Genomic DNA, 112,617 nt, shown 5'->3' with positions numbered 1-112,617 from the left:
CGGCCACCACACCCTCGGCGATCACGTCGCAGCGCATGATACCGCCGAAAATGTTGACCAGGATGCCCTTCACGTTCGGATCGGAGGTAATGATCTTGAAGGCGGCCGTCACCTTCTCCTTGGAGGCACCGCCGCCCACATCAAGGAAGTTGGCAGGTGAGGCGCCGTAAAGCTTGATGATGTCCATGGTCGCCATGGCAAGGCCCGCGCCATTGACCATGCAGCCGATATCGCCGTCGAGGGCGATATAGGCAAGGTCGTGTTTGGAGGCCTCGATTTCCTTTGCGTCCTCTTCCGTCTCATCGCGCAGTTCCATGATGTCGGGATGGCGGAAGAGCGCGTTGTTGTCGAAGGAGACCTTGGCATCGAGCACGCGCAGATGACCGTCCTTCATGACGATCAGCGGATTGACCTCCAGCAGGCTCATGTCCTTTTCTACGAAGGCTTTGTAGAGCTTCGGGAACAGCAGCTTGCCGTCCTCCGCCGCGGCGCCCTCCAGCAGAAACGCCTCGTTCAGTTTCGTTACATCGCCATCGGTGATGCCAGTAAGCGGGTCGATGGCGATGGTGTGGATTTTCTCCGGCGTTTCCTCGGCCACGGCCTCGATATCCATGCCGCCCTCGGTGGATGCAACGAAGGAAACCTTCGAGGTTTCGCGATCAACCAGAATGGACAGATACAGTTCGCGGTCGATATCAGCGCCGTCTTCCAGATAGAGCCGGTTGACCTGCTTGCCGGCGGGGCCGGTCTGTTTGGTGACCAGTGTGTTGCCGAGCATTTCCTTGACGTGTGTGCGCACCTCATCGGGCGAAAAGGCCAGCCTTACGCCGCCCTTGGCATCATCGGGCAGTTCCTTGAACTTGCCCTTGCCGCGACCGCCGGCGTGTATCTGGCTCTTGACCACATAGAGCGGACCTGGAAGTGCCTCAATCGCGCCTTCGACGTCATCTGCCGAAAGGATCGGCACGCCGGCGGCGACCGGCGCGCCGAATTCCTTGAGTACCTGTTTTGCCTGGTATTCGTGAATGTTCATGAAACACCCGTCCTTGAAAAGCTGGAACAACCGTCGGGCGTTTTCTATGCCGTCAACCGTCGAAGGGCAACAGGGCGGCAATAGAACTTTCTGGTGGGTTCACGGTTTAACCGATTGAACCGGCATTACTCCGCCGCCTGGCGTGTTTGACCCGGCATGACGCGTGCCGCGCAGAACTTGAACTCGGGAATCTTGCCCATCGGGTCCAGTTGCGGATTGGTCAGCACGTTGGCCGCTGCCTCCACGAAGCAGAACGGGATGAACACCATGCCTTCGGCAACATCGGGGTCCTGGCGGGCGGTAAGGGTGATTGCACCCCGGCGGGTTTCCACCGTGATCGGGTCACCAGGGGCCAGCTCCATGCGCTTCATGTCCCAGCGGTTGAGGCCTGCCACGGGCTCGGGTTCGATTGCATCGAGGGTTGATGCGCGCCGGGTCATGGCGCCGGTGTGCCAGTGTTCCAGAAGCCGCCCCGTCGTCAACACGAAGGGATAATCTGCATCCGGCAGTTCTGCCGGCGGCACCAGATCGGTGGGCACGATCTTCGCCCTGCCGGTTTCGGTCGGAAAACCATCGGTGAAGATAATGGCATTGCCCGGTTTGTCCGGCGCCTCGCAAGGGTAGGTGACCGCGTCCTCCCGTTCGAGGCGCTCCCAGGTGATGTTGGCAAGGGAAGGCATCACCTGCGCCATCTCTGCAAACACGTCGCTGGGGTGATTGTAGTTCCAGTCAAGGCCGATGCGGCGGGCCAGCTCAACCAGCAGTTCCCAGTCCTGGCGCGCCTGTCCTGGCGGGTCCAGCACCGGGCGGCCCATCTGAACTTGCCGGTTGGTGTTGGAATAGGTGCCGGCCTTTTCTGCGTGGGCGGAAGCCGGCAGCACCACATCCGCGTGCCAGGCGGTTTCGGTCAGGAAGATGTCCTGCACCACCAGATGGTCGAGCTTTGCCAGTGCCATGCGGGCATGTTTCTGGTCAGGATCGGACATGGCCGGGTTTTCGCCCATGATATACATCCCGCTGATCTCACCATCGAGAATGGCGTTGATGATCTCGACCACGGTAAGTCCCTTCTTCGGGTCGAGTTCGGTGCCCCAGAATTCCTGATAGCGGTCGCGGACCGAAGCATCTTCCACCGATTTGTAGTCAGGATAGACCATGGGGATCAGCCCGGCATCGGAGGCACCCTGAACGTTGTTCTGGCCGCGCAGTGGATGAAGACCCGTGCCTGGCCGGCCAACATGGCCGGTTGCAAGCGCCAGGGCTATCAGGCAGCGGGCGTTGTCGGTGCCATGCACATGCTGGGAAACGCCCATGCCCCAGAAGATGATGGAGCGCTGGGAAGTTGCATAAAGCCGGGCTACCTCGCGAATGGTTTCAGCAGGAATGCCGCAGACCTTTTCCATTTCCTCCGGCGGGAACCGCTTCACGCTCTCCTTCAGGTCTTCAAAGCCCAGCGTGTTGGCCTGCACATACTGGCGATCGTAGAGTTCCTCCTCCATGATCACGTGCAGCATGGCATTGAGCAGCGAAACGTCACGTCCGGGCTTGAAGTTCAGTTCATAGGCGGCATAGCGGCCGAGATTCTGGCCGCGGGGATCCATCAGGATCAGCTTGGCGCCGCGTTTGGCTGCCTGTTTGAGATAGGTTGCCGCCACCGGATGGTTTTGCGCCGGGCGCGCACCAATGACAATAATGCAGTCGGCGTCTTCTGCCGCCGTAAAGGGTGCGGTGACGGCGCCGGAATTGACCCCTTCCATCAGCGCTGCCACCGACGAGGCATGGCAAAGCCGCGTGCAATGGTCGACGTTATTGGTACCAAAGCCCTGCCGTATGAGCTTCTGGAACAGATAGGCCTCCTCGTTGGAGCATTTTGCCGAGCCAAACCCGGCCAACGCAGAGCCGCCCTTTTCCGCATGAATTTTCTTCAGGCCGGAGGCGGCCAGTTCCATCGCCTCTTCCCAGGTCGCTTCCCGGAAGACTTCCATCATATTGGAACGATCGAGGCTGACATCCCATTTCTTCGGCGCATCCTCGCGGCGGATCAGCGGAACGGTCAGCCGGTCCGGATGGGAAACATAATCGAAGCCGAAACGGCCTTTGACACACAGGCGGTTTTCGTTGGCCGGGCCGTCGCGGCCATCGACCTGAACGATCTTGCCGTCCTTGACGTTGACTTCAATCTGGCAGCCAACACCACAATAAGGGCAGACCGTGTTGACCGTCTCGTCGAAACTGCCGATGACACGGCGTTTGTTCGCCTCGTCCATCAGGCTTTTTTCATACAGCGCGCCGGTGGGGCAGGCCTGAACGCACTCGCCGCAGGTCACGCAGGTTGATGCGCCCATGGGATCGGCAAGATCAAAGACCGGTGCGGCGTGACTGCCGCGCCCGCCCATGCCGATGACGTCGTTGACCTGCACTTCACGGCAGGCCCGAACGCACAGACCGCAAGCGATGCAGGCGTCCAGATTGACGGCAATCGCCGGATTGGAAATGTCGTGGAGCGCGTCTTCCCCTCGCCCTTCGACAGGCTCGGCGTGAGGGGAATCAAATTTCGAGCCAAGCCGCCCGTTGCCCGAAATGCCCCAGGTCTTTGCCCATTGCCAGAATACCGATTGGTCGTCGGGCGTATCCTGCGGCGGACCCATGTCCGCGGCCAGCAGTTCGAACACCATACGGCGCGACTTGTCGGCGCGTTCGCTATCGGTCCTTACCATCAGTCCCTGCGAAACCTTGCGCTGGCAGGAAGCCGCCAATACACGCTCCCCCTCAATCTCCACCATGCAGGCGCGGCAATTGCCGTCGGCGCGATAACCCGGCTCATCAAGATAGCAAAGGTGGGGAATGCGCGTGCCCTCGCGCTTGGCCACCTGCCAGATGGTCTCACCGGGAGCAGCTTCGACTTCCTTGCCGTCCAGGGTGAATTTGATCGAGTTGGTCATCTCAAACTTCCTGATTTTGCCGCCCGCAGGCAAATTATCCCTCATAACCGTCGACGAGGGTAAAGCGGGCATGCCCTGCCCCCTCGCGAAGGGTCTTTGCCGCCTGATATTCATCGGAATTGTACCAGGCCTTGGCAGTTTCCATGTCGGCAAACTGCAGGACAACCACGCGCTTGCCTTCGTCCTCGGAATTCTCAAGGTCCGCCATTTCCCCGCCACGGGCCAGGTATTTGCCACCGAATCTGGCCACCACAGGGCCCGCCGCGGCGGCGTATTCCTTCCATTTTTCCGCATCGGTCACATCGACGCGAACGACGATATAGGCACTCATTGGCTATTTCCTTTTAGGTCTTCCCGAAAATGTTTGAGCAGATGATTGACCGGATTGGGCGCGGCCTGCCCCAGCCCGCAGATCGAGGCATCACGCATCACGGCCTCCAGATCACGGATCGCCTCCTCGTCCACTTCACCGTCCTTCGACAGCAGTGCCACCAGCTTCTCGGTCCCGCCGCGGCACGGCGTACACTGGCCGCAGGATTCATGCTTGAAGAATTTGAGCGTGTTGAGAACGGCATCCTTGATGTTGTCCTTGTCGGACAGGACGACAACGGCATGAGAACCGACAAAGGAGCCGAGCGAGGCCAGCGGCTCACCAAAATCAAGCGGAACATCGTCCATGGAGGCTGGCAGCACGCCGCCCGATGCTCCCCCGGATAATAGGCCTTGAAGGTGTGGCCGTCCGCCATGCCGCCGCAATGCCCGTCGATCAATTCGCGAATGGTGACGCCGGCGGGCGCCAGCACCACGCCGGGCTTCTTTACCCGGCCGGAAACCGACCATGAGCGGATGCCGGGGTGGTCCGGCTTGCCACGGTCCGCAAACCACTGTGGACCCTGTTCGACAATGTCGCGGATCCACCACAGCGTTTCCACATTGTGGTTGAGCGTGGGGCGGCCGAACAGGCCCACTTCTGCAATATAGGGCGGGCGGTGACGCGGCAGGCCGCGCTTGCCCTCGATGGATTCGAGCATGGCCGATTCCTCGCCGCAAATATAGGCGCCCGCTCCCCGGCGCAGCTCGATAAAGCCCTTTTCAACCATGCCGGCTTCTTCCAGCGCGGCAATTTCCTTGCGCAGAATGTTCAAAACCGCCGGGTACTCGTCGCGCATGTACAGGTAGATTTTTTCCGCCTCGACGAAATGCGCGGCAATAAGCGCTCCCTCGAACAGGCGATGGGGATCGCGCTCCAGGTAGTAGCGGTCCTTGAACGTGCCAGGTTCGCCCTCATCGCCATTGATGGTCATCAGGCGCGGGCCATCGAAACCGCGCACGATCTTCCACTTCATGTGGGCCGGAAACCCCGCACCACCGAGGCCGCGCAAACCGGACTGCTTGAGCAGTTCGAGCATGGCCTCGAAATGAATGGCCCCGGCACGAATGCGCATGGCAAGGTCATATCCGCCGCCTTTGCGATAGGCCGAAAGATCGGTGTAGTCGGGAGAATTGGCCGCAATGTCCTTGTTGGTAGCGGCGGTACTTGCCAGTTCCAGCAGGCCGTCGAGCGTTGCCTCGCCCACTTCCCTGTCGCCAATGCGCGCTGCAGGCGCCACATCGCAGCCACCCATGCAGGGCGCGCGCACAACGCGGACTTTCGACCGGTCGATGCCGTCCTCAAGACCGGCGATCAGGGTTTCCGCGCCGGCCAGCATGCAGGAAAGCGAGTCGCAGACGCGAATGGTCAGCGGTGCCGGCTTTTCCTCACCATCCTTCACGATGTCGAAATGATCGTAGAAGCTGGCAACCTCATAGACCTCGGCCATGGAGATGCGCATCAGGGCCGCCAGCGCCTGCATGTGACCGGCTGTCAGGCAGTTTTCGGCATCCTGGATTTTGTGCAGATACTCGATCAGCAAATCGCGGGGTATGGCCCCTCGCCGATCAGGCTGGCGACATGAGCGCTGTCTGCAGGGTCAAGCACCCGCCCCTTGGGAAAACCGGGCTTGTTGAAGCGGTTTGCGCCACCGCCGTTTTTGCCGAGTTTCTTGTCGAATGTGTTCACGGGGCCTCCCGGCAGCTGCCGGCCAAAGCGCCGGGCAGCAAAGCATGATTCTCACAAGCTGGGACCGGCAGGTCAAGAACCATGACGGCCATCGGCCTGCAATCAGAACAGGCCTTCAATTTCGCCTGCTTCGTTGAGCATGATCTGTTCGGCGCTCGGCACTCTTGGCAGGCCCGGCATGGTCATGATCTCGCCGCAGATGACGACGATGAAACCGGCGCCGGCCGAAAGTCGCACTTCGCGAACCGGGACGGAGTGGCCGACCGGCGCACCGCGCAGGTTGGGATCGGTGGAAAAGGAATACTGGGTCTTTGCCATGCAGACCGGCAGATTGCCGTATCCTGCATCCTCCCATTGCTTGAGCTGGTCCCTGATCTGCTTGTTGGCCAGCACCTCGTCCGCCCGGTAGATGCGCTTGGCGATCGTCTCGATTTTCTGAAACAGCGGCATGTCATCAGGGTAGAGCGGCGCAAATTGTGCTGCACCAGAATCGATGATCTCCACCACCTTGTTGGCAAGTTCCCTGGTACCCTTGGAACCATGCGCCCAGTGTTTGCAGACAACAGCTTCAGCGCCCTGGCTCTTGACGTAGTCGCGGACGGCCTTGATCTCGGCAGCTGTGTCGGTAACGAAGTGGTTGATCGCCACAACCGCCGGAACACCGAACTGCTTGATGTTTTCGATGTGGCGGCCGAGATTGGCGCAGCCTTCCTTGACCGCATCGACATTCTCGGTGCCAAGATCGCCCTTGGCAACGCCACCGTTCATCTTCATGGCGCGTACCGTGGCGACGATGACGACGGCGGAGGGCGCAATGCCTGCCTTGCGGCATTTGATGTTGAGGAATTTTTCCGCTCCAAGATCAGCGCCGAAGCCTGCCTCTGTCACCACATAATCGGCGAGCTTGAGTGCCGTCTTGGTGGCAATCACCGAATTGCAGCCATGGGCGATGTTTGCGAACGGGCCGCCGTGCACGAATGCCGGATTGTTTTCCAGCGTCTGCACCAGGTTGGGCTGCATTGCATCCTTGAGCAGCACGGTCATCGCACCGTCTGCCTTGATGTCGCGGCAATAGACCGGCGAGCGGTCGCGGCGATAGGCAACGATGATGTCGCCGAGGCGCTGCTGCAGATCGTCGAGATCGGTCGCCAGGCACAGAATTGCCATGACTTCGGAGGCCACCGTAATGTCGAAGCCTGCTTCGCGCGGGAAACCGTTTGCGACACCGCCAAGGCTAGCCACGATCTGACGCAGGGCACGATCGTTCATGTCCATCACGCGGCGCCAGGAAACACGGCGCATGTCGATTTCCTGCTCATTGCCCCAATAGATATGGTTGTCGACCATTGCCGACAGCAGGTTGTGGGCAGATGTGATGGCGTGGAAGTCGCCGGTAAAGTGAAGGTTCATGTCCTCCATGGGCACGACCTGCGCATGCCCGCCGCCTGCCGCACCGCCCTTCATGCCGAAGCAGGGGCCGAGCGAGGCTTCCCGGATACAGATCATCGCCTTCTTGCCGATAGCGTTAAGGCCATCGCCCAGACCCACCGTGGTGGTTGTCTTGCCCTCTCCTGCAGGTGTCGGGTTGATCGCCGTTACCAGGATGAGCTTGCCGTCCTTTTTCTTCTGCTGCTTTGCAATGAACGACTGGGAGACCTTCGCCTTGTCATGGCCATAAGGCACCAGGTCCTTTTCGGGAATGCCCAGTTTCTTGCCGATCTCCCAGATCGGACGCTTCCTTGCGGCGCGGGCAATCTCGATGTCTGTCTTGTACTTGGCCATGAAAATTCTCCTCAAATCCTCCTGCCCTGGGGAAAATGCAAAATTTTGTGCATGCCGCACATGGCAGGAAATCGGCAAAATCAGCGCAAAACAGCCCGAATACCATCAGCGTGATTTGGTTTTTGGGCTACAAACGTCATGAAGGGCAAAAACGCTGTAACTTTTCGGTCATTGGATGTCGTATCCACGACTTTAAGACCCCGGGGTGAAGAAGTTGCGCCGAATTCCCAAGGCATCATGCGTTTTCAACGTGCATTCCGGCTTTTTCACAGCTTGAAGATATGGGCGGTGGCAAGCCTTGCCAAACCGGGAAAGAAGGGTATGTTTCCCGCGTCATCCGGCAATGCCGGGCTGTTGGCGGGAGAGAGCAGCAAAAGCTGCCGCCGAAGGTGAAAATGCCCATAATCTCTCAGGCAGAAGGACCGTCAACGGCAAGACACTCTGGAAAACAGGCAGGCATGCCTGTGCCGAAGGTGTAAGCGCACCCATTTGCTGGCAGGCACCACAGTTGTGCCAAACGGCAGCGCGCGAGTCTCTCAGGCCAAGGACAGAGGGGTATGTTGCACCGGCTTCCGGTGTATCCCCTCGCGCCAGTCTGGCGCGTCAGTCAGGCAGAGAGACATTGAAAAAGACACCGTTTCATTCCCAGCACGCCGAAGCCGGCGCAAAGTTCGGACCGTTTGCCGGTTATGACATGCCGCTGTTCTATCCGCTCGGCATCATGAAAGAACACCAGCATACGCGCGAGAAAGCGGGCTTGTTCGACATTTCCCACATGGTGCATGTGGAAGTGCGCGGCCCTCAGGCGGCAGCGCTGGTTTCCCGGGCCTGCCCTTATGAAGCAGCAGAGCAGGCACCCGGCACCGGCAAATACACGTTCATGCTGAACGAGAATGCCGGCATCATCGACGATCTGATCGTTTCACGGCTGGCCGAAGACCGATTCCTGATCGTCGCCAATGCAGCCTGCGCGGAAAAGGACGTTGCCCATATCCGAAACCTCGCCAGCGGTTTCGATGTTGCTGTCGATATCATCCCGCGCGCCTTTCTCGCCCTGCAGGGGCCGGCAGCTGAGAGCGTCATGCAGTCGGCCGGGCTGGACGTTGCCGATATGGCTTTCATGACCGTGGCTGAACCAAATTCCGGCTGGTTTGTATCGCGCAGCGGATATACCGGCGAAGACGGTTTCGAGATTGGCCTGCCGCCCGGGGAAGGGCCGGATTTTGCGGCAAAGCTTCTGGCAGATGGCAACGTTGAATGGATCGGCCTTGGCGCGCGCGACAGCCTGCGCCTTGAAGCAGGCCTTCCCCTGTATGGCCAGGACATGGACGAGACCGTTCTGCCCCATGAGGCCGGGCTGATCTGGGCCGTGCCGAAGAGCCTGCGCGAGAGCGGAGATTATGTTGGCGCAGAGGCGCTTTCCGCCGCGCTGAAAGGTGAAAAGAAACGCAAGCGCATCGGCCTTAAACCAAAAGAAAAGATGCCGGTGCGCGGCGGCGCCAAGCTTACCGACGGCGATGGTAGGCAAATCGGCACCATCACCTCCGGCGGCTTTGGCCCGACACTGGGCGGCCCCATGGCACTGGGGCGGATTGTCACCAATGCCGATGAAAACAAGATTTTTGCAGATGTGCGCGGGCGCGGCATCGCCATGGAACCGGCGAAACTGCCCTTTGTGCCACACCGCTATAAACGATAACGCCATCAACCGAACCGAGGGAGAAGAACATGGCAACCATCTATTATACCGACGAACACGAATGGCTTTCCGTCGAAGGCGATACGGCAACTGTGGGCATTACAAACTATGCTCAGGAGCAGCTTGGGGACCTTGTGTTTGTCGAACTGCCGGAGGTCGGAAAGGCCGTTTCCAAGGGGGACGACACCGTGGTCGTTGAATCGGTAAAGGCTGCCTCCGATGTCTATGCCCCGGTCGATGGCGAGATTACCGCGGTCAACGACGCCCTTTCCGATGATCCCTCGCTGGTCAACTCCTCGGCAGAGGCAGAAGGCTGGCTGTTCAAGATGAAGCTCACCGACACGTCCCAGCTTGAAGGGCTGATGGACAAGGCAGCTTACGACGCAAACGTTGCCTGAACAGCAAACCCGCCGCATTACCAGCATCATCAAGACACCAGGCATCAGGAGAACACCATGGGTTTCGAGCCGACCGAGTACAATCCCTATGACTTCGCCAACCGCCGGCATATCGGACCATCGCCGTCGGAAATGGAAGAGATGCTGAAGGTTCTGGGCGTTGGCAGCCTTGATGAACTGATCGAGCAGACCGTGCCGGAAGAAATCCGGCAGAAAGACACGCTGGAATGGGGGCCGGCGCTTTCTGAACGCGACATGCTGCATTTCATGGAAGCGGTTGCGGCGAAGAACAAGCCCATGGTCTCGCTGATCGGCCAGGGCTATTACGGCACGATGACGCCGCCGGCGATCCAGCGCAACATCCTGGAGAACCCCGCCTGGTACACCGCCTATACACCCTATCAGCCGGAAATCTCGCAAGGGCGGCTGGAAGCTCTGCTCAATTACCAGACCATGGTGAGCGATCTTACGGGGTTGGAAATCGCCAATGCCTCGCTGCTTGACGAGGCAACTGCGGCGGCGGAAGCCATGACAATGGCCCAGCGCGTTTCAAAATCGAAGCAGACGGGTTTCTTCATCGATGAAAACTGTCATCCGCAGAACATCGCTGTCATGAAGACGCGGGCCGAGCCGCTGGATATCGAGATCATTGTCGGCGACCCGGAAAAGGACCTTGATCCGGCCAGGGTGTTTGGCGCGATCTTCCAGTATCCTGGCACCTATGGCCATGTCCGGGAGTTTTCGCCGCAAATTGCTGCGCTGCATGAAAGCCAGGCACTGGCGATCCTGATCGCCGATCCCCTGGCGCTGACGCTGCTGCGTTCTCCCGGCGACATGGGGGCCGATATCGCTGTGGGCTCGACCCAGCGCTTTGGCGTACCGCTTGGCTATGGCGGACCCCATGCCGCCTATATGGCCTGCAAGGATGCCTACAAGCGCGCCATGCCCGGGCGCATTATCGGTGCTTCCATCGATGCGCGGGGCAATCTTGCCTACCGCCTTGCGCTGCAAACCCGCGAGCAGCACATCCGCCGCGAAAAGGCCAATTCCAACGTCTGTACCGCACAGGCGCTGCTGGCGGTGATGGCATCGATGTATGCCGTCTTTCATGGTCCGGAAGGCTTGAAGGCCATTGCCCAGAGTGTTCACCGCAAGACTGCCCGTCTTGCCAAGGGACTGGAAAGCCTCGGATTTTCCGTATCGCCTGAAGTGTTCTTCGACACGATTACCATTGAAGTGGGCTCGCTGCAGGGGGTCATTCTCAACGCCGGCGTTGCCAATGGCGTCAACATGCGAAAGATCGGCAACGACCGCATCGGCATCAGCCTGGACGAGAAGACCTATCCCGAAACGATTGAAGCGGTTTGGCAGGCCTTCGGCGGCGACATGAAGGACGATTCTAGCCGCAACCGTGAATATCGCCTGCCGGAATCATGCCTGCGGACGAGCGAATACCTTACCCATCCGATCTTCCACATGAACCGGGCCGAAGCGGAGATGACGCGCTACATGCGGCGTCTCGCCGACCGGGATCTGGCGCTCGACCGGGCAATGATCCCGCTTGGCTCCTGCACCATGAAGCTCAATGCCACGGCGGAAATGCTGCCGATTACCTGGCCTGCCTTTTCCGACGTGCATCCTTTCGCGCCCGCCGAGCAGGTGGAAGGCTATAGCGAACTGATTGATGATCTGTCCCAAAAGCTTTGCATGATTACCGGCTATGATGCGTTTTCATTGCAGCCCAATTCGGGGGCACAGGGCGAATATGCCGGGCTTTTGACCATCCGCGCCTATCACATCGCCAATGGCGAGGGGCACCGCAATGTCTGCCTCATTCCGACCTCTGCCCACGGCACCAACCCGGCTTCGGCCCAAATGGTCGGCTGGAAGGTGGTTGCGGTCAAATCCGACGACAAGGGCAATATCGATCTCGACGATTTCCGCCAGAAGGCGGAGGAGCACAGCGCCAATCTGGCCGGTTGCATGATCACCTATCCCTCGACCCATGGCGTGTTCGAACACACGGTGCGCGATGTCTGCGAGATCACCCACCAACATGGCGGACAAGTGTACATCGACGGCGCCAACATGAACGCGATGGTTGGCCTGGCAAAGCCGGGGGAGATCGGCGGCGATGTCAGCCATCTCAACCTGCACAAGACCTTCTGCATTCCCCATGGCGGCGGCGGGCCGGGCATGGGGCCGATCGGTGTGAAGGAGCATCTTGCCGCCTTCCTTCCCGGCACCCATGAAACATCGGACGGGCCGGGGCCGGTCTCGGCAGCGCCCTATGGCTCGCCCTCCATCCTGCCGATCTCCTGGGCCTATTGCCTGCTGATGGGCGGTGAAGGCCTGACCCAGGCAACAAAGGTTGCCATCCTCAATGCCAACTACATCGCCAAGCGCCTCTCGGGTGCCTATGAAATCCTCTATACCGGCGACAATGACCGCGTTGCCCATGAATGCATCATCGACACGCGACCGCTGATGGAAGAGGCCGGCATATCGGTGGACGATGTTGCCAAACGGCTGATCGATTGCGGTTTCCATGCCCCGACCATGAGCTGGCCGGTCGCCGGAACGCTGATGGTCGAGCCCACCGAATCCGAACCGAAAGCCGAACTCGACCGGTTCTGCAACGCGATGATGGCAATTCGCGAAGAGGCCCGCGCCGTTGCCGACGGAACGATGGACAAGGAGAACAATCCGCTCAAGCGCGCACCGCACACGATGGAGGATCTGGTGGGTGAATGGAACCGGCCATACAGCCGCGAACAGGGCTGTTTTCCGCCCGGTGCATTCCGCGTCGACAAATACTGGCCACCGGTCAACCGCGTCGACAATGTCCATGGCGACCGGCATCTCATCTGCACCTGCCCGCCGATGGAAGCCTATGCGGAGGCGGCTGAGTAGGGCCGCACGACCTACCAGGTGCCGGTGTTTTCCATTGAGGCCCATGGTTCCTGTTGCGGCAGGGCATCGCCTTCCTGGAGCAGTTCTATCGAAATTCCGTCCGGCGACTTGATAAACGCCATGCGGCCGTCGCGCGGCGGGCGGTTGATGGTAATCCCTGCATCCATCAACTGTTGGCAGGTCTCATAGATGTTGCCGACCTTGTATGCGAGGTGGCCAAAATTGCGGCCGCCCGAATATTCCTCGGTCTTGCCGTTTTCATCCGGCCAATTGTAGGTCAGTTCCAGTTCGGGGCAGCGGGTTTTTCTTGCCTGATCCAGATTGCCGGGTGCGGCCAGGAAAATCAGGGTGTAGCGGCCCGTTTCGCTTTCGCTGCGCCCGGTTTCAACCAGCCCCAGCTTGTTGCAGTAAAAGTCGAGTGATTGATCGATATCGCGGATACGAACCATGGTGTGCAGATAACGCATGCTTTCCTCTCTGAATTTCCCGGAAGATCCGGCCGCAAGGTGAGTCGGCTGGTTTCATCCGATCCTATCGGAGCAGGACCGGCCGGGAAAACCCGCCGTGGCTGCGCCAGAACCAACAATACGTGTCAGATTTCGGATCGCTGCCCGGTAAAAACCCCGGTCACGCCACGAAACTTCCACGGGACAATCACAATTGTGACGAATTGCACAGCCATTTCCCGCAAAACGCAATTTGTTGTCGGGCGATCAGGAAGCACAAGAAGCCTGAGACAACAAGCCGGAAAGACAGGGAAAAGCCATGATGCACCAACAGCCCAAACAGATCAGCGTATCGCCGCTATTGCTGAGCGTGCTTTCAACCAGCCTGAACCTGCTTGTCGACCGCGACGAGATGGAGCAGGCGGTGAACGGTCACATGGCTGAAATCCGCCGCCTTAGCGCGATGAGCGACAAGGAACTGTCGGCGATCGGCATCACCCGCGACCAGATCGTCGCCTATGTGCTGCATGAATCGGTGGAGCTCTAGACGTGTCCGGCTTAAATGGAATCGTTTGAGCGCCGGGAGTTTGGTCTTCGGCAAGGAGGAAAATGCGGCGCAGTGCAGACACTGTCAGCGTTTTGCAACGCGGTCCGAAGGCCCGGGAACCAGGTTCAAACGATTGCAGAAAACCCGATACATTCATGATGTTAAGTGCCCGGCTGTGGTGTCTTTTGCGTTCATGCAAACTGCTTCCATTTAAACCGGACACGCTGTAGGTCCAATCGACCAAGCAATATCGGCACGCAGGCAACGCGGTGCGTACCTTTTGCATTTCAATTGAGATGGCGGACACTTTGGATGTTGGCTGGGGTGGCTGGATTCGAACCAGCGCATGGCGATACCAAAAACCGCTGCCTTACCACTTGGCTACACCCCAACGCAGGCGCCCGTATACAAAAGCCCTGAAGGTTCTGCAAGGCTGATGGGCGATTGCCTTCAGCAAAAATCGATTGTCGGGACAATGTGACCGCCGGCGTGCCCGATGGTTCGAGACTGCGGCTCCTCCCAAAGCATATGCGGTCCTGACCTGATACCGAGATACGCCGGCGGCCAAGGCCTGAATTGTCAGAAAATCGCCGGTTCGTCCAGTAAATAATTGGCTATCGTCCGGCTTCACAACACGTGCGGTGCATGCGGTCAGCGACCGGTCTGCCTGTCTTCCGTAATCATGTCGGCAGCCCTCTCGGCAATCATGATCGTCGGCGCATTGGTATTCCCGCCGATCAGGCTGGGCATGACCGATGCATCGGCAACCCTGAGGTTTTCGATGCCCCGCACGCGCAGCCGCGCGTCGGTCACGGCATGGCCATCCTCTCCCATGCGGCAGGTGCCGACAGGATGATAGATCGTATCGGCCCGGCTACGGATGTGTTCTTTCAGTTCGTCATCATTCTCATCGCCGCGCATATAAAGTTCCTTGTGGCGGAACGGTGACAGCGGCGGTGCCTGCATGATGGTGCGGGTGACCTTTACCCCCTTCACCAGGCGCTCAAGGTCCCGTTCATCGGAAAGAAATGCCGGATCGATGCGCGGCGGCGCAAGGGGATCGGGATCATTCAGCCCTACCGTGCCGCGCGAATGGGGCCGCAGAACACATACATGACAGGAGTAGCCATAACCCCAGTGCAGTTTGCGGGTGTGATCATCAACCAGGGCGCACACCATGTGAAGCTGGATATCCGGCACAGCAAGCGAAGGATCGGTTTTCAGGAAGGCGCCGCTCTCGGCAAAACTGGTGGACAGAATGCTGGGCCGGCCGGCGCGCCAGTCCGAGATTGCATGGGCGATGTTGACCGCCGCTTTCGGCCCAAGGCCGAAGAGACCGTTGTCGCGCGACTTGTAGAGCAGAATGAAATCCAGATGGTCCTGAAGATTTTCGCCGACGCCAGGAAGATCGTGGATCACCTCGATCCCAACCTGGTTCAGTTTTGCAGCACCGCCGATGCCCGAAAGCATCAGCAGTTGCGGGGAGTTGAAGGCCCCGCCGCAAAGGATAACCTCGCAGCGCGCATGCACTTTGCCCCTGTTCGAGCCGCGCCGGTATTCCATGCCCTTGGCGGTTCTTCCCTCCATGATCACCTTTGTGGCCATGGTGCCGGTCATCACCTTCAGGTTGGGCCGGCTTGATACGGGGTGCAGATAGGCAGCGGCTGCCGAGCACCGCTCACCTTCCCGCGACGGCTCGTGAAACTGGGTTACCTGATAATACCCCGCGCCTTCCTGATCCTTTCCGTTAAAATCCTCATTGCGGCGGAACTGGCAATGCCGGGCAGCTTCAAGAAAGGCTTCATTGACCGGATGCGGGCGGCGCTGTTCGGAAACCTGAAGCGGGCCATCGGCGCCGTGTAGCGCATCCGCGCCCCGGATGTTGCTTTCCGATTTTCGGAAATAGGGCAGAACATCTTTCCAGGACCAACCCTTTGCTCCTTCGGCTTCCCAGCGGTCATAGTCGGAAGGAACACCGCGCACATACAACATGGCGTTGATGGCGCTTGAACCACCCAGGGCCTTGCCGCGCGGCTGATATCCCATTCTGCCGTTAAGCCCCGGCTGCGGCACGGTCTTGAATGCCCAGTTGCGGATGCCGAAAAGACCGCGCAGATAAACCGCTGCCCCGACTGGCGTGCGGACGAGGACATCCCTGCCTTCACCGCCAGCCTCGATGAGGCAGACCGATGCCTTCGGGTCTTCGCTCAACCGGGCAGCAAGAACACAACCTGCAGACCCGCCCCCGGCAATCACGTAGTCAAATGTTTCGCCGCTCATATTGCCTTGATGCCCCAGCTTTTCGTCAACGTTGAAACCTCAGCCAACCGATGATAGTGGCACATGCTCGATAATGGCAAACCGTGGATTTAAAATGCGTTTTGAAGGCACTTCCGCCTATGTGGCAGCCGATGATCTGAAGATTGCCGTCAATGCGGCCATTGCGCTGGAAAAGCCGCTTCTGGTCAAGGGCGAACCTGGCACCGGCAAGACTGAACTGGCGCGCCAGATCGCCGACAATCTGGGCCTGCGCTTCATCGAATGGAACGTGAAGTCCACCACCAAGGCGCAACAGGGGCTTTACGAATACGATGCGGTGACGCGGCTGCGCGATTCCCAGCTTGGCGATGAGCGGGTCAACGATGTGAGGAACTACATCCGCAAGGGCAAATTGTGGGAAGCGTTCGATGCGGACGAAAAGGTCGTTCTGCTGATCGACGAAATCGACAAGGCCGATATCGAATTTCCCAACGACCTCCTGCAGGAACTCGACAAGATGGAGTTCCACGTCTACGAGACCGGCGAGACCATCAAGGCCAGGCAGCGGCCCATCGTCATCATCACATCCAACAACGAGAAAGAACTGCCCGACGCCTTTCTGCGTCGCTGTTTTTTCCACTACATCCAGTTTCCCGACCAGGATGTGCTGCACCAGATCGTCGACGTGCACTATCCGGGCATCAAGAAACGGCTGGTCTCCGAGGCGCTGTCGCAGTTTTATGAAATCCGCGAAACGCCCGGCCTTAAGAAGAAGCCCTCGACCTCCGAAGCCCTGGACTGGATACGCCTGCTGGTGGCAGAGGACATAGACCCAGCCGATCTTCGCGGCAGCGCCAGGGACGCCCTTCCCCGCCTGCATGGCGCGCTGCTGAAAAACGAGCAGGACGTCCACCTGTTCGAGCGGCTGGCCTTTCTGGCGCGCCAGCGCGGCGGGTAATCCTGTTTATGAGTTCAGGACCTGGGTCCAGGGGCACGATTTCTCTGCCGCAAAACGGTTCACATCATGTGAAAAACGCTTTATGTTCCGCAGTGTGGTGATTTGCCTTTCCTTGAAGGATGGCCGGCTTGCAGCCACGTTAAAGAAGTCGCTAAAAGGGGCCGCTGACAAAAGTCAGTTGTGAAGCCGGTAGCGATTTCGCCACCGGTTTTTTTTGTTGCCTGCATGCAAGCGGCGGGCAGACGAGAAGAGTTAAGTCCATGCCCATTCGCATCCCCGACCGACTGCCCGCCCGTGATACGCTGGTTGCCGAAGGTGTGATGGTCATGGACGAAACGCATGCCGTTCGCCAGGACATCCGCCCGCTGCATATCGGACTGTTGAACCTGATGCCCGACAAGGTGCGCACGGAAACCCAGATTGCGCGGCTTCTGGGTTCCTCCCCCCTACAGGTGGAACTGACCCTGGTTCGCGTCGGCGCCCACAAGGCGAAGAACACGTCCGAAGACCATCTGATCGACTTCTACCACCGCTGGGATGAAGTGCGCACACGCAAGTTCGATGGTTTCATCATCACCGGCGCACCGATCGAGACCCTGCCCTTTGAGGAGGTGACCTATTGGAGCGAGCTGCAGCAAATTCTCGATTGGACGACAAGCCATGTTCATTCCAGCTTTTTCATCTGCTGGGGGGCGATGGCGGCAATCCACCATTTCCATGGCATTCCAAAATACACGCTGGGAAAAAAGGCGTTCGGCGTCTACCGGCACCGCAACCTCAATCCGGCCTCGCCCTATCTTGCCGGTTTTTCGGACGACTTTTCCATTCCCGTCTCGCGCTGGACCGAAGTGCGTTCAGGCGATGTTCGCCAGCATGAAGAACTGCAAATCCTGATGGAATCCGATATTACCGGCCCCTGTCTGATCGCCGAAGAGACCGGGCGGCGGCTCTATATCTTCAACCACATCGAATACGATTCCACTTCGCTGAAGGAGGAGTACGACCGCGATGTGGCGGCGAAGGTGCCCATCGAAATCCCGCACAACTATTATCCGGCCGACAATCCCGACATGCCGCCGCAAAACCGTTGGCGCTCCCACGCCCATCTCCTGTTCGGCAACTGGATCAACCAGACCTATCAGACGACCCCGTTTGATCTGGAGAAGATTGGCGAGTAGTTTCCACCAAAACCAAACTTAGCCATATTGACTAATTTGGCTAATGTAGCTATTTTGTCTAACTTAGCTAAAATAGCCATATTGGCTGATTAGAGCCTGTGCTCGGTATGCATAAGCGAACAGGAAGCCATCATGAAGCATTTCACCGCCACGGAAGCCAAGAACCGGTTTGGGGAGTTGCTGGAGCAGGCAGGCAACGAGCCTGTTGCGATCCAGAAGAACGGGCGCGACTACCGGGTCGTGCTGGCTGCGGAAGAATACGAACGGCTCGCCAAACAGAACACGGTCCGGCCGATTATCAAGGAACTCCACAAACGCAGCATGGAACGACGGCGTGAAGTCTATGAAGCGCTAGCCAAATAAGGGCTATGCATATCTATCTTACAATTGAAGAGGCGCTGGATATCCACGCCGACCAGGTCGCTGTATTTGGCGGATCGCCGGGCATTCGTGATCGTGGGCTAATCGAGGCGGCACTTTTACGCCCCCAAACGGGCTATTATGCCGACCTGATTGAAGAAGCCGCCGCGTTGTGGGAAAGCCTTGCCATGAATCATGGATTTATCGATGGCAAAAAACGCGTTGCGCTGGCCTGCACGGAGATTTTTCTGGAAGCCAATGGGCTTCTCATTACCGCCGACAATGCCACGTTGATCGCCTTCATCTATCGTCACCTCGAGACCGGCACGTTTACCAAGGACAATCTCGATGCCTGGTTGCGGGAAAATACGAAACCTGCTTGATGTCAAACCATGTTCATTCCCTTCTTCCTGAAATTGAAAGAAGCCGGGATTCCCGTTTCACTGCGGGAATATCTTGCCTTGCTGGAAGCGATGGATGCGGGGTTGGTCACCTATGATGTGGAAGGTTTCTACTATCTGGCGCGGTCCGCGCTGGTAAAGGACGAGCGTCATCTCGACCGTTTCGACCGGGTGTTTTCAGAAATCTTCAGGGGAGTGGAGGCAGTCTCCGGCAGCGACGGCATAGAGCAGATGGAACTGCCGGAGGAATGGCTGCAGAAACTTGCCGAAAAGCACCTCAGCGAAGAAGAAAAGAAGCTGATTGAGTCGCTTGGCGGGTTCGAAAAACTCATGGAGACGCTGCGCGAGCGTCTGGCCGAACAGCACAAACGGCACCAGGGCGGCTCAAAGATGATCGGTACCGCCGGCACCTCTCCCTTTGGCGCCTATGGCTACAACCCCGAAGGGGTGCGCATCGGCCAGCACGAATCGCGCCACCGCCGGGCGGTGAAAGTCTGGGACCAGCGCAATTTCAAAAATCTTGACGACAGCGTGGAGCTTGGCACACGCAACATCAAGGTGGCGCTCAAACGCCTGCGCCGCTGGGTGCGCGAGGGAGCAGCCGAGGAACTTGACCTTGACGGCACCATCCGCGCCACCGCCGAACATGGCTATCTTGACGTCAAGACCCGGCCTGAGCGCCACAATGCCGTGAAGGTGCTGCTGTTTCTCGACAATGGCGGCTCAATGGACGACCACGTCAAAATCGTCGAGGAACTGTTTTCCGCCGCAAGGACCGAACTGAAACATCTCGAACACTTCTATTTTCACAACTGCCTCTACGAAGGGGTGTGGAAAGACAATCGCCGCCGCCACAGCGAAGTGATTGCCACCCATGACGTGCTGCACAAATACGGGCCGGACTACAAGGTGATCTTTGTGGGCGATGCGGCGATGAGCCCCTATGAGATCGTTTATCCGGGCGGCTCGGTGGAACACTGGAACGCCGAGGCGGGCGAGGTCTGGCTGCGCCGGGCGATTGAAACCTGGAAGAACTGCATCTGGATCAATCCGGTTGCAGAACGCGCATGGAACTATACCCAGTCGACGCAGATGATACGCCAGTTGTTCGGAGGCCGGATGTATCCGCTGACGCTTGCCGGCCTCGATAGCGCGATGAAGGAACTTTCCTACTGACAACGCACTTCACGTGGCAACCGGATACAAAAGCCCCGGCCAATGACCGGGGCTTGAAACGAAGCTCAACGCTTGTCAGCGTTTTCTGGCAAACAGCCCCCACACCGCAGGGACGATTGCCGCAGCTATTGCCAGCTTGATCAGGTCCGTCACAATGAACGGACCAACGCCCCATGCCAGAATCTTGTCGCTGCCGAAGAGATAGCCCATCCACAGCGCGCCCATCGTTAGCATGATTGCCTCACCGACCAGCATCGCAGCGCCAAGCTTGAATGGATTTTTGTCCCAGCCGTAATCTGCAGCAAGGCCGGTAAGCCAGGCCATTATCGCGAAACCGGCAAGGTAGCCACCGGTCGGACCAGCCATGTAGGCAAGGCCGAGCCCCTGTTCGGGAGTGCCTGTGAAGACCGGCATGCCGAACGCACCGGTTGCCAGATAGGCAGCAAGCGTGGCCAGTGCCAACCGGCTGCCATAGGCAGCAGAAAGGGTGAAGATTGCCAGCGTTTGCAGGGTAACCGGGGTTGGATTCGGCCACAGGGGAACCTTCAGCTTCGAGGAAATCGCAATCAACGCCACACCGAAGACAACAAGAAGACCGTAATGCAGCATGCGGACCGACGAGGATTCAACGATCCTGGGCGCAAGCGCCATGCTGTGGGTTGAATTTGACATGCATTCCTCCATCCAAAAGGGCCGCCAATTGCGGACTTGTCTTCGCCGGCCAGTCTGCGGCTCGGCTTTCAACCCGTTCATACCGGCATACCGGTTTGCCAATCAAGCCAAACCGTGCTTTTTCCGGTGAAAACCGATTGTGCATTTTCCCATTATGTCCTCCCTGCCCTTCAGAGCCGAGTTTGAGCCCCGATACGGTGAAGCCGTACCGGTGGACGACGGTATTGAGCGAATTACCGCACCCAACCGGGGCGCCTTCACCTTTCATGGCACCAACACCTACCTTGTCGGCGACAAGGAAGTCATGGTTATCGATCCGGGCCCGGATGAGGATAACGGTCACTACAAGACTATTCTGAACGCCGTCAGGGGCCGGACGGTAAGCCATGTCATCGTCACCCATACCCATGTCGACCATTCACCGCTCGCCCGCAGACTGGCCCGTGAAACCGGGGCACCGCTGCTGGGCGAAGGGCCTCATCGGCCGGCCCGGGATCTGCATCTTGGTGAAATCAACGCACTCGATGCTTCCGGTGACAAGGAGTTCGAGCCGGACATCGTGTTGTCCCATGGTGACGTGATCAAGGGTGACGTGATAGAGGGTCACCAGATTGCACTTGAGGCGGTGTTTACCCCCGGCCATACCGTCAACCACATGGCGTTTGCGCTGAAGGACAGTCCTTACCTGTTTTCAGGCGACCACGTCATGGCCTGGGCAACCTCGATCGTCGCGCCGCCGGACGGCAACATGGTGCAATACATGCAGTCACTGGACAGGCTTTTGGAGCATGAGCAGACCGTCTACCTGCCCGGACATGGCGGCAGGCTTAATCGGGCCCATGAGTTTGTCCGCGGATTAAGAGCCCATCGCCGAATGCGCGAAACCGCCATCCTGCACCGCATCCGCGCAGGCGATGAAACCATCCCGGAAATGGTTGGCGTCATTTACAAGGAGACCGACAAGCGCCTGCACGGTGCTGCCGCGCTTTCAGTGTTCGCCCATATCGAGGATCTGCTTCATCAGGGACGGGTGGTTTGCGATTCAACCCCTTCTCTGGCGGCACGGTATTTCCCGGCCTGAAGGGGTACAGGATCAGGACTCACGCAAGCGTGATGAGCCGGGCCTTGATCCGATCATATTTCGCGCCAAACTTGCGGTGTCGGCGCAATCCCCGCGCTGTTGTGAGAGGAGCCCAGCATGAAGTCCATTTCCATCAGCCTGGCTGTTGCAGCCCTGGCATTCACGCTGTCCTCACCTTCTGCCGTTTTTGCGGCAGGTGGCGGCGGCGGAGACACTACCCCAACCTGCCCGGCCGGAAAGGTTTACGACAAGAAAACAAAAAAGTGCGTCACCAAAAGCAGCCTCAAGGATCAGGAAAGTATCTTTGAAGCTGGGCGCACGCTTGCCTATGCCGGAAAGTATGAACAAGCAATCGAGGTTCTTTTCCGTGCGCCGGACAAGACTGACAAGCGCGTTTTGAACATGCTCGGCTATTCGCACCGCAAACTGGGCATGATCGATACGGGGATTGCCTATTACAAGCATTCCATCGCGCTCGACCCGCAATATACGCTTGTGCGCGAATATTACGGGGAGGCGCTGTTGCAGAAGGGCGACCTTGCCGGCGCCCAACATCAGCTCCAAGCAATCCGCTCGATCTGCCAGGGCGAAGAATGCAATTCCTACAAAATGCTGCTTGCCGCCCTTGAAAATCACAACGGCGGAAAAATGCCGCAAGTGCGCACCTGGTGAGGCAAGTACGCCGTCACCTGAAAATCCCGCCTGTCAGCGTTCACCGGCGAGACCAGCCAGCAGAACATCCAGTTCTGCCAGAAAATCGGCGATGTTGGCGGCATTGGAACCGAAATCATGCGGTCCCCAATCCGAGGCTGCCCGCATGTCGACCAGGGTTGAGCCGTCTTCATCGCGCAATCGGATTGCAAGGCGCGAGGGCAGTTTCAGCGCCATGGTGCGTGCCTCTACCTCGATCAGTATGTCGGGTATCAGATCGGCACCCTCGCCCTGCAACTGGAGCACTTCGGCCTCGCTACCGGCCAGTTCCCCGTCAGCGCCTTCTTCGCCATTTGAAGTCTTGTCTTCGCCATCGGCAGAGGCGGCGGCTGCATCCGGCAATTGCGGCATGTTGATTGCAGCTACCTGCTGCCAGCCCCAATTGTCCAGAATTTCCAATACGCTGATCAATACCCTTTCAGAGGGCGCCTCGTAGCGCCGGCCCACCAACTGGGGATAGCTGGCGACGATCTTTCTGGCAAAGAAATCATCATAAACGGACGCTTCATCCTGCACCGCCCCCTCATTGCGAATGAATGACGGCGGATCGAAAACATCCGTGGCTACATCGTTCAGCCTGGGATGTTCGACAGCATTAAGAAACTGGACACCGAATGGCGCCAGCAGCAGAACACCGAGCACAACGCCGTTCACTGTGGCCCGGCCGCCCTTGTATCCCTTGTCCCAGAGGTCGAGCACTGCACGTATGCCGAAAACCAGCGAAGCGATAATCATCGCAATGGCAACAGCAACAAGCCAGAAGGACTGTTCAATGGTGATCGCGCCGCCGCGGCGCAGCAGGATCGTCAACAACAGGAAGGGAACGGTGACAACCGCCAGGCGCAAGCACCATTTGGCCGCTTCTGATTCCGGCCTTTCATAGAATCCTGCCATGCCCGCTTCCCGGCTGCTGCCGCAATTGACATTGAACCAGCGATATACACGGCACCACCCGTCCATTCAACGCGTGTTGCAGGGTGATGGCAAACTTGAAGACCGCGCCATTTTCCAACCGCAAAATCGCCGCGTGAAAAGGAAACAGTGCAAGCTGTAAAACAGGGAGCGAAACATGAACCTGCAATTCCACAGGCACTCAGCGCATGCCAGGGCGCATACCGGGGCGCATACCGTGCAAAACGGCGTCAAAATGGACTTTCCCGCAAAGCCAAAAACAAGAAGCCGAACTGCCGGCAATTCCTGCTCTCTTGAACAGGCCCTTGCTGATGCCTTGCTGGAAGATGGCAAGGAGGAATTCGAGTGCATGCTCCTGTTCGAATTCCCCGCTGGAATGCTCGGAAGCGATAAAGAGCGGGCGGCTGCCTGTCTTTGCAAGCTGGGCTGTGAGGCGCGGCTTGTCTTCATCTGCGCCAGCCCCGACGGTCATTCGGTCCGGCTTTACGAGGAAAAGGAAGTGACCTGCGAACTGGTCGAATTGAGCTGGTCCTATGCCCGCATTCTGTCGTTCATGCCGGGCATGCTCACCCGGCAACGCAACGCAGCAATCAACTGAGCGGCAAAGTGATTAAGGCCAGCGTTCAGGATGTTTTGCCGGCACGATGCCGGACGGCGGCCTGTGCGGCAGCAAGCCTGGCAATCGGCACGCGGAAAGGCGAACAGGAAACATAGTCAAGCTCTATGCTCTCGCAAAAGTGGATCGAGATCGGGTCGCCGCCATGCTCACCACAAATGCCCAGTTTCAGTTCTTCCCGGGTTTCGCGGCCGCGTTCTGCCGCGATCCGCATTAAATCGCCGACACCTTCCAGATCGAGCGAGATGAAGGGGTCGCGGTCGACAACGCCCTGTGCCTCATAGGTCGGCACGAACTGGGTCGCGTCATCACGGGAAATACCGAAAGTGGTCTGGGTCAGGTCGTTGGTGCCGAAGGAAAAGAATTCTGAAACCTCGGCAATTTCCCCTGCCCTGATCGCAGCCCGCGGCAGTTCGATCATGGTGCCGACCTGATAGTTGAGCTTTACGCCCGTCTCATTCTCGACGTCCACGGCGATCCGGTCGATGGTTGCCTTCACATGGTCGAGTTCCCGCTTGAGGCTGACCAGTGGCACCATGACTTCAGGGATCACCTGATTGCCGGTGCGTTTTCCCGCCTCAATGGCAGCTTCGAAAATCGCCCTTGCCTGCATTTCGGCGATCTCCGGATGAGAGATCAGCAGCCGGCAGCCGCGATGACCGAGCATCGGATTGAATTCGCGCAAGGCGGTCGCCCGCATCTTCAGCTTGTCCGGATCGATCCCCATGCCCTTTGCGACCGCTTCAACATCACTGTCCTCATGGGGCAGAAACTCGTGCAGGGGCGGGTCGATCAGGCGAATGGTAACGGGCATGCCGGCCATGATCTCGAACAGTTCGACAAAGTCCGCGCGCTGCATGGGCAGGAGCTTTGCCAGCGCCTCGCGGCGTTCGGCCTCGGTGTCGGCAATGATCATTTCGCGCATCGGGGTGATGCGGTCTTCCTCAAAGAACATGTGCTCGGTGCGGCACAAGCCAATGCCCTCTGCGCCGAAGGAGTGGGCAGCGCGTGCCTCCTTTGGCGTGTCGGCATTGGTGCGAACGCGCATGCGGCGAACCTCATCGGCCCATTCCATGATGGTTCCAAATGCGCCGGAGAGTTCGGGCTGCTCCATTTCGACATTGCCGCTGAGCACCTGCCCCTTGCCACCGTCGAGGGTGACCACATCTCCCTTGTGAAACACACGGCCGTTGGAGGTCATGGTGTTGTTCTTGTAATCGACCTTCAACATGCCGGCCCCGGAGACACATGGCTTGCCCATGCCCCGGGCGACCACAGCCGCATGGCTGGTCATGCCGCCGCGCTGGGTCAGAATGCCCTGGGCTGCATTCATGCCATGGATATCTTCCGGGCTTGTCTCCACCCGGACCAGAATAACCGGCCTGTCCTGCGCGGCGATCTTTTCGGCCTCGTCGGGGTTGAAGACAATTTCACCGGTTGCCGCGCCGGGAGACGCCGGCAGGCCCTGGGCAATGACGTCGCGCTCGGCCCCTTCAGAGATTGTTGGATGCAATAGCTGATCAAGCGTTGCCGGTTCGACCGCGCAGACCGCTTCGCTGCGGGAAATGACGCCTTCTTCAGCCATATCAACCGCAATGCGCAGGGCTGCCTTGGCAGTGCGCTTGCCTGACCGGGTCTGCAGCAGCCAGACCTTGCCGTCCTCGATGGTGAACTCAACATCCTGCATGTCGCGATAATGGCGTTCCAGAACGGCAACGTTGCGCTCCAGCTCCTCAAACGCATCGGGCATCAGCTTTTCCAGGGAAGCGCGGTCGGAACCGGTGGCAAGGCGTGCTTCCTCCGTCAGATCCTGGGGCGTGCGGATGCCGGCCACCACATCCTCACCCTGGGCGTTGACCAGAAACTCGCCATATAGACCGCGCTTGCCGGTGGAGGGATTGCGGGAAAAGCACACGCCGGTTGCGGACTGTTCGCCGCGGTTCCCAAATACCATGGCTTGTACATTGACGGCCGTACCCCAATCCTTCGGGATATTGTTGATAGAGCGGAATACAATGGCGCGCTGGTTCATCCAGGATGCAAATACCGCCTTGATTGCTCCGGCAAGCTGAAGGCGCGGGTCCTGAGGGAAATCCTCGTCCAGTTCTTCGCGAATAAGCGCCTTGTAGCGTGCAATGACGGAGAGCCAGTCATCGGCATCAAGACCGGTGTCCTGATCATGGCCGGCATCGGCTTTCGCATTGTCGATGATTTCCTCAAAAAGCTCATGATCGACGCCCATGACCACATCGCCATACATCTGGATGAAACGGCGGTAACAATCATAGGCAAAGCGCTTGTCGCCCGTTTCCGCGGCCATCGATTCCACGGTCACGTCGTTGAGGCCGAGATTGAGCACGGTGTCCATCATTCCGGGCATGGATGCACGGGAACCCGAACGCACCGACACCAATAGCGGCTTTTGCGCATCGCCAAACGTCCTGCCGGTAACCGCCTTCAGCCGTTCAAGCGCTGCTTCAACCTGGCCATCCAGATCGGGGGGAAGCTGCTTGCCATTGGCATAAAAGAAATCACAAACCCCGGTGGTGATGGTGAAGCCCGGAGGCACCGCCAGATCGAGCGACGACATTTCGGCAAGATGAGCGCCCTTGCCGCCAAGCAGGGCTGTCATCATGGCATCGCCTTCAGCCTTGCCATGTTCGAAACTGTAGACCCATTTCGTCATCAGACGGCCCATCCCCGGTTTGTCGCGCAAACCCGTCGCACGCCTACCGGAAAATGCCGCATTGCGGCACGCCATGGCAAGCGGTTTTTGCCGTTTTCAAGCTGTTTGGACCGGTTTGAGTAGCCCGAACAGACAAAAATGCCCCATGCTAGCCGGCTTCGCGGATGCGCTCTGCCTCCTGCAGATCGACGGAAACCATTTTACTGACCCCGCGCTCGGCCATGGTCACGCCGAACAACCGGTTCATCCGCGCCATGGTGATCGGGTTGTGGGTGATGATGACAAACCGGGTATCGGTAGAGGAAGCCATCTCGTCCATGAGGTTGCAGAAGCGCTCCACATTGTGATCGTCCAGCGGCGCATCGACCTCGTCAAGCACACAGATCGGCGCCGGATTGGTGAGAAAGACCGCAAAGATGAGCGCCAGTGCCGTCAATGCCTGCTCCCCGCCGGACAGAAGCGTCATGGTCTGCGGCCTCTTGCCCGGCGGGCGGGCAAGGATTTCCAGACCGGCTTCAAGGGGATCATCGGATTCAATGAGCTGCAGTTCCGCCGTGCCGCCGCCGAACAAATGGGTAAAGAGGCGCTGGAACTGGCCGTTGACCACATCAAAGGCTTCCAACAGGCGCTCACGCCCCTCCTTGTTCAGGCTGGCAATGCCGGCCCGCAACCGGCGGATCGCCTCAACCAGATCGTCCCGCTCCAGCACCAGCGCATCACGCTGTTCGCTGATTTCGGTTTGCTCAAGTTCCGCCCGCAGGTTGACGGCGCCCAGGCGCTCCCGCTCGGATTTGAGCTTTTCCAGCCGTGTTTCTGCAGCAGAAAGTTCAGGCAGGCTTTCGCCTTCCTTGACCTGTGCCATCGCCAGGGTTTCGTGTGGTTCGCATTCAAGTTCCTCTCGAATGCGGTCCTCGATCTCGCTGCGGCGTTCGCGGGCTGCGCTGACCCGTTCTTCAGCCCTGGCACTTTCCTCCCTGGCTTCTGAAAGGGCAACAATCGTGTCCTTTGCGCGCTTGTCGGCTTCGGCAAGCCGGTTTTCGGCTTCCGCGAGCACGTCTGCTGCTTTCTGACGCTCGGCTTCAGCCTGTTCGATAAGGCTTGTAAGCTCGCGTCGCCGGCCCTCTGCCTCAGCAGGGCCTTCCTCGATCGAAGCCAGTTCGTCCTGGGCCGTTTCAAGGCGCTTGGTGAGCTGCTTGATCTGATCGGATGCATTGGCAACGCGGCGCTGCCAGTCGGCCCGCTCGGTCTTGATCGTTTCCAGCCGCCGTCCCCGGGTTTCAGCTTCCCGTGACAGACCGTCAAAATCGGCGCGCACTTCGGCAAGACGGGCACGATCCTCCGCCACTTCCGACTTCAGCGTCTGCAGATCGCGTTCCAGTTCAGACACATCGGCAATGCCTGCAAGCTGGCTTTCCGCCTCCTTGTAGAGCGCCAGCGAATCCTGGGCGTCATCGGCGAGACGGTTGCGCGCTTCCTCAAGCGCCGATCTGCGTGCGGTGAACTGGCCTGCCGCCCGTTCGGCTGCAGCAATCGCGTCACGGGTTTCACCCAGTTCCTTCTGGGCGGCGCGCCAGGCTTCCCTGGCATCGCGAACTGCTTCCGCCTTGCCCGCAGCATCTTGCCGGGCCTTTTCAAACAGGGCTTCAGCTTCCCGCAGGGCCCTGGTTGCTTTGATCGCTTCGCGGTCAAGCTCATTCAGGCGGTTCTTCTGGGCAAGCCGCTGGGCGGCCGCCGTGGGGGCCTCGCTGGTTGCCTGGTATCCGTCCCAGCGCCACAGATCGCCTTCCAGCGAAACCAGGCGCTGACCCGGCTTCAACAGTGCCTGCTGAGCCTTGCCGGATGCCTGTTCGACAATACCGGTCTGGGACAGGCGGCGATGAAGTTCGGCAGGCGCCCTGACCACATCGGAAAGGCTTTTGGCGCCTGCAGGCAGGGGCGCGGCCTCAAACGCATCCTCCAACAGGTGCCAGCGAACCGGTGCGGAAGCATCGGTGGAAACGTCCAGATCCTCGCCCAGCGCCGCACCCAGCGCCTTTTCATAACCAGGCTCGACATGTACCCGTTCGACCACGGCGGGAAACATGTCCTGGCCGCCCTGATTGAGGATACGGTTCAGGGTGCGCGCTTCCGTCTCGATGGCACCCAGCTTCTGTTTCAACTCGGCAAGCAGCGGGCGTGCTTCCTGTTCGCTTGTCTGGGCCTGTTCGGCTGCTGACTCCGCAGCAGCCAGATCGGCTTCGGCATCGGCAACGCGCTTTTCAAGCAGGGTTGCGCGATTTTGCAGGTCAGCATTGCCCGCAAGGCGGGCAATCTCTGCGCCCACTTCCGCCAGTTCGGCCTCCACGCGGCTGGCCTGCTCGTCGAGACGGCGGCGGCGGTCGCCGGCATCCTTGATTGAGCGTTCCAGCAGCGACTTGCGCGTATTGGCTTCGGCAACCGTTGCTGTCAGCTCGTTCAGCCGCTGCTCGCTTGCGGCAAGCTTTGCGGAGACGTTCGCCAAGCGCTCCTTTGACTGGGCTTCGGTCTCGCTCATCGCGGTGGACTTGGCGATGAGGTCGGCCTCCTCCGCATCAAGGCGCGACAGGATCTCCGAGTTTTCCCCTACCAGCCGCTCTTCACGTGCGATATCATCGCGAAGCTGGGTAATCCGGTTCTCCAGTTCTTCCCGCCTTGCCGCGATGCGGCCAAGCTCCTCATCAATCTGGTTTCGGGCGATGGTCAGGCGCTGCAGCGCGGCGGCGGCTTTTGCCTCCGCTTCGCGATGCCCGGGCATCTGGTGGGCGAGAACTGCCTGCTGTTTTGCAGCCTCTGCCTGAAGCTGCGCCCGCTCGCCCACGGTTGCAGAAGCCTGGGACAATCTGCTTTCGGCTTCGGCCTCCGCGCTCTTTGCTGCCGTCCAGCGCAGATGGAAAGCCAGTGCCCCTGTCTTGCGGATGTCTTCTGAAATCGTACGGTAACGGTTTGCCTGCCGCGCCTGGCGCTTCAGGCTGTCCAACTGGCTGTCCAACTGGCCGATGACGTCCTCAAGACGCTCCAGATTCTGGTCGGCAGCGCGCAGGCGCAATTCAGCATCGTGCCGTCGCGAATGCAGGCCGGAAATGCCGGCGGCCTCTTCCAGCAGCGCCCGGCGGGCCTGAGGTTTGGCCGAGATCAGTTCGCCGATCCGCCCCTGTCCCACCATGGAGGGCGAGCGGGCTCCGGTCGAAGCATCGGCAAACAGAAGCTGGACATCCTTGGCGCGCACTTCCCGGGCGTTGATACGGTAGGCCGAACCCGATTCGCGCTCAATGCGGCGCGAAACCTGCAATTCGTCCTCGTCGTTGAAGGCAGCGGGCGCAGTGCGGTCCGAATTGTCCAGGAAAAGGATAACTTCCGCCGAGTTGCGCGAGGGACGGTTGCCGGAGCCGGAAAAGATGACGTCATCCATGCCGGAAGCGCGCATGTTCTTGTAGGAGTTTTCACCCATCACCCAGCGCAGGGCTTCAACCAGGTTGGACTTGCCACAGCCATTGGGGCCGACGATACCGGTCAGCCCTTCCTCGATGAGAAATTCGGTCGGTTCGACAAAGGACTTGAAGCCGAGCAGGCGCAGCTTGTTGAATTTCATGACTGCCCGCCTTTACAAATGGCCGCGGCAGCAGGCCATATGCATGCACCCCCGCAATGGGTGGTGTCAGAGGAGGCTATCGATGGCCTCGGACATTGCCTCGACGGAATTGTTCCCACTGTATTTTTCGCCATTGATGAAGAAACTCGGCGTGCCGTTTACGCCGAACTCTTCCGCCGCTTTGGTACGAACTGCATTCACATTGTCGAGAAGCTCCTGATTTTTCAAGCAGGCCTCGAAGCTCTCCTGTGTAAAACCCGCCAATTTGGCGATTTGCAGCAATTGCGGGCGCGGATCTTCCGCCCTGGCCCAGCTTGCCTGCTGTTTGAACAGCACATCAATCATCGGAAAATAGAACTGTTTGTCGGCACAGCGCGCCAGCATGGCGGCAGCATAGGCACGCGCATCCAGCGGAAATTCGCGGAAGATCAGCCTCGCCTTGCCGGTGTCGATGTATTTTTCCTTCAGTGCCGGATAAACCTGAGTGTGAAAATTCGCGCAGTGGGGACAGGTCATCGAGGCGTATTCGACGATGGTTACCGGCGCGTTTTCCTCACCGACCACCATTTCCTCAAGCGGGCCAGGCTCCAGGAGGCCGGAAAGATCCTGTGCTTGGGCACTGTGCAGGCTGCCGGAGGCAAACATTGAGGTTAGCGCAGCAAGGCTTGCAGTCGTTGCAAGAAAATGGCGGCGGTCGATTTTCATGGTCTCTCCGGTACTCGTGGTGCATTGAATCGGGGACGCGTTAGAGGCGCATTGTGACCCTTTTCGGACTTTTTTGCCGGTTCGGCAAGCCGCCTTGGCAACACGCCGTTCAACACTCTGTGCACACTATTCAATGCACACTGTTCTGTGCACATTGGGTCATGACCTAATCTGGCATCAGGCACGTGAACCGGCGCTGAATGGTCTATTCAGCGGGTGTTGCGGCGTTTGGCAATCACCCCGCGTCCGAAGCGTGCCAGGCTTTCGCGCAGTCCGTCATTGCCGATCTCGTCCAGAACCTCGGCAAGGCGCCGGCTTTCCTCTTCGGTCAGCTCCGGTTTCCTGCGGTGTTTGGCAGGGGCAGGCTTGCCGACCGGCTTTTGCACAAGCCGGATGCGGCCGACGGCTCCATAACCGAAGAATCGGTTGAGGCGGTCCATGAGTTCCGGCATGGCATGCTGGATGAACAGCGCGCGATGGCCCTCGCAGGCCAGTACCAGCGTTGCCGGCTCAAAGGGTTCGTCATCACCGCCCTGGCGCGGCCAGAGGATTTTTTCCGGCAGGGTGAACGGCGCATAATCGGGACCGGCGATGTCATCCCAGCCGGCAATGAGATCGAGCGTCATGCCGGTACGGCGCGCCAGGGTATCCGACAGGATACCCGGCACCAGCTCCGCAATCTGTCTGGCTGCCGCCTTTTTCATGGCCGGTCCGATCCGCTTTCAAACGTTCGCATTCAAATACCCGGTGGCAAAACACCTGCCGGCTTTGCTATGGGTTGGATGCCGACAGCGGCAACATCCACCAATGGATAACCCCAAACCATGGCTTTACCGGCAAGTTCTCCCTTGCACTCTCATAGCGCAAATGCGGCGGATGAAAAACCACAGGCACCGGCTTTCGCCGAAGCCCTGCTTGCCTGGTACGACCGGCATGCACGCGCATTGCCCTGGCGCATTCCACCGGCAAAGTCGAAATCCGGCGTTAATCCCGACCCCTACCATGTGTGGCTGTCGGAAATCATGCTGCAGCAGACGCAGATTGCCACGGTTCGCAGTTACTATGAGAAGTTCCTTGCCAAATGGCCCGCAATTGAAGACCTGGTGGCAGCGGAAACCGAAGATGTGATGAAGGCCTGGGCGGGCCTTGGTTATTACTCACGGGCACGCAACCTGAAGAAATGCGCGGACATGGTGGTCACCACGCTTGGCGGCCAATTTCCGCAAACTGCCGGCGAACTGCGCCAATTGCCGGGAATTGGCGAGTATACCGCTGCGGCGGTGGCGGCCATCGCATTCCGGCAGGCCGTTGCCGTGATCGATGGCAATGTGGAGCGGGTCATCGCCCGCCAGCATCGCATCGTCACGCCGCTGCCAGCCGCCAAGCGGGAAATCCGCAAACAGCTCGAACCGCTCGTTCCCTCCGGGCGGCCTGGCGATTTTGCCCAGGCGATGATGGATCTGGGCGCCACGCTTTGCACGCCGAAAAACCCTGCCTGCGGCCTTTGTCCCGTTTCCGGTAGCTGCGAGGGCTTTAAAGCGGGCGATGCCGAAACGTTTCCGCGCAAGGCACCAAAGGCAGAAAAACCGACCCGGCAAGGAGCGGCATTTGTCATTCGAAACAGTCATGGTTCTGTCTTTTTGATCCGGCGGCCAGAACACGGGCTTTTGGGTGGAATGAGCGCACTGCCGGGAACCGGCTGGTCGGCCGGAAGCGACGGGCTGACCGGCAGGCAGGCCCTGCCCTTTGCCGGCAATTGGCACAAGGCAGGCAGCGTGCGCCACACTTTTACGCATTTTCACCTGCAGCTTGAGGTCTGGGAAACCGGAATGGATGGCGATCCCCCTTCGAAGGCCGATGGGCCAAGCTGAAAGATCTGTCCGGCGAAGCCCTGCCCACGATCATGAAAAAGGCGATTTCAGCCGCGCTTCCCGATGTGTTCAGCCAATAAGAGGCTTTGCCCTATGACCTGCATCCGTCACATCGTTTTCGATATCGGCAAGGTTTTGCTGCACTGGGATCCCGAGCACATTTATCTCGAACGAATACCCGATGCCGGCAAACGGCGCTGGTTTCTTGAAAACGTGTGTTCGCAAAGCTGGAACCTTGATCGCGATCTGGGCGTCAGTTTTGCAGACGGGGAAGCAGAGCTGATCGCCCAACATCCCGGTGAGGCAGACAATATCCGCGCTTACTTCGCGGAATGGCCCAAATGCATCCCCCATGTGATTTCCGGCGTTCCGGAAATCATGGCCGGCTTCATTGATGCGGGCCATGATGTGACCCTGCTGACGAATTTCTCAGCCGAGACCTTTCCGCTCGCCGTTGAGAAGTATCCCTTTCTGGCCAGTGCCCGAGGCGCCACGGTTTCCGGAGAGGTTGGCATCATCAAGCCCGACCCGAAAATCTACCGCCTGCATGAAACGCGCTTTGCCCTTTCTGCGCAGGAAACGCTGTACATCGATGACAGCGCGGCCAACATCGACGCTGCCTGCCGCCATGGCTGGCACGGCATCGTTTTCAGCAACGCAAAGCAGTTGCGGACTGAACTTGCCGCATTTGACCTTGTCTAACGCAAAAGGCCCTGCGGATTGTGCAGGGCCTTTTGCGGGCTCAATAAGAGCCTTGCCTGGTTCAGGGGCAAATCTTCTCAGGCGCCGGCAGTCAGCACCTCTTTGCGGTAGCGCTGGCGCAGGTCGTCGATCTGTTTCCACTGCCTGCCATCCTTGTAGTGCCAGAATGTCCAGCCATTGCAGGCATCGAGTTCCTGCACCCGGGCGCCCAAGCGGTGGATCGAGGCAGTCTCGCCATCCTTTTCGAGCGAGCCGTCGACGCGCACGGTTGCCTTCCAGCGCTTCTTGACGTCGGTCAGAACCGTTCCAGCCTTCAGATAGCCGCTCTCAATGAGGGCGCCAAAGGCAACGCGCGGCTCTGCCCTTTTGCCGGTGGTCACCGCCAGTGTCGGTTTGTCGATGGCTTTCACCGCATCGATGCGCGCAAGGGCTGCGTCGATATAGGTCTGCTCGCGCTCAATGCCGACGAAATGACGGCCCAGCCGCTTGGCAACCGCGCCGGTTGTTCCGCTGCCGAAGAACGGATCAAGCACCACGTCGCCGGGTTTGGTTGACGACATCAGCACGCGGTGCAGCAGGGCTTCGGGCTTTTGGGTGGGGTGAACCTTGTCGCCGTTCTCATCCTTGAGCCGTTCATGGCCGGTGCAGATCGGGAACAGCCAGTCGGAGCGCATCTGCACTTCGTCATTGGCCATCTTCATGGCTTCGTAATTGAAAGTGTAGCCCTTGGCCTTCTGATCGCGTGAGGCCCAGATCATGGTCTCATGGGCATTGGTAAAACGGCGGCCGCGGAAGTTCGGCATCGGATTCGTCTTGCGCCAGATGACATCGTTGAGCACCCAGAAGCCCAGATCCTGCAGCGTCGTGCCGACTCGGAAAATGTTGTGATAGGAGCCGATGACCCAGATCGTTCCCGTGGGCTTTAAAACGCGCCGGGCAGCCAGCAGCCAGGCACGGGAAAAGGCATCGTAGGCGGCAAAATCGGAGAACTTGTCCCAATCATCGTCGACCGCGGCGACCTTCGACTGGTCGGGGCGATGCAAATTGCCCTCAAGCTGCAGGTTATAGGGGGGATCGGCGAAGATCACATCGACGGATTGTGCCGGCAATTTCTCAAGCGCGGCGACGCAATCCCCCTTGATGATGGAATTCAGCCAGGCAGGAGCATTTTTCTGCTTCCTGCCGGCAGGTGCGGCGACGGGCATGTCGGCCAGACTCAATACACTCATGGCAAATCCAAACGCAGTACTTCTCACTGCGCGCCATGGTTACCCAACACGGTTAAGGAAGGGTTGAAGGAATGTCCAAAATGCCGGATCGGCCGTCACCGGCGTTTATCAGGGTGTATCGTAGGGGCCTTCATCATAGCCGACATAGACCACGACGTTCTTCGATTCCGGTTTTGGAATGGAGACGTTATTGTCGACAAAGGAAAACGTGCCGTTGAGCTTGCCAGGCAGAATTTCCGCCGGAATCTGGTGCAACTGGCTGTAAAGCACGTTTTCGCCCTGGGTTACCGCGACCCGAAGCGGCATGGTGAAGGAGCCCGGCTCGCCCGACGGACCGCTCAGAAAACGGCCGCGCACCCCAACGCGTATGTTGAGGAAGGTTCCTGCCGAATTGCACTCACGCGCAACCTCGCTGATGGTCGCCCGGAATTTCAGCTGCGAGGAGGCACCCTCATCGCCTTTTTTTACCCCTTCGGGATAAATGTCATAGGTTTCGGTACCGGCCCGCAGAACGGTTTGCGGGCAAAAGGCGCGCGGGTCCTGAATTTCATCAATGGCCGGTGCGCCGCCGGATTGTCCGCTATTGGCAACATCCAGCGTGTTTTCAACCTTGTTTGTTCCGGCTGAATTACAGGCTGCAAGCAGACCTGCCAGCACGAGTGCGGCAGCCTTTGCAGCACCACGGTTTTTCCTGTGTTTCCCCGTCATCATGTTACGCATTACCCGCCATTCAGATCGATTTTGCAGCGGATAATCCCTCCGCCTTCAACTTCCAAACACATTTTTGCCGGCCGTGGCAATTGCACTGCGGCGGCACGGCGGCTTCTATATCAGCTTGGCGGCAAAAATGCGAAGCATCCAGGCAAATTCGTTCGAATTCGGCCCACCTCCCAGGCTTGGCTTTTTTCCGGCCATTCTTGCGCTGGCAATGAAGCGGCGCTACAAGCCTGCGGCGTTGACAGGCCTGCCCGCATGCCGCTTCAGGCGGTAATCTGCAAATCAGTTCAGCCGGTGACATCATGCAATTTGTCAGTACGCGTGGAAACGCTCCCACCCTTGGATTTTGCGATGTGCTTTTGCAGGGGCTTGCCCGGGACGGCGGGCTTTACCTGCCGGTTGAATGGCCTCAACTCGATGAAGGCACCATCGCCGGTTTCGCCAACCGGCCATATGCTGAAACCGCCAAAACGGTGCTTGCGCCCTTCATTGGCGAAGAAATTGCCAGCGATGTCTTCTCAACGATGGTGGATGAGGCCTACGCCACTTTCCGCCATGATGCGGTAACACCACTGGTGCAACTGGCGCCCAATCATTTCGTTCTGGAACTGTTTCACGGACCGACCATGGCGTTCAAGGACGTGGCGATGCAGCTTCTGGCGCGCATGATGGACCATGTTCTGGAACAGCGAGGCGAGCGCGCCACCATCATTGGCGCCACTTCCGGCGACACGGGTGGGGCTGCCATTGAAGCCTTTCGCGGCCGCTCCAACATCGACATGTTCATTCTGTTTCCCGACGGGCGCGTATCCGATGTTCAGCGCCGCCAGATGACCACCGTGGACGATCCGGCGGTGCACCCGCTGGCTGTGAAAGGCAATTTCGACGATTGCCAGGCACTGGTCAAAGCGCTGTTCAACGATCCGAAATTCCGTGATGAGGTCAGCCTTTCCGGGGTCAATTCGATCAACTGGGCGCGCATCATGGCGCAGATTGTCTACTATTTCACCGCCGCAACCACGCTTGGCGGCCCTGAGCGGAAACCCTCCTTCTGTGTTCCAACCGGCAATTTCGGCGATATTTTCGCCGGCTATGCGGCAAGGCGGATGGGGCTTGCCATCGGCGAATTGATCATTGCAACCAACACCAACGACATTTTGACCCGGTTCATGGCAACCGGACGCTACGAGGCACAGGGCGTAACCGCCACCGCATCCCCTTCAATGGACATCGAGGTCTCGTCCAATTTCGAACGCCTGCTGTTTGAAGCTTCAGGCCGCGACAGCGACGCCGTCAATGGGTGGATGGAAAGCCTTAAACAATCCGGCTCGTTTGAAGTGCCGGCGCCGGTGCTGGAAACCATTCGAAGCGGCTTTTCGGCAGGAAGGTGCGGTGAAACGGATACGGCCGCCGAGATTGCCCGCACGCTGGAGGCAACCGGCTATCTGCTCGATCCGCACACGGCTGTCGGCCTCAAGGTTGCCCGGGAAAGGGAAGAAAGCGGCGAGGCCCTGATCACGCTGGGAACCGCACACCCGGCGAAGTTTCCCGACGCGGTGGAAGCAGCCTGCGGCGTTCGCCCTGCACTGCCGGGCTGGCAAATGCATCTCATGGACGGCGAGGAGCGCTTTGCGGTCATTGAAAACGACGAAGCCGGCTTAAAGGCGCTGATGAGAGAGACCATCGCTGCCACCGCCTGATGAGGCGTTGCCAGCGGGTGTCAAAGATTCCGGTTGGCAAATAAATCTCACAAATCTATGGTGCGCGGGGCTTGCAGGGGGCGCTGCAGCGTTTGAACAAAACAGACTTTCCGCAAAGCACAAAAGTCTGAATATAAAAACGAAATCAACGGATTAGGCCATTTTCCCGTTTCCGGCGAAACGAAAATGGTCAAGAAACGGTCATATGACGGTTGAAGTTACCAAGATCGGGAACGGGCTCACCGTAGCCCTTCATCACATGCCGCATCTTGAAACGGTTGCCTTCGGCACTTGGGTCAAGGCAGGCGCCCGCGACGAAGCGGTTGACGAACACGGCATTGCCCATCTGCTGGAGCACATGGCATTCAAGGGCACGAAGACCCGCAATGCGCGGCAAATCGTCGAACAAATCGAGGATGTCGGCGGCGACATCAACGCTGCCACCAGCGTCGAGACAACGGCCTATCACGCCCGGATGATGGCTTCCGACATCGACCTTGGACTGGAAGTGCTGCAGGACATATTGCAGAACTCGGTGTTCGACGAGAAGGAAATGGTGCGCGAAAAGCACGTTATCCTGCAGGAGATCGGGGCTGCAAACGATCAGCCGGACGACCTCGTCTTTGATCTGTTTCAGGACGCCGCCTTTGGCGGACAGGCAATCGGGCGGCCCATTCTGGGGACCAGGGAAACCGTTCGGGGGTTTACCCGTGACGACCTGCAATCCTATCTCGACACCCACTATCGCGCGCCCAACATGGTGGTTTCGGTCGCCGGCAAGATTGACAGTCCACGCGTGCTTTCGATGATCGAAAGCCTGTATGCGGACTATTCCCCGAAGCTGGCGAAAAAGCCGAAAGACGCCTTCTATGTGGGCGGCCAGCAACTGGTCGAACGCGATATCGCGGAGACACAGATTATCCTCGGATTTGAGGGCCGCGCCTATCAGGCGCGCGATTTTTATGCCTCGCAATTGCTGTCGACGATCCTGGGCGGCGGCATGTCCTCGCGGCTGTTTCAGGAAGTGCGCGAGAAATACGGCTACTGCTATTCGATCTTTTCCTTCAACTGGAATTTTTCAGACACCGGGGTGTTCGGCGTCGCCGCAGCGACGGAAGAAGAAGACCTTCCCAAACTGCTCCCGGTCATCCTGGATGAACTGCTGCGCGCAACCGAGCACATTTCCCAGGAAGAAGTCGATCGCGCACGCGCTCAGATAAAGGCCGGATTGATGATGAGCATGGAAAGCCCTGCCACCCGTGCAGGCGCCCATGCACGCCAGCTCCTGCTGTTCGGCAGAACAATCCCCAATGAGGAACTGATCGAGCGGCTTGAAGCCATTTCGCCGGCTCGCCTGCGTGAACTGGCAGGGCAATTGTTCACCGAAAGCGCACCGACGATTGCCGCTGTGGGAAAAACCGCCCATGTGATGGATCAGGAATCCATTGCCGGAAAACTCGGCTCCACCGCTGCCTTGCGCAGCGCTGCGGAGTAGACTACCGCAAGGCCAGGAAGGCCCGCGCGCCCGAATAATCGCCCCGAATAATCGCTTTGGCGGCGGCGCGGCTCGGGCTATAACGCCGCAAGCAGGCGGGACAAGGCAATTATCGTTGAAGGACTTGATGCAAAACCGGCACTTGCAAAGCCACTTGCAGCACGCTGCTCGCATGTCCGTTGCTGCCTTGCTGCTGAGCATGGCAGCGCTGCTGTCGGTCCTTTTATGGGCAGCGCCGGCACAGGCTCTCGAGCCGGTCAGCGTTACCAAGGACCTCAACGCCATCGATATATCGAATACCGGCACCTGGCATCGCGATATCGACGGCAGCCTGAAAATCTCCACCGCACCTGACCGGGACGGAATCGTGCGCCGGGTCGAGATCCGGCCAAGGGAATCGGGGCGCGGGTCGAACTGGTATGTTTTTGCACTTGCAAACGACTCCAGCGAGCAGATCGACCGGCTGATCGTCGCGCCGCACTACCGGCTGGTGGGCGCCGGCCTTGTGTGGCCCGACCTCGATTCAAAGCGTATTGTGGCCATTACCCCGAGCGAGGGCTTTTCCCTCGAGGCGGTTGAAGACCGCGAAGCCGATGTCTTTCTGATCACCCTCAACCCGGGGGCGGTCATCACGCTGATTGCGGAGATGAAGACAGACCGTTTTCCCCAACTGGTCCTTTGGGAGCTCAATGCCTACAAGGATGCAGTCAACAGCCTGACCCTGTACCGGGGCATCGTGCTTGGCATTTCCGGCCTGCTGGCGATGTTCCTGACCATCCTGTTCATGGTCAAGGGTACGGCCATCTTCCCGGCGACCGCCGCGCTTGCCTGGGGCGTGCTGGCCTATGTGTGTGTCGATTTCGGTTTTTGGGACCGTGTGGTTGCCATTACCCAGACCAGTGAACCTTACTGGCGGGCCGCCACCGAGGTCTTTCTGGCCTTCTCCATCCTGCTGTTCCTGTATTCCTATCTGCGGCTGAACCGCTGGAGCCGCAAATTCACTTTCGCGGTTTCAGGATGGCTGCTGGCGCTTGGCGCCCTGGCAGGTTTTGTACTGTTTGACCCGGCAATGGCTGCTGGCCTCGCTCGGTTTTCCTTTGCTGCCACCATCGCTGCGGCTGGCGGGGTAATGGTTTGGCTTGCATTCAAACGGGATGACCGGGCGATCATGCTGGTGCCGACCTGGCTGCTTTGTGTCGCCTGGCTGGTGGGCGGCTGGATGACGGTGACCGGCCAGGTTTCCAACGACATCATTCAGCCAGCACTGGGGGGCGGACTGGTTCTGATCGTGCTGCTGATCGCGTTCACCATCATGCAGAACGCTTTTTCAGGCGGTGCCCTTGCCCAGGGTCTGGTCAGCAATTCGGAACGCCAAAGCCTGGCCCTGCTGGGGGCCGGTGACATTCTGTGGGACTGGGACACCCAGCGTGACAGCGTGACGACCGGAGAGGGGTTGAGCGACATTCTCGGCATCGATGCCAAACGGATCGACGGCAATCTGCAGAAAATGCACAACCTCATTCACCCCAATGACCGCGAACGCTTCCAGGCAACGCTTGACAGTGTGCTGGAGCACAAACGCGGCCAGATCGCCCAATCCTTCCGCCTATGCGCCGAAGACGGCCATTATCACTGGTTCCGGCTGAAAGCCCGCCCGATGCTGGGCGCACAAGGCAATGTCATCCGCTGTATCGGAACGCTCACGGACATCACCGATGCCAAGAAATCCGAAATCCGGCTGCTGCAGGATGCGGTACGGGACAATCTTACCGGGCTGGAAAACCGCGAATTGTTCATCAACCGCCTCGACATGGTGGTGCAGATGGCCCGGCGCGGAATCGACCTGCGCCCCTCGGTTTTCCACGTCAACATCGACCGGTTCCGCGAAATCAACCGCTCGGTTGGCTTTTCAGCAGGCGATACGCTGTTGCTGACGGTGGCCAGACGGCTGGCAAAACTGCTTAACGCAGGCGACTCGATTGCCCGCATTGGCGGCGATCAATTTGCCATCCTGTTGTTGTCGGAGAGTGAGCCTGACCGGATCGCCGGATTTGCCGACACCGTTCGCAAGACGCTCAATGCGCCGGTAACCTTCGGCGAGGAAACGCTGCAGCTGACCGCATCCATCGGCATTTCCACCTGGACCAAGGATCTTGAAGACTGCGAAACGATGATGCGGGACGCCGAACTTGCCATGCTCCATGCCAAGCGTCTGGGCGGCAACCGGATCGAACCGTTCCGCCCCGCATTCCGCACCAGCAAGGACAACAGCGTGATCCTTGCAGAAGATTTGCGCGAGGCAATCAGCAACCGGGAAATCTCGGTCTCCTATCAGCCCATCGTGCAACTGAGCGATAACGCCACCGTCGGCTTTGAGGCGCTGGTGCGCTGGAATCACCCCAAGCTTGGTCTGGTTTCACCGTCTGATTTCATTCCGGCTGCCGAGCGCTCCGGCATGATCCAGCCACTGGGCCTCTACGTGCTGTTGCAGGCCATCACGGACTTCAAGCGTATCCACGATGAAAATCCCGGGTTTCAACCCTTTGTCAGCGTCAACGTTTCCAGCAGGGAATTGCTGCGCGAGGATTTCACCAACTCCATCGAGGAAACGCTTTCTGAAACCGGTTTTTCGCCCGAGCACCTGAAGATCGAAATTACCGAAACCATGGTGATGGAAAACCCGGAACATTCCCGCCAGGTACTGGCCCGGCTGCGCGGCCTGGGCGTCGGCCTTTCCATCGACGATTTCGGTACCGGCTATTCAAGCCTGTCCTATCTGACGCGCTTTCCCTTCGATACGCTCAAGATCGACAGCAGTTTCCTGCAGACCCGCAACCGCAAGGAACGCACCGTCGTGCTGCGCTCGATCATTGCCATGGCGCACGGTCTCAACCAATCCCTGGTGGCCGAGGGCGTTGAACACCGGGAAGATGTCGAGGAGTTGCAGGAGCTTGGCTGCGAGTTCGCACAGGGCTTTTTCTTCGGCCCTGCCATCACGGCGGACGAAGTCAGCGAGTTGATCAGCGAGGACGTCAAACTCGCCGGTCAGTAAGGTACTTTCCGGATACCTCAGGCGTGGCCGGTGTCGGCGGACAGCAGGGCCGGATCGATGCCCATTGCCCCCATCACACGGTTGTATTTGGTATCGTTGTGTCCGCCGAAGATAATCTCCGGATCGGCCTGGGTGACAAGCCAGCCGTTTGACGCGATCTCCTCCTCGAGCTGACCTGCCGACCAGCCCGAATAACCGAGTGCCACCAGATGGCGGTCAGGACCCTTGTTGGTGGCAATGGCCCGCAGGATTTCGAGCGTCGCGGTAAGGCAGACCTCCGCATTGACGTCGATGGTGGACTGGGTGTGAAAATCCGGGGAATGGAGGACAAACCCGCGGCCCGGCTCAACTGGCCCGCCCATGTGCAGCGACTTTGCCTTGAGGCTGTCGCGCAGGATCGTTCTCTCGCTGTCTGTGACGATGCCAAGTTTGGCCATGAAGTCCGCCATTCCCGGCTCTGCAAGGGGGCGGTTTACGACAAACCCCATCGCTCCCTCGTCGGAATGGGCGCAGACAAACACCACAGTGTTTTCAAAGCGGGCATCGCCCATGCGCGGCATGGCAACGAGAAAACGTCCTTCAAGACTGGATTGTGTCATTGCCCTATCCCCCACCGCGGGACCGATTGCAGCCCGCCAGGACTGCTTCGCCTGCAATTTGCCACATCGCCGGGCTTTACCACAAGTGGCTGCCCGGATTGTATTCAATCCATGGTCATGTGTACGGGCCCGGAACGGCATCACCGCCAGCATACACCTCACGCAGGTTTGAAGCCGGAGGCGATTTAATTTATCGCCATTCCTTGCGGAAGCAATTATGCAAACCTGTTGTTTAGCGCTTCATTCTTGCGGTAATGCGTATGAAACAGGAAAGCCGATGATGCATTCGGGGAAAATTTGTTCCGTTGAAACGCTGGCCGTTGTTTTTCTTGTTGCAGCGACAAGCGCGATGGTTGCCTTGTCTGGCGGGGTTGCTGCAGCAGCAACCTCTCAATGGCAGGATATCGGCGGCGGCAAGGCACGTCTTGTGGCCGTCAAAAACCCGGCAGAAGGAACGCTCAGCGGCCTTGTTGAAGTGCAGCTTAACAAGGGCTGGAAGACCTATTGGCGGGCCCCGGGTTCTTCCGGCATTCCACCGGAGTTTGATTTTACCGGTTCTGCTGCAATCGATATCAACCGCGTCCGCTTTCCTGCTCCCAAACTGCTGAAAGCCGGCGAAAGCTCGTTTTTCGGCTATACCGGTACCGTGGCCTTTCCGTTTTACGGACTTGCAGCCGACAGCGGCGAACTTCGGCTCGATCTCCTGATTGGTGTTTGCGAGGAAATCTGCATTCCCGCGACGGCCCGCCTCGCCCTTGCCGCAGGCCAGCTCAACATCAGCGACCCAAAGGCGCAAACGCTAATCATGCTGGCCGAATCCCTGTTGCCGAACGCACCATCGAACGACCTTAATGTCACCGGACTTGAAACGGACGATGGCCGGCTTGAACTGGAAATCCGGTCCGATGTTGCGGCAGAGGATATCCGTGCCGTCATTTGGCCGCGCAATGGCAAATGGGTGTCGGATCCGGTGAAGGTTGTGCGCCGGGACGATGGCAGCCTTCATTCTGCCTTTGAGCCACCCCTTAGCGCCGACCTGCCTGATCCGGCTTCCGGGGAATGGCATTTCGCATTGATTGTGCTGGATGCGGCCAATGGCGCGGTAAAAAAAACCGTCGAAGGCCGTATTGAAAAGGCCGACCGGTAACCGTTTTTCCGCAACCTTTCCCAGGTCATGAACTCGTAAACAGGATCAAAATGACATGACGATCAAGCCCGGCGACACACTGCCAGATGCCGAATTCAAAGTGATCGGCGAAAACGGACCCACGACGGTCTCGGTAAAGGAACTGTTTGAAGGCAGAACCATCGTGCTGTTTGCCGTTCCCGGCGCCTTCACGCCGACCTGCCATGCCAATCACCTTCCCGGGTTTTTGAACCAGTTGAACAACATCAAGGCGAATGGCGTGGACGAAGTGGCCGTTGTCTCGGTCAACGACATGCATGTGATGAACGCCTGGGCAGAGGCAAGCAGCGCCAAGGGCAATATCCTGTTTCTGGCGGACGGGTCGGCCGAATTCACGAAAGCCATCGGAATGGAAAATGACCTGTCGGCTGCCGGCATGGGCCTGCGTTCCCAGCGTTATTCGATGATCGTTGAAGACCGCATCGTCAAATCGCTGAACATAGAGCAAAAGCCGGGCCAGGCCGTGGCGTCGGGTGCGGCGGCCATTCTCGAACAGCTCTCCTGAAGGCCGGGCCAGGTCACAACCTAGAGCCTGGTGCTGCGCTGCCGGATTTGAACGGCTCCATGCCGCGGCGGGCCAGTTCATCGGCCTTTTCATTTTCGGGTATGCCGGCATGCCCCTTTACCCAGTGCCAGGAAACCTGGTGACGTTGACGCGCCTCGTCCAGACGCTGCCAGAGATCGGCATTCTTCACCGGTTTTTTGGCAGCGGTGCGCCATCCGTTCTCTTTCCATGCGGCCAGCCATTCGGTGATGCCGCCCCGCACATATTGCGAGTCGGTATGAAGATGCACCTCGCAGGGCCGCTTCAACGCCTCAAGGGCGCGTATCGCCGCCATAAGCTCCATGCGGTTATTGGTGGTTTCAGCCTCCCCGCCCATCAGCTCCTTTTCATGGCCGCCATAGCGCAGCAAGGCGCCCCAGCCGCCCGGCCCCGGATTGCCCGAGCACGCCCCGTCGGTCCAGATATCAACCCGTGATGTCACGCTTCCTCCAAACCGTAGAGCGCAGCGCTGTCTATGCCCTGGTGAAACTTCAGCTTGGTGATGTATTCAGCCGGATCTTTCGGCGTCACCAGGGCGCCAGGCGGCACGTTGAGCCAGTCATAAAGCCGGGTAAGCAGAAACCGCAGCGCCGAGCCACGGCACAGCATGGGAAGGGCCTCTGTCTCGCCTGCTTCAAGCGGGCGCACTGAGCGGTATCCGCGGATCAGTGCGCGGGCCTTCGTCGTGTTGAACTGATGGTTGCTCTCAAAACACCAGGCATTGAGGCATGTTGCCAAGTCGTAAGCCAGCAGGTCGTTACAGGCAAAATAGAAATCGATAATGCCGGAAAGTTCACCTTTCAGAAAAAAGACATTGTCGGTGAACAGGTCCGCATGGATGACCCCTTCGGGAAGGTCCCGCCGCCAGGCCCCTTCGAGAAAATCGAGTTCCGCTGCGATCATTGCGGCAAGGCCTGGCCTGACCTCGTCTGCGCGGGCTTTCGACTTTTCAAACAGCGGGCGCCAGTCTTCAAGCGTCAGGCCGTTGCGCCGGGTAAGGCTGAAGCCGTTTCCTGCAAGATGCATTTGCGCCAGTGCTTCACCGACCTGGCGGCAGTGAGAGGGCTGCGGGCGGCGCACTTCGAAACCGTCCAGATAGCTGATGATTGCAGCTGGCCGGCCGGCCAGTTCGCCCAGCGCCTCACCGTTTTTCATCCGGATGGGCAAGGGACAGTTGATGCCCCGCTGAGACAGATGCTCCATCAGGCCGAGAAAAAACGGCAGGTCTGCCGCTTCGACCCGTTTTTCATACAGGGTGAGGATGAAATTTCCGGCATCGGTCGTCAGCAGATAGTTCGAGTTCTCCACACCGCCGGCAATGCCCTTCAAGGCATGAAGTTCGCCAATGTCATACAGCGTCAGGTGCGCGGTAATCTGTTCGTCGCTGACTTCGGTGTAAACGGCCAAGCTATTCTCCGTTTACGAAAGCCATGTCGCTGGCGCTTAGTTCAGTGTCCCTGAGATCGCGGGCGACGGGGAACTCCTCGTCCTCGCGGACCGTTTCGGCAAGTTCAACCACGGTCGGCCAGCGCTGCCTGAATGCCTCGATGATCTGGTTGACGAGGATTTCCGGTGCGGAGGCGCCTGCAGAAAGGCCAATGACACGGGCCTCTTCCAGATCATCCCAGGGAATTTCGTGCGCGCCCTGGACCAGCATCGCATTTTTGGCACCGCAATTCCTGGCGACTTCCACCAGACGCATGGAGTTTGACGAATTCGGCGCGCCGACAATGATGAAATAGTCGGCACCTTTCGCCGCCAGTTTGACAGCTTCCTGCCGGTTGGTGGTGGCGTAGCAAATGGATTCAGCGGCAGGATCGGCCAGTGCAGGAAAGCGCTGCTTTAGTGCCCGCAGGATGGCGGCCGTGTCATCCACCGACAAGGTGGTTTGGGTGACATAGCCGAGCATTTCAGGATCCGGCGGCTGATATTTTCCGGCATCTTCCACCGATTCGATCAGCGTGATATCGCCGGGGGAGACCTGGCCCATGGTTCCGATCACTTCGGGATGGCCGGCATGGCCAATCAGCAGCACGTGACGTCCTTTTCGGATGTGGCGCAGCGCCTGTTTGTGCACCTTTGAGACCAGGGGACAGGTCGCATCGAGATAGAGCAGGTTGCGGCTTTCGGCATCTGCCGGAACGGATTTGGGCACACCATGGGCTGAAAAGATGACCGGCTGGGAGGTCGCAGGAATCTGGTCCAGTTCCTGAACGAAAACCGCCCCTTTCGCCTCAAGCCCCTCAACCACATAGCGGTTGTGGACGATCTCGTGGCGAACATAGACCGGCGGGCCATATTTCTTCAGCGCCAGCACCACCATCTGGATGGCGCGGTCCACACCGGCGCAAAAACCCCTGGGGCCGCACAAGCGTAATACTTTCTCGTTTCCGCTGCCGGAATTCATGATCCGAGCGCCTTCCGTTCGTTTACTAGGCGTGCGTACAGGAAACACCCGCCCACGCCAAGCAGGGCAAGCGCGAGGCCAAACCAGGTAATCGCGTATTGAAGGTGATTGTTGGGCAGGTCAATCATGGTGACACCGCCCACCGGCAGGCCGCCGGGATTGGGTGTTTCGCCAGCATCGACAAACAACGGCAGAACGCTGCCCGACATCTTGAAACCCGCCTGTGCGGACATGTTGGAGAGGTCTTTCCAATAATAGATGTTCTTTGCCAGATCGTTGTTGGGGACCACTGCCGAGGGCTTATCACCCGGTGCAGAGCGGGCAAGTCCTGTGATTTCCACTGTACCGGCTGCCTGCCCGTCAGGCCGCGTTGCCGGATCCTTGCGTTCATAGGGAACAAAGCCCCGGTTGACGAACACGATCTGCAAACTGTTGCTGGAACCGGCTTCCAGTTCCAGCGGGGTGTAAACATACCAGCCGGAGGCGCCCTTGTGGGTGGCAAAAAAGTGCTGTTCGCGGTCGTGCAGAAAGCGCCCCTTCAATCGAACCGGAATGTATTCGATGTCGTTTCCCGCCTCGTGCATTGCAACAACTTGGGAAAGCGGCCGGGGTTCGCCAGCGAGGCGCTGCTCGATCTTGGCCAGAAGAGCCTCCTTCCAGACGAGCCGCTTTGCCTGCCATGTTCCCAACCCGCAAAGAACGGCAAAGCCCGTTATCATGGCCACCAGAAGCACCAGAGTCGATCTGCTCATGCAACTACGCCTCGTCCTCAATGTCCAATTGCCCTTCCGCCGCCCTGGTCTTGAACTGCGAAGCGATCATGATGCCCTTCATCGCGCGAAGGGCATATATCGAAAGACCAAAGGTGACCGGCAGCCAGACCAATACATGCAGCCAAACCGGCGGATGAAACAGGGTTTCGAAGGCAAGCGCCAGGCCTGCAACCACGCCGCCCAGCAGCAGGATCACCAGTACGGCCGGACCGTCGCCTTCCTCGGCGAAGGACATGTCGAGACCGCACATGGCGCAGCGGTCCACCGGTACAAGAAGCGACTTGTACAATCGGCCCTCACCGCAACGCGGGCACCGTGCGGCCATTCCAACGGACATCACGGACTGCTCGGGATAATGGGCCTTGTCCCCGGCGCGCCTGGTTTTTCTGGCCATGGAGGTCGGTTTCCCTTGCTGAGAAAGCACTTCAATGAAAACGGGCGGCCCGGTCATCTCCCAAGCCGCCCGTCAATGAATCAGTCTCGCCGGATCAGTGGGCGATGGTGGCGCCCCATGAACCCCAAAGATAGATGGCGAAGAACAGGAACAGCCATACAACGTCGACGAAGTGCCAGTACCAGGCAGCCGCCTCGAAACCGAAATGCTGTTGTGGCGTGAAATGCCCGGCCATGGCGCGGATCAGGCAAACGATCAGGAAAATCGTTCCCACCAGCACGTGGAAGCCATGGAAGCCGGTCGCCATGAAGAAGGTCGCGCCATAAATCGAATCCTTGAAGGCGAACGGCGCGTGGGCGTACTCGTAAAACTGTACATAGGAAAACAGAATGCCGAGCGCGATGGTCAATCCCAGCATCAGCTTCAGCATTCCGCGCTCGTTGTGGAGCAGTGCGTGATGTGCCCAGGTTACGGTGGTACCGGAAAGCAGCAGGATGATCGTGTTGAACAGCGGCAGGTGGAGGGGATCCAACACCTCAATGCCTTCAGGCGGCCAGACGCCACCGGTAAATTCGGTGCGGGCCACTTGCGCCGCTTCGCCCGGATACAGGCTTGCATCGAAAAACGCCCAGAACCAGGCAACGAAGAACATTACCTCCGAGGCGATGAAGAGCAGCATGCCATAGCGCAGGTGCATGGAAACGACCTTGGTGTGATGGCCTGTATGGGCCTCCTTCACCGTATCGCTCCACCAGGCGAACATGGTGTAGATCACGATCAGCAGGCCGACGAACAACAGCCACGGGTTTGCAAGATCCAAGCCGCCAACGAGGAACTCGTTGCCGTTGTTCCAGCGCATGTAGGAGACGCCGCCGATGGCCGTGAGCAGGCCGCCAATGCCGCCGATCAGCGGCCACGGACTTGGATCGATAATGTGATAGTCGTGATTGACGTTGTGTGTATCAGCCATGTTCAGCTCCCGTAATCCTCCCGCGTATTAACGCAGGCAATTCCAATTTCAAAGCCTGTTTTCCGCTTCCCCGCCGGTTTCCTTCCTCGACGGTGAGTCAAGAACTGCCAGCGGCTTCTCCTCTGCTTCCTGCTTAAAGAAGGTATAGGAAAGCGTAATCGTCCTGATGTCTTTGGTTTCCTCGGTTTCCGCCAAATCGGGATCGACAAAGAAAACCACCGGCATGATCATTTCTTCGCCAGGCTGCAGGGTGGTTTTTGTAAAGCAGAAACACTCGATCTTGTTGAAATAGGCGCCTGCAGATTGCGGCGTGACGTTGAAGGTGGCGGTGGCGGTCAGCGGCTTGCTGCCGAGATTTTTTGCACGATAGGCAATCTCGCGCGTCTCGCCGAGCTTGATCGTGACGCCGCGCTCCACCGGAGCAAACTCCCAGGCAAGACCCTTTTGGGTGTTGGCGTCAAACCGCACCTTAATTTCCTGATCGATGATCCGAATTCCCTCCGAATTGACGGCAAGCTGAGTGGTGCCCCCATATCCGGTGACGCGGCAAAACAGGTCATAGAGCGGCACCGCCGCATAGGCCATGCCCGTCATGAACACGACTGCCGATACGCAGGCGACCACGACACGGCGATTGGCACTGCCTGCGGTCCTGGCCGGGATTTCTGCTTCAGGCTTCATGGTTACAACGGCCTCACAAGCACATTTGCACCGAGCTTTGCCCAGGTTGCCACGTACAAGATGATGACAAAGGCAGCCAGTGCGATGGCGATGGCGATGTTGCGTGCGCGCTGGGCCTTGTGGCGGCGGGTTTCCAGCTCGCTTTCGTCAACGGTATTGTCCGGTTTTGCCATGGCCTAACCCAGCATCGCGGCAAGCCCCGGCAGGGCAGCTTCAAGAATAAGCGTGCCGAACAGCACGAACAGATAAACAATCGAATAGGCAAACAGCCGTTTTGCCGGCACCATCGCCGCATCGTCGGAGGGCATGCGCCAGCAGCGAAATGCAAACCACAGAAAGGCTGCCCCCGCAAGAGCGGACACAATGCCATAGGCAGGGCCCGCAAATCCCATGACATAGGGCAGGACGCCGACGGGAGCGAGCAACAAGGAATAGGCGAAAATCTGGTTCTGGGTGGAACGGTTTCCGGCGACGTTCGGCATCATCGGAACGCCGACCTTCTCATAATCGCCGGCCTTGAACAGCGCCAGCGCCCAGAAATGCGGCGGGGTCCAGATGAAGATGATGGCAAAAAGGGCGAGGCTTTCAAGCGACACGCTGTTGGTCACCGCGGCCCAGCCGATCATCGGCGGAAAAGCGCCTGCCGCTCCGCCAATGACAATGTTCTGCGGTGTCGAGCGTTTCAGCCACATGGAGTAGATGACGGCGTAGAAGAATATCGTGAAGGCAAGCAGGCCGGCTGAAAGCCAGTTGACGAGAACGCCCAGCACGAAAACGGAAAAGAACGAAAGCGTGAGGCCGAACGCCAATGCCTCCTGCCGGCTGACACGGCCGGAGGGAATGGGGCGTTTAGCCGTGCGGGTCATGACCGCATCGATGTCGGCATCGAACCACATGTTGAGCGCACCGGAGGCGCCAGCGCCCACGGCAATGCACAAGATGGCGATCAGGGCCAGAACCGGATGCAGGCTGCCTGGCGCAATCACCAGGCCGCAAATGGCGGTAAACACCACCAGTTTCATGACGCCCGGCTTCAAAAGCTCGAAATAATCCGACGGCATGGCGGTCGATGCCGCCACGCTGCCCGTTGTTTCGCTTCTTTCAAACGTTTCCGCCATTGCCTGCTGCAACCCCGGCCTTTGCTGATGAACCAGCCGCCGGAGCAAACCCCGGCGGCAGTATCGGATAATGCCCTACTTGATCTTCGGCAGGGTTTCCCACTGGTGATAGGGCGGCGGCGAAGGCAGCTGCCATTCCAGTGTCGTGGCCCCTTCACCCCAGGGATTGTCGCCGGCAACGCGCTTCTTCTGGAAAGCTTCGACAATGCCCCACAGGAAGATCAGCACTGCAAAGCCGGAGATATACGATCCCCAGGAGGAAACCGCATTCCAGCCGGCAAAAGCATCGGGATAGTCGATGTAGCGGCGCGGCATGCCGGCAAGGCCGAGGAAGTGCTGCGGGAAGAATACCAGGTTCACCCCGATGAAGGTCAGCCAGAAATGGGTTTTCGCCAGGAACGAATTGTACATGTAACCGGTCATCTTCGGGAACCAGTAATACCAGGCCGCAAACATTGCGAAGACGGCACCCAGAGACAGCACATAGTGGAAGTGGGCCACGACAAAATAGGTGTCATGGAAGGCGCGGTCGAGCCCGGCATTGGCAAGCTGCACGCCGGTTACACCGCCCACCGTGAACAGGAAGATGAAGCCGATTGCCCACACCATTGGTGTGCGGAAGGTGATCGAGCCGCCCCACATGGTGGCGATCCACGAGAAGATTTTAACGCCGGTGGGCACCGCGATGACCATGGTGGCGAAGACGAAATATCGCTGCGTATCGAGCGACAGGCCGACCGTATACATGTGGTGGGCCCATACGATGAAGCCGACAGCGCCGATGGCGATCATTGCCCAGGCCATGCCCTGATAGCCGAAGATCGGCTTGCGGGAGAAGGTGGAGATGATGTGGCTGACGATGCCGAAGCCCGGCAGGATCAGGATGTACACTTCCGGGTGACCGAAGAACCAGAACAGGTGCTGGAACAGGATCGGATCACCGCCGCCTTCGGGAACAAAGAACGTCGTGCCGAAGTTACGGTCGGTCAGCAGCATGGTGATCGCGCCGGCCAATACCGGCAGCGACAGCAACAGCAGGAACGCCGTAATCAGGATCGACCATGCAAACAGCGGCATTTTGAACAGCGTCATGCCGGGGGCCCGCATGTTGAAAATGGTGGTGATGAAGTTGATGGCACCGAGAATGGACGAGGCACCGGCAAGGTGCAGCGACAAAATGGCAAGGTCCATCGCTGGCCCCGGCATGTTGCCGGCTCCCGTACAGGGCGCATAGACTGTCCAGCCGCAGCCTACACCATTGGCGCCCGCGGGTCCTTCAACAAAAATCGAAAGGACGAGCAGAAAAAGTGCCGGTGGAAGCAGCCAGAAGGAAATGTTGTTCATGCGCGGAAATGCCATGTCCGGCGCGCCGATCATGATCGGCACCATCCAGTTGGCAAACCCGCCGATCAGCGCCGGCATCACCATGAAGAAGATCATGATCAGGCCGTGGCCGGTCACGAAAACGTTGTAGACATGGGGATCGGAGAAAAACTGCAGGCCGGGCTCATGCAATTCGGCCCGGATCATGATTGACAGAAAACCGCCGACGATGCCGGAAATGATCGCAAAGATCAGATAAAGCGTTCCGATGTCCTTGTGGTTTGTTGAATAGAACCACCGCTTGAAAAATGGCGGTTTGTGATCGTGAGCGTCACCATATGCCGCTGTTGCCATGATCGGTTTCTCCCAATGTGTCTTTAATCAAGACGAATTCGTTGTTCCGGCGCCGGTCAGTTTCCGGCGACCTTGATGCCTTTTTCGGTGTCGATGGATGCCATCAGCGCCTTGTTGGCCGCTTCCACATCGTCGACCGCTGCCGCTTTCCATGCTGCAAACTGTGCATCGGAAACAACGCGGATCGCAATCGGCATGAAGGCGTGGTCGCGGCCGCAAAGCTCTGAACACTGGCCGTAGTAAAGGCCTTCACGTTCTGCCTTGAACCAGGTTTCGTTGTTGCGGCCGGGGATGCCGTCAATTTTGACCCCGAATGCGGGCAGTGCAAAGCTGTGGATGACGTCGGCTGCGGTCACGAGCACGCGAACCATCTTGCCAACCGGCACCACCAATTCGTTGTCGACTGCCAGGAGGCGGGGATATGTCGAGAGATCATCCTTGCCATAGTCGGCAGCTTCGCCGTCGCGCAGCATGATCGAGTCGAACGACACTTCTTCCCCGTCCTGATATTCATAGCCCCAGTACCACTGATATCCGGTTGCCTTGACCGTCAGGGCGGGCTCCTCTTCGGGGGCGAGCTGGGCGTTGAGGAGATTGAAGGAAGGGATGGCGATGGCGATCAGCACCAAAATGGGTACGCCGGTCCAGATGATCTCCACAAGCGTGTTGTGGGTGGTACGGGATGGATTGGGGTTTGCCTTGGCATTGAACCGAACCATGACGATCAACAAAAGCGCCATGACGAAAAGGGTGATCGGCGTGATGAACCAGAAGGTGTAGACGCCGAACCAGTCAATGTCCCGCATCATCTGTGAGCCTGAACTCTGAAACCACATCTGCCAGGGTTCCGGCTGGGCGGCGCGGGCTGCGGCGGTCGTGGCCATCAGCATGCCGATGGCGGCAATCAATTTGGAAACGAGTTTCATCCCGTTCATCTCCTGTCGTTATGCTGTTTGCGGCAGGTCCATATTCTCCCCTGCCAGCGGCAGGCAAGAACCGGACACACCGAAATCATACCCTCTGGATGCTGGAACCGGACACTACTGCCAAGCTGCTTTGCAAACCGGCTCGCAACACTTCCTCTCAAACTGTATCGTTTAAAACCACAACCGCCGCAGACCTGCAATGGGTTCTTGCGCCGCACCCTGTGGGCGGCGGTGCGGCATTTGGCCCGCTCCGCAAAAGTAACAGGCCCCGGAGGCAACCGAGCCTGCGCCGCAAAATGGCCGATTTCCTGCTTTTTGTGCCTCCAGCGTGGAAGAAACACCTTATTTGAACGCAGGCGGGCAGCAAAACGACAATGGCGTCCAATTCCTGACAAGGACCTGCGCTTGGTATTGCGTAATTCCGCATTTGAGGCCAATGGAGGAGAATCACACACTGCTGGACGATGCTTGCGGGTCCGTTGAGCGGTATTACAGCCATCCCGTTGGGGCATGTTGAAACAAAGTGTGCTACTGATTCGAGCAATGCGGACATTCCTTTTTCCAAACCGGCACGGTTCTGCCGTCACGATACCAGCACCGGCAGGTCTCCTGTCTTTGGCAATCCTTTTGTCGATCGCCACGGCGCTGATGGTGCCATTTGCGTTTCCTGCATCTGCCCAGGGCGTGATGAAATCGCGATACGGCGAATGGGCGCTGGTCTGTGATACCCCGCCAGGTGCATCGGGCGAGCAATGCGCCCTGGTGCAGAACGTGGTTGCAGAAGACCGGCAGGAGATGGGGCTTTCCGTTGTGATCCTGCGGACCGCCGACCGCAAGGCCGAATTGCTTCGGGTGCTGGCACCGCTCGGTGTGCTGCTGCCCAACGGGCTGGGCCTCTACATCGACGAGAAGGAAATCGGCAATGCCTTCTTCACGCGCTGCTTCAACGATGGCTGTTATGCAGAGGTCGTGCTGGAAGACAAGCTGGTGGAGGCCTTGAAAAGCGGGAAGACCGCGACCTTCATCGTTTTCCAGACACCCGAGGAAGGCATTGGCATTCCCATCGACCTTACGGGCTTCGGCGACGGCTTTGCCGCCCTGCCATAAATTCTGCCCCCATCACTTCTCGTTTGCGGCGCTTGAAGGCAGATGCCGCCATGCCATAGTGTCACCGGCAATGACCGCTGGACCGGTTACGCCGAGGCCAACCCTGACAAAGGCTTTAAAACCATGGATTCGCTGATTTCGCTATTCGATGCCGACAAGGACGCGCTGGAGCGGCAATTGGGCGATGCGCTGAAGGGCTGCGATGACGGGGAACTTTATCTGGAATATGTGCAGTCCGAACATCTGGCCTTCGACAATGGCAAGCTGAAGGTCGGCAGTTTCAACACCGATCAGGGTTTCGGCTTGCGGGCGGTTGCAGGCGAAGCCACGGCCTATGCCCATTCCGGCGAACTTTCCCTTGCCAGCCTGAAACGGGCAAGCCAGGCCGTTGCCACCATACGCGGCGGATATGAGGGGCATTATGCCGACGCCCCTGTCCGCACCAACCGCCATCTTTACGGCGAACTCAACCCGCTCGCAGATCCCGGGTTTGAGCAGAAAGTGAAACTGCTGCAGGAAATCGATGCCTATGCCCGCAAGAAAGACCCGCGGGTGCGCCAGGTCAGCGCCGCGCTGGGTGCAAGCTGGCAGGTGGTGGAATTGCTGCGCGCCGACGGGCACTGGGTACGCGATGTGCGCCCGATGGTACGGGTCAATGTGAGTGTTGTGGTTGGCGAGGGAGATCGCCAGGAGACCGGCAGCCATGGCATGGGCGGGCGCAAGGGGTTTGGCGAGTTCGTTACCCGGGAACGCTGGCAACACGCAGTCGATGATGCCCTGCGCCAGGCGCTGGTCAACCTGGAAGCTGTCCCCGCACCTGCGGGCACGTTCGACGTGGTGCTTGGCCCCGGCTGGCCGGGTGTCATGCTGCATGAAGCCGTGGGACACGGGCTTGAAGGCGATTTCAACCGCAAGAAGACGTCGGCGTTTTCAGGGCTGATGGGCGAACAGGTTGCCGCAAAGGGTGTTACGGTGGTCGACGATGGAACCATGGCCGAGCGCCGCGGATCGCTGACCATCGACGATGAAGGCACGCCCACCAACCGGACCGTGCTGATCGAGGACGGCAGGCTGGTCAACTATATGCAGGACCGCCAGAATGCACGCCTGATGGGCATGGCACCAACCGGCAATGGCAGGCGCCAGTCGCATGCGCACCAGCCAATGCCCCGCATGACCAACACCTATATGCTCGGCGGCAGCCATGAGCCGGAGGAAATAATCACTTCGGTCAAGGACGGCATATTCGCCGTTTCCTTCGGCGGCGGGCAGGTCGATATCACATCAGGAAAGTTCGTTTTCAACTGCACCGAGGCCTACCGGATCCGTGACGGCAAGAAGGCCGAACCCATCAAGGGGGCCAACCTGATCGGCTCCGGCCCGCCGGCAATGAAACGGGTAGCCATGGTTGGCAACGACATGGCGCTCGACCCCGGCATGGGCATGTGCGGCAAGAACGGGCAATCGGTTCCCGTGGGTGTCGGCCAGCCCACCCTGCGCATGAATGAGGTTACCGTCGGCGGAACGGGGGTTTGACGGCAAATCTCCTTGTCACGAACCCGGCAGTGGCAGTTTGTCGGGATTGCGCATCATGTATATCCAGTTGATGCGGCCGCTCTCATCGAAGGAAACCGAATAAAGCATGTCATCCTGCGAGCCTTCGAGGATTGCAAACCCGGTTCTGCCATTGACCCGCACCGGCTTTAGAGGCGTCATGTGCTCCAGCTTTGCAGCCAGTGCCATGGTAACCTGCGCAACTTCTGCTGCTCCATACAGGATACGCAGCGCAGCGCGGCGTTTTCCGCCACCATCTGAAACGGCAATCACATCCGGCGCCAGCAGCGATAGCGCGGTTTGATGATCTGCAGCTGCACAGGCCTGCACAAACTGCGAAACCGCCTCAAGGTGGGCGGATTTTTCAGCAACAAATCGCGGCTTGGCCTTACGAAGGTTCGCCCTGGCCCGGCTGACCAGTTTTCTGCAGGCCGTTTCGCTTTTGCCAAGAACGCCGGCAAGTTCGTCATAGCCCGCATCGAAAACTTCCCGCAGAATGAATGCCGCCCGTTCCTCTTCGCTCAGGCGCTCCATCGCCCATAAGAGCGCCAACTCACATTCACGCGCCTTAGAAAACGTGTCTTCCGGCGAGGGAGCGCTTTCTTCGATCAACGGTTCGGGCAGCCACGGCCCGACATAGCGTTCACGGCGGGCGCGGGCCGAACGCAGAGCATCGATTGCAAGACGGGTGGTAATGGTTCTCAGCCAGGCCGGCGGAGAGCGCACTGAATCATCCCCCTTCTGCGCCCACAAAATCCATGCTTCCTGAACGATGTCCTCGGCAGCGGCCCTCTCGCCCAGCATCCGGTATGCAATCGAAATCAGGTTCGGCCGCTCAGCTTCGAAAATCGCCAGTTTGCCGGCCGGCATGTTTCCTGTTTTCATTTCCTCTCCTGGCAGTTTGGCGGTCACATGTCATGCCTGCAGTAATTCCGGTCTCTTCGGCCGCACGAACACAGGTTCGCCGCCCAAATTCAACTGGGTACAGGCACTGCCATGTCCCAGTCCGCGCTTTAAAACCGGATAGGCCCGGCAACTGGCGGCAGCATATGCTGCACAAACAAGCGCTTTCTTTCCATGAGCTGAAACGATTTCGCCGGAGAGTTTTTCCAGATCCGGTTCTTCGCCAATTGCCGCACGTGCGAACCTGTAGCCAAGACCGGCAACTCCGGCGGTACTAAAATCGCCCGCCAAACAAGCTTTCAACAGGTTTGGGTCAACCCCGCTTTCAACCGCATTGTCGACAATAAGTTGGGCACAGGGGCCGCAATCGCCATCCAGAACCGATGCAAGCGCTGCCCCGGCCCACAACTCCGGTACAGGGCCGCGCATCTGGGAGAGCATGGGAAGCCCGAAATAGCGAAGGCCCGCTGACGTGGAGATGTCGATTACCTCGTGCATGTAACCGGCATCATAGTCATAACCTTGTTCAAAGCGGCCAAGCATCTTGTGGAGTATCCACTTCAACATGATCAGCCCCTCCCCTGTGTTTGGCCAAATCGGAACAGCATTGATCCGGCGGCGATGCACGCAAGCAGGGCAGGCGGCACGGTGGCGGCCAAGTCCGCCGCCAGCATCTGCGGCGGCATGGCAGCGTGACCAAACCCTTCCCCGATATGCATAAGTGCGTGCAGGACCGGCCAGATGGCCGCCCCCACGGCCAGCTCGGCAATGCCCGAACGCACCGACCAAAGAAAAAGCAGCGCGCTCGCCAGCATGGCAAAGGCGATGTCGGCAGCAAAGTGGTGATTTAGCGGCCCGGTCAGGGAGACACCGGGCACGGTATTATAAAAATGACCCGGGGCGAAGAGCATATACAGCCCGGCAATGCCGTAATACGCCCCCAGCAGGATCAGCAGGGATTTCATCATGATTTGCTCCTTTCAAATACATGACGAAACAGGCTTTCGGTTTGTGACAACAGGACAGGCAGAAAACCGGAGAGGTGAATCTGGCCGGTTCCGGCCCGCCTGCGACGAAACGGTTGCGATGATCGGTAGCGACATGGCACTTGATCCGGGCACGGGCATGAATGAGGTCACCGGCAATGGGATGGGAGTTTAGGGAGCAACGGGTATAGACACCCGCACTAAGATTATAGTATACGCCTTGAAACTATAATCCTAAGACCGCAGATGATAGGCCCCTATGATGAACCCCGATGAGTTTATAGGATCTTCCAGCGGCACTATAATCCCCACCGTCGAAGGCCAAATGGCATTTGTGCCAAATTCTCTCCCACCTGCAATCAATTACCCCGCAATCATGGAAGCCTTTGAGAAAGCCGCAATGGCAATCGGGGAATTGAACAAAGCCGGACAACAGCTTGAGAACCCCTATCTTGTGATTAACCCTCTGCAGCGGCAGGAAGCACTGCGTTCTTCTGATATGGAAGGTACTTACACCACCGCCAATGCGCTGGTTCTGGCGGAAGCTGATGAAGAGAAATACGTCGATCCGCCCGCAATTGAAGTACGTAACTACATTCGTGCATTCAACTACGCACAGGACAAGCTGGACGAACTACCGCTATCTGGACGCCTGATCAAAGGTATCCATGAAAAACTGCTGCAAAATGTGCAAAAGAAACGGGGAGCCAATCAGCGCCCGGGCGAATATAAAAACAGTCAGAACTTTATCGGCGGCAGTGGGCGGCAAATGAAGGATGCGCGCTTCGTACCGCCGCCGCCAAAAGAGGCTGAGGATGCGATGGCCGATCTTGAGCGATATCTAAACCGGGAGGAAAGTGGCGGCATATCTCCATTAATTGACGCCGCGCTGATACACTATCAATTCGAGACCATTCACCCTTTCAGTGATGGAAACGGCCGTGTGGGACGCATCCTGATCCCGATCCATCTCATGGCAAAAGGCGTTTTGGAGAAACCGTTGCTGTTTATAAGTCCGGTAGTGGAAGGAAAAAAGGAAGAGTATGTCGACAGCATGCTCACAGTTTCCAAAACCGGCGATTGGGATCAATGGTTGAACTTTTTTCTGTCTGCTATTGTCGATGCCTGCAGTAACTCAAACAAGACGATCGAGCGACTCATCGCATTGCGGGACCGGTTTCGCAGCCGTATGGCAGAGATTGGCATGTCTGCTCGAAATCTGAGCCTGGCCGACCAAATGTTTGTGTCGCCGGTAATCTCCATCCCGGAGGCAGCCAACCATATGGGTGTCACCTATGCCGCCGCGAAGAACACTGTTGACCGCATGACAACGCTCGGAATTCTTCGAGAACTCGACTTCACCAGTCAACCCCGGCAATACATCTGCATGGAAGTGCTGCGCGCAACGGATCCAGATTTTGTGGACGAAATTTAACATCTGATTGAATTCACTTCATGAACCATCTCAAAACCATCGCCTTCGATGCCGATGACACGCTGTGGCATACCGAACAGTATTTCCAGCTGACCCAGCATCATTTCAAAATGCTGCTGGCCGACCATGCCGAGCCGGACCATCTGTCCCGGCGCATCCTCGAAGCGGAAAAACGAAACATCAAGCATTTCGGCTATGGCGTTAAGAGCTTTACCCTATCGATGATCGAAACCGCCATCGAGGTGACCGACGGCCGGGTGCCGGCATCGGTCATCCAGCAGATCGTCGATGCCGGGCGCGACATGATGGCAAGCCCGGTGGAACTGCTGCCCCATGTGGCTGAGACGCTGGAGACGCTTGCTGACGGTTACACCATTGCCCTGATCACCAAGGGCGATCTGTTTGACCAAGAGCGCAAGCTGGCACAATCGGGCCTGGGCGAGCTTTTCGATCTGGTCGAGGTGGTTTCGGAAAAGACGGCCGAAACCTATCGCCGCATTTTCGATCCGCTCGAAGGCGGCGTTGGAGCTGCGATGATGGTCGGCAATTCGCTGAAATCCGACGTCGTTCCGGCGCTTGAAGCAGGCGCCTGGGGCGTGTACGTACCCCATGAACTGACCTGGGAACTGGAACTTGCCGAAGAGCCCGAAGGGGCTGAACGGTACCGGCGCATCGAGGATCTCTCCGGCCTTTCCAGGGTCCTTGACGCCGGAAAATGATTGAGACGGAAAACCTGCCATGAAACCCGACCGGGCAACGCTTGAAGCCGCCACCAGCCATGTCAACGCGGCACCACGCGATGGCGCAACCATTGAAATGCTGTGCAACCGGCCGGATTTCGGCAAGCGCAATTTTACCGACCGGTTGACGGTTACCCGGTCAGGTGGCGTTGAGAACTGCCGGTGGACGAAACATCCCTGGATGAGGATGGAGGATGGCTCACCCGATCCGCGCATTCAGGTTTGCGTGCTGCAGCGCCGGGTGCTTGATCTTGTGTGGAAGGAAGGCGAGGACACCGTTCACCCGGGCGATACGTTCATTGCCGACATGACGATGAGCGAAGAAAACCTTCCGGCCGGCACTTTACTGCGCGCCGGCAGTGCCATGCTGCGGGTTTCCGATGTCTGGAACAATGCCTGCACCAAGTGGAAGGCGCGCTATGGCGCGGATGCGCTGGACTGGGTGCGGGCCAGTCCCGAACTGCGGCTGCGCGGCATATTGTGCGAAATCGTCGAGGACGGCGTGCTGGAAAACGGCGCCCGGGTAGAGAAAGTCTAACCCGGTCCCCTACGGATACAGCCGCGACACCTGCCAATCGCCTTCAGGTTCATCGCGGTCAAAGCGGACACGGTCGTGCAGGCGGAACTGGCCATCCGACCAGAATTCGATGGAAACCGGCTTGATGCGGAACCCGGACCAATAGCCGGGCCTTGGCACCTCGCCAACGCCGAATTTCGCCGACCAGACGGCCACCGCCTTTTCCAGCGCGAAACGGCTTTCCAGCGGACGCGACTGTTTGGAAGCGTGAGCGCCGATACGGCTGCCGCGCGGCCTGGAGAAGAAATACTCATCGGCCTCCGCGTCGCTGACCACCTCCACGGGGCCGCGAAAGCGCACCTGTTTGCGTTGCGATTTCCAGTGGAAATTGGCAGCTGCCTTGCCGCTTGCCTGAAGTTCGCTGCCTTTCTGGCTTTCGAAATTGGTAAAGAAGACAATGCCCCGCTCGTCCCAGCGCCGCATCAGCACCATGCGCACATTGGGCATGCCCTGGGCATCAACCGTGGCAAGCGACATGGCTGTCGGATCATTGGGCTCGCTCTTTTCCGCCAGCGCCAGCCATTCGGCAAATTGCCTGAACGGTTCGCTGCTTTCAGCCATATTGCGCGAATTTGCCATCAAAATACCTTTCCCTTGCCGCATTTGGCCGCGAAGTCGTTACCTTTCCTTAATACGATCAGCGCAAACTAGGCCATCGCCTTAAATCAGAGTATCGCGTGGGGCAGCACATGCATAGCGGAAGACCGCCTTTCCGCTCCGGAATAGGCCGGAAACGTGACGGGTTTCAAGCAGGATTTCATCAGCCGGCGGCACGCCTTGCCTGCCTTGCGCTGGCTGCTGTGCTCGCTACCGGCTGCGCCCTGAACAAGCCCTTTGCCGCGCTTGAAAGCGATCCTGAAATCATCACCAGTTCCGTCACCAAGCCTGTTGAGGCACAAGGTGTCGACCCTCGCGACGCCGAAACCATCAAAATGGCGGTGGCGCAGGCTCAATCGAGCAACGCAGATACCCATCTTCTGGCTTGGAGCAATCCTGAAACCGGCAGCAGCGGCACGATCACCGCGATCGACCAGTTTGTCGGCAGCCACGGGCAGTCCTGCAAGAAGTTCCGCACCACCGTGGACAGTTTCATGGGCATTTCGCTGTACAATGGCGAAACCTGCGAACTGAAAAAGGGCCTTTGGGTTCTGTCATGGTTCCTGCGCGACGGCGCAAGCTGATAACGCGCGAAACCACTGGAAAATCGCGCCTTTACCCCCCATATTTCAGCCAACACAACCATGATTGCCCGTTTGATCGCGTTCAACGCATGACGGGCTCACAAAACATCGCGTGAGGAAGACCGTGAGAGACCCATATACGGTTCTGGGGGTCGCGAAAACGGCAAGCGAAGCGGAAATCAAGAAGGCATACCGCAAGCTTGCAAAGAAATGGCACCCCGATCAGAACAAGGAAAATCCCAGGGCGAAGGAAAAATTCGCCGAGATCGGCCAAGCCTATGACATTCTTGGCGACAAGAAGAAGCGTGGCCAGTTCGACCGCGGCGAGATCGACGCCGAGGGCAAGGAAACCTTTGCCGGCTTCGGCGGCTTTCATCCAGGTGGAGGCCAGCGGGGCCAGGGTTCGCCCTTTGGCCAGACAGGCGGACAGGCTGGCGGCCATCCCTTTGGCGGAACCGGCGGCTTTGCCGGGGCAGAAGACATTATCAGCGAACTGTTCGGCCAGGCGTTTGGCGGTGCCCGCGGCGGTGCAGGACCCAATGCCCGCCCAGGCGCCAGAATGGGGCCTGGTCAGGGTGCGGGAAGTCCATTTGGACCAGGGGCACAGGCACGCAAGGGCGCCGACGTGAAAATCAGAACGCCGGTCACCATCGATGATCTGGCACGCGGCAAAACGACGGTCATGCTGCCCGACGGCAGCCGGATTTCGGCATCGCTTCCCGCCGGCGCAAAGGACGGACAGGTCATCCGCCTCAAAGGCAAGGCGAAAGCCGGGCCCGGCCAGGCTGCCGGAGACGTGCTGGTAACGCTGAACTTCAAACCGCACAGCGAATTCCGCGTTGACGGAAGCGACCTGCGCGGCGAGTTGCGCATACCGCTCAACATTGCTGTGCTGGGCGGAACGGTTTCAGTGAGAACCCTGGACGGCAAGGTATCGCTCAAAGTGCCGCCGTGGACGAATTCCGGCAAGGTATTCCGTATTCCCGGCCGCGGCCTGCCACAGAAAAACGGCACTGGCGATCTGAAGCTGACGGCGGTTGTGATGCTGCCGGACGATCCCGACCCAATGCTGGCCGAGCTGCTGAAAGCGAAAAACCCCACCTGATGTTCACGGGCGGACGGGTAATTGCCCGTTCGCCACGCTTGCGGCCTTTCCTGCCCTGTGTCATATCCGGCGCGGTCAGCGTACCGTTTAGTTCGGAGAAAACACCATGCCGGATACCCGTGGATTGATGGCGGGCAAGCGGGGCCTCATTTTGGGGCTCGCCAACACCCGTTCGATTGCCTGGGGCATTGCCAAGGCCTGTGCCGATGCAGGGGCGGAAATCGCCCTCACCTATCAGGGCGAGGCGCTGGCCAAGCGGGTCGTGCCACTGGCTGACGAACTGGGCGCTTGGGTTGCCGGCGAATGCGACGTTTCCGAGGAAGCGAGCATGGATGCGGTGTTTGAGGCCATCGCGGAAAAATGGGGCAAGATCGACTTTCTGGTCCATGCCATCGGATTTTCCGACAAGAACGAGCTGACCGGCCGATATGTGGACACCAGCCCGGGCAATTTCCGCATGACGATGGACATTTCCGTCTTTTCGTTCACCGCGCTGGCACAACGGGCGGAAAAGCTCATGCCCGATGGCGGCTCTATGCTGACACTGACCTATTACGGCGCAGAAAAGGTCATGCCGCACTACAATGTCATGGGCGTTGCCAAGGCAGCACTGGAAGCAAGCGTGCGCTATCTGGCGGTCGATCTTGGCGGCCAGAACATCCGCGTCAACGCGATCTCGGCGGGGCCGATCAAGACGCTGGCGGCCTCGGGCATTGGCGACTTCCGCTACATCCTGAAATGGAACGAATACAATTCACCGCTCAAGCGCACCACGACCATCGAGGAAGTGGGCGATGCCGCGCTATTTCTTCTGTCCGATCTGGGACGCGGCTCCACGGGTGAAGTGCTGCATGTGGATTCGGGCTACCACACGGTCGGCATGAAGGCCGTCGATGCGCCGGACATTTCTGTCGTCAAGGATAACTGAGCGCAACAACCGCCGTTTTCACAGCCAGGAAAAGCGATGCTCCGGCCCGTAATCTATTATGTCCGGCATGGCCAGACCGACTGGAATGCCCAATTCCGCTTTCAGGGCCAGCGCGACATCCCCCTAAACGATACCGGCAGGCAGCAGGCACGTGACAATGGCCGCAAGCTTGCCGAAGCGATTGGCGATCCGGACCGCTTCGCGTTTTATTCAAGCCCGCTTGGACGCGCGCGCGAAACAATGGAAATCATCCGCAAGGCGATGGGCCTGCCGCCAGAAGACTACCGCATCGAGGACCGGCTGATCGAAGCCTCCTATGGCGAACTGGAAGGCATGGCAATCTCGGACATCGAACGGGATCGCCCGGAACTGATGGCATCGCGCCAGCGCGACCGCTGGAACTTCACGCCGCCGGCGGGCGAGAGCCTGGCCATGGTGGCACGGCGGATCGCCCCGTTCTTCGATGCGCTCGATGGGCCAGCCGTGGTCGTCGCTCATGGCGCAGTGGGGCGCACGGTTCGAAACCATCTGGCCGGCGCACCCCGCGAAACGGCCGCTCATTACACCTTTCCCCAGGACAAGGTGTTCCGGTTTGAAAACGACGAAGAAGAGATTTTTTAAGGAGACACCATGAAAAAGATTGCGGTACTTGGCCTGGGCAAGGTGGGAACGCTTGCAGCCGAACTCCTGCACCAGTCGGGCTTTCAGGTGGTGGGGATCGACCTTAGAGCGGTTTCCAAACCCCTGCCCTTTACCGTCAAGCAACTGGATCTGAACTCCGCCGATGACCTGGCCGCAGAACTTGCCGCGCAGGATGCGGTGCTTTCCTGCCTGCCCTATCACCTGAACGTCCAGATCGCCGAAATTGCCCACAAGGCCGGCATTCACTATTTCGATCTTACCGAGGACGTTCCGACCACCAAGCGGATTATCGAACTGGCGCAGACTGCCAAGGGGCTGATGGCACCGCAATGCGGGCTGGCGCCGGGCTTTGTGGGCATTGTTGGTGCAAGCCTGATCGGTGAACTGGACGAATGCCGCAGTTGCCGCATGCGAGTGGGTGCCCTGCCGCAAAACCCGACCGGGCTGATGGGCTATGCCTTCAACTGGTCGCCGGAAGGTGTCGTCAACGAGTATATCAACGACTGCGAGGTGATCGAAGACGGCGAGCGCAAATGGGTCTCGGCCATGGAATGGCTGGAGAACATCTATATCGACGGCGTCAGGCTGGAAGCCTTTACCACTTCCGGCGGTCTCGGCACGATGTGCGATACCTATTTGGGCAAGGTCGCGAACATCGACTACAAGACGATGCGCTATCCCGGCCATGCCAAGCTGATGAACTTCTTTTTCCATGAACTGTTGATGCGCGAGCGCCGGGACGAAGCGGGCGAAATTCTCGTTCATGCCAAGCCGCCGGTGAACGACGATGTCGTCTACGTCCACGTTGCTTCGGAAGGAACGGTTGACGGACGGCTGCAGCGCCGCGAGTTCGTGCGCGCCTACCGCCCGATGGAGGTGGCCGGCGAACAGCGCACGGCGATCGCCTGGACGACGGCCGGATCGGTGGTGGCGGTTATCGAAATGGTCCGGGCCGGGAAACTGCCGGGCCAGGGCTTCCTCAAACAGGAAGACATCGTTCTGGCGGATTTCCTGAAGACGCCGACGGGTGCGTTCTATTCTGCGTGATGAATTATACCGATTGAGAAAGCGCAGAAGCGGCCGGCCATCGTGCCGCGCCATTGACCCCCTGTTCTTTCCTCCATACAAGTTTTTTCACAATTGCCGGAGCAAACGGCCCTTCCAAGAGCAGCCATGTCACACAATACGTTCGGTCATCTTTTCAGGGTTACGACCTGGGGCGAGAGCCACGGACGGGGCATTGGCTGCGTGGTAGATGGCTGCCCGCCGAGCATTCGCTTCAAGCTGGCCGACATTCAGGCTGATCTCGACCGCCGAAAACCTGGCCAGTCCAGGCACACCACCCAGCGCAAGGAAGACGATCAGGTCGAACTACTTTCCGGGGTTCTGGAAGCAGAAGACGAGCCGGACGTGCTGATTACCACCGGCACGCCGATTTCAATGGCAATCTGGAACACTGACCAACGCTCCAAGGATTATTCGGATATCAAGGACCGCTACCGCCCGGGCCATGCCGATTTTACCTATGACATCAAATACGGCATTCGCGACTATCGCGGCGGCGGGCGCTCGTCTGCGCGCGAAACGGCAGCACGGGTTGCTGCCGGCGCCCTTGCCAAGCGGGTTGTGCCCGGCCTTACCGTACGCGGCGCCATGGTCGCCATTGGCGAAAAGACCATCGACCGGTCAAAATGGGACTGGGATGAAGTGCGCCGGAACGCCTTTTTCTGCCCCGATGCAAACGCGGCAGAAGAATGGGATGCCTATCTTGATGACATCCGCAAAAGCCTGAACTCCGTGGGCGGTGTGATCGAGATCGCCGCTACCGGCGTTCCCGCCGGATTAGGCGCACCAGTTTATGCAAAGCTCGACCAGGACATCGCTTCCGGGCTGATGTCGATCAATGCCGTAAAGGGGGTGGAGATCGGCAACGGGTTTGAAGCCGCACGCATTACCGGCAGCGAAAATGCCGACGAGATGCGCATGGGTAATGACGGACAGGTACAGTTCCTGTCAAACAATGCCGGCGGCATTCTTGGCGGCATTTCCACCGGCCAGCCGGTGGTTGCCCGCTTTGCCGTCAAGCCCACATCTTCCATCATGAGCCCGGTCAAGGGCGTCACCGCCAGCGGCGAAGAAGTGGATGTCGTCACAAAAGGGCGCCACGACCCTTGTGTGGGCATAAGAGCTGTCCCCATCGGCGAAGCGATGGTGGCATGCGCCATCGCCGATCATTATCTGTTACACCGCGGCCAGACAGGCCGCGTGTAGGACACGGTTTTCAGAAAGAAACATGCATGGCATTCGACCAGGTAAAAGTTGCTGACGCGCTGCGTGCGTTCGAGGCCGGCGAAATCGTTGTCGTCACCGATGACGATGACCGAGAAAACGAGGGCGACCTGATCGTCGCCGCCGTTCACTGCACCGCCGAGAAAATGGCGTTCATCATCCGCCACACCTCCGGCATTGTCTGCGCACCGATGACCTTTGCCGACGCCAAGCGGCTGAACCTTGCGCCGATGGTGGCCGAAAACGACGCACCGCATGCCACCGCCTTTACGGTGTCGGTCGATTACCGCCATGACACGACAACCGGAATATCCGCAGAAGAGCGCACATCGACCTGCCGGGCCCTTGCCAATCCAAATGCCGGGGCCGGCGATTTCGTACGGCCCGGCCACATCTTTCCGCTGGTTGCCAAGGAAGGTGGTGTGCTGATGCGTTCGGGCCATACCGAGGCTGCCGTCGATCTGTGCCGCCTTGTCAACCTGCCGCCCATCGGCGTGATCTCGGAACTGATGAACGAGGACGGTACGGTGATGCGCGGGGGTGAAGTTGCCGCATTTGCTCAAACCCACGGACTGAAAACCATTTCGGTTGCCGAACTGATCGCCTACCGGCAGCGCCAGGAAAGCCTGGTCGAGTGCATCGCCAAGCAACAGGTGCAGACCTGGGGGGCGAAGCCATCGCTCACACCTACAAGACGCCATGGGACCCGATGCACCATCTCGCCCTTGTTTTTGGCGACATCCGCGACGGCGAAAACGTGCCGGTCCGCCTGCAGATTGAATCGGTCATTGACGACGTGTTCGGCCAGGACAACCATCTGCGTGACACCATGGAGCAATTCGGCAAGGAAGGCCGCGGCGTGGTGGTTTACCTGCGCGAGGGATCGGTCGGTGTTGCGCGCCGCGATACCCCACAGGAAGAAGGGATCGTCGGTCACGCCGAAGATCACGATACAGCACGCAGCCGAAAGGACGAATGGCTGGAAATCGGGCTTGGCGCGCAAATCTTGCGCGATCTGGGAATTCGTTCGATTGTCCTGCTTGCCTCGCGTGAGCGCCATTATGTCGGGCTGGAAGGGTTTGGCATCAAGATTCTGAGAACCGAAACCGGACAATAGCATTTGCCATGGGACGGGATAATCCGATCAAGAGATGCGTTCAAACGGTGCTGGAAGGCGCTGCCATCTTCTTGATGCTGACGGCAGCAGCCGGCGCCCAGAGAACCTGGCAGACCAAAGAGCTCAAGGCCTCGGACTGGCCAAAGGAAATCGTCGAGGAAAACCGCGACGATGCCGCCAATGGCCTTCCGGACGGTCTTGTCACCACCCACAAGGGCGGCGATATCGCAAAGGCCTGGTATGGCAGTCCCACCCAGCGCTATGGCCATGGTGTGCTTGGCGATGGGATTGAAGCCGGCTCGCTTCATGTTCAAACGCAGGCCGGCAAACGGTTGAACCTGGTGCTGCCGCGCCTTGAGGTTTTCGAGGATCGTTACCCCCGCCTTGCCGATCTTGATGGTGATGGAAAGGTGGAAATCATCACCATTCGCTCCTCGCTCACCAAGGGAGCTTCGGTGACGGTCTACGGCCTTTTGGGCGGGGCAATTGTGGAAAAGGCCGCAACCGGTTTCTACGGCCGCAAGAACCGCTGGCTCAATATTGCCGGCATTGCGCCCTTTCTCGGTATAACGGGCAAGGAAATCGCCTTCGTCCAGACACCGCATATCGGCGGTGATCTTTTCTTCCTGCGCTACAGCCGGGGAAAGCTGATCCAGCTTGGTGCCGGCAAGGATTTTTCAAATCATGTTTCCGGATCGCGGGAGTTGCGGCTTTCAGCTGCTGCCGACGTGGACAATGATGGCAGAGCTGAACTTGCCCTGCCTTCGGCGGACCGCAAGTCGCTGCGCATTGTTGGCCTGACCGCGAAAGTTTCGCGCGTATCCTCCAATGGTACCTCCGGTGCTGTAATCACAGGCCATCAGAACGACAGCAATGGCGGGTTGAAGGAACTTGCCCGCATTGACCTTCCCTCCCCCATCGACAAGGCAATCGGCATCGAAACGAACAACCCGAAAGGGTTTGTCGTCGGGCTGGAAGACGGCTCGGTCCACCTCATTCATCAATAGCGCCGGCCAGAGCTTGAAAGCGGGGTCCACAGCCGGTGCTTGACACTGCCATTCATTGCTGCCGTGATGGCGTTCCAACCGCGGATTTCACCTTGACCACATTTGTCTATTCTCATCCCGTCTGCCTGGAGCACGTCAACATGCCGGGCCATCCGGAGCGGCCAGACCGTTTGCGGGCCGTTGAAAAGGTTCTTCAAGCGAACATTTTCGATGCACTTGAGCGCAAGGAAGCGCCGCAGGCCGATCCGGCAGTTTTCGAACTGGCGCATCCGTCAAACTATCTGGAACGCATTCGCTCGCTCATCCCCGAAACAGGCCTGGCGCAGATTGATGCGGACACCTCTGCCTCGCCCAAAAGCTGGGAAGCGGTCTTGCGGGCTGTCGGCGGTGCCCTGGCAGGGGTTGACGATGTGTTCGAGGAACGGGCCGACAATGTCTTCTGCGCGGTGCGCCCGCCCGGTCATCATGCCGAAAAGACCACCGCTATGGGGTTTTGCCTCGTCAATACGGTTGCTGTCGCCGCCCGGTACGCACAGGAAAAACATGGTGCAGAGCGGGTGGCGATCGTCGATTTCGACGTTCATCACGGAAACGGGACGCAGGACATCTTCTATGAAGATGGCAGCGTGCTGTTTGCCTCCACCCATCAAATGCCACTTTATCCGGGCACCGGCGCGCTCAACGAAACCGGTGCCGGCAACATATTCAATGCGCCCTTGCGCGATGGTGACGGGAGCGAAGCATTCAAGGCGGCGTTTCGCGAAAGGGTGCTGCCGGCAATCGACGGCTTCAGGCCGGATTTCGTCCTGATTTCCGCCGGGTTTGACGCCCATTATCGTGATCCGCTTGCCGGTCTGGAACTGACCGCGGACGATTTCGACTGGGCAACCGGCAAATTGATGGATCTGGCACAGAAACATGCACAAAACCGGCTGGTAAGCCTGCTCGAAGGTGGATACGATCTTCAGGGGCTTGCCGAATCCGCCGGCGCCCATGTAAACCGCCTCATGAGGGGCTGAGGCCGCTCGGTGCGGGCAGGCGTTGTCAATATTTGGCGCAATCAATAGTCGGCGCAATGGATAGTTGAATGGCAGAAGAACAAAAGCCCATCGGCGAAATGGCCTTTGAAGAGGCACTGGAAGAACTGGAAAAGATTGTTTCCAGCCTGGAGGGCGGAGACGTGCCGCTTGATCAGTCGATCGCCCGCTATGAGCGTGGTGAAGCCTTGCGCGCCCACTGCCAGAAACTGCTTGCTGCTGCCGAAAAGAAGGTCGAGAAAATCCGGGTCGGCTCCGATGGCAAGCCGGCGGGCACAGAACCGCTCGACCCGGAATAAGCAGCAAGAGCGTGTCCTGGTTGGATGGAATCGTTTGAACGCCGGTAACCGGGTCTTCGGCAAGGCGCAGGAACCAGGTTCAGGCGATTGCAGAACAAAAGGGTGTTCAACATGGTATTGCATCGGCTGTGGTGTCTTTTGCGCGCTGGCTTCGTCGAAATCCTCGCAGGATGGATAAACATCCTGCAGCGGTATTCTCCTTGCCAGAGGCGAAAAATCCATCCATTCAAACTGCTTCCAGCTAATCAAGACACGCTCTAAAATGAAGAACCTTCGATATCTGCTTTGGGGCATGGTTGCGCTGTTTGCTGCGGCTGCCGTATTCGTGGCGCTTGGAACCGATGACGAAAACACCGGCATCGGCCTTGGTGCCCCGTTTGAATTACAGACCGCCGATGGCAAGCCGTTTACGCTGGAAGACATGCGCGGCAGCCCGCATCTGGTTTTCTTCGGTTTTACCCACTGCCCCGAGATCTGCCCGACGACCCTGGCCGAAGCCACCAGCTGGATGGATATGCTGGGCGAGGAGGCGAAGGACATCAGGATTTACTTCATCACCGTCGATCCCGAGCGCGACACGCCGCAAGTGCTGGCAAACTATCTCAGCCCGTTCAGCGACCGGGTAACGGGGCTGACCGGCTCGCTTGAAGAGATGGACAAGGCCGCCAAGGGGTTCCACGTCTATTACCGCAAGGTGGACCTTGACGATGGCGGCTACACCATGGACCACACCGCCAGCGTCTATCTGATGAAGCCGGACGGTACCTTCATGGGAACGATTGCCTTCAGCGAAAATCCCGATACAGCCCTCGACAAGCTGCGCCGCCTGCTGGCAGGCTGAGTTAATGACCCGCCCTGTCCTGTTTACTGCCTCGGCCATAGCAGCCGGGCTGTTGTTGGGAATCACGGCATGGCTTTGGCATGTTCATGGCGCTTCGGTCTTCATCGCCATGACCGAAAGCCTGCTTGCCTGGTGCCTTTGAGCGATCTGCTGCGCCAGCCGGGCACAGGTCTTAACCTTTGCGAAACCAGCTTTGAACGCAGCTTCTTTACCCTGCCCCTTTGCCGTTTTCTAAGCTGTCCCTGCTATCTTTCAACGGTTCGCGACAGACGGACGCAGAGACAAATCCGGAAAAACCGGATGACAACAGGGAAGCAAAGCCATGAAAGCCAAATTCCATACAGCCATCGCTACAGCATTGGCCAGTCTGATGTTTGCCGTTCCCTCCGTTGCCGGCGCAACGCAAAAAACGTCCAGCATCCAGTATTATGGCGATGCCAAACCCGGCAAATACGACAAGAAGCTCGAAGCGGCGATGATCCGCAAAGCGGCTGAAAAAATCGGCGATCTGCGCGGTTCGGTGGAGGGCCTGAACAGCGGCTACATCATCGATGGCGCTGCGCTTGAAAGCGACCAGTCCAGCCGGCTCGGCTTTCCGGTGATCCAGGAGACAATCCCCGGCACTGGCGTTGCTGCCGGAGCGCAGCCGCTGGTTTGATCAGCCCGGCTGTGGTGTCTTTTGCGTTCTGGCTTCGCCGAAATCCTCGCGAGGTGGTAAGGCCCCGCCACAAGGGGTTTTCAACGATGCCAGGGGCAAAATCCGCCTCGCACCGCGCCCAAAACCTGAACGTCGATACAGCCTAAGCCGTGCCTTGCCGGTCCAGCACTTCAACCGACAGGATTGTAGGCAGATGGCGGGCAATTTCCTGCCAGCTTTCCCCTTCATCCAGGCTTGCAAAGACCGACCCGCTGTTGGTGCCGAAATAGACACCGGCGGGGCCGCGTTGATCACGCGCCATGGCCTGGCGAAGCACGGTGAAGAAACAGGCCTCCTGAGGCAGACCGACGCGCATGTCCTGCCAGGTTTTCCCGCCATCCCTTGAGCGCCATACCGCCGCCGCCCCATCAGGCGGATACCGGCCGGTGCTGTCTCCATTGAGCGGCAGGGTCCACAGGGTGTCGGGATCGCGGGGATGCACACAGACGGGAAAGCCGAAGGTCGAAGGCAGCCCTTGTGTGATATCATCCCAACTGCGGCCACCATCGGCAGAGCGCCAGACGCCATGATGGTTTTGCTGATACAGCAAATCCCCGGAGGCGGGAGCCAGCATCATGTTGTGGACACAGTGACCGATCTCGCCATCGCGCGGTGCAGCAGGATGATCATGACCTTCACAGGCTTCAGCATTTGACAGGCGGTTGCGCCGCTCCCAGCTTTTTCCGCCGTCCTCGGTGGCAAAGACACCTGCAGCCGAAATGCCGATCCACATTTTTTCCGGCTTTTTCGGGTCGCAAACGATGGTGTGGAGCACCAGCCCCGCAGCACCGGGGGTCCAACTCTCAGCTGATGGGTGCTCGTTCAGGCTCCTGACATGTTCCCAGGTTTTTCCGGCGTCGGTGCTTTTGAGAAGGTTTGCAGGCTTGGTGCCGGCATAAAGCGTGCCATGGGCATGGCCCAGCGACCATATCTGGGAAAAGTCATCCCCGAACGGCACGGGTTCGTCTTTCCAATCGATCATCGCTGCAAAGTCGGGGTCATTGGCAGCCCATTCGTCCATGCTGCCTTTGGTAAGTTTCGTCAGGTGCCAGGTTTCGCCGTCATCCTTCGAGCACCAAACCCCCGCGCCATGCCATTCGCCACCGCCGCCAGCCCAGAGCGTGCCCGTGGACGCATCGCCAATCACATGATTGATCGGCCATCCTCCGCAGAACGGCCCCCTGACGGCCCAGCCTTGCCGGCCATCGCCTCCCGAAAGCAGAAAAGCACCCTTTGTGGTGCCGACCAAAACCGTAACGCTACCTGTTGTCATCAGCCGTTCCTCCCTCGACCGACAACAGGATACCACAATTTCGCAAGTTGCATGATGTCCTGCAAAGGCTTGTCTTTCCGGCCTTGCGGCCGCAAAAGCTGCCTATGACCAAGCCCGACGCCACCAAAACCGGTATCCGCCTCGACCAGCTATTGGTCGCGCGATATGGCTATGAAAGCCGCTCGCGGGCGCGCGATGCGATCCGGCGCGGCAGTGTGCAGCATGAAGGCAAGATTCTCGACAAGGCGGGGCTGACGCTGCCGCCCGATGCCAAACTCGATATCGAGGATGAAGCATCGCGCTATGTTTCAAGGGCGGCCTTGAAACTTGCCGGCGCGCTTTGCTTTCAAAAGGATAACCCGGCCTTTGACCCGGCCGGCAAGGTCGCCCTCGATATCGGGGCTTCGACCGGCGGTTTTAGCCAGGTGCTTGTCGAGGCAGGTGCAAAAAAGGTTTTTGCCGTTGACGTTGGCAGCGGCCAGTTTCATTCCTCCCTCGCCGGAAACCCAGAAATCCGGCTGATCGAGAATCTCAATGCACGTGATCTGACGATGGACCATCTTGAGGGAGCGGCTCCTGAATTCATCGTCTGCGATGTCAGCTTCATCTCGCTGAAACTGGCTTTGCCGCCCGCCCTTGCCCTGGCTTCCACCGGCGCTGGGGGTATTTTTCTGGTCAAGCCGCAATTTGAGGTTGGCCGGGAAAACCTGGGCAAAGGGGGCATTGTCAAGGATGAAGAAACCGCAAAGGCGGCAGCAGGGAAGATCTTCGACTGGCTCGGCCAGCAACCGGACTGGCGGGCAATCGACCTCATCGCTTCGCCGATAACCGGCGGGGACGGCAACCGGGAGTTTCTGCTGTTCGCAGAAAAGCGCTGACCATGGGCGAAACACAACTCTTCCGCATCGAGATGCTTGGCCATCGCGGCGACGGGATCGGCAGGCTGGTGTCACCGGATGCTGCAACCTCACCAGACACGGCCTATATTCCCTTCACCCTGCCCGGTGAAACGGTCCGCATATCCGCCGGGAACCCAGGCGAACAGCCGGTGGAAATCGTTTCGGCATCCTGCGACCGGGCGGAACCGTTCTGCGAACATTTCACCCGGTGCGGCGGTTGCCAGCTTCAGCACATGGCGCAGCCAGCCTATCTTGAATGGAAAACAAGCCTGCTTGCTGCCGCGCTTGAACGGGAAGGAATACCCACGCCACTGCAACCGATCCGCCATTATCCCCAGGCAAGCCGCAGGCGGTGCGTGCTGACCGCACAACAAAGCGGCAGCCAGTGGCTGCTTGGTTATTCGGGCCGGCGCTCCCACAATATCATCGATATCTCGGCCTGCCCCGTCCTGCGGGCAGAGCTTGAAGCAACATTGCCGGCGGTGCGAAACCTGTTGCATGTGCTTGGCCGTCATGGCATCGGGCGCAAGGGAACCGTCCGCATCATTTTGCTGGCCGCCGAAAATGGCGTGGATTGCGCAATTTCCTTTGGCGGAAAGGCATCGGACCGGCTGATCCGGGAGGTCCCGCGCGATGAGACAGCTCGGCATTTTCCGCGAATCTCCTTGAATGGCGAGACCGTGTATGAACGCCAGCGGCCGGTGCTGAAGGCAGGGCTTGCCCTGGCAACGCCCCCGCCGGGCGGCTTTTCCCAAGCGGTAGAGGCTGCCGAAGAGGACATGGCCAGCCTTGTCTGCCAGCACCTTTCCGGCTGCAAGAAGGTGGCGGACCTGTTTTGCGGCTTTGGCGCCTTTGCCCTCAGGCTTGCGCAGAATTCACTGGTTCATGCCGCCGAGAGCGATCAGGCATCCCTTGACGCGCTCGACCGTGCCTGGCGGGAAACGGGCGGCAGGCTGAAGACCGTCAACCATGAGCGGCGCGACCTGTTCCGGCGTCCCTTCATGGTGGCAGAACTCAAACAATTCGACGGGGTTGTGTTCGACCCGCCCCGGGCAGGGGCAGAAGCCCAATGCCGTGCACTGGCAAACTCGGCTGTCAAAAAGATCGCGGCGGTTTCCTGCAATCCGCAGACATTGGCGAGGGATCTGCGCATTCTTTGTGATGGCCGCTACCGGCTAAAATCGATTACGCCCATCGACCAGTTTGCCCATACGCCCCATATGGAAGCAGTAGCGCTGCTGGAGCGGTAAAGGCTCTAGAGCCGTGTCCGGCTTAAATGGAATCGTTTGAGCGCCGGGAGTTTGGTCTTCGGCAAGGAGGAAAATGCGGCGCAGGGCAGGCACTGTCAGTATTTTCCGGCGCTGCCCGAAGACCGGTTACCGGCGTTCAAACGATTCCATCCAACCAAGCCACGCTCTAATCCCGCCGGGTCAGGAATTCGACCACTTTGCCAAACCGCTTCCTTAAAGGGCTTGCAGATGGTGTTTTGGCAGCTGTCGATGCTCTTTTGGCCAGCTGCCCGGCCCCCGAGCCGCCAGCCAGCCGGTTGAATTCATGCACGTCGATGATGCGTTCGGCGCAGCCACAACCTTCTCCCAAACCGACCTTGTCGTAGTAGAACTTCTCGAAGCTGTCGTTTTTTGAAGCACGCATGTTAACCTGCCTTCTTCTGGCCTTTTGCCATGAACGCCATGAATGCGGATTTGGCTTCGCCGGATTTCAGCCGCTCGCCGAAGATTTCCGCCTCTTCGCGCATGCGGGCAAGAATGTCCGAGCGGTCGCCGCGAATGAGGTCACGGGAAAGCTTCATGGCTTCGGGGGGTTTTGCGGCAATTTCCCATGCAACCGCCACCGCTTCAGCCTCCAGCACATCTTCGCTGGTGACGCGATTGACGAACCCGGCCTCTCTTGCATCGGCAGCTGTCCATTCCTCGCCCATGGCGAGCAATTCGAAGGCCTTGTGATGGCCCATGAGTTTCGGCGCCAGCAGGCTGGAGCCTGCTTCCGGCACGAGCCCGAGATCGACAAATGGCGTTTTGAACCGGCTGCGGTCTGAGGCAAGTACGTGATCGCAATGCATCAGCATGGTAACGCCAACCCCGATGGCCAGCCCGTCCACCCCGGCGACCAGCGGTTTTTTGCTCATGATGATGGCCTCAAGAAAATCGAACACAGCCATGGAACCGCGTTCGCCGCTCATTGCCACCTGCATGAAGTCTGCGATGTCGTTGCCGGAAGAAAAGGCTCCTGGCGTGCCCAGAAACAACGTCGCCTTGACGCCGTCATCCGACCAGCCGGTCTTGATGGCGTCCGCCATGGCTGCATACATGGCCGATGTGATGGCATTCTTCTTTTCCGGCCGGTTGAGGCGGATGGCCTGAACGCCACTTTCAACCGTGACTTCTATGGCATCGGACATGATATTGCCTCCCGTTTTCCACTCAGCCGGTTTCAAGCAGCCGGCGGGCGCTAAGCAGGCTTTGCGCGCCTTCGGTTGCCGTGACCTTCAAGCCTGCTGTCTCTCCAAGAAAGTTATCGGCGAAGAAACGGGCCATGACCGCATGTTCCTCCCTGGGGCCTGAAAGTCCTGCCTTGGCCAGGTAGGCACCACCAGCGGCAAGGCCGAACAGCCGCAGATAGGGCGTCGCGCCGGCCAGCGCTTCGGAGACCTTGCCATCCTTGAGCGCTGACAGCATCCACTTCGTGGCGTCTTCAACATCGTCCAGCGCAGCATTCAGCCTGTCTGCGGTTTCGCCGAATTCAGGATGATTGGCACCGCGAACGCTTTCGGCAATCCCGCGCAGTTCTTCGATATAGCCGAATACCGCCTCGCCATCGGACAGCGGCAGTTTGCGGGTTACCAGATCAATCGCCTGCACGCCGTTTGTGCCCTCGTAAATCGGGTTGATGCGGGCATCGCGCAAGAACTGGGCTGCGCCCGTTTCCTCGATGAAGCCCATGCCGCCGTGAACCTGCACACCGATCGAGGCAACCTCGCAGCCGATATCGGTGGAAAACGCCTTGGCAATGGGGGTGAGAAGGTTGGCACGCTCTGTCCAGTGCTTCTTCTCATCGCCTTGCGCCGCCTTTGCCATGTCGAGAGCATGGGCGCAGGAATAGCAGATGCCCCGGGCTGCCCTGATCATCGATTTCATGGTCAGCAGGTTGCGCATGACGTCCGGGTGCTCAACGATCGGGCTCATGCCGTCACCGGCATAACCCGGCGCCTTGCCCTGTTTGCGCTCATGGGCATAGGCAAGGGCGTGCTGATAGGCTGCCTCGGCAATGGCAACGCCCTGAATGCCAACGTTAAGCCGGGCATTGTTCATCATTGTGAACATGCAGTTGAGGCCGCGGTTTTCCTCACCGATCAGATAGCCGATGGCGCCCGTTCCAACGCCTGAGTGCTCAAAGCCGTCGCCATAAATCATCACGCAGGTGGGGGAAGCATGAATGCCGAGCTTGTGTTCAATCGACTGGCAAAACACATCGTTGCGCTCGCCAAGAGTGCCATCGTCCCCAACCATGAACTTGGGCACCAGAAACAGGGAGATGCCTCTTGTTCCCGCCGGGGCATCCGGCAGGCGGGCAAGCACCAGATGACAGATATTGTCCGTCATGTCGTGTTCGCCATAGGTGATGAAAATCTTCTGGCCGAAAATGCGGTAGGTGCCGTCCTCCCGGGGTTCGGCCCGGGTTTTGAGGGCTGCCAGATCGGTACCGGCCTGGGGTTCGGTCAGGTTCATGGTCCCGGTCCATTCGCCCGAGACGATCCTGGCCAAAAACCGGTCCTTCAATTCTTCCGAACCATGCTTGTCCAGCGCCTCGATGGCACCAACAGTCAGGAGCGGGCAAAGCGCCCAGGCCATGGAGGCCGAATTCCACATTTCCGAAGCCGCCAGCGCCATCATGGAACCCAGTTCCTGGCCGCCATAGGCTTCGGGCGCAGCAATGGCATTCCAGCCGGATTCAGACCAGGCCTTGTAGGTCTCCTTCCAGCCTTCGGGCGTCGTGACGACGGCGTCCCTTATTTGCGATCCGGTTTCATCACCCGTGCTGTTGAGCGGTGCAATGCGGTCGCTGGCAAACTTGCCGGCTTCTTCCAGCACGGCATCAACCAGATCTTCTGAAAGCGCGGGAAATGTGCCCGCATCCATTGCCTCTTTCATGCCGGCAACAATCTTCAGGGCAAATGCGATTTCCGACACCGGAGCGCGATACATAAAACTCCTCCTTACAGGAATTGACGGTTTCCGGAGCGCTACAGGACTTTGACGTTTACGTCAATTAACCAGAGTGCCGGTGTGCAAATCTCCGCAACCAGCAACCGCGACAATAGCCGCATTGTCAGAAGCTGGAAATCACTCTTTGCGAAAGTGCCTGCAAACCGATATGGAACTGCTTTCAACGGGTAATTCAAATGCCGGAAATCATCCTTGCCAACCACAGCAGCGATGCCCTCAACCGTGCCATTGGCAGGTTGCGGGCAGGTGGCATCGTGGCAGTCCCGACGGAAACCGTTTACGGCCTTGCTGCTGACGCCACCAATGGTGAAGCCGTGGCGAAGATATTCGCCGCAAAACAGCGCCCTTCCTTCAATCCGCTGATCTGTCATGTGGATGGTATGGTGATGGCGCAGGAATATGGCCGGTTCGGCTCCGTTGCCGAGCGGCTGGCCAACACGTTCTGGCCGGGACCGTTGACCCTTGTCCTGCCGCTTCTGCCCGATTGCGGCATCCATGATCTGGTGACCGCCGGACTGGACAGCATCGGGCTTCGATGCCCGCGCGGCTTTGCAAGGCAGGTTATCTCGGCCCTCGGCAGGCCGCTGGCAGCCCCCAGCGCCAACCGGTCGGGCCGCATCTCGCCCACTTCGGCGCAGCATGTGGCAGAGGAATTTGCAGATGAAACCCTGCTGGTTCTCGATGCCGGGCCATGTGAAACCGGCCTTGAATCAACCATCATGAAAATCGATGGCAGCAAGCTCGTTCTTCTTCGGCCAGGCGCCATTACTGCCGAGGAAATTGCGGAGGTTGCAGGCCAGGCTGTGGAACTGCCCGATACAGACGGAAAGGTGCTGGCGCCGGGCATGCTGCAAAGCCATTACGCGCCTGATGCGCAGGTGAGGCTTGAATGCGAGACCTGCCCGAAGGGGGCTGCCTGGCTTGGATTTGGCAATCGGACAGCCCCGCCAAATGCGTGCGCCGCGCTCAATCTCAGCGAAACCAGCAATCTGGTGGAGGCGGCGGCCAATCTTTATGCTTATCTCAAACAGCTCGATGCCAGCGGCACGGAGGTAATCTGTGTGTCGCCCATTCCCAACGAGGATCTGGGCATTGCCATCAACGACCGTTTGCGCCGGGCGGCTGCACCCAGATGTGTGGAAAGTTCTGAATAATGGCCCGCCCGCCCGAACCGCAAATACTTGCACGCTTTGCCGACATTGTCGGCGAGGCCAACACGCTTACCGCCGGGGACGACCTGACCCGCTACACCCATGAAAACCGCAACATCGTGGTAGGCAAAACACCGCTTGTTCTCAAACCGGCCAACACGCAGGAAGTTGCCGGAATCCTGAAACTGGCGAACGAAACGAAGACCGCAATCGTGCCCCAGGGCGGTCATACGGGTCATGTTGCCGGCGCCGTGCCCGATGAAAGCGGCAGCCAGATCGTGCTTTCCCTGGAACGGATGAATACCATCCGGGAGGTGGATGCGGCCGGCAATACCATGACCGTGGAGGCGGGCGTCATATTGCAGAAAATCCAGGAGATGGCCGATGCCCATGACCGGCTGTTTCCCCTGTCCCTTGCGGCGGAAGGCTCCTGCCAGATCGGCGGCAACATCTCCACCAATGCCGGGGGGACGGGCGTATTGGCCTATGGCAATACCCGGGCTCTGGTGCTCGGCCTTGAAGTGGTGACTGCCCGGGGCGAAATCTGGAACGGCTTGAAAAAGCTGAAGAAGGACAATACCGGCTATGATCTGAAAGACCTGTTCATCGGGGCCGAGGGAACGCTTGGCGTCGTTACCGCCGCCGTGGTGAAGCTTTATGCCAAACCGAAAGGCAGGGCAGCGGCCTGGGCCGGCCTTAATACCCCTCAACAGGCGCTCGACCTTCTCAACATGGCGCTTGAACGGGCGGGAGGCTCGCTGACGGCGTTCGAGTTCATGCCGCGCATCGGTGTCGATGCCGTCTTCGACCATTACCCGCAAGTCAGAAACCCGCTCGATTTGCGGCATGACTGGCAGGTGCTTCTGGAAGTTTCCTCGAACCGTTCCCAACAAGAAGCGGAAGGCGAACTGGAAGCGCTGCTTGCAGCGGCGCTCGAAGCGGGCACCATCAACGACGCGGCGGTTTCAGCCAGCGAGAGCCAGCGGCTTTCCTTCTGGGCAATCCGCGAAATCATGCCGGAATCGCAAAAGCACATCGGTGCATCCATCAAGCACGACATTTCGGTTGCCGTGCATCGCATTCCCGAATTCATCGAGCGTGCAGCACCCATCGTCGAAGCTATCCTGCCCGGCGCACGGTCCTTTCCCTTCGGCCATATGGGAGATGGCAACATCCACTACAATGTGAGCCAGCCGGCGCAGATGGAAGCGAAACGTTTCCTTGGCGAACGTGAGCGCATTCAGGATGCCGTTCACGCACTGGTGCTGGAGATGGATGGTTCGATCTCCGCCGAGCACGGCATCGGGCGCTTGAAGCGCGAATTGCTGGCAAAGACCAAGGACCCGGCAGCGCTTGCCATGATGCGCGCCATCAAACAAGCGCTCGACCCCAATGGCATCATGAACCCCGGCAAAGTTTTGTAGCACCACTGGAGGTGCTCCTTAACCTCCTGAAAAGAATCCTTTTTTCTTTCTTACCTGCTGTAATCATTCAATAACCACAGCTGGCGGTAAGGAAGGATTCACCGTCTCTCTTAAGTCAATCGGGATTGGCCTGTGCTAACTTCCCTCACACACGGAAAACAAAAACAACAACACCGTGGACACAGAAGCATCGGCAAAGAACCGGGCTCTGAAGGGAAGACAGAGAGGCTAAAATGGTCAACAAGGCCGCCGCTGCAGCATGCGCTGCCAACGAGAAGCAATGGGCTGAAAAACAATCGGATTTTTTCCGCCTGGACCCTTACGCGATCCCCGACCGGATCGCATTTTCCCACAATGAAATTCACTACACGCTGGACCGTACCGGCGTATCGGTGAAAATGAACATGCCGCAATCGGGCCTGCCGCTTTCCTTTGCGCTGCCGGCACGCTCTTTCAAGGGCGTTGCTGCACGCTGCGCAGAGCATGAAGACGGCAGCCGCACGGTAACGCTGGAGTTGCACCATCACGACCCGGCATTGTGCATTCCGGTACTGGTTGCCGGCGATTTCGACGACGTTGCCGCCGACTGGCATTCCTGGAGCCGTCTGATGAAACTGCCAATGCTGATGATCGGCAGCGACGGCATGGCCCAGCCGGTCAGGAACGAACTTGGCGCCGTCATGGTTGAAGATCCGATCGCTCGCCGCAAGCGGATCACCGCCATCAAGCACCGGCCCTGGTTTCTGCGCCGCCGCAAGATGACCGTTGTCGGCGAGGTTACACGGCTGAGCGCTGCGGAGATCATCGCACGCAACTGAACCATTCGAATTGGCGAAGCCAAAGGGTGGCATGCCCGGGGAACCGGCGTGCCGCCCGACCAATTTTTAGTATCGCTCGCAACCGGCTCGCTCTTTGCACGCATGGTCATAGGCAAGGTAGGACCAATAAAGTCCCTCCCCGCTGTGGGGAGGAATTTTGGGTGGGGGTCGCGAGCCGCTGGGGAGCCAGCATGCCCCGGTCCGATTGCCGGTTTATTACCCACACCGGATCAGCCGTCGCCTTCTGCCCGGCTTCTCCTGCCTCCCCACAAGGGGAGGCGATACACCTGTCAGCGGCCTAAAAATGCAGCACGGCCGACACAAACAGTCCGGCAAAGATGATCCAGCCAAAGCCGCTGTTTGATTTGAAACGAACAAGACAGTTGGCGGGATCGTGTATGTCGAGCGTGCGTATCTGCCAGATCATGTGTGTTGCACCACCGGCAAGACCAAGCCATGCCGGCCAAGGCATGGCTGTAAGCCAGAAGGCCAGCGCAAACAGGCCCAACGCTGCCGCATAAAGGGCCGATACCGCCAGTTTTGTGTTTTCGGCGAACAGCCTTGCGGTGGATTTGACGCCGACCAGCGCATCGTCCTCAATGTCCTGACAGGCGTACATCGTGTCATAGGCGATCACCCAGCAGATGCAGCCCGTGTAGAGGATGATGGCTGGCCAGTTCATCGCGTCCATGATCGCCGTCCAGCCGACCAGCGCCCCCCAGGAGAAGGCAAAACCGAGGAAAAGCTGGGGCCACCAGGTGATGCGTTTCATGAAAGGATAGACAAGAATGGTAACGACCGAGATGAGGCCCGTTACCACGGTCGTCCAGTTGAACTGAAGCAGGATTACAAGGCCCGCCAGCAATTGCAGTACCAGAAAAACAATCGCCTGTTTTTTGGTTACCCGACCAGAAGGTAAGGGCCGTGAACGGGTGCGCGCGACCTTTGCATCGATGTCTTCGTCCACCAAATCGTTATAGGTACACCCGGCCCCGCGCATGACGAACGCACCAAGAAAGAACAGGGCAAGATAAAAGGGAAGAATGGTTTCGCCGGCAACATAGCGGAAATTCTCCAGCAGGTTACCGTGGGGCATGCCCTGCATGGCAAAGGCCATGGTTGCCGCCCACCAGCATGGCCACATCAGCAGTTTCCAGCCGATCGGGCGCTCCCAGCGGGCCAGTTGCGCATAAGGCCACAACGACTGCGGCAGCAGTCGGTGAACCCAGCTTCCGCGCAGCGCATCGGCGACCATTTTGTCGGTGTCGTTCATTGCGTCTGTTTGCCGCCCGCCGACCATCCGGTCAAGCAGGTTCATTCGCCATCTGCGTGATGATCGATGCTCCAGGGTCAGCCTCCTTTGACACAGTGTTCAGCGACAACCGGTTGCCAGCCACAATTTGCGGCCCTTCAATGGCCGCAAAGGAGCGCCCCATGAAACCGGTTACCCTATTGCTTGCCTTCGTCCTTGCTGCTGGCCTGTCCATGCCATCATCAGCACAGGTTCCACCCACACCCGGGCAGGCTGCCGCCTATGACGGCATCCTTCACGCTGCTCACGAAGGAGACCTTGAAGCGCTTCAGACCGCCATTTCAAAGGGCGAGTTGGAACGCGCTGACGGATATGGCCGTACCGCCGTGCACATTGCGGCTCATGCGTCGCATGAGGACGTGATCGCAGCGCTGGCAAAGGCCGGCGCCGACATGAACCGGCTGGAAAACGATGCTTATGACGCCGTAACCATCGCCGCCGTCGCCAACGATACCGACATGCTGAAAGCAGCCCTTGAAGCCGGCAACAAAGCAACCAACATCACCAGCCGTTATGTGGGAACAGCACTGATCGCGGCGGCCCATCTTGGCCATCACGAGGTGGTCCACATCCTGATCGAGGCTGGTGCACCGCTCGATCATGTCAACAATCTTGGCTGGACGGCCGTGATCGAATCCATCGTGCTGGGCGATGGCGGCGAAAACCACGTTAAAACCCTGCGCCATCTGGTCGATGCAGGCGCCGACATCATGATTGCAGATGGCAGCGGCCGCTTGCCCATCGATCTGGCACGGGCACGCGGCTATGAGGAAATGATCGCAATTTTGGAACGATAGCCGCCATAACCGTGGATAAAACCCGCCGGTTGATAACGGGGCATATAAAGGCAGCAAGCTTCAGTGCTAAAATTGTCCTGTCGAAACCCGGGACAAGTCATGGACATTCTTCTCATCGGTTCTGGCGGCCGCGAGCATGCGCTGGCCTGGAAACTGACCCAGTCGCTGCATTGCGACGAGCTCTATTGTGCGCCGGGCAATGCCGGCATCGCCGATGTTGCGGCCTGCGTTTCCCTTGACATCATGGACAATGGCGCTGTCGTTGATTTCTGCCGGGAGAAGGAAATCGATTTCGTCGTGGTCGGGCCGGAACAACCGCTTGTCAACGGACTGGTCGATGCGCTTGATGCAGCCGGCATTCCTGCCTTCGGCCCGACTCAGGCCGCCGCGCAGCTGGAAGGCTCAAAAGCCTTCACCAAGGAGCTTTGTGCGCAGTACGACATTCCCACTGCTGCCTTTGCGCGTTTCAACAACGCCCCGAAGGCCAAAATGCATGTACGCCAGCAAATGAGTGTTGGGGGCGCACCCATTGTCATCAAGGCGGACGGCCTTGCCGCGGGCAAGGGCGTTGTGGTCGCACATAGTGTCGAGGAAGCCTGCGAGGCGGTCGATGCCTGTTTTGAAGGCGCATTCGGCGAGGCCGGCGCCGAAGTGGTCGTGGAGGAGTTTCTCGAAGGGGAAGAAGCCAGTCTTTTTGCCATTTGCGACGGGCAGACCGCCATGCTGTTCGGCACCGCGCAAGACCACAAACGCGTTGGCGAGGGGGATACCGGTCCCAATACCGGCGGCATGGGCGCCTATTCTCCCGCACCTGTGCTGACCCAGGAACTGATCGATGAGGTCATGACGGAGATCATCGTTCCGACCCTTGCCGGCATGCACGCCAGGGGACATCCCTTTCGCGGCGTTCTTTATGCCGGGCTCATGCTGACGGCCGAGGGACCAAGCCTGATCGAATACAATACCCGCTTTGGCGATCCCGAATGCCAGGTGCTGATGCCGCGGCTGAAATCCGATCTGGTGGAACTGATGCTGGCCTCTGCACAGGGCAGCCTGCTGGAACTGCCGGAAGCTGAATGGGACACACGTACCGCACTGACCGTTGTCATCGCTTCAAGGGGTTATCCGGGAAGCTATGAAAAGAACACGGTGATTGCGGGTGTCGAAGATGCCGAGAAAGCCGGGGCGCTGGTCTTCCATGCCGGCACCTCACACAAAGACGGCAAACTGCTTGCCACCGGCGGGCGGGTGTTGAATGTCACCGGTTTCGGTGGCAGCGTTGGAGAGGCGCAAAAGGCCGCCTATGACGGGGTTGCGAAAATCCGCTGGGAAAACGGCTTTACCCGCTCCGACATCGGCTGGCGGGCCATTGAGCGTGAGAAAGCCGGCGGCTGACACGGCGCGTTTGACGGGAGGCAAGGATGATATTCATAATCCTGAAAATGCTGCATCTTCTGGCCCTCCTCTTCGGGGCGGCGGCAAGCCTCGGCAACATCTATCTGGCGCTTTCGGCAGGCCCGCACGACCTTGCCGCCCCCGGCTATACCAACATGCTTCGCAAGCTCTTTCGTCTGACGGCGTTGGGAGCAATCACGGTGTTGTGGATCACCGGCCTGCTGCTGATGGTATGGCGCTACGGAATTTGGGTGGAAGGCTTTGCCTTCAACGCCAAGATCGTTCTGGCGGTGGTGCTGACGGCAATCATCTTCTTTTTGAACGTCATGGCGCCGGGCTGGGCGCGCAGCGGCGGCCCGCCCTCCTATGTGCCCATGTTGCACTGGATCGGCAGCTTCTGCCTGATCGGAATCGTGATGTTGGCCGTGGCTGCCTTCAACTGAGACCCTATTCGGCAGCCTTGGCACCATCTGTGTAGCCGGCCAGTTCACCCTTGATGACATAGCGCAGGATTTCAACCACCTGCTCCGACGTTTTGGCGACGGCAAGCGCAGCGGCATCGACTTCCTTCAGCGCATGGGCATGCTCGTCCTGATGAACGACGATAAACGGCTTGCCGAGCGCGGCGGCATAGCCGGCATCGAAGGCTGCATTCCACTGCTTGTATTTCTCACCGAAACGCACGACGACCACATCGGCATCGGCGATCAGGGTGCGGGTTCTGATGGCGTTCATCTGCGCGCCCTTGTGGTCGTGCCAGAACTTGTTGTCCTCCGCACCGAGGATGGCGACGCCACAATCATCCGACGCCTCGTGATGGGTAACCGGCGCGGTGATTTCAACCGGCAGGCCGGCCTTCCTGCAACCGGCAGCGATTTCTTCGCGCCAGTTGGTGTGAATTTCGCCGGAAAGATAGAGGTTCCAGGTTTTCATGATTGATCCTCGTTTTTAGTCATCCTCGGCCTTGAGCCGAGGATCCAGAATGCAAGCAAACTTGCAGAGCTGAGCCCTCGGGACAAGCCCGAGGGTGACTATCATTGGTTTTACCCGCCGATCCGGCTGAGATCGGCAACGGTAGCCGTTGCGGCGCGGATGCGGGCAAGCAGGGCCAGCCGGTTGGCGCGGATGGCCTCGTCCTCGGCATTGACGTGCACGGTTTCAAAAAAGGCATCGATGGGCGCGCGAAGGCTGGCCAGCCGGCTCATCGCCTCCTCGAAATTCTCCGCTTCGATGGCATTGGTTGCGAGCATCTCGACATCTTCCAGCGTCTCCAACAGGGCGCGTTCCTCGTCGGTCTCGAACCGTTCGGAATTGACGGTTTCAGCGATCTTCGTGCCCTTCTTTTCCTCCGCGGCCAGAATGTTGGCGGCACGCTTGTAGCCCTGGATCAGGTTTTCGCCATCGTCGGTTTCAACGAGCTTTTGCAGAGCGCGGGCCTTGAGCGTGACGATCAGCAGGTCGTCGTTGTTAGCGCTAACGCGAGTGGCTTCGCCACCGCTGCGCGGGCGCGGCGCGTCCGCGCCGGCCGCCTCTTCGGCGGCTTTGTTGCCATCCGCCAGCACTGCATCGATCACATCATGGCGCACGCCCTCGTCTTTCAGGAACACCTTGAGCCGGTCATGGAAGAAGGAGAGGAGGTCGTTGATGCTCTCGTGTTCTGTTCCAAAACCAATAGGAGTTGACTGTACATTTAGCGGATAAGCTTCTCGAATTCGATCTAGATCTTTCTCTTGAAATCCTCTGCTTTCGATTTGCTTTAGCAACTCATCCCTATCAGCGACTTTTTGAAAGAAGGCGGAAGCCATCACGTAGTTCTCGTGATCAATGAACACTCCCCTCAGTGGAATCCTGAGCCCATTGTGGAGGATCAATCTGATGACGCCCAACGCTGCCCTTCTTAAAGCATAAGGGTCTTTTGATCCTGTAGGCTTTTCATCCATCCACCAAAAACAGACAAGCAGATCAATTTTGTCGGCCAATGCTACGGTCACCGAAACCGGATCGGTCGGCACATCATCGGTGGGGCCAAGCGGCTTGTAGTGTTCCTCGATTGCCAGGGCGACGGAGGCATCCTCGCCGGCCCGCTCGGCATAACGGCGGCCCATCTTGCCCTGCACTTCGGGAAATTCGAATACCATCGCCGATTGCAGATCGGCTTTAGAAAGTTCGGCTGCGCGTTTGGCGTTCTGCACGTCATATCCAAAATGCCGGGCTAAACCCTCTGCGAGGCACACTATTCGCTCTTTTCTGTAACCCTGGGAACCGAGCCTGGCGTGGAAGGTGACGTTGTCGAGTGCCTTTACCCATTCATCAAACCCGTCCTTCTTCGCCGTTCTCTGAAGATCGGCCTCCCAGAAGAAACGCGCATCGGCCAGTCTGGCCGCAACCACCTTGCCATTGCCGCGCGCCACCTCCGCGCCACCGTCGGAAGGAATGATGTTGGAAACCAGCAGGAAGCGGGGGGCAAGGGAGGCTTCATCCTGAGCCCGTCGAAGGGGCGGGGCTTTCTTATCATCCGCGTTACCCGCCCCCTCTTTTTCGACGGGCTCGGGATGAGGGGTTTTCATCACGAAACACTTCTGGTTTTCGCGGATGGTCAGTTGAACGACTTCCGGCGGAATGTCGAGAAACGCCTCGTCGAATTCGCCCATCAGAACGGTCGGCCATTCAACCAGATTGGCGACTTCTTCCAGCAGGCTATTGTCCTCCACCAGTTCATAGCCCTGGGCGAAGGCGAGGTTCCTGGCATCCTGTAAAATGATTTCCTTGCGCCGTTCGGCATCGAGAATGACATGCGCCTTTTCAAGCTTCGATACATAGTCCTCGAACCGCTTTACGGTGATGGTATCAGGCGAAAGAAAGCGATGGCCGCGGGTTTCGTTTCCGGCGGCAATGCCCGAAACCTCGAAGTCGATAACCTCCGGCTCCTCGGTTTCCGGCCCAAAGGTGCACAGGATCGAATGCAGCGGGCGCACCCATTTGAGCGAGCCGGGCTCCCTGCTTGCCTTTCCCCAGCGCATGGATTTCGGCCAGGGAAAGTCACGGATGATGGCGGGCATCGCATCGGCGATGATGTCCTGTGCATCCCTGCCCGGCTTTTCGATCGCCGCGACGTAAAAATCGCCCTTCCTGGGGTCGGATTTGACCTCGGCCTGATCGATGCTTTCCAGTCCGGCACCACGCAGAAAACCGGCAATTGCCTTTTCCGGCGCATCGGTGCGCGGTCCCTTGCGTTCCTCGCGAATATCGGCTGAGCGGGCTGAGACGCCGCGCACATCCAGCGCCAGACGGCGCGGTGTCCAGTATTCCTTCGCCCCCTCATAAGTCAGCCCTGCATCGACCAGTGCATCGGTGACCAGCTTTTTCAGATCACCGGCGGCTTTCCGCTGCATGCGGGCAGGCACCTCTTCGCTGAACAATTCGAGCAGAAGATCGGGCATTACTTCACCCTCCCCGCATGCTTTTTATCGTCATGCGCGTCTTTGGCTTGCGCCTGCGGGCGGCGCGGGCGGACTGAGGTTTCATCGGAGAACAGTTCAAGCAGAAGATCTGGCATTTGGGTGCTTTGCAGGCAGGAATTGACGTCGCGCCTGCGTTAGCAAGAGCGCGCTGCGATGTCACGATTAACTTTACACAATGCCAGCGCATGAGCCGACGGTCATCATCCGCGCATCAACTGCCGTCACGCCACTCTTCGTCAAGATGGGTGCCGTCGCAAAACGGCTTGTTTTTAGACAGGCCGCAGCGGCAGAGGACAAATTTTTCTTCCGTGGCGCTTTCGGCAAATTGCGCGCCGTCGATTTTTACATTGCGCACCTGATAGGGGCCGTGCCGTTCAACGCGGATTCTGACTTCGTCTCCCACCAGATGCCGGGCTTTGCCGCCGGGTTCTGAATAGGTCAACGCCCCGGACGGGCAAGCATGAATGACCTCCTCAACGGAAGCAACCGAACCTTCATCCGGTTGCACCCAGGGCTTTTGCTCTACATTGAAGATAGCCGGCGCATGACGCCCGCACTCGGCAGCATGGGAACAAAGCAGTTTGTTGAAGTAGACCGTGACCTTGCTGCCTTCGTAGGAAAAGACCCGCCCGGCGGGATTTTCCGTTTCATTGGCCGAGGAAAAACCGGCTTCCTTGTGGGACCCGTCACAGAACGGCTTGTTTTTGGATTGGCCGCAACGGCACAGTGCCATGACCGGTTTTGTTTCGATCTCGTTGCCCTCGTGATCGACGAAATTCGACAGATGCTTGATGACCAGCGGCCCGTTTTCGCGCTGTTCGATAACCGGCGCCTCGTCCTGTGTTCCAACATCGCCGCCAAGCGTATTGTGGGTACCGTCGCAGAACGGGCGGTTGTCCGTCTGCTTGCAGGCGCAGAACCATTGTTCGTCATCAGCCTTTGCCTCCCATGCAACCGGCGAAAACTCGCTGCCCTTGTGGGAACCGTCGCAAAAGGGCTGGCTGGACGAACGGCCACAGGCGCACCACCAATAGGTTTTGCCCTTTTCCACCTCGATACGGATCGGCGCCCTGGCCGCCACTTCACCCTTCATGAACATGCCTCCCTGTCATATTCTGTCCCGCAAATGCAAAACACTGTTCCAGCAATTGCACACAGCCGGCAGTCTGTCACTTGCCCAGCGATCACAACTCATCGAGCCGGCACCATCAGCGTTACCAGCCACCACCACCGCCGCCGCCACCACCACCGCCGGAAAACCCGCCGCCACCGGAGAATCCGGAGGAGGACGATTTGGGAGCGGGCAGTGAAGCTGTCATCGATTTGGAAATGCCATCGGCCAGGTTGCCCATGGTCTCGCCGATCGATCCGCTGTCAAAATCATCACCGTGATACCACCTGGGGCCGTGATAACCGGCAGCGGCTGCCGCGCCGGCGGCAACTGCCGTTGCCAGCCAGCTTTGAAAGGCCTGAGACCAGGGTTTTTCCACACCCAGCGCAACGGCATAAGGCAACAGCGTTTCATAATGCTGGGGGGACATGTCCGGGGAACCGAGCATGTTCAAGCGCTCTTCTTCAGCCACCGAAAGATAGAGCTTCAGGCCTTCGATCTCCGCCGAACGCTTTGCCCCCAATTGCGTGGGTGCGCCCATGAGAAAGAAGAACAGCACATTGACGGCCAATAGCGAGGCCAGCGCTCCGATCAGCAGCGGACGGCCCAACAGCCCCGTCAGCAGGTCGCCGAAAACCACCCCGGCATTGGCGAGAAACAAGCCGGCGAAGAATATCGTGAAGATAAAGCCGATCTTGCCGCTTAAGCCCCTTTTCATGGACTGTGCAGAGCGGATGAGGATGAAGGTCAGCATGATGCCGACACCGGCAATCGGCATGACGGGCAGAAGGTTTGCCGCCGCGATATTGCCGAAGACAAACAGCGCCACCAAAACGAGAATGGTCAGGGCAATGCCGCCGAGCACATAGCCGGTATTGGCATGATAAAACACGTTGCGGTGCTCACCATCCATGGCCGAGGAAAACCTGTCCGCCAGGGATTTGATCGCCTTGCCATTGGCCTTGTTGATCGAAAGTCCGTTTTTGCGGGCGGCAACCTTTTCCAGCACAACCTGTTCGCCGACCGGCAGGGGGCCGCCAGCGGCGGAGCCGATTGCCCGCATTGTCATGGTCTTGCCCTTCTTGGTCAGGTCCAAAGCCCCCTTGACGGCAAGATTGATGGCGGCGGCTGCAACGGCATCGAACCCCTTTCCGCGCAGGCCACGGTTGTGGATGTAGTTTGCAAGGGCGGGCGACACATCCTTCGGCGGTTGCCAGCGCGGTATGACCACTTCCTGTGGCGGATCGCGGCCAATCCGGTTCCAGGCCCACAAAAGATAGGAAAGCACGGCGAAGAAGCCGGCAACCGAAATGACTTCGCCGCCATAGTCCGACCAGAACCAATTTATCTCCTGGCTGCCTGTCGGCGCCGCCACATGTCCCTTGGCGAATTTGACGCCGACCGTCAGACCTTCCCGGCTTTGCAGCGGCTGCGTTGTCTCAAAGCTGACAACATGCCCGCCCTGTTCCAATGTCGCCCGCGCTGCCTTTTGCGTGCTGCCGTGGCGGCCGGTGAAGTAGACAACATCCTCAGCAATGGCATTGCCCGGCAGGGTTATCGTTGCGCTCGCCGTGTCGATGGCAAATGCCCATTCGGTTCCGGTAACGTTCCAGAAAATCTCGTCATGGCTGTCGAAACGGCGCAACTGGCGGTCCGTCGTATAGCGGATCTTGTAGGTATGTACGCCGTGGGGAAGAAACACATCCTTGTCGCCAATGAGAATGCGGGCATGGCGCGGCTTGATCTCGACCGCATAGGGTTCGGCGCTGCCATTGCGGGTGACGGAAAGAACGCTGAAGCCGACCTGTTTCTCCCGTCCTGACGCATCTTCAAAGACGCGCAGAAAATCCCTGTAAATGCCCCGCTTGATCCGATTTCCCTCCACCCGAACCTTTATGGTTTCGGCGACGGCAAAGGAGGTATCTTCACGGATTTCGATGTCGCTGTGAAAGCTCAGTATCCGTTCCTGGGCGTGCGCCTGGGCGAACACGGAAAGCATGGCAACGGCGAAACCGAAAACCGCCAGCAGCACGTTTGAGGATCGTTTGTTCGCCAACATGGAAGTTAATCAGGACTGGTCGTCGAAGGTCACTTTGGGAACGGCGCGGTCGGCATCGTCCTCAACCTCGAAATATTCGGCCTGCTGAAAGCCGAACTGGCTGGCGACAAGGTTCGAGGGGAAGGATTCGACAGAAACGTTCAGATTGCGCACCGCACCGTTATAGTACCGGCGGGAAAGCGAAATTTCATTCTCGGTCTCTTCCAGGGCGTCCTGAAACTCCTTGAAATTTTCATTGGCCTTGAGATCAGGATAATTTTCGGCAACCGCCATCAGCCTTCCAAGGGCGCCGGAAAGCGCCCCTTCAATGGTGGCACGCTGATGGGGCGCGGCATTGGACGCACCCACCGCCTTTGCGCGCAACCTGGTGACTTCCTCCAGCAGCTCGCGCTCATGTTTCATGTATCCCTTCACCGTTTCCAGCAGATTGGGAATCAGGTCGGCGCGGCGCTTTAGTTGAACGTCAATGCCGCTCCAGCCCTCGCCCACCATCTGCCGGCTCTTGACCAGCTTGTTGTAAAGGGAAACGGCATAAAGACCGACCGCGACCAGAATGGCTAGAATGACCCAGGTTGACATGACTTACCTCCGAAGAAATTCCGCAGGCAGTCGTCCGCCCACTTGATGCGGGCATTATGCATAGCGCCGGGAAATTGTCACCGAAGTGACAGATGTCACTTCCCGCACACGGCGTTGCCGCTATGGCGCGCCGCCAGCCTCTGTCTTGAGAAATGCTTCGCCACAGGCCTTGGCCAGGGTGCGTACCCGCAGGATGTAACTCTGGCGTTCGGTCACCGAAATGACGCCGCGCGCATCGAGCAGGTTGAAAACGTGGGAAGCCTTGATGCACTGGTCATAGGCAGGATGCGCCATGACGATCTTCCTGCCGGTTTTCGGATCCATCTCTTCCTGTTCCAGAATGCGGCGGCATTCGGCTTCTGAATCCTCGAAATGCCTCAACAGGGTTTCGGTGTCGGCGACATCGAAATTCCAGCGGGAATATTCCCTCTCGGTCTGCTGGAAAATTTCGCCATAAGTGACCTTGTCGTCGCCTTCGCGGCCATTGAAGTTCAGGTCATAGACGTTGTCGACATCCTGTACATACATGGCCAGCCGCTCAAGGCCATAGGTCAGTTCACCGGAAACCGGCGAACATTCGAAGCCGCAGACCTGCTGGAAATAAGTGAACTGGGAGACTTCCATGCCATCGCACCAGACCTCCCAGCCAAGCCCCCATGCGCCAAGCGTCGGGCTTTCCCAGTCATCCTCGACAAACCGGATGTCGTGCAGTTTGGGATCGATGCCGATGGCATACAGCGAACCGAGATAAAGCTCCTGCAGATCAGGCGGGGAAGGCTTTAACAGCACCTGATACTGATAATAGTGCTGCAGCCGGTTGGGGTTTTCCCCGTAGCGTCCATCGGTGGGGCGGCGTGAAGGTTGCACATAGGCAGCATTCCACGGCCGGGGGCCAAGCGAGCGCAGTGTCGTTGCCGGGTGAAACGTACCGGCACCCACTTCCATGTCGTAGGGCTGCAGCACGGCACAGCCATATTCGGCCCAGTAGCTGTGCAGGGTGAGAATGAGCCCCTGAAAAGAGCGCGTGGGATGCATGTGAGGCGGAACGCCGCCAGATCGGGATGTCGCTTGGTCAGGATTCAAGTCGCTATTCCTGGTTTGGCTGGCCGGACGCAAACGGCTTGGCGGAAGCCGTCAGATTCGTGGCTCTCATGGTTGCGCACCGTAAAGCACTTGTCCTGGCAGGCGTCAAGAAAATCGGGATATGCCTTTAGGCTGTATCGACATTCAGGTTTCGGACGCGGCGCGAGACGGATTTCGTCTCTGGCAAGGCGAAAAATCCGCTGTGGTGTGGCCCACCACAAGGGGTTTTCAACGATGCCAGGGGCAAAATCCTAAATGTCGATACAGCCTAGGGTTCAGACTCCAGATACGACACGTAGCGGCGTGGAACGGCCTTGCTGCCGGTGCCGTGCTGAAGTAGGCGGGAAAAGACTGTCAGAGTGCAACACACAAACACCGCAGCGGAAAAGAAATGTCCGAAGACGTTATCAAGATCAAGGTAACTGAAGTCTCGACCGCGCGGTCGCGTCTTGTTGCCGTTTCGGGTGTGATTGCCTCCTCGACAATTGGTGCCTTCGCCAGTGGATCGCTGTTTGCATACATACCCGTCAAACTCCTGAGTATCGGCTTCGAGCCATGGGTTGCATCGGCCATGCTTCCTGCAGTGGCCTTTGGCGGATTGGCGGGTTGTTTTGCCACTGGCCCGCTCCTGCGGTTGGTGGGGCATGCCCGGGTCTTCATGCTTTTATACGCCGTCATGGTCATGACGATGCTTGCAATTTCCTATTTCGAGAGCCCCTACGCATGGCTTGTGGCACGGATGTGCTACGGTTTCGCCATCAACGGAATTTTCATCGTTGCCCAGAGCTGGCTGCATTATGCCAGCACCGATGAAATCAGGGGCAAGGTCATCACAACCTTCTATATCGCCTATGTTGTCGCCCTTGGCTTCGGCAGTTTCGTCGCAGGACAAATGGATATCACAGGCAATACGGTTCCGATCCTGGCAACCGCCGTGGTCGCCATGGCCATGATACCAGTCGGCCTGACCCGCCTGCCCCAGCCTGAAGCGCCGGAGGCAATCGCCGTCAACATCCGCAAGGTTTGGAAAATTTCCCCAGTCGGCCTTGCCGGCATGTTTGCAGTCGGCGGCGCGACCATGCTGATGCAGTCCATGGCTCCCATCTACACCACATCGCTCGGCTTTGGCCCAGCGGATGTGGGTCTGTTGATGTTCCTGATGCAGGTGGGGCTGATTGCCATTCAGATGCCCATGGGGGCGCTGTCGGACCGCATTGACCGAAGGATTGTGCTGGCGCTGGTTTCTCTTGGCTCGGTCATCGTGGCCGGGGTCGCCTTCGGCGCCCACGGGGCCGCCAGCCTTTTGATGTTGATCGTGGTGTTCTCCCTGTGGAACGGATTCAACGAGACCGTTTATTCGGTTTCAAGCGCCCTTGCCAATGACCGGGCCGACCCGGCGGACTATGTAATGCTCTCTTCAACCCAGATGATCGCGTGGTCAATTTCCGCATTCATCATACCCAGTATTGCAACCATAATTCTGGCATTTCTGCCGATTCAGTTCTTCATGCCGATGGGGATGCTGATTTCAGCCACGTTCCTGCTGTTCGTGCTTTACCGGATGCGCCAGCGCCAGGATGTGGAAATGGAAGACAAGGAATCCTTTCAGACCGTCACCGCGCAGGTTGCCTATCCTGGCGACTATTCCAACCCGGATGCCTATGAAGATGAGGACGCCGGCACCAGCGAAGGTCTGGTGCACTAGATGTGAGTTCTCACCAGGTTGTATCGACAGGGCGGCCGGATCACGCTTGCGGGATTACGATACTGCCTGAACTGATCGCCACCGCGCTGCCGCTGACGCGCACTGAAGAAATCTCCCCGCCGGTTGCATCCACTTCAAGGCCCAGTTCGCTGCGGCGGCCCATTTCCACGCCCTGCAGCAGGGAGATGCTGTTCGTCCCCTCGCCAAGCGCCCCGCTGGCCAGCAATTGTGCGGCCAGGATGGCGGTGGCGGAACCAGTAGCCGGATCCTCCGGAATTCCAGCAGTTGGCGAAAACATGCGCGCCTGATAGCCTATTTCATCGTTTCCCGGTGTGTACAGATACGCGCTGTCGACATTGGCAGCAGCGATCATGCGGCTCCAATGCGGCTCCATAACCCCGGCACGGCCCAGCGCATCCAGCGATGCGACGGGAATGTACAGGAAAGCAGGACCACCGGCAAAAACACGGCATTTGTGATCACCGAAACCGATATCCCTTTCGTTGAGGCCAAGCGCGCAAGCCGCAAGCGCTTCAGACGGACTTTCACCCTTGTGCTGCTCGGGAATTACCGGAGCGGTAAACCGGGCCTTTGCCTTGCCGCCCGCTGAAAGCACTTCAACCGGCACCAGCCCTGCAACTTCCTCCAGGGTGATGGTGGTTTCAAAATCTTTCTGCCCGGCAAAGTGCTTGGCCGCCAGGTGGATGGCGCAGCCAATGGTCGGATGCCCGGCAAAGGGGATTTCGTCAGTTGGAAAAAATATGCGGACCTTTGCGGTATGCCCTGGGTCATCGGGAGACTGGACGAACAGGGTCTCTGAGAGATTGAACTCCCTGGCGATGATCTGCATCTGCGCGGTGGTCAAACCGTCAGCATCTTCGACAATGGCCAGCGGATTGCCGCCAAAGGGCTGGGTCGTAAAGACATCCATGGTGTGGAAAGGCAATTGACGGGACATGTGTTCACCAGAGAGGACCGCTGCTCAAATTCAGCCTTGACCCTTGTCCTTGGGCCGGTAAACCCCGTCTTCTCCCTTCTCCAGGGATTCAACCGTCCTGGGTGTTCTGGAGCCGTGGGCCTGTTCCTGATTGCGCAATTCCTCGCCAACAGATGCCATCTGCCGTTTCAGGGCGCGCCAGGCATACCAGATCAGACCTCCCACAAGGCCAACAGCAATCAGTTGCGGCATTCAACCCTCCATGTTTTACAGGCCTCCATGCGTTACAGGCCGTAACGCGCCCACAATGCCCGTTCTTCCGCCGCTTCTGCAAGGCTTGAAGGCAGGGCAGCTGCAATTTCGCTGCCAATTCCCGTCGCCGAAACCCCGACCGAGGGCACTGGGCGGCCCAGAAGATTGCGCTTTGCCTGAATGAGGCGGAGTTTCGTCTTGGCGCCGAAACGTTCCTTCATCACGGCGCTCATATGCCCCAAACCGTCGATCAGGCCCTTTTGGCCGGCTTCCCTGCCTGTCCAGAAGAGGCCCGAAAAAATCTCCTTGTCGTCGGCCAGTTTCGAACCGCGCCGCTCTTTCACCATGGAGATGAAGACCTCGTGCATGTCTTTCTGCAGCGCTTTAATGTGATCGACATCGGCTTTCTTCTCGGGCTGGAACGGATCAAGCGTCACCTTGTTCTTTCCGGCGGTATAAACACGGCGCTCGACACCAAGCTTGCCGATTGCCTCCACAAAGCCAAAGGTGGCGGCGACAACGCCGATGGAACCGACAATGGAGGTTTCGTCTGCGATGATTTCGTCGCCGGCAAGGGCAATCATGTAACCGCCGCTAGCAGCAACGTCTTCAACGAACACTGCCACGGGCTTCTTCTTTTCAGCCGACAACTCACGGATGCGCGAATAGATGAGCCGCGACTGGACGGGGGAACCGCCGGGCGAGTTGATCGAGATCGCCACAAGTGGTGCATCCTTCATTTCGAAGGCACGCTGCAGGGGGCCTGCCACCGCAGCCAGAGAGAGATTTTGCCGAAATGGCGACGAGGATGCCATGATGGCACCCTGCATGCGTACGACCGGGATAACCGTGTCCGTCTTTCTGAGGACAGAGGGCAACAGTTTCGAAATTCTCATTGAACCATCCGCAAACAGCCTGCTGTTGTGTTTGACATGGGGAACACAGCCGCAAAATGCAAGTACTGCTGCCGGCAGGCAGGTGCTTTTGGGATCAATCGAACAAAACCCGGGCTTCCCCGTTCATCAGGGCTTCGGCCAGCTTGGTCGGCTTGCCGTTGTTCTCATGCAGCACGAGGCCCGGCATGATGGTCAACGGCGCGCGCGACCCCTTTGTCATTCGAAGCAGAATGCGCTTTGCACCTTCCTCGATTTTCGAATGGACCGGCACGATGGCGATGGCGCCAAACCGCCCCTGCGCACAGGCGGACACCTCGCCGATCTTCTCCGTCCTGTAGATCATGGTCATCACGCCGCCCGGCTTCAATATGGCGGTCGCGGTACGGATCCAGGCATCGAGGCCGAAAAGCCCCATCACATGCGCTTCAGAGCGCAAGGCGTCGGGAGAGGCACGCTGTGCATCGTGATTATAGGGCGGGTTCATGATTACATAGTCGAAACTGTTTTCGCCAAGCCCGGCTTCCTGCCGCTTGGCACCGCTCAGGGTGACATCGGCCTGCAGCACGCTGGTGCGGTCTGCAAACGCCAGGTTTTTCCGCAGCTTCAGGTTACTGCCGGCAAGCGCTGCCATTCGGGCGTTCTTTTCAACCAGTGTCACTTTCAGGCCCGGATTGGATGCGGCAGCGGCAAGGCCGGCAACACCGGCACCGGCGCCCAGATCGGCGAGTTTGCCGGAAGCGCCCTCCGGCAGGGCAGCAGCAATCAGCAATGCATCGGAACCGCCACGGTGACCGGTTCGGACAGGCTGCTCGACCTGAAACCTGCCGCGGTAAAAATCGTCCACCGACGTTTCAAACTCCGCCAGTTCAGACAACGTCCTTGTTCCTTGTACCGCTACGGCCATCTTCTTTCAGAAAGTCCGCCAAACCAGCATCAACAAGCAGTCTGCGGGCTTTTTCCTTTTCATCATCTGCTACCATCAATCGGCGCGGCAGAATTCCGATCGAACCTTCCAGCACACTCATGTGCTGGTCGAGAACCAGGCATGCAATCCCGGCGTCACGGAACAAGGATTCCATGAGCGAAATCGCTACCAGGTCATTGGTTCTAACCAGTTCGATCATATCTACCCACGCGGCGTCACCGCCTGCTACAACCTGTTACGGATTTGCCGTGCAGGCAAGTAACAGATCGGCGGCAAAGATAACGTTACGGTTATTGCGAGTTGATGCCTATCTGTTGAAATCAAAACCCTGCCGGCTTCCCACCGCCGGACAAGGGCAATCTGTCACGCTTGCGCCCGCCGCGTGATAGGCTAGAAAGCTGTATATCAGTCGGGAGCAACGAATGTCAGGCGTAGTGGTATCTTTGGAAGAGGCAGGCGGACGGCCCAAAAAGGGGCAGCCAGCCAGCATCAAGCCGCTGATGGATCTGGTGGCGCCGGACATGGAGCGCGTCAATCAGCTCATTCTTTCAAAATGCGGCTCCGACGTTGCGCTTATTCCCGAGGTAGCACGGCATCTGATCGACAGCGGCGGCAAGCGGCTCAGGCCCATGCTCACCCTGGCCTCGGCTGTCATGTGCGGCTACACCGGGACGCATCATGTAACGCTGGCGGCGAGTGTGGAGTTCATGCATACCGCAACGCTGCTGCATGACGATGTGGTGGATGAAAGCGACCGGCGGCGGGGGAAACTTGCCGCACGCATGCTGTGGGGCAATCAGGCCAGTGTTCTGGTTGGCGACTTTCTTCTCGGTCAGGCATTCCGCATGATGGTGGAGGCAGGATCGATGCATGCCCTGGACGTTCTGTCCCATGCAGCGACCGTGATTGCCGAAGGCGAGGTCATGCAGCTTGGCACAGCGCAAAATCTCGAAACCACACAAGATGAGTATATGGAAGTGGTGCGGGCAAAAACGGCGGCGCTTTTTGCTGCTGCCGCAGAAGTGGGCCCGATTCTTGCCGGTTCCCCCAAATCGGCAATTTCCGCCTTTCGCTCCTATGGCAACAATCTCGGCCTCGCCTTTCAGCTGATCGACGATGCGCTGGATTATGGCGGCTCGTCACAGGTGCTGGGCAAAAACACCGGCGATGATTTCCGCGAAGGCAAGGTGACCCTGCCAGTGCTGCTTTGCTATCGCAGGGGCAGCGAAAACGAGCGCACCTTCTGGCGCGAAGCCATTGAGCGGGGACAGTCCGACGACTCGCGCCTTGAAGAAGCCATGCGGCTGATGCGCGAGTACAACGCCCTTGAGGACACGCTTGCACGGGCACGGCAGTTTTGCGAACTGGCCCAGGATGCCCTGGCAACGTTTGAGGATAGCGCCCACAAACACGCCCTGACGGAAGTGCTGGAATACAGCCTCATGCGAGCCAGCTAAGATCGGGGCGAAAGGTCAAATTGGTTGCATTAATTCGGACTGAACGCCGTAATTTGATCGCAGTATTCCTTGATCAGGCAGTGCGACATGGCATATGCCGTTTGGTGGCTGCATTGCCACATACAAAACAAGGAACAACGCATGGCAGACAAGGCGGCCCGGGATAACCGGAAAAAGCGCAAAACGACCCAGCCTTCTTCCGGACTGTTTTTGCTTTCCGCGCTTGCCGGCGCGGTATCCTCCATGGCGTTTTTCATGCCATTGCCGGTGATTGCCGACAATTTCCTCGAACAGCTGGAACTTCACAGCGCCACGCTGAAAATTGTTGATGCCAGCGACGAGTTGCCATCGCTGTCGGGAAGTTTCCTGGCTGCCCAGAGCGCCGGTTCGAACGGCGATGAGGAAGAGGCGATCAAAAACTACCGGCGGACGATCGAACTCGACCCGGAAAACCAGAATCTGAAGCAGTCGCTTTTCGTTGCGCTGACCGCCAATGGCGACATTTCCGAAGCAATCAAACTGCTCAACAGCATCCCGGCAGAGAGCCAGACCCAGAATATCAATCACGTTGTGGTGGCCGCAAATGCGCTGAAACAGAAATCCTGGGGCCAGGCACTTTCACGGATCGACCGGATTTCAGGAACCGACCTTGACGGAATGCTGGCCACCATATTCGGCAGTTGGGCACTTTTCGGCGAACGCAAGATTGATGACGCACTGGCGCGGATCGATGCAATCGAAGGGCCGGACTGGGTCTTGATGATCCGCGAATATCATGCCGGGCTCATACTCAGCGCTGCAAAGCGCGATGGTGAAGCGGTTGCGCGGTTTCAAAAGGCAGTCGAATACCGTGCCGTAGCGGCCGCTTTGACCGAGACCTATATCAGGGCAATCGAAGGTCTTTCGCGTGCCCAGGCGCGTGCCGGAAATCCCGGGGATGCGCGCAAGTCGGCTGACGAAGGTCTCCGGCTGTTGGCCAATCATCCGCCACTGGCTGCTCTGCGCGAAAAACTTTCGGCGGACAAAGCCAAGATCGCTCCACTGATCGCCTCACCGCAACAGGGGGCAGCGGAAGTGTTTTTCAATGTCGGCACCGCGATCAGCCGGCAGGGCGGACTGCCGTTTGCCCAGGGCCATCTTCAGCTTGCCCGCTTCCTGGCGCCTGACAGCGATTCGGTTCTTTTCGCGCTCGGCAATGTCTATGAAGATCAGGACCGCCGTCCAAAGGCGAATGCGTTCTATGGCGAGATTGGCCCACAATCGCCCTTCTACCGGCGGGCCCAACTCGAATATGCACTCAATCTGAACCGCATGGAACAAACCTCTCAGGCCGTGGAAATCATGAACGGGCTGGTGGCCGAAGATCCGCTGGACCTTGTTACCGTACTCTCGCTCGGCGGCGTTCATGCCCAGCACGAAGCCTATGACAAGGCCATCGAGGTTTATACGACCACGATAAACCGGCTCGTCAATCCGCAGAGAACCCACTGGCGGCTGTTCTACCGGCGCGGCATTGCCTATGAGCGCACCAAACAGTGGCCAAAGGCCGAAACCGATTTCAAGCAGGCCTTGGTACTCGTTCCCGATCAGCCCGATGTGTTGAACTATCTCGGCTATTCATGGATCGACCAGGGCATCAATCTTGACGAAGGCCTGAAAATGGTGCGCAAGGCTGTGGAGCTGCGCCCCAATTCCGGCTTCATCATCGACAGTCTCGGCTGGGCCTATTACCGGCTTGGCCGGTATGAAGAGGCCGTCGCAGAGCTGCAGAAGGCCTTGGAACTGATGCCGTCTGATCCTGTCATCAACGATCATCTGGGCGATGCCTTCTGGCAGGTTGGCCGCAAGCTTGAAGCCGTGTTCCAGTGGAAACATGCACTGGCCAACGAACCGGCCCCCGAAGACAAGGCGAAGATCGAACGCAAGCTCCAGGTAGGGCTTACGCACTGATTTGCGGCAACCGCCATGTCGTCAGCCATTTCCTGCACCGCACCAGCAAAAATCAACCTCGCCCTGCACGTTACGGGTGAGCGGCAGGATGGCTATCACAGTCTCGAAAGCCTGGTGGTGTTTTGCCGGCCGGCAGATGAACTTGAACTTCAATGGGGCAAGGGCGGCGAAAAACCCGCGCTAAAAACAACCGGGCCTTTCGCTGCCGCGCTTGGTGGTAACGACAATCTGATCCTGAAGGCTGCGGCGCTGCTTCGGCGCCGTTTCCCTGAAGCCTTTGCTGCGGCAGGCGGGCTCTGTTTTGCCCTGGAAAAGAACCTGCCGGTTGCCAGCGGCATTGGCGGCGGCTCTGCCGATGCGGCGGCCACCTTGTTGGTGCTGCGTCATGCGCTCGGTATCCCCGTCAGCGACAGCGCACTGATGACCCTTGGTGCCGAAATCGGCTCCGATGTGCCGATGTGTCTTTCTTCGTCCTCCCTGATCGCCCGCGGCAGAGGCACCGATCTTGAACCTGCCGCCAATCTGCCGGCCCTCGATCTGGTGCTGGTCAATCCCGCCATTGCGGTTTCAACCCCGCAGATCTTCAGAATCCTGAAGAACAAGCAAAACCCGCCATTGGCCGCCCTGCCCGGTCAACTGAGCCAGTTCATGCTGACAAGCTGGCTCAAAGAGCAGCGAAACGACCTGCAGGCGCCAGCCATGGCCGCCGAACCGGTCATCGGCAACGTCTTGCGGGCGCTCGAAACGTCAGGTGCCAGCCTTTCGCGCATGAGCGGTTCCGGCGCGACCTGTTTCGGCATCTTTGCCCATGCAGAGGCCGCACGGAAGGCCGCCGGCACCATTGCGGCAGCAAACCCCGGCTGGTGGGTCACGGCGACGCAGAGCGCCGATTTCGGCATGGACAGGGTCTTTCCGGTCTGATGAATATGGCATTGGAAACCGGAGAGACCACCATGAACCGCATTGATGAAAACCGTCCTTTTGTTCCCGTGGGCATTGCCGTCCTTACCGTGTCCGACACGCGCAGCATGGAAGAAGACCGCTCGGGTGCAACGCTCGTCGAACGGCTCGAAAAGGCCGGTCACACCCTGATCGACAGGGCCATCGTCAAGGACGATATTCCCGCCATCCAGGAAAAGGTGAAAGCCTGGTCCAGGCAGGAGGATGTGGATGTGATCATCACCACCGGCGGCACCGGCTTTACCGGGCGCGATGTGACACCCGATGCGCTCGAGCCGCTGTTTGAAAAGACCATGGACGGCTTTTCGGCCATCTTTCACCGCATCAGCTATGAGAAGATCGGGACCTCCACCATCCAGTCACGGGCGACCGGCGGCGTGATGAATGCCACCTATGTCTTCTGTTTGCCGGGATCGCCCGGTGCCTGCAAGGATGCCTGGGACGGCATTCTTGGCCTGCAGCTCGATTACCGCCACATGCCCTGCAATTTCGTGGAGATCATGCCGCGACTGGATGAGCATCTCAAACGCGGCAAGGGCTGAGTTTTCCTGCCGAACTGCAGGGCTTGGTTCCTCCACCAAACCTTGCGCTTGGCTCACGCTCAACGTGCGGTTTGGCCTGCAATTTCGTGGAGATCATGCCGCGCTCACCGAGCATGTGCATGCGGTTGGCCCAAAAACTTCCTGTGGATAGCCTACGGAATTCAACCAGCCGGCGGAACATCTGTCACATCCATGCATTCTCCAATTGGGCATTCCCCAGATCGGCATTCCCGAGGTCGGCATTTCGTGTGGAGACTGAACTGTTCTCATTTTTGTACTTGCTTTGTTCCCTTTTTGAAGATAGGAATAAGTTCACAGAAACGAATCGACCGGAATACCCGGCAATCATTTCAGGGAGCAGGTCAAATGGCGCAAAACGAAGCGCATGGCAGGGAAACGGCGGACAGGGGCGTCATGGAGCCCAATACCGTTTCGGCAGAGCGGACCGTTTCGGCAGAGCGGACAGTTCTGGCGCATCGCACCTTCATGGACCGTTCCCGCATTGCCCGATCCGGGCACTGGCGGGGCCTCAATACCCATGATGGCAGCGAAAAGCTTGCCGAACTGCGCTCAAGGGGACGCGGCGCGGCGCTCAATCCCTCCGGCCGCTTTGAGCCGATCAGCCGGCATGTTTTTGACGATGGCTGGCAGACGCTGGACGAACTGCCGCCCTTCAAGACCGAAGTCTATGAGGAGAAGGCGAAAAAGATCATCACAAAAAACACGTCACCCGACATCTCCTTTGACCGGTCCATCAACCCTTATCGCGGCTGCGAACATGGCTGCGTCTACTGCTTTGCCCGGCCTGCCCATGCCTATATGGGGCTTTCGGCCGGACTGGATTTTGAATCAAAACTGTTTGCCAAGCAGGACGCAGCGGAACTGCTGGAGCGCGAACTGTCGAAAAAGGGATACAAGCCGAAACTGATTGCCATTGGCACCAATACCGATCCCTATCAGCCGATCGAGAAGGAACGGCGCATCATGCGCTCACTTCTGGAAGTGCTGGAAAGTGCCAACCATCCGGTGGGCATCGTCACCAAATCGGCGCTCGTGACCCGTGACATCGACATTCTGTCGCGGATGGCAAAAAAGGGGCTCGTCAAAGTGGCCTTGTCCATCACGACGCTTGACCGGAGGCTGGCACGCGCCATGGAGCCGAGGGCCTCAACGCCAACGCTCAGGCTCAAGGCGATCAGCGACCTTTCCGAGGCCGGCATTCCGGCTTCGGTGATGGTGGCGCCGGTAATTCCCGCGCTGACCGATCACGAAATGGAACGTATTCTCGATTCGGCCCGTGGCGCGGGCGCCTGCGAAGCCGGGTATATTCTGCTGCGCCTGCCGCAGGAGGTCAGCCCGCTGTTTCGCGACTGGCTGCTCAAGCATTATCCTGACCGTTACCGCCATGTGATGAACCTGCTGAAGTCGATGCGCGGCGGCAAGGACTATGATGCACAATGGGGCAAGCGGATGCGCGGCGGCGGACCCTATGCCCTGCAACTCGGCCGCCGCTTTGAGGTTGCTGCCCGCAAGCTCGGCTTCAATCAGGAGCGCCGGATGCTAAGGACAGATCTGTTTTCAGCGCCCGAGGAAAACGAGGCCCAACTGGCGCTGTTTTGAGCTTGTCGCCCGATGATCCGGTGTCGGATCATTCAGGCTTCCGGTTTCCAGCATTCCCCGGCTGGAAAAACCGGCCCGGCGCTTCCTTGGCGCCACAAGGTTCTGCTGCCGCTGTCCCCTCCGGGTAGCAGAACCAGAAGGGCCGGACTTGAAGAGAATCGGTGTTCGCGCCATGCTGCCGCAAACCCATGGCCGGCACCGATTCCTCTTCCCCTTTTGAGCTTGCACCCGTTTAATGCTGCATCCTGAACGCCCCTCGACCGATCAGACCGCAGGGTTCCGCCACGGGCCCGACTATACTCTGGAAGCAGGTCTTGCAGAAAAGGGATACCAGCTTATTGCCGGTGCCGATGAAGCGGGGCGCGGCCCGCTGGCCGGACCTGTTGTGGCCGCTGCGGTTGTTTTGAACCCGGATGATATTCCATCGGGCCTGAACGACTCAAAGAAGCTGACCGCCAAACGCCGCGAAGAATTATTCGATGAAATTGCCGTGGCCAGCCGGGCAGTATGCTGGCACGCCGCCAACCATGCCACCATCGACCGCATCAACATCCGCCAGGCCAGTCTGCGGGCCATGGCCATGGCGCTCGGCGGTCTTCAAACCGGCTGTGACCATGCCCTGATTGACGGGCGCGACGTGCCGCCCGGACTATCGGTCCCTGCCCTTGCCGTCATAAAGGGTGATGGGCGCAGCCTGTCGATTGCTGCTGCCTCTATCGTTGCCAAGGTGATGCGCGACCGGATGATGTTGCGGGCGGATATCAAATTTCCGGCGTTCGGATTTGCCGGTCACAAGGGATACGGGTCTGCCAGACATCTGGCAGCAATAAGGGAACAAGGCCCCTGCCCGCTGCACCGGCACAGCTTCTCCCCCATGAAGGACGCCTGAACACCACATTGCACAAAAAAGCGGCCCGCAGGCCGCTTTCGAATTAAACCCGTCAAACCATGCCGGATGATCAGTTGAGCCGCGCTTTTACTTCGGCAATCGAATCCTTGATCAGCTTGTCGGCGGTGGCCCCGGAAACCTTGCCCTCGACGATCTTGCCTGCCGCAGCGACGGCAATCTCGACGGCCGAAGCGCGTACATCGGCAACGGCCTGAGCCTGGGCCTGGGCAATTTTCTGCTCGGCCATGGCGGTGCGGCGGGCAACGAAGTCGGCGGTTTTTTCTTCCGCTTCCCTGGCCATCAGTTCCGCATCACGCTCGGCAGCGGCAATGATGTCGCTCGCTTCCTGCTCGGCTTCCTTGCGCTTGCGCTGATAGTCGGCCAGCAGTTCCTGCGCTTCCTCACGCAGGCGGCGGGCTTCCTCCAGATCGTTGCGAATCTTCTCCGCACGCTCATCGAGGTTTTTGGTGAGCATGCCCGGCACCTTCAGATAGGCGACGATGCCGAGAAAAATGATCAGGGCAATTAGGGCCCAAAAGGTTGCGTCCATGGTCAGGCTCCCCTGTTCAAGCTCACTTGCCGGCAGCGGCAGACACCGCCTTGGTGATTTCTGCCTTGCTCACCGTGCCGCCGACCAGCTGGCGCACGATTTCGGCGGCCGTGTCAGCGGCAATTCCATCGACTTCCGCCAGTGCCTTTGTCTTGATCGTGGCAATCTGCTTTTCCGCACCGGCCAGCTTCTCGTTGAGCGAAGCTTCCGCCTTGCTGCGCTGGGCCTCTGCTTCCGTCTTTGCCTTCTCGCGGGCTTCCTGGGCAATGTTGCCGGCGTTCTTGCGCGCTTCTGCCAGTTCCTGCTCATAGGCGGCAAGGGCAGCATCGGAATCCTCCTTGAGGCGCTGGGCCTCGTCGAGGTCGCGGGCGATGCGGTCGCGGCGGGTGCCGAGAATGCCGGAAAGACGCGGGATGATCACCTTGGACATCAGATAGTAGAAGATGCCGAACGTGATGATAAGCCACAGCAACTGGGAAGCGAAGGTGGAGGAGTCGAACGGCGGGAACACGCCGGCGCTTCCTGCATCGTGCGAGGCTTCGGTGGTTGCTGCAAGTGCGGCTGAAACTAGCATTGGCTTTTCCGTTTACATGCCGGTGTCGGCCGGAACCGGTCCGGCCAGGTGACGGTATTGAGAGCCTCCGCCGGCGCAGGAGCGCGCCGCCGGAAGCCAAAACAGTGTCTGCCTAGACTGCGAACAGCAGCAGCAGGGCGATCAGCAGCGCAAAGATGCCGAGTGCCTCGGTCACGGCAAAGCCGAAGATCAGGCGGCCGAACTGGCCGTCGGCTGCCGAGGGGTTGCGCAGGGCGCCCTGAAGGAATTGGCCGAACAGGTTACCCACGCCGATACCGGCAGCACCAGTACCAATGGCTGCAAGGCCCGCTCCGATCAGTTTTGCTGCTTCAGCTTCCATGACTTGTCTCCTTATGAACGGCTGGAAGTTTTCGTTGATTTCACCGGATACCGGTTGACCGGCATCCGTTCCCGGCAGGCCTAGTGCCCTCCCGGGTGAATGGCGTCGTTGATGTACATGCAGGTCAGCATCGCAAACACATAGGCCTGCAGGAATGCGACCAGGAATTCGAGTGCGGTCAGCGCGACGGTCATCAGCATCGGCAGGATGGCGCCGGCAACACCGGCAACGCCCAGCGCACTGAGGCTGACAACAAAGCCGGCAAACACTTTCAAAGTGATATGGCCTGCCAGCATGTTGGCGAAAAGGCGAACCGAATGGCTGATCGGGCGGGTCAGAAACGAGATGACCTCAATGGCCACCACCAGCGGCAGCAGCCAGCCCGGCACCCCGGAAGGCACAAACAGCTTGAAAAAGCCAAGCCCGTGGCGCGAAATGCCGGAAATCAGCACGGTTGCGAACACCAGCAGCGCCAGCGCGGCCGTCACGATGATGTGGCTTGTTATGGTGAAGAAGTAGGGGAACATGCCCAGCAGATTGGCGACCAGAATGAACAAAAACAGCGAGAAGACAAACGGGAAGAACCGCATGCCTTCCGAACCCGCCGCATCGCGCAGCATGTTGGAAGAAAACTCATAGGCAATTTCGGCAACCGACTGCGCCCGCGTCGGGATCAGGCCGCGCCCGCTGGTAGCCCAGATCATGAAGCCCGCAGTCGCGGCAACGGTGGCAACCATGAACAGGGAAGAATTGGTAAAGGAGAAGTCCACGCCGCCGATTTCAAGCGGGATCAGCTTGTTCAGGTGGAACTGGTGAATTGGATCGTTCGCCACGCCTTATTCCTTTTTTTCATCCGGGTGCACACCCGGTGAATTCCCGTTCGTGTTCTCTTCTTTCGGCGCCCAGACCGAGCTGTACGGATCCGAAAGCTCACCAGAGGACCGCAGCACGTTTACAACACCGGCAGCAAACCCGATCAGGAGGAAGACAATCATCCCCCAGGGCGTGGTCCCAACGAAGGTATCAAGCAGATATCCGATCCCCGCTCCCACCAATATCGCCGAGATAAACTCGCTCGATAGTCTGAGGGCGATGGCGAATCCCGACTTTGTATCGCCGGGGCCCGATCCCTTGTCAGCCTTATTCTCCCGCGGACGCCGCTCATCGAGGCGGTCTTCGAGCGATTCAAGGCGCTGCTCCAGCCCAGTGCCTGGCCTGCCCTTCGGCCTGCTGTGTTTTCCGCTTTTTGCCATGCCTTCCCGCCAATCACGAACCGCCGCAGCCCAGCAAAACCCTTGCTGGCACCGAATTTACCTGCATTGCGGCAACCGGTTCAGTATACGCGGAAAGGCGGAAAACCACGGTGTTTCCAGCCCTGCCGAAGTCGCGCGCAACATAGATTTGACCCTCAACAGAGTCAAGCGAAGGGATGAGCGATTAACATATTGATTTTATTTGAAATTACACCCAGCCACAGCGATGCGACAATGCGCCGGAGGGTGATTTGGTGAATCTGCCGGTCACCGCCGGCCCACAGGTGTGATTTGCCCTGCTTTGGCGCTTTCCAATCGTCAGGACCAGCCGCCGCCAAAGGTGCGGTAGAAGATATGCAGGCCGATGCGCCCGACCTTTTTCATCTGTCGCGCCCATTTGGGCTGCACATAGGTGGCGTGATAGTGGGTCGAGGAACCAACCTCTTTCAGCCAGATGCGGCCTTCGGTGGTTTCGCGCGCCACATATTTGGCGATGCTCCAGCGCTGGGTGTCACGCACCCGGTCCTTGATGCGGTCACAGGCGAAGGAAAACTGGCAGCGGTTGCGCCAGTGCTTGTTCTGGTAGACGACGCCACAGATGGTATTGGGGTAGGTCGGGTTGCGCACCCGGTTGAGGATAACCTGCGCAACGGCAGCCTGACCCTTTACCGGTTCGCCGCGGGCCTCAAAATAAATACCGGCGGTAAGACAGCGCTGTTCCCGGTCCGAATAGGAAGATTTGGGCAGCGGATTGGCAGCCCATGCATGATCGCCCTTGTCGAGTTTCGGCACGATATTGATCGGCGAGGTATCATCCAGCACTTCGGCGAAAGGAGAGCGCTCGAATTTCGGCTCCGGCGAATAGGCCAGCAGATTTGGGGCGGATTCGGTAACAAGGCTCGCCACCATCACCGGCAGATCGGGTTTCGGCAGCAATAGATCGCTGTTTTTCGGGCGCTTCGGATGAAAGGCGGATGCTACCTGCAGTGCCTCATCGAAGGGTTTGGCCTTGACGAAGGCGAGCTCGACCTTCTTGCCGACGTTGAGCGGGCCCAGCAGGGAGTGGCGTTCATATACCCGCCCGGCATTGAAGCTCTCCGGCGGCCGAACGAAAGTGGTTGAAACGACGCGGTCGCCTTTCAGGGTTCGGTTGACCGTCTGCGGTCTGCTTTCAATGCGGACTTTCGTGGTGATTTTGGCAGGCGCGCGTTCCGGTATGGCGGCAGCAGCCTTGCCGATGGATCCTGTGGTAAGCATGGAAACACCGGGAGCAGCCGATACGCTGGCCAGCCAGCGTTTATCCTGTGCGGGCGTGTTGCCGGCTCCAAGGAAGCTTGCCACATCCTGATAAGCAACCAGGGAGGGATAGGTCAGAAAAAGGGCTGTTCCCACACAGACGGGGAACAGGCTGTCCTTTATCCGCTGAATAAACGACGGATGCTTCTTGCTGAAATTCCGCAAAACTCTACTCCGAACAAACGTTTTACGCCTTCTACCTTCTGGTTGCTGCGGCAATTGCTGCAACTCCCGGACGGTGAAACCGATACTGGTTTGTTAACCTTGATTTTGCGTTAAGCAGTTCTTGCCCCGCAGTTAACGGGTGCAGTTTTTTGCTCGCACGTTCATGTTTTCGAGAGCCAGGGCGACTGGATGGCGGCGCTCATCGGAGTTTTCCCCACCCGCGAAAACCCGATCCGGCCTAGTGTCCGAATGCGGCAGGGAAAGGGCAAAAGGCCAGCATCAACACGGATTTCGCAGTTACATCACTTCTTTTTGCGGCGCATGGCATAGGGATTGTCGGCCTTGCGCATGGCCAGACGCACCGGCACGGACCAAAGGTCAAACGTCTCGCGGATGTTGTTGACCATGTAGCGGCTGTAGGACGTGGGCATTGCCTCGGGCCTTGTGCAATGGACCATGAAAGTCGGGGGGCGCGTTTTTGCCTGGGTGATGAACTTCAAGCGAATGCGGCGCCCGGCCACTGCCGGTGGCGGATGGTGGTACTGGATTTCCTCCAGCCAGCGATTGAGCCTTGCAGTGGGAATGCGGCGGTTCCACTGTTCGTGGACCTCGGCAACCGCTTCCATCAGCTTTGCCAGCCCTTCTCCCGTCAGCGCGGAGACGGGAACGACCTTCAGCCGCTTGACCTGGGAAAGGCTCGCCTCTGCCATTTCGCGAATTTCGGCAAGCCTTGCCTGCCGGTCCTCGATCGTGTCCCATTTGTTGACGGCGATCACCGGCGCGCGGCCTTCGCGGATTACAAGATCGGCGATCTGCACGTCCTGCTTCTCGAATGGCGTTTCGGCGTCGATCACGACAATGACCACCTCCGCATACTGAACCGAGCGCAGTCCGTCGGAAACAGAGAGCTTTTCGAGCTTTTCCTGAACCCGCGCCTTCTTGCGCATTCCCGCGGTATCGAACAGGCGGATGGTACGGCCTTCCCACTGCCAGTCGACGGAAATGGAATCGCGGGTGATGCCGGCTTCAGGCCCGGTCAGCAGGCGCTCCTCGCCAATCATCTGGTTGATGAGGGTCGATTTTCCGGCATTGGGACGGCCAACCACGGCGATGCGCAAAGGCTTGGTCGTGTCATAGGCTGGCAGGATTTCGTTACCGGCCTCATCGAACACAGGATGATACTCATCCTCCCCGGCCTCATCGCCATCTACCGGCAAGTCCTCACCGGCATCAAAGGCGCGTTCCTCCCCCACGGCTTCGACAAGCGCACCATAAAGGTCCGCCATGCCGGTTCCGTGTTCGGCGGAAATCGGCACGGCTTGCCCGAAGCCGAGCGAATAGGCGTCGTAAAAGCCCTGCTCTGCTGCTTTGCCTTCCATCTTGTTGGCGACCAGCACGACTGGTTTGCCATGTTTGCGCAGCAGTTGGGCAAAGGCCTTGTCGGTCGGCGTAATGCCGGTCTTTGCATCGACGAGAAAAAGGGAGACGTCAGCCTCACCAATGGCAAGCTCCGTCTGCTGGCGCATGCGGCCCTCGAGGCTGTCCGTATCGGCTTCCTCCAGGCCGGCCGTATCGATTACCTGAAAATGAAGATCGCCGATGCGCGCATCGGCCAGGCGCCGGTCGCGGGTTACCCCCGGCGTATCGTCCACCAGTGCCAGGCGTTTGCCGACGAGCCGGTTGAACAGCGTGGACTTTCCGACATTGGGGCGTCCGATGATCGCGGCAGTAAATCCCATTGCGGCACCCTGTTTGCACGCCATTGCAAGAAAACAAATTCAACAGGCAGACAGAGGCAATGTCCTCGATCAGCCTTCGGCTGTTACGCCCTTGCCCGCCAGATGATCAAGCAGCAGTCTTGCGCGGCTCTGCACGCCCTGGGCGGCCTCGCTGTCTTCCACGATACGGCTGAGCCACTCCAGCGCCTTGCTGTCCTCACCGGCCTTCAGCGCGGCGATGGCCAGTGCCTCGCGGGCGCTGTGGCGCAAGGGGTGACCGGCACCGGCAAGGCTGGAGAGCCGGCTTTCCACCGAGGAAAAGGCTTCCAGGTCCACCGCCAGGAGGCCGGCCTGCAACTGGGCCGTTTCACGAAGGGCCGGCATGGCGGCGCTGTCATTTGCCAATGCGTCAAAGGCTTTGAGCGCCTCGGCCTTTTCGCCGCGTGCGACCATCTCGCCGGCGATGCGCAGGCGCGCCAGCTCCGGATAGCGCCCGCCGCCCTCCGCTGCCAATGCTTCCAAGGCACGGACGGCCTCGTCGTGTTTGCCCCGGCCGGAAAGCTCAATGGCGCTCATGAACCGGTCGCCATAGCCTGCCAGGCGCTGCTGGTTGTAGTAGTCCCAGGCGCGGTAGCCGGCCGTGGCAAGAACGATCGCCACCGCCCCGGCGATCACGAACCTGCCGTATCTCGACCAGAGCTCCTGCGCACGGTCCTGGCGCATCTGCTCGTCAACTTCACGGATGAAAGTATCGTCGTCTGCCATTTTGACCTTCAGGTAAACAGATAATGTGGCGGCTGGATCAACCCGCCGCCTTGTAGCGGAAAGCCGGTGAAGGAATCAATGCAGGAGTTTAGCGGGCAAGCAATTCGCAGCCGGTCAGACAACCGGAGAAACGCCAAACAACCATTCATGGGCCCAGAAGATGAACAGCGCCCACAAGACAAGCCCGCTTGCCACTGCTGCAATGTCATTGACAACCGGGCCTGGCGGGGGCAGCGGCGTATCGCGGCGCTTGACGGCAATGCGGTTTATTACAGCCCAGACAAGAAATGCGCCAAACAGCAGTGCCGAAGCACTGTCGCCATTGGCAAGCAAATGGGCAAAGGCCCAAAGTTTCACCGCAAGCAGCATGGGGTGCTTCAGGAGGGGCTTCAGCCTGCCTGCCCGAAGATTGGCGACCATCAGCGCGACAAAGGAAAGCGCCATCAACAGCCATGCAAGGTGGCGGGTCCAGACCGGCGGCACAAAGAGAATATCTGCTTCTGGCCGGGCCTGGGTATAGCCCCAGACAAGAAGGATTAAACCGGCAATGGAAACCAGGGAGTAAACGCCTTTCCAGGGTCCTTCCCCCA

General features: G+C 58.8%; 107 protein-coding genes, 1 tRNA gene, 3 pseudogenes and 2 riboswitches (2 of these 113 cut by a window edge). Of the genes and pseudogenes, 52 read left to right on the top strand and 59 right to left on the bottom strand.

Annotated elements, in window-relative coordinates:
- From sucC to BVL55_RS03835, 7 genes and pseudogenes are all read right to left on the bottom strand, one after another.
- Positions 1-1,033, bottom strand: the 5' portion of a protein-coding gene (sucC, locus tag BVL55_RS03855) for an ADP-forming succinate--CoA ligase subunit beta (protein ID WP_075997869.1). It extends 161 nt beyond the left edge of the window; only the first 1,033 of its 1,194 coding nucleotides appear in the window; its start codon is at positions 1,031-1,033; its stop codon lies beyond the left edge, outside the window.
- 125 nt (positions 1,034-1,158) lie between these two features.
- A complete protein-coding gene (fdhF, locus tag BVL55_RS03850) occupies positions 1,159-3,975 on the bottom strand; it encodes a formate dehydrogenase subunit alpha (protein WP_075997868.1) in 2,817 nt (938 codons plus the stop codon).
- A 34-nt stretch (positions 3,976-4,009) separates the two neighbouring features.
- Entirely contained in the window at positions 4,010-4,306 is a 297-nt protein-coding gene (locus BVL55_RS03845) for a DUF1330 domain-containing protein (protein WP_075995807.1), read from the bottom strand.
- A complete protein-coding gene (locus BVL55_RS17275) occupies positions 4,303-4,653 on the bottom strand; it encodes an NADH-ubiquinone oxidoreductase-F iron-sulfur binding region domain-containing protein (RefSeq protein ID WP_342097902.1) in 351 nt (116 codons plus the stop codon). The genes BVL55_RS03845 and BVL55_RS17275 overlap by 4 nt, the downstream gene beginning before the upstream one ends.
- 101 nt (positions 4,654-4,754) lie before the next feature.
- Positions 4,755-5,888: pseudogene (locus tag BVL55_RS03840) on the bottom strand (NAD(P)H-dependent oxidoreductase subunit E); the annotation flags it as partial.
- Positions 5,882-6,034, bottom strand: a complete 153-nt coding sequence (locus BVL55_RS17270) for a hypothetical protein (protein ID WP_342097900.1) — start codon at positions 6,032-6,034, stop codon at positions 5,882-5,884. The gene BVL55_RS17270 and the pseudogene BVL55_RS03840, both read right to left, overlap by 7 nt.
- Before the next feature lie 102 nt (positions 6,035-6,136).
- Positions 6,137-7,816 carry a formate--tetrahydrofolate ligase gene (locus BVL55_RS03835; protein WP_075995806.1) on the bottom strand — a complete coding sequence of 560 codons (1,680 nt, stop codon included), beginning with the start codon at positions 7,814-7,816 and terminating at the stop codon, positions 6,137-6,139.
- 348 nt (positions 7,817-8,164) lie between these two features.
- A riboswitch (glycine riboswitch) is annotated at positions 8,165-8,251 on the top strand.
- 187 nt (positions 8,252-8,438) lie between these two features.
- On the opposite strand from BVL55_RS03835, the gene gcvT reads away from it, so the two are divergent.
- Genes gcvT through gcvP form a run of 3 tightly spaced genes read left to right on the top strand, consistent with a single transcriptional unit; the run spans position 8,439 to position 12,826 of the window.
- Positions 8,439-9,515 (top strand): glycine cleavage system aminomethyltransferase GcvT, encoded by a 1,077-nt coding sequence (gcvT, locus tag BVL55_RS03830; RefSeq protein WP_156892405.1) that lies wholly within the window; start codon positions 8,439-8,441, stop codon positions 9,513-9,515.
- A gap of 29 nt (positions 9,516-9,544) precedes the next feature.
- Positions 9,545-9,913: a glycine cleavage system protein GcvH gene (gene gcvH / locus BVL55_RS03825; protein WP_075995805.1), complete on the top strand. Its 369-nt coding sequence runs from the start codon at positions 9,545-9,547 to the stop codon at positions 9,911-9,913.
- Positions 9,914-9,970: 57 nt separating this feature from the next.
- Positions 9,971-12,826 carry an aminomethyl-transferring glycine dehydrogenase gene (gene gcvP / locus BVL55_RS03820; protein WP_075995804.1) on the top strand — a complete coding sequence of 952 codons (2,856 nt, stop codon included), beginning with the start codon at positions 9,971-9,973 and terminating at the stop codon, positions 12,824-12,826.
- Positions 12,827-12,837: 11 nt separating this feature from the next.
- Here gcvP and BVL55_RS03815 read toward each other — a convergent pair whose 3' ends face one another.
- A complete protein-coding gene (locus tag BVL55_RS03815; RefSeq protein WP_075995803.1) occupies positions 12,838-13,293 on the bottom strand; it encodes a VOC family protein in 456 nt (151 codons plus the stop codon).
- A gap of 298 nt (positions 13,294-13,591) precedes the next feature.
- Between BVL55_RS03815 and BVL55_RS03810 the strand changes: the two genes are divergently transcribed.
- Positions 13,592-13,819 carry a DUF1127 domain-containing protein gene (locus BVL55_RS03810; RefSeq protein ID WP_075995802.1) on the top strand — a complete coding sequence of 76 codons (228 nt, stop codon included), beginning with the start codon at positions 13,592-13,594 and terminating at the stop codon, positions 13,817-13,819.
- 316 nt (positions 13,820-14,135) lie between these two features.
- On the opposite strand, the gene BVL55_RS03805 is transcribed toward BVL55_RS03810, so the two are convergent.
- Positions 14,136-14,210: transfer RNA gene (locus tag BVL55_RS03805), tRNA-Gln, on the bottom strand.
- A 260-nt stretch (positions 14,211-14,470) separates the two neighbouring features.
- On the bottom strand, positions 14,471-16,099 hold the full coding sequence (locus BVL55_RS03800; RefSeq protein ID WP_075995801.1) for a GMC family oxidoreductase: 1,629 nt from the start codon (positions 16,097-16,099) through the stop codon (positions 14,471-14,473).
- Between the two features lie 94 nt (positions 16,100-16,193).
- Here BVL55_RS03800 and BVL55_RS03795 point away from each other — a divergent pair, with 94 nt between their 5' ends.
- The 5 genes from BVL55_RS03795 to BVL55_RS03775 all read left to right on the top strand — a co-directional run bounded on the left by BVL55_RS03795 (position 16,194) and on the right by BVL55_RS03775 (position 20,151).
- Positions 16,194-17,036 (top strand): AAA family ATPase, encoded by an 843-nt coding sequence (locus BVL55_RS03795; protein ID WP_075995800.1) that lies wholly within the window; start codon positions 16,194-16,196, stop codon positions 17,034-17,036.
- A gap of 84 nt (positions 17,037-17,120) precedes the next feature.
- A riboswitch (SAM riboswitch) is annotated at positions 17,121-17,213 on the top strand.
- A gap of 83 nt (positions 17,214-17,296) precedes the next feature.
- Positions 17,297-18,214, top strand: coding sequence for a homoserine O-acetyltransferase MetA (gene metA / locus BVL55_RS03790; RefSeq protein ID WP_075995799.1), 918 nt, complete (start codon positions 17,297-17,299; stop codon positions 18,212-18,214).
- 132 nt (positions 18,215-18,346) lie between these two features.
- Positions 18,347-18,577, top strand: a complete 231-nt coding sequence (locus tag BVL55_RS03785) for a type II toxin-antitoxin system Phd/YefM family antitoxin (RefSeq protein WP_075995798.1) — start codon at positions 18,347-18,349, stop codon at positions 18,575-18,577.
- Positions 18,578-18,582: 5 nt separating this feature from the next.
- Positions 18,583-18,957: a type II toxin-antitoxin system death-on-curing family toxin gene (locus BVL55_RS03780; RefSeq protein WP_075995797.1), complete on the top strand. Its 375-nt coding sequence runs from the start codon at positions 18,583-18,585 to the stop codon at positions 18,955-18,957.
- A gap of 9 nt (positions 18,958-18,966) precedes the next feature.
- The gene (locus BVL55_RS03775) at positions 18,967-20,151 is read left to right on the top strand and encodes a vWA domain-containing protein (RefSeq protein ID WP_075995796.1); all 1,185 of its coding nucleotides are present in this window, start codon (positions 18,967-18,969) and stop codon (positions 20,149-20,151) included.
- A gap of 75 nt (positions 20,152-20,226) precedes the next feature.
- Here the strand turns inward: BVL55_RS03775 and BVL55_RS03770 are convergent, their stop codons facing one another.
- The gene (locus tag BVL55_RS03770; protein WP_075997866.1) at positions 20,227-20,823 is read right to left on the bottom strand and encodes a biotin transporter BioY; all 597 of its coding nucleotides are present in this window, start codon (positions 20,821-20,823) and stop codon (positions 20,227-20,229) included.
- 154 nt (positions 20,824-20,977) lie between these two features.
- On the opposite strand from BVL55_RS03770, the gene BVL55_RS03765 reads away from it, so the two are divergent.
- Both BVL55_RS03765 and BVL55_RS03760 read left to right on the top strand, forming a co-directional pair.
- Positions 20,978-21,904 carry an MBL fold metallo-hydrolase gene (locus BVL55_RS03765; protein ID WP_075995795.1) on the top strand — a complete coding sequence of 309 codons (927 nt, stop codon included), beginning with the start codon at positions 20,978-20,980 and terminating at the stop codon, positions 21,902-21,904.
- 117 nt (positions 21,905-22,021) lie between these two features.
- Complete coding sequence (locus BVL55_RS03760; protein WP_075995794.1) at positions 22,022-22,576, top strand: tetratricopeptide repeat protein; 555 nt, start codon at positions 22,022-22,024, stop codon at positions 22,574-22,576.
- A gap of 33 nt (positions 22,577-22,609) precedes the next feature.
- Here the strand turns inward: BVL55_RS03760 and BVL55_RS03755 are convergent, their stop codons facing one another.
- The gene (locus BVL55_RS03755) at positions 22,610-23,509 is read right to left on the bottom strand and encodes a DUF1499 domain-containing protein (RefSeq protein ID WP_162841445.1); all 900 of its coding nucleotides are present in this window, start codon (positions 23,507-23,509) and stop codon (positions 22,610-22,612) included.
- A gap of 175 nt (positions 23,510-23,684) precedes the next feature.
- On the opposite strand from BVL55_RS03755, the gene BVL55_RS03750 reads away from it, so the two are divergent.
- Positions 23,685-24,125: a hypothetical protein gene (locus BVL55_RS03750; protein WP_075995792.1), complete on the top strand. Its 441-nt coding sequence runs from the start codon at positions 23,685-23,687 to the stop codon at positions 24,123-24,125.
- A gap of 25 nt (positions 24,126-24,150) precedes the next feature.
- Here the strand turns inward: BVL55_RS03750 and ppdK are convergent, their stop codons facing one another.
- The 4 genes from ppdK to BVL55_RS03730 form a co-directional block, all read right to left on the bottom strand.
- On the bottom strand, positions 24,151-26,829 hold the full coding sequence (gene ppdK / locus BVL55_RS03745) for a pyruvate, phosphate dikinase (RefSeq protein ID WP_075997865.1): 2,679 nt from the start codon (positions 26,827-26,829) through the stop codon (positions 24,151-24,153).
- 148 nt (positions 26,830-26,977) lie between these two features.
- Entirely contained in the window at positions 26,978-30,436 is a 3,459-nt protein-coding gene (gene smc / locus BVL55_RS03740; protein WP_075995791.1) for a chromosome segregation protein SMC, read from the bottom strand.
- A gap of 66 nt (positions 30,437-30,502) precedes the next feature.
- Positions 30,503-31,141: a DsbA family protein gene (locus BVL55_RS03735; RefSeq protein ID WP_075995790.1), complete on the bottom strand. Its 639-nt coding sequence runs from the start codon at positions 31,139-31,141 to the stop codon at positions 30,503-30,505.
- Positions 31,142-31,350: 209 nt separating this feature from the next.
- Positions 31,351-31,845: a DUF721 domain-containing protein gene (locus BVL55_RS03730; protein ID WP_075995789.1), complete on the bottom strand. Its 495-nt coding sequence runs from the start codon at positions 31,843-31,845 to the stop codon at positions 31,351-31,353.
- 120 nt (positions 31,846-31,965) lie between these two features.
- Between BVL55_RS03730 and mutY the strand changes: the two are divergent.
- Positions 31,966-33,092 (top strand): annotated as a pseudogene (mutY, locus tag BVL55_RS03725) (A/G-specific adenine glycosylase).
- 13 nt (positions 33,093-33,105) lie between these two features.
- Positions 33,106-33,714: an HAD family hydrolase gene (locus BVL55_RS03720; protein ID WP_075995788.1), complete on the top strand. Its 609-nt coding sequence runs from the start codon at positions 33,106-33,108 to the stop codon at positions 33,712-33,714.
- 77 nt (positions 33,715-33,791) lie between these two features.
- Here the strand turns inward: BVL55_RS03720 and BVL55_RS03715 are convergent, their stop codons facing one another.
- Together BVL55_RS03715 and BVL55_RS03710 are read right to left on the bottom strand one after the other, a co-directional pair.
- Positions 33,792-34,943, bottom strand: a complete 1,152-nt coding sequence (locus tag BVL55_RS03715; RefSeq protein WP_075995787.1) for a site-specific DNA-methyltransferase — start codon at positions 34,941-34,943, stop codon at positions 33,792-33,794.
- A gap of 108 nt (positions 34,944-35,051) precedes the next feature.
- The gene (locus BVL55_RS03710; protein WP_205410838.1) at positions 35,052-35,651 is read right to left on the bottom strand and encodes a hypothetical protein; all 600 of its coding nucleotides are present in this window, start codon (positions 35,649-35,651) and stop codon (positions 35,052-35,054) included.
- Positions 35,652-35,962: 311 nt separating this feature from the next.
- On the opposite strand from BVL55_RS03710, the gene thrC reads away from it, so the two are divergent.
- The 3 genes from thrC (at position 35,963) to BVL55_RS03690 (ending at position 41,907) form a co-directional block, all read left to right on the top strand.
- The gene (gene thrC, locus BVL55_RS03700; protein WP_075995784.1) at positions 35,963-37,360 is read left to right on the top strand and encodes a threonine synthase; all 1,398 of its coding nucleotides are present in this window, start codon (positions 35,963-35,965) and stop codon (positions 37,358-37,360) included.
- A gap of 205 nt (positions 37,361-37,565) precedes the next feature.
- Positions 37,566-38,855, top strand: coding sequence for a M16 family metallopeptidase (locus BVL55_RS03695; RefSeq protein ID WP_075995783.1), 1,290 nt, complete (start codon positions 37,566-37,568; stop codon positions 38,853-38,855).
- Between the two features lie 172 nt (positions 38,856-39,027).
- A complete protein-coding gene (locus BVL55_RS03690; RefSeq protein WP_075995782.1) occupies positions 39,028-41,907 on the top strand; it encodes an EAL domain-containing protein in 2,880 nt (959 codons plus the stop codon).
- 17 nt (positions 41,908-41,924) lie between these two features.
- On the opposite strand, the gene BVL55_RS03685 is transcribed toward BVL55_RS03690, so the two are convergent.
- Positions 41,925-42,506 (bottom strand): YqgE/AlgH family protein, encoded by a 582-nt coding sequence (locus tag BVL55_RS03685; RefSeq protein ID WP_075995781.1) that lies wholly within the window; start codon positions 42,504-42,506, stop codon positions 41,925-41,927.
- 280 nt (positions 42,507-42,786) lie between these two features.
- Here BVL55_RS03685 and BVL55_RS03680 point away from each other — a divergent pair, with 280 nt between their 5' ends.
- A complete protein-coding gene (locus BVL55_RS03680; protein ID WP_205410837.1) occupies positions 42,787-43,653 on the top strand; it encodes a protein-disulfide reductase DsbD domain-containing protein in 867 nt (288 codons plus the stop codon).
- Between the two features lie 55 nt (positions 43,654-43,708).
- Complete coding sequence (locus BVL55_RS03675) at positions 43,709-44,197, top strand: peroxiredoxin (RefSeq protein ID WP_075995779.1); 489 nt, start codon at positions 43,709-43,711, stop codon at positions 44,195-44,197.
- A gap of 13 nt (positions 44,198-44,210) precedes the next feature.
- Here BVL55_RS03675 and rnhA read toward each other — a convergent pair whose 3' ends face one another.
- The 11 genes from rnhA to coxB all read right to left on the bottom strand — a co-directional run bounded on the left by rnhA (position 44,211) and on the right by coxB (position 53,182).
- Positions 44,211-44,678: a ribonuclease HI gene (gene rnhA, locus BVL55_RS03670; protein ID WP_075995778.1), complete on the bottom strand. Its 468-nt coding sequence runs from the start codon at positions 44,676-44,678 to the stop codon at positions 44,211-44,213.
- Positions 44,675-45,643 carry a homoserine kinase gene (thrB, locus tag BVL55_RS03665; RefSeq protein ID WP_075995777.1) on the bottom strand — a complete coding sequence of 323 codons (969 nt, stop codon included), beginning with the start codon at positions 45,641-45,643 and terminating at the stop codon, positions 44,675-44,677. Before thrB ends, rnhA begins: the two co-directional genes overlap by 4 nt.
- Before the next feature lies 1 nt (position 45,644).
- Entirely contained in the window at positions 45,645-46,643 is a 999-nt protein-coding gene (ispH, locus tag BVL55_RS03660) for a 4-hydroxy-3-methylbut-2-enyl diphosphate reductase (RefSeq protein WP_075995776.1), read from the bottom strand.
- Complete coding sequence (locus tag BVL55_RS03655; protein ID WP_075995775.1) at positions 46,640-47,395, bottom strand: SURF1 family protein; 756 nt, start codon at positions 47,393-47,395, stop codon at positions 46,640-46,642. The genes ispH and BVL55_RS03655 overlap by 4 nt, the downstream gene beginning before the upstream one ends.
- A 4-nt stretch (positions 47,396-47,399) precedes the next feature.
- A complete protein-coding gene (locus tag BVL55_RS03650; protein WP_075997864.1) occupies positions 47,400-47,810 on the bottom strand; it encodes a DUF983 domain-containing protein in 411 nt (136 codons plus the stop codon).
- A 94-nt stretch (positions 47,811-47,904) separates the two neighbouring features.
- Positions 47,905-48,780 (bottom strand): cytochrome c oxidase subunit 3, encoded by an 876-nt coding sequence (locus tag BVL55_RS03645; protein WP_075995774.1) that lies wholly within the window; start codon positions 48,778-48,780, stop codon positions 47,905-47,907.
- A gap of 48 nt (positions 48,781-48,828) precedes the next feature.
- Positions 48,829-49,461, bottom strand: coding sequence for a cytochrome c oxidase assembly protein (locus BVL55_RS03640; protein WP_075995773.1), 633 nt, complete (start codon positions 49,459-49,461; stop codon positions 48,829-48,831).
- Between the two features lie 2 nt (positions 49,462-49,463).
- Positions 49,464-49,634: a hypothetical protein gene (locus BVL55_RS16700; protein WP_162841442.1), complete on the bottom strand. Its 171-nt coding sequence runs from the start codon at positions 49,632-49,634 to the stop codon at positions 49,464-49,466.
- A 3-nt stretch (positions 49,635-49,637) separates the two neighbouring features.
- Positions 49,638-50,579, bottom strand: a complete 942-nt coding sequence (gene cyoE / locus BVL55_RS03635; protein WP_075995772.1) for a heme o synthase — start codon at positions 50,577-50,579, stop codon at positions 49,638-49,640.
- Positions 50,580-50,654: 75 nt separating this feature from the next.
- A complete protein-coding gene (gene ctaD / locus BVL55_RS03630; protein ID WP_075995771.1) occupies positions 50,655-52,256 on the bottom strand; it encodes a cytochrome c oxidase subunit I in 1,602 nt (533 codons plus the stop codon).
- A 56-nt stretch (positions 52,257-52,312) separates the two neighbouring features.
- Complete coding sequence (coxB, locus tag BVL55_RS03625; RefSeq protein WP_244530585.1) at positions 52,313-53,182, bottom strand: cytochrome c oxidase subunit II; 870 nt, start codon at positions 53,180-53,182, stop codon at positions 52,313-52,315.
- Between the two features lie 648 nt (positions 53,183-53,830).
- Here coxB and BVL55_RS03620 point away from each other — a divergent pair.
- Positions 53,831-54,289, top strand: coding sequence for an invasion associated locus B family protein (locus BVL55_RS03620; protein ID WP_075997862.1), 459 nt, complete (start codon positions 53,831-53,833; stop codon positions 54,287-54,289).
- A gap of 123 nt (positions 54,290-54,412) precedes the next feature.
- Positions 54,413-55,825, top strand: a complete 1,413-nt coding sequence (gene tldD, locus BVL55_RS03615; RefSeq protein ID WP_075997861.1) for a metalloprotease TldD — start codon at positions 54,413-54,415, stop codon at positions 55,823-55,825.
- Between the two features lie 15 nt (positions 55,826-55,840).
- Here the strand turns inward: tldD and sigJ are convergent, their stop codons facing one another.
- From sigJ to BVL55_RS03600, 3 genes are read right to left on the bottom strand one after another with little or no spacing between them, the layout of a single operon-like run.
- Positions 55,841-56,728, bottom strand: a complete 888-nt coding sequence (gene sigJ / locus BVL55_RS03610) for an RNA polymerase sigma factor SigJ (protein ID WP_075995770.1) — start codon at positions 56,726-56,728, stop codon at positions 55,841-55,843.
- Positions 56,729-56,758: 30 nt separating this feature from the next.
- On the bottom strand, positions 56,759-57,313 hold the full coding sequence (locus BVL55_RS03605; protein ID WP_075995769.1) for a hypothetical protein: 555 nt from the start codon (positions 57,311-57,313) through the stop codon (positions 56,759-56,761).
- A gap of 2 nt (positions 57,314-57,315) precedes the next feature.
- Positions 57,316-57,714, bottom strand: a complete 399-nt coding sequence (locus BVL55_RS03600) for a hypothetical protein (RefSeq protein ID WP_156892403.1) — start codon at positions 57,712-57,714, stop codon at positions 57,316-57,318.
- A gap of 277 nt (positions 57,715-57,991) precedes the next feature.
- Between BVL55_RS03600 and BVL55_RS03590 the strand changes: the two genes are divergently transcribed.
- From BVL55_RS03590 to BVL55_RS03580, 3 genes are read left to right on the top strand one after another with little or no spacing between them, the layout of a single operon-like run.
- Complete coding sequence (locus tag BVL55_RS03590) at positions 57,992-59,167, top strand: Fic family protein (RefSeq protein ID WP_083649348.1); 1,176 nt, start codon at positions 57,992-57,994, stop codon at positions 59,165-59,167.
- Positions 59,168-59,187: 20 nt separating this feature from the next.
- A complete protein-coding gene (locus tag BVL55_RS03585; protein WP_075995765.1) occupies positions 59,188-59,886 on the top strand; it encodes an HAD family hydrolase in 699 nt (232 codons plus the stop codon).
- Between the two features lie 19 nt (positions 59,887-59,905).
- Positions 59,906-60,445 carry a hypothetical protein gene (locus BVL55_RS03580; protein ID WP_075995764.1) on the top strand — a complete coding sequence of 180 codons (540 nt, stop codon included), beginning with the start codon at positions 59,906-59,908 and terminating at the stop codon, positions 60,443-60,445.
- A gap of 9 nt (positions 60,446-60,454) precedes the next feature.
- Here the strand turns inward: BVL55_RS03580 and pdxH are convergent, their stop codons facing one another.
- Positions 60,455-61,063 carry a pyridoxamine 5'-phosphate oxidase gene (pdxH, locus tag BVL55_RS03575; protein WP_156892402.1) on the bottom strand — a complete coding sequence of 203 codons (609 nt, stop codon included), beginning with the start codon at positions 61,061-61,063 and terminating at the stop codon, positions 60,455-60,457.
- Positions 61,064-61,173: 110 nt separating this feature from the next.
- On the opposite strand from pdxH, the gene BVL55_RS03570 reads away from it, so the two are divergent.
- The 13 genes and pseudogenes from BVL55_RS03570 (at position 61,174) to BVL55_RS03515 (ending at position 71,588) form a co-directional block, all read left to right on the top strand.
- Positions 61,174-61,665, top strand: coding sequence for an RT0821/Lpp0805 family surface protein (locus BVL55_RS03570; protein WP_075995763.1), 492 nt, complete (start codon positions 61,174-61,176; stop codon positions 61,663-61,665).
- A gap of 124 nt (positions 61,666-61,789) precedes the next feature.
- Positions 61,790-62,770, top strand: coding sequence for a DnaJ C-terminal domain-containing protein (locus tag BVL55_RS03565; protein WP_075995762.1), 981 nt, complete (start codon positions 61,790-61,792; stop codon positions 62,768-62,770).
- A gap of 106 nt (positions 62,771-62,876) precedes the next feature.
- Entirely contained in the window at positions 62,877-63,698 is an 822-nt protein-coding gene (gene fabI, locus BVL55_RS03560) for an enoyl-ACP reductase FabI (protein ID WP_075995761.1), read from the top strand.
- Positions 63,699-63,734: 36 nt separating this feature from the next.
- Positions 63,735-64,319, top strand: a complete 585-nt coding sequence (locus BVL55_RS03555; RefSeq protein ID WP_075995760.1) for a histidine phosphatase family protein — start codon at positions 63,735-63,737, stop codon at positions 64,317-64,319.
- 9 nt (positions 64,320-64,328) lie between these two features.
- Positions 64,329-65,387, top strand: a complete 1,059-nt coding sequence (locus BVL55_RS03550; protein ID WP_075995759.1) for a saccharopine dehydrogenase family protein — start codon at positions 64,329-64,331, stop codon at positions 65,385-65,387.
- A 126-nt stretch (positions 65,388-65,513) separates the two neighbouring features.
- Positions 65,514-66,611, top strand: a complete 1,098-nt coding sequence (gene aroC, locus BVL55_RS03545; protein ID WP_075995758.1) for a chorismate synthase — start codon at positions 65,514-65,516, stop codon at positions 66,609-66,611.
- A 26-nt stretch (positions 66,612-66,637) separates the two neighbouring features.
- Positions 66,638-67,746, top strand: a pseudogene (ribB, locus tag BVL55_RS03540) (3,4-dihydroxy-2-butanone-4-phosphate synthase).
- Between the two features lie 8 nt (positions 67,747-67,754).
- Positions 67,755-68,753, top strand: coding sequence for a hypothetical protein (locus tag BVL55_RS03535; protein ID WP_075995757.1), 999 nt, complete (start codon positions 67,755-67,757; stop codon positions 68,751-68,753).
- Between the two features lie 92 nt (positions 68,754-68,845).
- Positions 68,846-69,772: a histone deacetylase family protein gene (locus BVL55_RS03530; RefSeq protein ID WP_075997859.1), complete on the top strand. Its 927-nt coding sequence runs from the start codon at positions 68,846-68,848 to the stop codon at positions 69,770-69,772.
- Positions 69,773-69,840: 68 nt separating this feature from the next.
- A complete protein-coding gene (locus tag BVL55_RS03525) occupies positions 69,841-70,089 on the top strand; it encodes an exodeoxyribonuclease VII small subunit (protein ID WP_075995756.1) in 249 nt (82 codons plus the stop codon).
- Positions 70,090-70,351: 262 nt separating this feature from the next.
- Positions 70,352-70,930, top strand: coding sequence for an SCO family protein (locus BVL55_RS03520; RefSeq protein WP_075995755.1), 579 nt, complete (start codon positions 70,352-70,354; stop codon positions 70,928-70,930).
- 4 nt (positions 70,931-70,934) lie between these two features.
- On the top strand, positions 70,935-71,072 hold the full coding sequence (locus tag BVL55_RS16370; protein ID WP_156892401.1) for a hypothetical protein: 138 nt from the start codon (positions 70,935-70,937) through the stop codon (positions 71,070-71,072).
- Between the two features lie 180 nt (positions 71,073-71,252).
- Complete coding sequence (locus BVL55_RS03515) at positions 71,253-71,588, top strand: hypothetical protein (protein ID WP_075995754.1); 336 nt, start codon at positions 71,253-71,255, stop codon at positions 71,586-71,588.
- A 142-nt stretch (positions 71,589-71,730) separates the two neighbouring features.
- Here the strand turns inward: BVL55_RS03515 and BVL55_RS03510 are convergent, their stop codons facing one another.
- Positions 71,731-72,900: a WD40/YVTN/BNR-like repeat-containing protein gene (locus BVL55_RS03510; RefSeq protein WP_075995753.1), complete on the bottom strand. Its 1,170-nt coding sequence runs from the start codon at positions 72,898-72,900 to the stop codon at positions 71,731-71,733.
- A gap of 104 nt (positions 72,901-73,004) precedes the next feature.
- Here BVL55_RS03510 and BVL55_RS03505 point away from each other — a divergent pair, with 104 nt between their 5' ends.
- Positions 73,005-73,778 (top strand): TlyA family RNA methyltransferase, encoded by a 774-nt coding sequence (locus BVL55_RS03505; RefSeq protein ID WP_075995752.1) that lies wholly within the window; start codon positions 73,005-73,007, stop codon positions 73,776-73,778.
- A 2-nt stretch (positions 73,779-73,780) separates the two neighbouring features.
- Positions 73,781-75,049 carry a class I SAM-dependent RNA methyltransferase gene (locus tag BVL55_RS03500; protein ID WP_075995751.1) on the top strand — a complete coding sequence of 423 codons (1,269 nt, stop codon included), beginning with the start codon at positions 73,781-73,783 and terminating at the stop codon, positions 75,047-75,049.
- A gap of 166 nt (positions 75,050-75,215) precedes the next feature.
- On the opposite strand, the gene BVL55_RS03495 is transcribed toward BVL55_RS03500, so the two are convergent.
- Genes BVL55_RS03495 through BVL55_RS03485 form a run of 3 tightly spaced genes read right to left on the bottom strand, consistent with a single transcriptional unit; the run spans position 75,216 to position 78,022 of the window.
- The gene (locus BVL55_RS03495; RefSeq protein WP_075995750.1) at positions 75,216-75,452 is read right to left on the bottom strand and encodes a hypothetical protein; all 237 of its coding nucleotides are present in this window, start codon (positions 75,450-75,452) and stop codon (positions 75,216-75,218) included.
- Position 75,453: 1 nt separating this feature from the next.
- Positions 75,454-76,218: a crotonase/enoyl-CoA hydratase family protein gene (locus BVL55_RS03490; protein WP_075995749.1), complete on the bottom strand. Its 765-nt coding sequence runs from the start codon at positions 76,216-76,218 to the stop codon at positions 75,454-75,456.
- Positions 76,219-76,240: 22 nt separating this feature from the next.
- Positions 76,241-78,022, bottom strand: coding sequence for an acyl-CoA dehydrogenase family protein (locus BVL55_RS03485; protein WP_075995748.1), 1,782 nt, complete (start codon positions 78,020-78,022; stop codon positions 76,241-76,243).
- Positions 78,023-78,219: 197 nt separating this feature from the next.
- On the opposite strand from BVL55_RS03485, the gene BVL55_RS03480 reads away from it, so the two are divergent.
- The 3 genes from BVL55_RS03480 to BVL55_RS03470 all read left to right on the top strand — a co-directional run bounded on the left by BVL55_RS03480 (position 78,220) and on the right by BVL55_RS03470 (position 81,436).
- Positions 78,220-79,197, top strand: a complete 978-nt coding sequence (locus tag BVL55_RS03480) for an L-threonylcarbamoyladenylate synthase (RefSeq protein ID WP_075995747.1) — start codon at positions 78,220-78,222, stop codon at positions 79,195-79,197.
- Entirely contained in the window at positions 79,197-80,618 is a 1,422-nt protein-coding gene (locus BVL55_RS03475; RefSeq protein ID WP_075995746.1) for an FAD-binding oxidoreductase, read from the top strand. The genes BVL55_RS03480 and BVL55_RS03475 overlap by 1 nt, the downstream gene beginning before the upstream one ends.
- Before the next feature lie 233 nt (positions 80,619-80,851).
- A complete protein-coding gene (locus tag BVL55_RS03470; RefSeq protein WP_083649347.1) occupies positions 80,852-81,436 on the top strand; it encodes a DUF6101 family protein in 585 nt (194 codons plus the stop codon).
- Positions 81,437-81,734: 298 nt separating this feature from the next.
- Here BVL55_RS03470 and ubiA read toward each other — a convergent pair whose 3' ends face one another.
- A complete protein-coding gene (gene ubiA / locus BVL55_RS03465; RefSeq protein ID WP_428977277.1) occupies positions 81,735-82,736 on the bottom strand; it encodes a 4-hydroxybenzoate octaprenyltransferase in 1,002 nt (333 codons plus the stop codon).
- A gap of 134 nt (positions 82,737-82,870) precedes the next feature.
- Between ubiA and BVL55_RS03460 the strand changes: the two genes are divergently transcribed.
- The 3 genes from BVL55_RS03460 to BVL55_RS03450 all read left to right on the top strand — a co-directional run bounded on the left by BVL55_RS03460 (position 82,871) and on the right by BVL55_RS03450 (position 85,383).
- Positions 82,871-83,545 carry an ankyrin repeat domain-containing protein gene (locus tag BVL55_RS03460; RefSeq protein WP_075995745.1) on the top strand — a complete coding sequence of 225 codons (675 nt, stop codon included), beginning with the start codon at positions 82,871-82,873 and terminating at the stop codon, positions 83,543-83,545.
- A 99-nt stretch (positions 83,546-83,644) separates the two neighbouring features.
- The gene (purD, locus tag BVL55_RS03455; RefSeq protein WP_075995744.1) at positions 83,645-84,940 is read left to right on the top strand and encodes a phosphoribosylamine--glycine ligase; all 1,296 of its coding nucleotides are present in this window, start codon (positions 83,645-83,647) and stop codon (positions 84,938-84,940) included.
- Positions 84,941-84,966: 26 nt separating this feature from the next.
- The gene (locus BVL55_RS03450) at positions 84,967-85,383 is read left to right on the top strand and encodes a hypothetical protein (RefSeq protein ID WP_075995743.1); all 417 of its coding nucleotides are present in this window, start codon (positions 84,967-84,969) and stop codon (positions 85,381-85,383) included.
- A 4-nt stretch (positions 85,384-85,387) separates the two neighbouring features.
- Here the strand turns inward: BVL55_RS03450 and BVL55_RS03445 are convergent, their stop codons facing one another.
- The 6 genes from BVL55_RS03445 to BVL55_RS03420 form a co-directional block, all read right to left on the bottom strand.
- Positions 85,388-85,873 carry a YtoQ family protein gene (locus tag BVL55_RS03445; RefSeq protein WP_075995742.1) on the bottom strand — a complete coding sequence of 162 codons (486 nt, stop codon included), beginning with the start codon at positions 85,871-85,873 and terminating at the stop codon, positions 85,388-85,390.
- A gap of 110 nt (positions 85,874-85,983) precedes the next feature.
- Entirely contained in the window at positions 85,984-88,380 is a 2,397-nt protein-coding gene (gene glyS, locus BVL55_RS03440) for a glycine--tRNA ligase subunit beta (RefSeq protein WP_075995741.1), read from the bottom strand.
- 232 nt (positions 88,381-88,612) lie between these two features.
- Complete coding sequence (locus tag BVL55_RS16970; RefSeq protein WP_156892400.1) at positions 88,613-89,494, bottom strand: CDGSH iron-sulfur domain-containing protein; 882 nt, start codon at positions 89,492-89,494, stop codon at positions 88,613-88,615.
- Between the two features lie 121 nt (positions 89,495-89,615).
- A complete protein-coding gene (locus BVL55_RS03430) occupies positions 89,616-91,571 on the bottom strand; it encodes a DUF2207 domain-containing protein (protein WP_075995739.1) in 1,956 nt (651 codons plus the stop codon).
- Between the two features lie 9 nt (positions 91,572-91,580).
- Positions 91,581-92,150 carry a LemA family protein gene (locus BVL55_RS03425; protein ID WP_075995738.1) on the bottom strand — a complete coding sequence of 190 codons (570 nt, stop codon included), beginning with the start codon at positions 92,148-92,150 and terminating at the stop codon, positions 91,581-91,583.
- 120 nt (positions 92,151-92,270) lie between these two features.
- On the bottom strand, positions 92,271-93,185 hold the full coding sequence (locus BVL55_RS03420; RefSeq protein WP_075995737.1) for a glycine--tRNA ligase subunit alpha: 915 nt from the start codon (positions 93,183-93,185) through the stop codon (positions 92,271-92,273).
- 439 nt (positions 93,186-93,624) lie between these two features.
- On the opposite strand from BVL55_RS03420, the gene BVL55_RS03415 reads away from it, so the two are divergent.
- Complete coding sequence (locus BVL55_RS03415; protein ID WP_075995736.1) at positions 93,625-94,938, top strand: MFS transporter; 1,314 nt, start codon at positions 93,625-93,627, stop codon at positions 94,936-94,938.
- 40 nt (positions 94,939-94,978) lie between these two features.
- On the opposite strand, the gene BVL55_RS03410 is transcribed toward BVL55_RS03415, so the two are convergent.
- The 5 genes from BVL55_RS03410 to BVL55_RS03390 form a co-directional block, all read right to left on the bottom strand.
- The gene (locus BVL55_RS03410; RefSeq protein WP_083649345.1) at positions 94,979-95,896 is read right to left on the bottom strand and encodes a PhzF family phenazine biosynthesis protein; all 918 of its coding nucleotides are present in this window, start codon (positions 95,894-95,896) and stop codon (positions 94,979-94,981) included.
- 30 nt (positions 95,897-95,926) lie between these two features.
- Positions 95,927-96,127, bottom strand: a complete 201-nt coding sequence (locus BVL55_RS03405) for a hypothetical protein (protein WP_075995735.1) — start codon at positions 96,125-96,127, stop codon at positions 95,927-95,929.
- Positions 96,128-96,159: 32 nt separating this feature from the next.
- On the bottom strand, positions 96,160-97,023 hold the full coding sequence (locus tag BVL55_RS03400) for a S49 family peptidase (protein WP_075995734.1): 864 nt from the start codon (positions 97,021-97,023) through the stop codon (positions 96,160-96,162).
- Positions 97,024-97,117: 94 nt separating this feature from the next.
- Complete coding sequence (locus BVL55_RS03395) at positions 97,118-97,897, bottom strand: tRNA1(Val) (adenine(37)-N6)-methyltransferase (protein ID WP_244530584.1); 780 nt, start codon at positions 97,895-97,897, stop codon at positions 97,118-97,120.
- On the bottom strand, positions 97,890-98,147 hold the full coding sequence (locus BVL55_RS03390; RefSeq protein ID WP_075995732.1) for a putative signal transducing protein: 258 nt from the start codon (positions 98,145-98,147) through the stop codon (positions 97,890-97,892). The genes BVL55_RS03395 and BVL55_RS03390 overlap by 8 nt, the downstream gene beginning before the upstream one ends.
- A gap of 223 nt (positions 98,148-98,370) precedes the next feature.
- On the opposite strand from BVL55_RS03390, the gene BVL55_RS03385 reads away from it, so the two are divergent.
- From BVL55_RS03385 to rnhB, 6 genes are all read left to right on the top strand, one after another.
- On the top strand, positions 98,371-99,405 hold the full coding sequence (locus tag BVL55_RS03385) for a polyprenyl synthetase family protein (protein ID WP_075995731.1): 1,035 nt from the start codon (positions 98,371-98,373) through the stop codon (positions 99,403-99,405).
- Between the two features lie 141 nt (positions 99,406-99,546).
- Positions 99,547-101,355: a tetratricopeptide repeat protein gene (locus BVL55_RS03380; protein WP_162841441.1), complete on the top strand. Its 1,809-nt coding sequence runs from the start codon at positions 99,547-99,549 to the stop codon at positions 101,353-101,355.
- A gap of 15 nt (positions 101,356-101,370) precedes the next feature.
- Positions 101,371-102,276 (top strand): 4-(cytidine 5'-diphospho)-2-C-methyl-D-erythritol kinase, encoded by a 906-nt coding sequence (locus BVL55_RS03375; RefSeq protein WP_075995729.1) that lies wholly within the window; start codon positions 101,371-101,373, stop codon positions 102,274-102,276.
- 32 nt (positions 102,277-102,308) lie between these two features.
- Positions 102,309-102,857 carry a molybdenum cofactor biosynthesis protein B gene (gene moaB / locus BVL55_RS03370; protein ID WP_075997855.1) on the top strand — a complete coding sequence of 183 codons (549 nt, stop codon included), beginning with the start codon at positions 102,309-102,311 and terminating at the stop codon, positions 102,855-102,857.
- 366 nt (positions 102,858-103,223) lie between these two features.
- Positions 103,224-104,477 carry a PA0069 family radical SAM protein gene (locus BVL55_RS03365; RefSeq protein ID WP_342097878.1) on the top strand — a complete coding sequence of 418 codons (1,254 nt, stop codon included), beginning with the start codon at positions 103,224-103,226 and terminating at the stop codon, positions 104,475-104,477.
- 235 nt (positions 104,478-104,712) lie between these two features.
- Positions 104,713-105,366, top strand: coding sequence for a ribonuclease HII (rnhB, locus tag BVL55_RS03360; protein WP_075995728.1), 654 nt, complete (start codon positions 104,713-104,715; stop codon positions 105,364-105,366).
- A 70-nt stretch (positions 105,367-105,436) separates the two neighbouring features.
- On the opposite strand, the gene BVL55_RS03355 is transcribed toward rnhB, so the two are convergent.
- The 9 genes from BVL55_RS03355 to BVL55_RS03315 form a co-directional block, all read right to left on the bottom strand.
- Complete coding sequence (locus tag BVL55_RS03355) at positions 105,437-105,916, bottom strand: F0F1 ATP synthase subunit B (protein WP_075995727.1); 480 nt, start codon at positions 105,914-105,916, stop codon at positions 105,437-105,439.
- Between the two features lie 22 nt (positions 105,917-105,938).
- The gene (locus BVL55_RS03350) at positions 105,939-106,490 is read right to left on the bottom strand and encodes a F0F1 ATP synthase subunit B (RefSeq protein WP_075995726.1); all 552 of its coding nucleotides are present in this window, start codon (positions 106,488-106,490) and stop codon (positions 105,939-105,941) included.
- Between the two features lie 112 nt (positions 106,491-106,602).
- On the bottom strand, positions 106,603-106,830 hold the full coding sequence (locus BVL55_RS03345) for a F0F1 ATP synthase subunit C (protein WP_075995725.1): 228 nt from the start codon (positions 106,828-106,830) through the stop codon (positions 106,603-106,605).
- A gap of 80 nt (positions 106,831-106,910) precedes the next feature.
- Positions 106,911-107,663: a F0F1 ATP synthase subunit A gene (locus BVL55_RS03340; RefSeq protein WP_075995724.1), complete on the bottom strand. Its 753-nt coding sequence runs from the start codon at positions 107,661-107,663 to the stop codon at positions 106,911-106,913.
- Positions 107,664-107,666: 3 nt separating this feature from the next.
- On the bottom strand, positions 107,667-108,083 hold the full coding sequence (locus BVL55_RS03335) for an AtpZ/AtpI family protein (protein ID WP_083649344.1): 417 nt from the start codon (positions 108,081-108,083) through the stop codon (positions 107,667-107,669).
- Positions 108,084-108,401: 318 nt separating this feature from the next.
- Positions 108,402-109,544, bottom strand: a complete 1,143-nt coding sequence (locus BVL55_RS03330) for a cell wall hydrolase (protein ID WP_244530583.1) — start codon at positions 109,542-109,544, stop codon at positions 108,402-108,404.
- A gap of 302 nt (positions 109,545-109,846) precedes the next feature.
- A complete protein-coding gene (der, locus tag BVL55_RS03325) occupies positions 109,847-111,283 on the bottom strand; it encodes a ribosome biogenesis GTPase Der (RefSeq protein ID WP_075995723.1) in 1,437 nt (478 codons plus the stop codon).
- A gap of 69 nt (positions 111,284-111,352) precedes the next feature.
- Entirely contained in the window at positions 111,353-112,027 is a 675-nt protein-coding gene (locus BVL55_RS03320; protein ID WP_075995722.1) for a tetratricopeptide repeat protein, read from the bottom strand.
- Between the two features lie 114 nt (positions 112,028-112,141).
- Positions 112,142-112,617 carry the 3' portion of an NnrU family protein gene (locus tag BVL55_RS03315; protein ID WP_075995721.1) on the bottom strand. 94 nt of this gene lie beyond the right edge of the window, so the window shows 476 of its 570 coding nt (coding positions 95-570); the start codon falls outside the window, past its right edge; it ends in the stop codon at positions 112,142-112,144.

The organism is Salaquimonas pukyongi, from assembly GCF_001953055.1.
GTDB classification, from domain to species: domain Bacteria; phylum Pseudomonadota; class Alphaproteobacteria; order Rhizobiales; family Rhizobiaceae; genus Salaquimonas; species Salaquimonas pukyongi.
The sequence above is the reverse complement of the archived record's forward strand: the minus strand, read 5'-3'. Positions and strand labels throughout refer to the sequence as shown.

Bases quoted from the DNA above. Each gene is read 5' to 3' on its own strand.
- ubiA (WP_428977277.1), bottom strand. From the start codon at position 82,736: ATGGTCGGCGGGCGGCAAACAGACGCAATGAACGACACCGACAAAATG.
- BVL55_RS03500 (WP_075995751.1), top strand. From the start codon at position 73,781: ATGGGCGAAACACAACTCTTCCGCATCGAGATGCTTGGCCATCGCGGC.
- BVL55_RS03535 (WP_075995757.1), top strand. From the start codon at position 67,755: ATGGGACGGGATAATCCGATCAAGAGATGCGTTCAAACGGTGCTGGAA.
- der (WP_075995723.1), bottom strand. From the start codon at position 111,283: ATGGGATTTACTGCCGCGATCATCGGACGCCCCAATGTCGGAAAGTCC.
- BVL55_RS03800 (WP_075995801.1), bottom strand. From the start codon at position 16,099: ATGAGCGGCGAAACATTTGACTACGTGATTGCCGGGGGCGGGTCTGCA.
- BVL55_RS03795 (WP_075995800.1), top strand. From the start codon at position 16,194: ATGCGTTTTGAAGGCACTTCCGCCTATGTGGCAGCCGATGATCTGAAG.
- BVL55_RS03715 (WP_075995787.1), bottom strand. From the start codon at position 34,943: ATGAGTGTATTGAGTCTGGCCGACATGCCCGTCGCCGCACCTGCCGGC.
- BVL55_RS03730 (WP_075995789.1), bottom strand. From the start codon at position 31,845: ATGAAAAAGGCGGCAGCCAGACAGATTGCGGAGCTGGTGCCGGGTATC.
- ispH (WP_075995776.1), bottom strand. From the start codon at position 46,643: ATGAATTCCGGCAGCGGAAACGAGAAAGTATTACGCTTGTGCGGCCCC.
- BVL55_RS03690 (WP_075995782.1), top strand. From the start codon at position 39,028: ATGTCCGTTGCTGCCTTGCTGCTGAGCATGGCAGCGCTGCTGTCGGTC.
- BVL55_RS03335 (WP_083649344.1), bottom strand. From the start codon at position 108,083: ATGGCAAAAAGCGGAAAACACAGCAGGCCGAAGGGCAGGCCAGGCACT.
- BVL55_RS03355 (WP_075995727.1), bottom strand. From the start codon at position 105,916: ATGGACGCAACCTTTTGGGCCCTAATTGCCCTGATCATTTTTCTCGGC.
- BVL55_RS03685 (WP_075995781.1), bottom strand. From the start codon at position 42,506: ATGACACAATCCAGTCTTGAAGGACGTTTTCTCGTTGCCATGCCGCGC.
- BVL55_RS03390 (WP_075995732.1), bottom strand. From the start codon at position 98,147: ATGATCGAACTGGTTAGAACCAATGACCTGGTAGCGATTTCGCTCATG.
- BVL55_RS03695 (WP_075995783.1), top strand. From the start codon at position 37,566: ATGACGGTTGAAGTTACCAAGATCGGGAACGGGCTCACCGTAGCCCTT.
- purD (WP_075995744.1), top strand. From the start codon at position 83,645: ATGGACATTCTTCTCATCGGTTCTGGCGGCCGCGAGCATGCGCTGGCC.
- BVL55_RS03720 (WP_075995788.1), top strand. From the start codon at position 33,106: ATGACCTGCATCCGTCACATCGTTTTCGATATCGGCAAGGTTTTGCTG.
- BVL55_RS03785 (WP_075995798.1), top strand. From the start codon at position 18,347: ATGAAGCATTTCACCGCCACGGAAGCCAAGAACCGGTTTGGGGAGTTG.
- BVL55_RS03505 (WP_075995752.1), top strand. From the start codon at position 73,005: ATGACCAAGCCCGACGCCACCAAAACCGGTATCCGCCTCGACCAGCTA.
- BVL55_RS03510 (WP_075995753.1), bottom strand. From the start codon at position 72,900: ATGACAACAGGTAGCGTTACGGTTTTGGTCGGCACCACAAAGGGTGCT.
- BVL55_RS03675 (WP_075995779.1), top strand. From the start codon at position 43,709: ATGACGATCAAGCCCGGCGACACACTGCCAGATGCCGAATTCAAAGTG.
- BVL55_RS03460 (WP_075995745.1), top strand. From the start codon at position 82,871: ATGAAACCGGTTACCCTATTGCTTGCCTTCGTCCTTGCTGCTGGCCTG.
- BVL55_RS03645 (WP_075995774.1), bottom strand. From the start codon at position 48,780: ATGGCTGATACACACAACGTCAATCACGACTATCACATTATCGATCCA.
- BVL55_RS03385 (WP_075995731.1), top strand. From the start codon at position 98,371: ATGTCAGGCGTAGTGGTATCTTTGGAAGAGGCAGGCGGACGGCCCAAA.
- BVL55_RS03755 (WP_162841445.1), bottom strand. From the start codon at position 23,509: ATGGCAGGATTCTATGAAAGGCCGGAATCAGAAGCGGCCAAATGGTGC.
- BVL55_RS03350 (WP_075995726.1), bottom strand. From the start codon at position 106,490: ATGCTAGTTTCAGCCGCACTTGCAGCAACCACCGAAGCCTCGCACGAT.
- BVL55_RS03775 (WP_075995796.1), top strand. From the start codon at position 18,967: ATGTTCATTCCCTTCTTCCTGAAATTGAAAGAAGCCGGGATTCCCGTT.
- tldD (WP_075997861.1), top strand. From the start codon at position 54,413: ATGGATTCGCTGATTTCGCTATTCGATGCCGACAAGGACGCGCTGGAG.
- cyoE (WP_075995772.1), bottom strand. From the start codon at position 50,579: ATGGCGGAAACGTTTGAAAGAAGCGAAACAACGGGCAGCGTGGCGGCA.
- BVL55_RS03515 (WP_075995754.1), top strand. From the start codon at position 71,253: ATGAAAGCCAAATTCCATACAGCCATCGCTACAGCATTGGCCAGTCTG.
- BVL55_RS03400 (WP_075995734.1), bottom strand. From the start codon at position 97,023: ATGAGAATTTCGAAACTGTTGCCCTCTGTCCTCAGAAAGACGGACACG.
- BVL55_RS03550 (WP_075995759.1), top strand. From the start codon at position 64,329: ATGAAAAAGATTGCGGTACTTGGCCTGGGCAAGGTGGGAACGCTTGCA.
- BVL55_RS03650 (WP_075997864.1), bottom strand. From the start codon at position 47,810: ATGGCCAGAAAAACCAGGCGCGCCGGGGACAAGGCCCATTATCCCGAG.
- fabI (WP_075995761.1), top strand. From the start codon at position 62,877: ATGCCGGATACCCGTGGATTGATGGCGGGCAAGCGGGGCCTCATTTTG.
- BVL55_RS03780 (WP_075995797.1), top strand. From the start codon at position 18,583: ATGCATATCTATCTTACAATTGAAGAGGCGCTGGATATCCACGCCGAC.
- BVL55_RS03405 (WP_075995735.1), bottom strand. From the start codon at position 96,127: ATGCCGCAACTGATTGCTGTTGGCCTTGTGGGAGGTCTGATCTGGTAT.
- BVL55_RS03580 (WP_075995764.1), top strand. From the start codon at position 59,906: ATGAAACCCGACCGGGCAACGCTTGAAGCCGCCACCAGCCATGTCAAC.
- BVL55_RS03430 (WP_075995739.1), bottom strand. From the start codon at position 91,571: ATGTTGGCGAACAAACGATCCTCAAACGTGCTGCTGGCGGTTTTCGGT.
- BVL55_RS03345 (WP_075995725.1), bottom strand. From the start codon at position 106,830: ATGGAAGCTGAAGCAGCAAAACTGATCGGAGCGGGCCTTGCAGCCATT.
- gcvP (WP_075995804.1), top strand. From the start codon at position 9,971: ATGGGTTTCGAGCCGACCGAGTACAATCCCTATGACTTCGCCAACCGC.
- BVL55_RS03845 (WP_075995807.1), bottom strand. From the start codon at position 4,306: ATGAGTGCCTATATCGTCGTTCGCGTCGATGTGACCGATGCGGAAAAA.
- moaB (WP_075997855.1), top strand. From the start codon at position 102,309: ATGAACCGCATTGATGAAAACCGTCCTTTTGTTCCCGTGGGCATTGCC.
- BVL55_RS03835 (WP_075995806.1), bottom strand. From the start codon at position 7,816: ATGGCCAAGTACAAGACAGACATCGAGATTGCCCGCGCCGCAAGGAAG.
- BVL55_RS03525 (WP_075995756.1), top strand. From the start codon at position 69,841: ATGGCAGAAGAACAAAAGCCCATCGGCGAAATGGCCTTTGAAGAGGCA.
- fdhF (WP_075997868.1), bottom strand. From the start codon at position 3,975: ATGACCAACTCGATCAAATTCACCCTGGACGGCAAGGAAGTCGAAGCT.
- thrC (WP_075995784.1), top strand. From the start codon at position 35,963: ATGCAATTTGTCAGTACGCGTGGAAACGCTCCCACCCTTGGATTTTGC.
- BVL55_RS16970 (WP_156892400.1), bottom strand. From the start codon at position 89,494: ATGAAGGGTGAAGTGGCGGCCAGGGCGCCGATCCGTATCGAGGTGGAA.
- BVL55_RS03375 (WP_075995729.1), top strand. From the start codon at position 101,371: ATGTCGTCAGCCATTTCCTGCACCGCACCAGCAAAAATCAACCTCGCC.
- BVL55_RS03710 (WP_205410838.1), bottom strand. From the start codon at position 35,651: ATGACGGGGAAACACAGGAAAAACCGTGGTGCTGCAAAGGCTGCCGCA.
- BVL55_RS03410 (WP_083649345.1), bottom strand. From the start codon at position 95,896: ATGTCCCGTCAATTGCCTTTCCACACCATGGATGTCTTTACGACCCAG.
- BVL55_RS16370 (WP_156892401.1), top strand. From the start codon at position 70,935: ATGACCCGCCCTGTCCTGTTTACTGCCTCGGCCATAGCAGCCGGGCTG.
- BVL55_RS03640 (WP_075995773.1), bottom strand. From the start codon at position 49,461: ATGAAGCCTGAAGCAGAAATCCCGGCCAGGACCGCAGGCAGTGCCAAT.
- BVL55_RS03320 (WP_075995722.1), bottom strand. From the start codon at position 112,027: ATGGCAGACGACGATACTTTCATCCGTGAAGTTGACGAGCAGATGCGC.
- rnhB (WP_075995728.1), top strand. From the start codon at position 104,713: ATGCTGCATCCTGAACGCCCCTCGACCGATCAGACCGCAGGGTTCCGC.
- BVL55_RS03810 (WP_075995802.1), top strand. From the start codon at position 13,592: ATGATGCACCAACAGCCCAAACAGATCAGCGTATCGCCGCTATTGCTG.
- smc (WP_075995791.1), bottom strand. From the start codon at position 30,436: ATGAAATTCAACAAGCTGCGCCTGCTCGGCTTCAAGTCCTTTGTCGAA.
- BVL55_RS03655 (WP_075995775.1), bottom strand. From the start codon at position 47,395: ATGAGCAGATCGACTCTGGTGCTTCTGGTGGCCATGATAACGGGCTTT.
- BVL55_RS03520 (WP_075995755.1), top strand. From the start codon at position 70,352: ATGAAGAACCTTCGATATCTGCTTTGGGGCATGGTTGCGCTGTTTGCT.
- BVL55_RS03450 (WP_075995743.1), top strand. From the start codon at position 84,967: ATGATATTCATAATCCTGAAAATGCTGCATCTTCTGGCCCTCCTCTTC.
- BVL55_RS03620 (WP_075997862.1), top strand. From the start codon at position 53,831: ATGGTGCCATTTGCGTTTCCTGCATCTGCCCAGGGCGTGATGAAATCG.
- BVL55_RS03750 (WP_075995792.1), top strand. From the start codon at position 23,685: ATGAACCTGCAATTCCACAGGCACTCAGCGCATGCCAGGGCGCATACC.
- pdxH (WP_156892402.1), bottom strand. From the start codon at position 61,063: ATGGCAAATTCGCGCAATATGGCTGAAAGCAGCGAACCGTTCAGGCAA.
- aroC (WP_075995758.1), top strand. From the start codon at position 65,514: ATGTCACACAATACGTTCGGTCATCTTTTCAGGGTTACGACCTGGGGC.
- BVL55_RS03480 (WP_075995747.1), top strand. From the start codon at position 78,220: ATGCCGGAAATCATCCTTGCCAACCACAGCAGCGATGCCCTCAACCGT.
- BVL55_RS03495 (WP_075995750.1), bottom strand. From the start codon at position 75,452: ATGCGTGCTTCAAAAAACGACAGCTTCGAGAAGTTCTACTACGACAAG.
- BVL55_RS03555 (WP_075995760.1), top strand. From the start codon at position 63,735: ATGCTCCGGCCCGTAATCTATTATGTCCGGCATGGCCAGACCGACTGG.
- BVL55_RS03570 (WP_075995763.1), top strand. From the start codon at position 61,174: ATGCATAGCGGAAGACCGCCTTTCCGCTCCGGAATAGGCCGGAAACGT.
- ctaD (WP_075995771.1), bottom strand. From the start codon at position 52,256: ATGGCAACAGCGGCATATGGTGACGCTCACGATCACAAACCGCCATTT.
- BVL55_RS03425 (WP_075995738.1), bottom strand. From the start codon at position 92,150: ATGTCAACCTGGGTCATTCTAGCCATTCTGGTCGCGGTCGGTCTTTAT.
- metA (WP_075995799.1), top strand. From the start codon at position 17,297: ATGCCCATTCGCATCCCCGACCGACTGCCCGCCCGTGATACGCTGGTT.
- BVL55_RS03470 (WP_083649347.1), top strand. From the start codon at position 80,852: ATGGTCAACAAGGCCGCCGCTGCAGCATGCGCTGCCAACGAGAAGCAA.
- BVL55_RS03590 (WP_083649348.1), top strand. From the start codon at position 57,992: ATGATGAACCCCGATGAGTTTATAGGATCTTCCAGCGGCACTATAATC.
- sigJ (WP_075995770.1), bottom strand. From the start codon at position 56,728: ATGAAAACAGGAAACATGCCGGCCGGCAAACTGGCGATTTTCGAAGCT.
- BVL55_RS03815 (WP_075995803.1), bottom strand. From the start codon at position 13,293: ATGCGTTATCTGCACACCATGGTTCGTATCCGCGATATCGATCAATCA.
- BVL55_RS03485 (WP_075995748.1), bottom strand. From the start codon at position 78,022: ATGTATCGCGCTCCGGTGTCGGAAATCGCATTTGCCCTGAAGATTGTT.
- BVL55_RS03605 (WP_075995769.1), bottom strand. From the start codon at position 57,313: ATGTTGAAGTGGATACTCCACAAGATGCTTGGCCGCTTTGAACAAGGT.
- ppdK (WP_075997865.1), bottom strand. From the start codon at position 26,829: ATGACGAAATGGGTCTACAGTTTCGAACATGGCAAGGCTGAAGGCGAT.
- BVL55_RS16700 (WP_162841442.1), bottom strand. From the start codon at position 49,634: ATGGCAAAACCGGACAATACCGTTGACGAAAGCGAGCTGGAAACCCGC.
- coxB (WP_244530585.1), bottom strand. From the start codon at position 53,182: ATGAAACTCGTTTCCAAATTGATTGCCGCCATCGGCATGCTGATGGCC.
- gcvH (WP_075995805.1), top strand. From the start codon at position 9,545: ATGGCAACCATCTATTATACCGACGAACACGAATGGCTTTCCGTCGAA.
- glyS (WP_075995741.1), bottom strand. From the start codon at position 88,380: ATGCCCGATCTTCTGCTCGAATTGTTCAGCGAAGAGGTGCCTGCCCGC.
- BVL55_RS03490 (WP_075995749.1), bottom strand. From the start codon at position 76,218: ATGTCCGATGCCATAGAAGTCACGGTTGAAAGTGGCGTTCAGGCCATC.
- BVL55_RS03415 (WP_075995736.1), top strand. From the start codon at position 93,625: ATGTCCGAAGACGTTATCAAGATCAAGGTAACTGAAGTCTCGACCGCG.
- BVL55_RS03585 (WP_075995765.1), top strand. From the start codon at position 59,188: ATGAACCATCTCAAAACCATCGCCTTCGATGCCGATGACACGCTGTGG.
- BVL55_RS03770 (WP_075997866.1), bottom strand. From the start codon at position 20,823: ATGTCAAATTCAACCCACAGCATGGCGCTTGCGCCCAGGATCGTTGAA.
- BVL55_RS03680 (WP_205410837.1), top strand. From the start codon at position 42,787: ATGCATTCGGGGAAAATTTGTTCCGTTGAAACGCTGGCCGTTGTTTTT.
- BVL55_RS03445 (WP_075995742.1), bottom strand. From the start codon at position 85,873: ATGAAAACCTGGAACCTCTATCTTTCCGGCGAAATTCACACCAACTGG.
- BVL55_RS03760 (WP_075995794.1), top strand. From the start codon at position 22,022: ATGAAGTCCATTTCCATCAGCCTGGCTGTTGCAGCCCTGGCATTCACG.
- BVL55_RS03365 (WP_342097878.1), top strand. From the start codon at position 103,224: ATGGCGCAAAACGAAGCGCATGGCAGGGAAACGGCGGACAGGGGCGTC.
- BVL55_RS03735 (WP_075995790.1), bottom strand. From the start codon at position 31,141: ATGAAAATCGACCGCCGCCATTTTCTTGCAACGACTGCAAGCCTTGCT.
- BVL55_RS03600 (WP_156892403.1), bottom strand. From the start codon at position 57,714: ATGATGAAATCCCTGCTGATCCTGCTGGGGGCGTATTACGGCATTGCC.
- BVL55_RS17275 (WP_342097902.1), bottom strand. From the start codon at position 4,653: ATGGACGATGTTCCGCTTGATTTTGGTGAGCCGCTGGCCTCGCTCGGC.
- BVL55_RS03475 (WP_075995746.1), top strand. From the start codon at position 79,197: ATGGCCCGCCCGCCCGAACCGCAAATACTTGCACGCTTTGCCGACATT.
- BVL55_RS03420 (WP_075995737.1), bottom strand. From the start codon at position 93,185: ATGCATCCCACGCGCTCTTTTCAGGGGCTCATTCTCACCCTGCACAGC.
- BVL55_RS03765 (WP_075995795.1), top strand. From the start codon at position 20,978: ATGTCCTCCCTGCCCTTCAGAGCCGAGTTTGAGCCCCGATACGGTGAA.
- BVL55_RS03380 (WP_162841441.1), top strand. From the start codon at position 99,547: ATGGCAGACAAGGCGGCCCGGGATAACCGGAAAAAGCGCAAAACGACC.